Annotated in this window: 108 protein-coding genes, 8 pseudogenes and 1 riboswitch (1 of these 117 cut by a window edge); of the genes and pseudogenes, 62 read left to right on the top strand and 54 right to left on the bottom strand. The window is 71.0% G+C overall.

Annotated features, from left to right (window positions below):
- A protein-coding gene (locus AC3IYJ_RS37405) for a calcium-binding protein (RefSeq protein WP_489398964.1) crosses the window boundary here: on the top strand, nt 1-1118 show its 3' portion. Its footprint begins 928 nt before the window's first position; 1118 of the gene's 2046 nt are visible here — the last part of the coding sequence; its start codon lies off the left edge, out of view; it ends in the stop codon at nt 1116-1118.
- A gap of 117 nt (nt 1119-1235) precedes the next feature.
- Nucleotides 1236-1691, top strand: coding sequence for an RpiB/LacA/LacB family sugar-phosphate isomerase (locus tag AC3IYJ_RS37400; protein ID WP_489398963.1), 456 nt, complete (start codon nt 1236-1238; stop codon nt 1689-1691).
- A 10-nt stretch (nt 1692-1701) separates the two neighbouring features.
- Here the strand turns inward: AC3IYJ_RS37400 and AC3IYJ_RS37395 are convergent, their stop codons facing one another.
- Complete coding sequence (locus AC3IYJ_RS37395) at nt 1702-2850, bottom strand: glycoside hydrolase family 12 protein (RefSeq protein ID WP_489398962.1); 1149 nt, start codon at nt 2848-2850, stop codon at nt 1702-1704.
- A gap of 518 nt (nt 2851-3368) precedes the next feature.
- Here AC3IYJ_RS37395 and AC3IYJ_RS37390 point away from each other — a divergent pair.
- Both AC3IYJ_RS37390 and AC3IYJ_RS37385 read left to right on the top strand, forming a co-directional pair.
- The gene (locus AC3IYJ_RS37390) at nt 3369-5204 is read left to right on the top strand and encodes a glycoside hydrolase family 6 protein (RefSeq protein ID WP_489398961.1); all 1836 of its coding nucleotides are present in this window, start codon (nt 3369-3371) and stop codon (nt 5202-5204) included.
- 208 nt (nt 5205-5412) lie between these two features.
- Complete coding sequence (locus tag AC3IYJ_RS37385) at nt 5413-5814, top strand: hypothetical protein (protein ID WP_489398960.1); 402 nt, start codon at nt 5413-5415, stop codon at nt 5812-5814.
- On the opposite strand, the pseudogene AC3IYJ_RS37380 reads toward AC3IYJ_RS37385, so the two are convergent.
- Nucleotides 5805-6005 (bottom strand): annotated as a pseudogene (locus AC3IYJ_RS37380) (hypothetical protein); the annotation flags it as partial. The gene AC3IYJ_RS37385 and the pseudogene AC3IYJ_RS37380 sit on opposite strands and share 10 nt — an antisense overlap.
- A 38-nt stretch (nt 6006-6043) precedes the next feature.
- Between AC3IYJ_RS37380 and AC3IYJ_RS37375 the strand changes: the two are divergent.
- Complete coding sequence (locus tag AC3IYJ_RS37375; protein WP_489398959.1) at nt 6044-6517, top strand: hypothetical protein; 474 nt, start codon at nt 6044-6046, stop codon at nt 6515-6517.
- Nucleotides 6518-6569: 52 nt separating this feature from the next.
- Here AC3IYJ_RS37375 and AC3IYJ_RS37370 read toward each other — a convergent pair.
- The 3 genes and pseudogenes from AC3IYJ_RS37370 to AC3IYJ_RS37360 form a co-directional block, all read right to left on the bottom strand.
- Nucleotides 6570-6899 (bottom strand): annotated as a pseudogene (locus tag AC3IYJ_RS37370) (transposase); the annotation flags it as partial.
- A 45-nt stretch (nt 6900-6944) separates the two neighbouring features.
- Entirely contained in the window at nt 6945-7385 is a 441-nt protein-coding gene (locus AC3IYJ_RS37365) for a GNAT family N-acetyltransferase (protein WP_489398958.1), read from the bottom strand.
- Nucleotides 7386-7516: 131 nt separating this feature from the next.
- Nucleotides 7517-8596, bottom strand: coding sequence for a LacI family DNA-binding transcriptional regulator (locus AC3IYJ_RS37360; RefSeq protein ID WP_489403042.1), 1080 nt, complete (start codon nt 8594-8596; stop codon nt 7517-7519).
- Nucleotides 8597-9048: 452 nt separating this feature from the next.
- On the opposite strand from AC3IYJ_RS37360, the gene AC3IYJ_RS37355 reads away from it, so the two are divergent.
- The 12 genes and pseudogenes from AC3IYJ_RS37355 to AC3IYJ_RS37300 all read left to right on the top strand — a co-directional run bounded on the left by AC3IYJ_RS37355 (nt 9049) and on the right by AC3IYJ_RS37300 (nt 21325).
- Entirely contained in the window at nt 9049-10398 is a 1350-nt protein-coding gene (locus AC3IYJ_RS37355; RefSeq protein ID WP_489398957.1) for an ABC transporter substrate-binding protein, read from the top strand.
- A gap of 91 nt (nt 10399-10489) precedes the next feature.
- Nucleotides 10490-11572 (top strand): carbohydrate ABC transporter permease, encoded by a 1083-nt coding sequence (locus tag AC3IYJ_RS37350; protein WP_489398956.1) that lies wholly within the window; start codon nt 10490-10492, stop codon nt 11570-11572.
- 4 nt (nt 11573-11576) lie between these two features.
- Entirely contained in the window at nt 11577-12500 is a 924-nt protein-coding gene (locus tag AC3IYJ_RS37345) for a carbohydrate ABC transporter permease (RefSeq protein WP_489398955.1), read from the top strand.
- Nucleotides 12501-12591: 91 nt separating this feature from the next.
- Entirely contained in the window at nt 12592-14034 is a 1443-nt protein-coding gene (locus tag AC3IYJ_RS37340; RefSeq protein WP_489398954.1) for a GH1 family beta-glucosidase, read from the top strand.
- Nucleotides 14035-14168: 134 nt separating this feature from the next.
- Nucleotides 14169-14573: an FKBP-type peptidyl-prolyl cis-trans isomerase gene (locus tag AC3IYJ_RS37335; protein ID WP_489398953.1), complete on the top strand. Its 405-nt coding sequence runs from the start codon at nt 14169-14171 to the stop codon at nt 14571-14573.
- 132 nt (nt 14574-14705) lie between these two features.
- A riboswitch (cobalamin riboswitch) is annotated at nt 14706-14876 on the top strand.
- A 189-nt stretch (nt 14877-15065) separates the two neighbouring features.
- A pseudogene (locus tag AC3IYJ_RS37330) lies at nt 15066-15665 on the top strand (aldehyde dehydrogenase family protein); the annotation flags it as partial.
- A gap of 41 nt (nt 15666-15706) precedes the next feature.
- A protein-coding gene (locus AC3IYJ_RS37325) for an IS5 family transposase (RefSeq protein ID WP_489398952.1) occupies nt 15707-16515 on the top strand; the annotation gives its coding sequence in 2 pieces (ribosomal slippage) (nt 15707-16055 and nt 16055-16515; 810 coding nt in all).
- A 5-nt stretch (nt 16516-16520) separates the two neighbouring features.
- Nucleotides 16521-17426 (top strand): annotated as a pseudogene (locus tag AC3IYJ_RS37320) (aldehyde dehydrogenase family protein); the annotation flags it as partial.
- The gene (locus AC3IYJ_RS37315) at nt 17423-18574 is read left to right on the top strand and encodes an acyl-CoA dehydrogenase family protein (RefSeq protein ID WP_489398951.1); all 1152 of its coding nucleotides are present in this window, start codon (nt 17423-17425) and stop codon (nt 18572-18574) included. The pseudogene AC3IYJ_RS37320 and the gene AC3IYJ_RS37315, both read left to right, overlap by 4 nt.
- Nucleotides 18571-19656 carry an enoyl-CoA hydratase/isomerase family protein gene (locus AC3IYJ_RS37310; RefSeq protein ID WP_489398950.1) on the top strand — a complete coding sequence of 362 codons (1086 nt, stop codon included), beginning with the start codon at nt 18571-18573 and terminating at the stop codon, nt 19654-19656. The genes AC3IYJ_RS37315 and AC3IYJ_RS37310 overlap by 4 nt, the downstream gene beginning before the upstream one ends.
- The gene (mmsB, locus tag AC3IYJ_RS37305) at nt 19653-20555 is read left to right on the top strand and encodes a 3-hydroxyisobutyrate dehydrogenase (protein ID WP_489398949.1); all 903 of its coding nucleotides are present in this window, start codon (nt 19653-19655) and stop codon (nt 20553-20555) included. The genes AC3IYJ_RS37310 and mmsB overlap by 4 nt, the downstream gene beginning before the upstream one ends.
- Complete coding sequence (locus AC3IYJ_RS37300) at nt 20552-21325, top strand: enoyl-CoA hydratase (protein WP_489398948.1); 774 nt, start codon at nt 20552-20554, stop codon at nt 21323-21325. The genes mmsB and AC3IYJ_RS37300 overlap by 4 nt, the downstream gene beginning before the upstream one ends.
- A gap of 17 nt (nt 21326-21342) precedes the next feature.
- Here the strand turns inward: AC3IYJ_RS37300 and AC3IYJ_RS37295 are convergent, their stop codons facing one another.
- Nucleotides 21343-22281, bottom strand: a complete 939-nt coding sequence (locus AC3IYJ_RS37295) for a GlxA family transcriptional regulator (RefSeq protein ID WP_489398947.1) — start codon at nt 22279-22281, stop codon at nt 21343-21345.
- 230 nt (nt 22282-22511) lie between these two features.
- On the opposite strand from AC3IYJ_RS37295, the pseudogene AC3IYJ_RS37290 reads away from it, so the two are divergent.
- The 3 genes and pseudogenes from AC3IYJ_RS37290 to AC3IYJ_RS37280 all read left to right on the top strand — a co-directional run.
- Nucleotides 22512-22613 (top strand): annotated as a pseudogene (locus AC3IYJ_RS37290) (DJ-1/PfpI family protein); the annotation flags it as partial.
- A gap of 41 nt (nt 22614-22654) precedes the next feature.
- On the top strand, nt 22655-23137 hold the full coding sequence (locus tag AC3IYJ_RS37285; protein WP_489398946.1) for a hypothetical protein: 483 nt from the start codon (nt 22655-22657) through the stop codon (nt 23135-23137).
- Nucleotides 23134-23409: a DUF3817 domain-containing protein gene (locus tag AC3IYJ_RS37280; RefSeq protein ID WP_489398945.1), complete on the top strand. Its 276-nt coding sequence runs from the start codon at nt 23134-23136 to the stop codon at nt 23407-23409. The genes AC3IYJ_RS37285 and AC3IYJ_RS37280 overlap by 4 nt, the downstream gene beginning before the upstream one ends.
- A 17-nt stretch (nt 23410-23426) precedes the next feature.
- On the opposite strand, the gene AC3IYJ_RS37275 is transcribed toward AC3IYJ_RS37280, so the two are convergent.
- From AC3IYJ_RS37275 to AC3IYJ_RS37265, 3 genes are all read right to left on the bottom strand, one after another.
- A complete protein-coding gene (locus tag AC3IYJ_RS37275; RefSeq protein ID WP_489398944.1) occupies nt 23427-23927 on the bottom strand; it encodes a hypothetical protein in 501 nt (166 codons plus the stop codon).
- 99 nt (nt 23928-24026) lie between these two features.
- The gene (locus tag AC3IYJ_RS37270; protein WP_489398943.1) at nt 24027-24239 is read right to left on the bottom strand and encodes a hypothetical protein; all 213 of its coding nucleotides are present in this window, start codon (nt 24237-24239) and stop codon (nt 24027-24029) included.
- Nucleotides 24233-24469: an SDR family NAD(P)-dependent oxidoreductase gene (locus AC3IYJ_RS37265; RefSeq protein WP_489398942.1), complete on the bottom strand. Its 237-nt coding sequence runs from the start codon at nt 24467-24469 to the stop codon at nt 24233-24235. Before AC3IYJ_RS37265 ends, AC3IYJ_RS37270 begins: the two co-directional genes overlap by 7 nt.
- A gap of 106 nt (nt 24470-24575) precedes the next feature.
- Here AC3IYJ_RS37265 and AC3IYJ_RS37260 point away from each other — a divergent pair.
- A pseudogene (locus tag AC3IYJ_RS37260) lies at nt 24576-25227 on the top strand (helix-turn-helix transcriptional regulator).
- On the opposite strand, the gene AC3IYJ_RS37255 reads toward AC3IYJ_RS37260, so the two are convergent.
- Entirely contained in the window at nt 25182-26243 is a 1062-nt protein-coding gene (locus tag AC3IYJ_RS37255; protein WP_489398941.1) for an oxygenase MpaB family protein, read from the bottom strand. The pseudogene AC3IYJ_RS37260 and the gene AC3IYJ_RS37255 sit on opposite strands and share 46 nt — an antisense overlap.
- 99 nt (nt 26244-26342) lie before the next feature.
- Between AC3IYJ_RS37255 and AC3IYJ_RS37250 the strand changes: the two genes are divergently transcribed.
- A complete protein-coding gene (locus AC3IYJ_RS37250; protein WP_489398940.1) occupies nt 26343-27104 on the top strand; it encodes a TetR/AcrR family transcriptional regulator in 762 nt (253 codons plus the stop codon).
- On the opposite strand, the gene AC3IYJ_RS37245 is transcribed toward AC3IYJ_RS37250, so the two are convergent.
- Nucleotides 27070-27729 carry a DUF1326 domain-containing protein gene (locus AC3IYJ_RS37245; protein ID WP_489398939.1) on the bottom strand — a complete coding sequence of 220 codons (660 nt, stop codon included), beginning with the start codon at nt 27727-27729 and terminating at the stop codon, nt 27070-27072. The genes AC3IYJ_RS37250 and AC3IYJ_RS37245 overlap by 35 nt on opposite strands.
- 207 nt (nt 27730-27936) lie before the next feature.
- Between AC3IYJ_RS37245 and AC3IYJ_RS37240 the strand changes: the two genes are divergently transcribed.
- Nucleotides 27937-28764 carry a DUF2182 domain-containing protein gene (locus tag AC3IYJ_RS37240; RefSeq protein WP_489398938.1) on the top strand — a complete coding sequence of 276 codons (828 nt, stop codon included), beginning with the start codon at nt 27937-27939 and terminating at the stop codon, nt 28762-28764.
- A 70-nt stretch (nt 28765-28834) separates the two neighbouring features.
- Here the strand turns inward: AC3IYJ_RS37240 and AC3IYJ_RS37235 are convergent, their stop codons facing one another.
- The 8 genes and pseudogenes from AC3IYJ_RS37235 to AC3IYJ_RS37200 form a co-directional block, all read right to left on the bottom strand.
- On the bottom strand, nt 28835-30028 hold the full coding sequence (locus tag AC3IYJ_RS37235) for an ALF repeat-containing protein (protein WP_489398937.1): 1194 nt from the start codon (nt 30026-30028) through the stop codon (nt 28835-28837).
- 121 nt (nt 30029-30149) lie between these two features.
- On the bottom strand, nt 30150-30569 hold the full coding sequence (locus tag AC3IYJ_RS37230; protein WP_489398936.1) for a hypothetical protein: 420 nt from the start codon (nt 30567-30569) through the stop codon (nt 30150-30152).
- Nucleotides 30570-30749: 180 nt separating this feature from the next.
- Nucleotides 30750-31364, bottom strand: a pseudogene (locus tag AC3IYJ_RS37225) (aspartate aminotransferase family protein); the annotation flags it as partial.
- A gap of 101 nt (nt 31365-31465) precedes the next feature.
- Nucleotides 31466-31591, bottom strand: a pseudogene (locus tag AC3IYJ_RS37220) (MFS transporter); the annotation flags it as partial.
- A complete protein-coding gene (locus AC3IYJ_RS37215) occupies nt 31561-32250 on the bottom strand; it encodes an FG-GAP repeat domain-containing protein (protein WP_489398935.1) in 690 nt (229 codons plus the stop codon). The pseudogene AC3IYJ_RS37220 and the gene AC3IYJ_RS37215, both read right to left, overlap by 31 nt.
- A gap of 40 nt (nt 32251-32290) precedes the next feature.
- Nucleotides 32291-33064, bottom strand: a complete 774-nt coding sequence (locus AC3IYJ_RS37210) for a class I SAM-dependent methyltransferase (RefSeq protein WP_489398934.1) — start codon at nt 33062-33064, stop codon at nt 32291-32293.
- Nucleotides 33065-33080: 16 nt separating this feature from the next.
- On the bottom strand, nt 33081-33290 hold the full coding sequence (locus AC3IYJ_RS37205; protein ID WP_489398933.1) for a hypothetical protein: 210 nt from the start codon (nt 33288-33290) through the stop codon (nt 33081-33083).
- Nucleotides 33291-33392: 102 nt separating this feature from the next.
- Nucleotides 33393-34232 (bottom strand): PIG-L family deacetylase, encoded by an 840-nt coding sequence (locus tag AC3IYJ_RS37200; RefSeq protein WP_489398932.1) that lies wholly within the window; start codon nt 34230-34232, stop codon nt 33393-33395.
- 767 nt (nt 34233-34999) lie between these two features.
- On the opposite strand from AC3IYJ_RS37200, the gene AC3IYJ_RS37195 reads away from it, so the two are divergent.
- Nucleotides 35000-37930 carry a discoidin domain-containing protein gene (locus AC3IYJ_RS37195; RefSeq protein WP_489398931.1) on the top strand — a complete coding sequence of 977 codons (2931 nt, stop codon included), beginning with the start codon at nt 35000-35002 and terminating at the stop codon, nt 37928-37930.
- A 269-nt stretch (nt 37931-38199) separates the two neighbouring features.
- Nucleotides 38200-38403, top strand: coding sequence for a cold-shock protein (locus AC3IYJ_RS37190; protein ID WP_114041062.1), 204 nt, complete (start codon nt 38200-38202; stop codon nt 38401-38403).
- Nucleotides 38404-38529: 126 nt separating this feature from the next.
- On the opposite strand, the gene AC3IYJ_RS37185 is transcribed toward AC3IYJ_RS37190, so the two are convergent.
- Nucleotides 38530-38670 (bottom strand): hypothetical protein, encoded by a 141-nt coding sequence (locus tag AC3IYJ_RS37185; protein ID WP_489398930.1) that lies wholly within the window; start codon nt 38668-38670, stop codon nt 38530-38532.
- Nucleotides 38671-38839: 169 nt separating this feature from the next.
- Entirely contained in the window at nt 38840-39145 is a 306-nt protein-coding gene (locus AC3IYJ_RS37180) for a hypothetical protein (protein ID WP_489398929.1), read from the bottom strand.
- Between the two features lie 167 nt (nt 39146-39312).
- On the opposite strand from AC3IYJ_RS37180, the gene arsM reads away from it, so the two are divergent.
- The 3 genes from arsM to AC3IYJ_RS37165 all read left to right on the top strand — a co-directional run bounded on the left by arsM (nt 39313) and on the right by AC3IYJ_RS37165 (nt 41149).
- Nucleotides 39313-40179: an arsenite methyltransferase gene (arsM, locus tag AC3IYJ_RS37175; RefSeq protein ID WP_489398928.1), complete on the top strand. Its 867-nt coding sequence runs from the start codon at nt 39313-39315 to the stop codon at nt 40177-40179.
- A gap of 107 nt (nt 40180-40286) precedes the next feature.
- Nucleotides 40287-40655: an ArsR/SmtB family transcription factor gene (locus AC3IYJ_RS37170; protein ID WP_489398927.1), complete on the top strand. Its 369-nt coding sequence runs from the start codon at nt 40287-40289 to the stop codon at nt 40653-40655.
- Nucleotides 40652-41149: a GNAT family N-acetyltransferase gene (locus tag AC3IYJ_RS37165; protein WP_489398926.1), complete on the top strand. Its 498-nt coding sequence runs from the start codon at nt 40652-40654 to the stop codon at nt 41147-41149. The genes AC3IYJ_RS37170 and AC3IYJ_RS37165 overlap by 4 nt, the downstream gene beginning before the upstream one ends.
- A gap of 43 nt (nt 41150-41192) precedes the next feature.
- Here AC3IYJ_RS37165 and AC3IYJ_RS37160 read toward each other — a convergent pair whose 3' ends face one another.
- Together AC3IYJ_RS37160 and AC3IYJ_RS37155 are read right to left on the bottom strand one after the other, a co-directional pair.
- Nucleotides 41193-41999: an aquaporin gene (locus tag AC3IYJ_RS37160; RefSeq protein WP_489398925.1), complete on the bottom strand. Its 807-nt coding sequence runs from the start codon at nt 41997-41999 to the stop codon at nt 41193-41195.
- Between the two features lie 38 nt (nt 42000-42037).
- Nucleotides 42038-42352, bottom strand: coding sequence for an ArsR/SmtB family transcription factor (locus tag AC3IYJ_RS37155; RefSeq protein ID WP_489398924.1), 315 nt, complete (start codon nt 42350-42352; stop codon nt 42038-42040).
- A 71-nt stretch (nt 42353-42423) separates the two neighbouring features.
- Between AC3IYJ_RS37155 and AC3IYJ_RS37150 the strand changes: the two genes are divergently transcribed.
- Nucleotides 42424-42843 (top strand): arsenate reductase ArsC, encoded by a 420-nt coding sequence (locus AC3IYJ_RS37150; protein WP_489398923.1) that lies wholly within the window; start codon nt 42424-42426, stop codon nt 42841-42843.
- Nucleotides 42844-43899: 1056 nt separating this feature from the next.
- Entirely contained in the window at nt 43900-44271 is a 372-nt protein-coding gene (locus tag AC3IYJ_RS37145; RefSeq protein ID WP_489398922.1) for a hypothetical protein, read from the top strand.
- A 181-nt stretch (nt 44272-44452) separates the two neighbouring features.
- Here AC3IYJ_RS37145 and AC3IYJ_RS37140 read toward each other — a convergent pair whose 3' ends face one another.
- The 7 genes from AC3IYJ_RS37140 to AC3IYJ_RS37110 all read right to left on the bottom strand — a co-directional run bounded on the left by AC3IYJ_RS37140 (nt 44453) and on the right by AC3IYJ_RS37110 (nt 52907).
- Nucleotides 44453-45463, bottom strand: a complete 1011-nt coding sequence (locus AC3IYJ_RS37140; RefSeq protein ID WP_489398921.1) for a TauD/TfdA family dioxygenase — start codon at nt 45461-45463, stop codon at nt 44453-44455.
- 41 nt (nt 45464-45504) lie between these two features.
- Nucleotides 45505-46566: a hypothetical protein gene (locus tag AC3IYJ_RS37135; protein WP_489398920.1), complete on the bottom strand. Its 1062-nt coding sequence runs from the start codon at nt 46564-46566 to the stop codon at nt 45505-45507.
- A gap of 265 nt (nt 46567-46831) precedes the next feature.
- Nucleotides 46832-48196, bottom strand: a complete 1365-nt coding sequence (locus AC3IYJ_RS37130; protein WP_489398919.1) for a carotenoid oxygenase family protein — start codon at nt 48194-48196, stop codon at nt 46832-46834.
- A 94-nt stretch (nt 48197-48290) separates the two neighbouring features.
- The gene (locus AC3IYJ_RS37125; protein ID WP_489398918.1) at nt 48291-48731 is read right to left on the bottom strand and encodes an SRPBCC family protein; all 441 of its coding nucleotides are present in this window, start codon (nt 48729-48731) and stop codon (nt 48291-48293) included.
- A 55-nt stretch (nt 48732-48786) separates the two neighbouring features.
- Nucleotides 48787-49740: an MFS transporter gene (locus tag AC3IYJ_RS37120; protein WP_489398917.1), complete on the bottom strand. Its 954-nt coding sequence runs from the start codon at nt 49738-49740 to the stop codon at nt 48787-48789.
- A gap of 451 nt (nt 49741-50191) precedes the next feature.
- Entirely contained in the window at nt 50192-52201 is a 2010-nt protein-coding gene (locus AC3IYJ_RS37115; protein WP_489398916.1) for an ATP-binding protein, read from the bottom strand.
- Nucleotides 52202-52364: 163 nt separating this feature from the next.
- Nucleotides 52365-52907 carry an NUDIX domain-containing protein gene (locus AC3IYJ_RS37110; protein WP_489398915.1) on the bottom strand — a complete coding sequence of 181 codons (543 nt, stop codon included), beginning with the start codon at nt 52905-52907 and terminating at the stop codon, nt 52365-52367.
- Between the two features lie 255 nt (nt 52908-53162).
- Between AC3IYJ_RS37110 and AC3IYJ_RS37105 the strand changes: the two genes are divergently transcribed.
- The 5 genes from AC3IYJ_RS37105 to AC3IYJ_RS37085 all read left to right on the top strand — a co-directional run bounded on the left by AC3IYJ_RS37105 (nt 53163) and on the right by AC3IYJ_RS37085 (nt 58561).
- Complete coding sequence (locus AC3IYJ_RS37105; RefSeq protein WP_489398914.1) at nt 53163-53441, top strand: hypothetical protein; 279 nt, start codon at nt 53163-53165, stop codon at nt 53439-53441.
- Entirely contained in the window at nt 53438-54556 is a 1119-nt protein-coding gene (locus AC3IYJ_RS37100) for a D-alanyl-D-alanine carboxypeptidase family protein (RefSeq protein WP_489398913.1), read from the top strand. The genes AC3IYJ_RS37105 and AC3IYJ_RS37100 overlap by 4 nt, the downstream gene beginning before the upstream one ends.
- 132 nt (nt 54557-54688) lie before the next feature.
- Nucleotides 54689-55672: a Dyp-type peroxidase gene (locus tag AC3IYJ_RS37095; RefSeq protein WP_489398912.1), complete on the top strand. Its 984-nt coding sequence runs from the start codon at nt 54689-54691 to the stop codon at nt 55670-55672.
- A gap of 232 nt (nt 55673-55904) precedes the next feature.
- Nucleotides 55905-57266, top strand: a complete 1362-nt coding sequence (locus AC3IYJ_RS37090) for a lipase family protein (protein WP_489398911.1) — start codon at nt 55905-55907, stop codon at nt 57264-57266.
- A 152-nt stretch (nt 57267-57418) separates the two neighbouring features.
- On the top strand, nt 57419-58561 hold the full coding sequence (locus AC3IYJ_RS37085; RefSeq protein WP_489398910.1) for a cytochrome P450: 1143 nt from the start codon (nt 57419-57421) through the stop codon (nt 58559-58561).
- 22 nt (nt 58562-58583) lie between these two features.
- On the opposite strand, the gene AC3IYJ_RS37080 is transcribed toward AC3IYJ_RS37085, so the two are convergent.
- A complete protein-coding gene (locus AC3IYJ_RS37080) occupies nt 58584-59111 on the bottom strand; it encodes a winged helix-turn-helix transcriptional regulator (RefSeq protein ID WP_489398909.1) in 528 nt (175 codons plus the stop codon).
- A 101-nt stretch (nt 59112-59212) separates the two neighbouring features.
- On the opposite strand from AC3IYJ_RS37080, the gene AC3IYJ_RS37075 reads away from it, so the two are divergent.
- Nucleotides 59213-60610, top strand: coding sequence for an MFS transporter (locus AC3IYJ_RS37075; RefSeq protein WP_489398908.1), 1398 nt, complete (start codon nt 59213-59215; stop codon nt 60608-60610).
- Nucleotides 60611-60733: 123 nt separating this feature from the next.
- Here AC3IYJ_RS37075 and AC3IYJ_RS37070 read toward each other — a convergent pair whose 3' ends face one another.
- Nucleotides 60734-61666 (bottom strand): NADP-dependent oxidoreductase, encoded by a 933-nt coding sequence (locus AC3IYJ_RS37070; protein WP_489398907.1) that lies wholly within the window; start codon nt 61664-61666, stop codon nt 60734-60736.
- 89 nt (nt 61667-61755) lie between these two features.
- On the opposite strand from AC3IYJ_RS37070, the gene AC3IYJ_RS37065 reads away from it, so the two are divergent.
- Entirely contained in the window at nt 61756-62691 is a 936-nt protein-coding gene (locus tag AC3IYJ_RS37065; RefSeq protein ID WP_489398906.1) for an AraC family transcriptional regulator, read from the top strand.
- Between the two features lie 251 nt (nt 62692-62942).
- Nucleotides 62943-64328: a S53 family peptidase gene (locus AC3IYJ_RS37060; RefSeq protein WP_489398905.1), complete on the top strand. Its 1386-nt coding sequence runs from the start codon at nt 62943-62945 to the stop codon at nt 64326-64328.
- Between the two features lie 130 nt (nt 64329-64458).
- On the opposite strand, the gene AC3IYJ_RS37055 is transcribed toward AC3IYJ_RS37060, so the two are convergent.
- The 3 genes from AC3IYJ_RS37055 to AC3IYJ_RS37045 form a co-directional block, all read right to left on the bottom strand.
- Entirely contained in the window at nt 64459-64677 is a 219-nt protein-coding gene (locus AC3IYJ_RS37055) for a helix-turn-helix domain-containing protein (protein WP_489398904.1), read from the bottom strand.
- Nucleotides 64677-65261: a DUF2975 domain-containing protein gene (locus tag AC3IYJ_RS37050; RefSeq protein WP_489398903.1), complete on the bottom strand. Its 585-nt coding sequence runs from the start codon at nt 65259-65261 to the stop codon at nt 64677-64679. The genes AC3IYJ_RS37055 and AC3IYJ_RS37050 overlap by 1 nt, the downstream gene beginning before the upstream one ends.
- 86 nt (nt 65262-65347) lie before the next feature.
- Entirely contained in the window at nt 65348-66331 is a 984-nt protein-coding gene (locus AC3IYJ_RS37045; protein ID WP_489398902.1) for a TetR/AcrR family transcriptional regulator C-terminal domain-containing protein, read from the bottom strand.
- A gap of 166 nt (nt 66332-66497) precedes the next feature.
- Here AC3IYJ_RS37045 and AC3IYJ_RS37040 point away from each other — a divergent pair, with 166 nt between their 5' ends.
- Both AC3IYJ_RS37040 and AC3IYJ_RS37035 read left to right on the top strand, forming a co-directional pair.
- Nucleotides 66498-67610, top strand: a complete 1113-nt coding sequence (locus AC3IYJ_RS37040; RefSeq protein WP_489398901.1) for an FAD-dependent monooxygenase — start codon at nt 66498-66500, stop codon at nt 67608-67610.
- Between the two features lie 233 nt (nt 67611-67843).
- On the top strand, nt 67844-68542 hold the full coding sequence (locus AC3IYJ_RS37035; protein ID WP_489398900.1) for a restriction endonuclease: 699 nt from the start codon (nt 67844-67846) through the stop codon (nt 68540-68542).
- 68 nt (nt 68543-68610) lie between these two features.
- Here AC3IYJ_RS37035 and AC3IYJ_RS37030 read toward each other — a convergent pair whose 3' ends face one another.
- A complete protein-coding gene (locus AC3IYJ_RS37030) occupies nt 68611-69240 on the bottom strand; it encodes a class I SAM-dependent methyltransferase (protein ID WP_489398899.1) in 630 nt (209 codons plus the stop codon).
- 359 nt (nt 69241-69599) lie between these two features.
- On the opposite strand from AC3IYJ_RS37030, the gene AC3IYJ_RS37025 reads away from it, so the two are divergent.
- From AC3IYJ_RS37025 to AC3IYJ_RS37015, 3 genes are all read left to right on the top strand, one after another.
- Nucleotides 69600-70154, top strand: coding sequence for a YceI family protein (locus AC3IYJ_RS37025; protein WP_489398898.1), 555 nt, complete (start codon nt 69600-69602; stop codon nt 70152-70154).
- A gap of 147 nt (nt 70155-70301) precedes the next feature.
- Nucleotides 70302-70826 (top strand): GNAT family N-acetyltransferase, encoded by a 525-nt coding sequence (locus tag AC3IYJ_RS37020; protein WP_489398897.1) that lies wholly within the window; start codon nt 70302-70304, stop codon nt 70824-70826.
- A 119-nt stretch (nt 70827-70945) separates the two neighbouring features.
- Complete coding sequence (locus tag AC3IYJ_RS37015; protein WP_489398896.1) at nt 70946-71350, top strand: hypothetical protein; 405 nt, start codon at nt 70946-70948, stop codon at nt 71348-71350.
- Between the two features lie 40 nt (nt 71351-71390).
- Here AC3IYJ_RS37015 and AC3IYJ_RS37010 read toward each other — a convergent pair whose 3' ends face one another.
- The 3 genes from AC3IYJ_RS37010 to AC3IYJ_RS37000 form a co-directional block, all read right to left on the bottom strand.
- Entirely contained in the window at nt 71391-71774 is a 384-nt protein-coding gene (locus tag AC3IYJ_RS37010) for a VOC family protein (RefSeq protein WP_489403041.1), read from the bottom strand.
- Between the two features lie 91 nt (nt 71775-71865).
- Nucleotides 71866-72603 carry an SAM-dependent methyltransferase gene (locus AC3IYJ_RS37005; RefSeq protein ID WP_489398895.1) on the bottom strand — a complete coding sequence of 246 codons (738 nt, stop codon included), beginning with the start codon at nt 72601-72603 and terminating at the stop codon, nt 71866-71868.
- A 163-nt stretch (nt 72604-72766) separates the two neighbouring features.
- The gene (locus AC3IYJ_RS37000) at nt 72767-73108 is read right to left on the bottom strand and encodes a HopJ type III effector protein (protein WP_489398894.1); all 342 of its coding nucleotides are present in this window, start codon (nt 73106-73108) and stop codon (nt 72767-72769) included.
- A 295-nt stretch (nt 73109-73403) separates the two neighbouring features.
- Here AC3IYJ_RS37000 and AC3IYJ_RS36995 point away from each other — a divergent pair, with 295 nt between their 5' ends.
- On the top strand, nt 73404-75080 hold the full coding sequence (locus tag AC3IYJ_RS36995) for a hypothetical protein (RefSeq protein WP_489398893.1): 1677 nt from the start codon (nt 73404-73406) through the stop codon (nt 75078-75080).
- A gap of 154 nt (nt 75081-75234) precedes the next feature.
- Here the strand turns inward: AC3IYJ_RS36995 and AC3IYJ_RS36990 are convergent, their stop codons facing one another.
- Nucleotides 75235-75546 (bottom strand): hypothetical protein, encoded by a 312-nt coding sequence (locus AC3IYJ_RS36990; protein WP_489398892.1) that lies wholly within the window; start codon nt 75544-75546, stop codon nt 75235-75237.
- 94 nt (nt 75547-75640) lie between these two features.
- On the opposite strand from AC3IYJ_RS36990, the gene AC3IYJ_RS36985 reads away from it, so the two are divergent.
- The gene (locus AC3IYJ_RS36985; RefSeq protein ID WP_489398891.1) at nt 75641-75994 is read left to right on the top strand and encodes a DUF1269 domain-containing protein; all 354 of its coding nucleotides are present in this window, start codon (nt 75641-75643) and stop codon (nt 75992-75994) included.
- Nucleotide 75995: 1 nt separating this feature from the next.
- On the opposite strand, the gene AC3IYJ_RS36980 is transcribed toward AC3IYJ_RS36985, so the two are convergent.
- The 6 genes from AC3IYJ_RS36980 to AC3IYJ_RS36955 all read right to left on the bottom strand — a co-directional run bounded on the left by AC3IYJ_RS36980 (nt 75996) and on the right by AC3IYJ_RS36955 (nt 82020).
- Nucleotides 75996-77075 (bottom strand): WD40/YVTN/BNR-like repeat-containing protein, encoded by a 1080-nt coding sequence (locus AC3IYJ_RS36980; RefSeq protein WP_489398890.1) that lies wholly within the window; start codon nt 77073-77075, stop codon nt 75996-75998.
- Between the two features lie 49 nt (nt 77076-77124).
- Nucleotides 77125-77832 carry a LamG domain-containing protein gene (locus tag AC3IYJ_RS36975; protein ID WP_489398889.1) on the bottom strand — a complete coding sequence of 236 codons (708 nt, stop codon included), beginning with the start codon at nt 77830-77832 and terminating at the stop codon, nt 77125-77127.
- A 141-nt stretch (nt 77833-77973) separates the two neighbouring features.
- Entirely contained in the window at nt 77974-79578 is a 1605-nt protein-coding gene (locus AC3IYJ_RS36970) for a phospholipase D-like domain-containing protein (RefSeq protein WP_489398888.1), read from the bottom strand.
- Nucleotides 79579-79781: 203 nt separating this feature from the next.
- On the bottom strand, nt 79782-80990 hold the full coding sequence (locus AC3IYJ_RS36965; RefSeq protein WP_489398887.1) for an NAD(P)/FAD-dependent oxidoreductase: 1209 nt from the start codon (nt 80988-80990) through the stop codon (nt 79782-79784).
- 169 nt (nt 80991-81159) lie between these two features.
- Nucleotides 81160-81504 (bottom strand): hypothetical protein, encoded by a 345-nt coding sequence (locus AC3IYJ_RS36960; protein ID WP_489398886.1) that lies wholly within the window; start codon nt 81502-81504, stop codon nt 81160-81162.
- 60 nt (nt 81505-81564) lie between these two features.
- Complete coding sequence (locus tag AC3IYJ_RS36955; RefSeq protein ID WP_489398885.1) at nt 81565-82020, bottom strand: nuclear transport factor 2 family protein; 456 nt, start codon at nt 82018-82020, stop codon at nt 81565-81567.
- A gap of 122 nt (nt 82021-82142) precedes the next feature.
- Here AC3IYJ_RS36955 and AC3IYJ_RS36950 point away from each other — a divergent pair, with 122 nt between their 5' ends.
- Nucleotides 82143-82715 carry a TetR/AcrR family transcriptional regulator gene (locus AC3IYJ_RS36950; protein WP_489398884.1) on the top strand — a complete coding sequence of 191 codons (573 nt, stop codon included), beginning with the start codon at nt 82143-82145 and terminating at the stop codon, nt 82713-82715.
- A gap of 48 nt (nt 82716-82763) precedes the next feature.
- On the opposite strand, the gene AC3IYJ_RS36945 is transcribed toward AC3IYJ_RS36950, so the two are convergent.
- On the bottom strand, nt 82764-84785 hold the full coding sequence (locus AC3IYJ_RS36945) for a sigma-70 family RNA polymerase sigma factor (protein ID WP_489398883.1): 2022 nt from the start codon (nt 84783-84785) through the stop codon (nt 82764-82766).
- A gap of 115 nt (nt 84786-84900) precedes the next feature.
- Nucleotides 84901-85224, bottom strand: coding sequence for a YciI family protein (locus AC3IYJ_RS36940; RefSeq protein ID WP_489398882.1), 324 nt, complete (start codon nt 85222-85224; stop codon nt 84901-84903).
- Between the two features lie 165 nt (nt 85225-85389).
- Between AC3IYJ_RS36940 and AC3IYJ_RS36935 the strand changes: the two genes are divergently transcribed.
- The 3 genes from AC3IYJ_RS36935 (at nt 85390) to AC3IYJ_RS36925 (ending at nt 87947) form a co-directional block, all read left to right on the top strand.
- On the top strand, nt 85390-86070 hold the full coding sequence (locus AC3IYJ_RS36935) for a DUF998 domain-containing protein (protein WP_489398881.1): 681 nt from the start codon (nt 85390-85392) through the stop codon (nt 86068-86070).
- Nucleotides 86071-86318: 248 nt separating this feature from the next.
- Nucleotides 86319-86774, top strand: a complete 456-nt coding sequence (locus AC3IYJ_RS36930) for a GNAT family N-acetyltransferase (RefSeq protein WP_489398880.1) — start codon at nt 86319-86321, stop codon at nt 86772-86774.
- 132 nt (nt 86775-86906) lie between these two features.
- The gene (locus AC3IYJ_RS36925; RefSeq protein WP_489398879.1) at nt 86907-87947 is read left to right on the top strand and encodes a vWA domain-containing protein; all 1041 of its coding nucleotides are present in this window, start codon (nt 86907-86909) and stop codon (nt 87945-87947) included.
- Between the two features lie 80 nt (nt 87948-88027).
- On the opposite strand, the gene AC3IYJ_RS36920 is transcribed toward AC3IYJ_RS36925, so the two are convergent.
- Nucleotides 88028-89395, bottom strand: coding sequence for a M64 family metallopeptidase (locus AC3IYJ_RS36920; RefSeq protein WP_489398878.1), 1368 nt, complete (start codon nt 89393-89395; stop codon nt 88028-88030).
- Nucleotides 89396-89534: 139 nt separating this feature from the next.
- On the opposite strand from AC3IYJ_RS36920, the gene AC3IYJ_RS36915 reads away from it, so the two are divergent.
- Complete coding sequence (locus tag AC3IYJ_RS36915; protein WP_489398877.1) at nt 89535-90887, top strand: helix-turn-helix domain-containing protein; 1353 nt, start codon at nt 89535-89537, stop codon at nt 90885-90887.
- 64 nt (nt 90888-90951) lie between these two features.
- On the opposite strand, the gene AC3IYJ_RS36910 is transcribed toward AC3IYJ_RS36915, so the two are convergent.
- Both AC3IYJ_RS36910 and AC3IYJ_RS36905 read right to left on the bottom strand, forming a co-directional pair.
- Nucleotides 90952-91476: a GNAT family N-acetyltransferase gene (locus AC3IYJ_RS36910; protein ID WP_489398876.1), complete on the bottom strand. Its 525-nt coding sequence runs from the start codon at nt 91474-91476 to the stop codon at nt 90952-90954.
- Between the two features lie 119 nt (nt 91477-91595).
- On the bottom strand, nt 91596-92213 hold the full coding sequence (locus tag AC3IYJ_RS36905; protein ID WP_489398875.1) for a TOPRIM nucleotidyl transferase/hydrolase domain-containing protein: 618 nt from the start codon (nt 92211-92213) through the stop codon (nt 91596-91598).
- Nucleotides 92214-92320: 107 nt separating this feature from the next.
- On the opposite strand from AC3IYJ_RS36905, the gene ligA reads away from it, so the two are divergent.
- The 9 genes from ligA to AC3IYJ_RS36860 all read left to right on the top strand — a co-directional run bounded on the left by ligA (nt 92321) and on the right by AC3IYJ_RS36860 (nt 103926).
- Nucleotides 92321-94375, top strand: coding sequence for an NAD-dependent DNA ligase LigA (gene ligA / locus AC3IYJ_RS36900; RefSeq protein ID WP_489398874.1), 2055 nt, complete (start codon nt 92321-92323; stop codon nt 94373-94375).
- Between the two features lie 192 nt (nt 94376-94567).
- Nucleotides 94568-95908 (top strand): efflux RND transporter periplasmic adaptor subunit, encoded by a 1341-nt coding sequence (locus tag AC3IYJ_RS36895; RefSeq protein ID WP_489398873.1) that lies wholly within the window; start codon nt 94568-94570, stop codon nt 95906-95908.
- Nucleotides 95895-96770 carry an ABC transporter ATP-binding protein gene (locus AC3IYJ_RS36890; RefSeq protein ID WP_489398872.1) on the top strand — a complete coding sequence of 292 codons (876 nt, stop codon included), beginning with the start codon at nt 95895-95897 and terminating at the stop codon, nt 96768-96770. Before AC3IYJ_RS36895 ends, AC3IYJ_RS36890 begins: the two co-directional genes overlap by 14 nt.
- The gene (locus tag AC3IYJ_RS36885; protein ID WP_489398871.1) at nt 96767-97990 is read left to right on the top strand and encodes an ABC transporter permease; all 1224 of its coding nucleotides are present in this window, start codon (nt 96767-96769) and stop codon (nt 97988-97990) included. Before AC3IYJ_RS36890 ends, AC3IYJ_RS36885 begins: the two co-directional genes overlap by 4 nt.
- Before the next feature lie 32 nt (nt 97991-98022).
- On the top strand, nt 98023-98805 hold the full coding sequence (locus tag AC3IYJ_RS36880; RefSeq protein WP_489398870.1) for a DUF5666 domain-containing protein: 783 nt from the start codon (nt 98023-98025) through the stop codon (nt 98803-98805).
- 29 nt (nt 98806-98834) lie between these two features.
- Nucleotides 98835-99560, top strand: a complete 726-nt coding sequence (locus tag AC3IYJ_RS36875) for a response regulator transcription factor (RefSeq protein ID WP_489403040.1) — start codon at nt 98835-98837, stop codon at nt 99558-99560.
- Nucleotides 99561-99651: 91 nt separating this feature from the next.
- On the top strand, nt 99652-101124 hold the full coding sequence (locus AC3IYJ_RS36870) for a sensor histidine kinase (protein WP_489398869.1): 1473 nt from the start codon (nt 99652-99654) through the stop codon (nt 101122-101124).
- A gap of 92 nt (nt 101125-101216) precedes the next feature.
- Entirely contained in the window at nt 101217-102131 is a 915-nt protein-coding gene (locus AC3IYJ_RS36865; protein ID WP_489398868.1) for an NUDIX hydrolase, read from the top strand.
- A 172-nt stretch (nt 102132-102303) separates the two neighbouring features.
- Nucleotides 102304-103926, top strand: a complete 1623-nt coding sequence (locus tag AC3IYJ_RS36860; protein ID WP_489398867.1) for an alpha/beta hydrolase — start codon at nt 102304-102306, stop codon at nt 103924-103926.
- 20 nt (nt 103927-103946) lie between these two features.
- On the opposite strand, the gene AC3IYJ_RS36855 is transcribed toward AC3IYJ_RS36860, so the two are convergent.
- The gene (locus AC3IYJ_RS36855) at nt 103947-104609 is read right to left on the bottom strand and encodes a response regulator (RefSeq protein WP_489398866.1); all 663 of its coding nucleotides are present in this window, start codon (nt 104607-104609) and stop codon (nt 103947-103949) included.
- Complete coding sequence (locus AC3IYJ_RS36850) at nt 104606-105859, bottom strand: sensor histidine kinase (protein ID WP_489398865.1); 1254 nt, start codon at nt 105857-105859, stop codon at nt 104606-104608. Before AC3IYJ_RS36850 ends, AC3IYJ_RS36855 begins: the two co-directional genes overlap by 4 nt.
- A gap of 131 nt (nt 105860-105990) precedes the next feature.
- On the opposite strand from AC3IYJ_RS36850, the gene AC3IYJ_RS36845 reads away from it, so the two are divergent.
- From AC3IYJ_RS36845 to rox, 3 genes are all read left to right on the top strand, one after another.
- Nucleotides 105991-106911, top strand: coding sequence for an ABC transporter ATP-binding protein (locus tag AC3IYJ_RS36845; protein WP_489398864.1), 921 nt, complete (start codon nt 105991-105993; stop codon nt 106909-106911).
- Nucleotides 106908-107759, top strand: coding sequence for an ABC transporter permease (locus tag AC3IYJ_RS36840; protein WP_489398863.1), 852 nt, complete (start codon nt 106908-106910; stop codon nt 107757-107759). The genes AC3IYJ_RS36845 and AC3IYJ_RS36840 overlap by 4 nt, the downstream gene beginning before the upstream one ends.
- Nucleotides 107760-107929: 170 nt before the next feature.
- Entirely contained in the window at nt 107930-109357 is a 1428-nt protein-coding gene (rox, locus tag AC3IYJ_RS36835; RefSeq protein ID WP_489398862.1) for a rifampin monooxygenase, read from the top strand.
- Nucleotides 109358-109388: 31 nt separating this feature from the next.
- Here the strand turns inward: rox and AC3IYJ_RS36830 are convergent, their stop codons facing one another.
- Nucleotides 109389-109640, bottom strand: a complete 252-nt coding sequence (locus AC3IYJ_RS36830) for an EF-hand domain-containing protein (RefSeq protein WP_489398861.1) — start codon at nt 109638-109640, stop codon at nt 109389-109391.
- Nucleotides 109641-109720: the final 80 nt, after the last annotated feature.

Below are 109720 nucleotides of genomic sequence, written 5' to 3'. Positions count from 1 at the left end.
GCTCCGGCGGCGCGGGCTTCGCCCTCCTGCGCTACAACGCCAACGGCAGCCCCGACACCGGCTTCGGCACGGGCGGGCGCACCTCGGTCAACTTCCCCGGTGACGGCGGAACCGCGTCCGCCATGGCGCTCCAGCAGAACGGCAAGATCGTCCTCGCCGGCCGGGCCGACGACCCGAACAGTTCCGAGGCCAACGACTTCGGCCTGGCCCGCTTCAACACCAACGGCACCGTGGACACCGGCTTCGGCGGCGACGGCTTCGTGGTCACCGGATTCGGGGACTTCGACGAGGCCCGCGGGGTGCTCGTACAGCCGGACGGCAAGATCGTCGCGGCCGGGTACGGGGCGGGCTACGCCTTCGCGCTCGCCCGCTACGACGGCGGCGACGGGGCGCCGCCACCGCCGCCGGCCTCCGCGAACCTGTCGGTGACGCAGACGGGCACGGCGACCGTGAGCATCAGCGACCGCGCCACGTACACGGTGACGGTCTCCAACTCCCCGGCCTCCACCGCCACCGCGACCGGGGTCACGCTGTCCGACACGCTCGCCGGAACCGGCGCGACCCTCGTCTCGGCCGCTCCCGCGCAGGGCACCTGCACGACCACGGCTACCGGCGCCAACTGCGCCCTCGGCTCCCTGGCCCCGGGCGCGAGCACCACGGTCACGGTGACGGCCGAGCCCAGGGCCACCGGCACGCTGACGAACACGACGGGCGTCAGCGCGACCCAGCCCGACCCGGTCACCGCGAACAACACGGCCACCGCGACCACCTCGGTGAACAACTCCCGCGGCTGCACGATCATCGGCACCAGCGGCGCCGACACCCTGAACGGCGGCTACTCCAACGACGTGATCTGCGCCCTCGGCGGCAACGACACCGTCCGCGCGAGCTACGGCAACGACACCGTCTACGGAGGCTACGGCAACGACAACATCGACGGCGGCTTCGGCGACGACACCCTGAACGGCGGCCCGGGCAACGACACCCTGACCGGCTACTACGGCAACGACCGCCTCACCACCACCGACGGCGTCTCCGGCAACGACACCGCCAACGGCGGCAGCGGCACCGACACCTGCACCACCGACACGGGCGACATCCGGATCAGCTGCCCCTGATCCACCCCTGATCAGGGGCAGCTGATCACCCCCTGATCCGCCCTTCCACCAGGAGCCGTCGCCGCCCCCGCGGCGGCGGCTCCCGCGCGCTCGACGTACTCGGTCTAGTCTCGGGGCATGCGGATCTCCGTTTCCTCGGACATGGACGAACCAGTGGCTCGCGCGCTCCTCGGGCTGCTGCGCGACCGCGGACACGACGTGGTGACGTACGGGGCGCTGCGGCCCGGCGACGATCCGCAGTGGGCCGCCTGCTCGGAGGCGGCGGCCCGCGAGGTCGCCGCGGGCAACGCCGACCAGGCCGTCGTGTGCTGCTGGACCGGTACGGGCGCCTCGATTGCCGCGAACAAGGTGCCCGGAGTACGGGCGGCCCTGTGCACGGACGCCTACACGGCGGACGGTGCGCGCCGCTGGAACGACGCCAACGTGCTCGCGCTCAGCCTGCGCCTCACCTCGGAACCGCTCCTCAAGGAGATCCTCGACGCCTGGTTCACCGCCGAGGCGAGCGCGGACCCCGAGGACCGGGAGAACCTGGCGCGCCTCGAACGGCTCGACGACACCCGGACCACGCCCTGAACGAAGGCGGTCACGCGACGTCGCAGGCGCTGCCGTTCAGGCTGAAGGCGGAGGGCTTGGCGAAGGCGCCGCCGTAGGTGCCCTGGAAGCCGAAGGACGCCCGGCCGCCGGCGGCGATCTCCGCGTTGTATCCCAGGTCGGCGGCCGTGACCGCGCCCGACGACGGGGAGACGTTGGCGTTCCAGGCGTTGGTGATCTGCTGCCCTGAGGGCAGGGTGAAGGCGAGTTTCCAGTTGGTCACCCTGGAGGCACCGGTGTTGGTGACGGTGATGTCGGTGGTGAAGCCTCCCTGCCAGACGTTCGGCGCGTAGGTCACCTTGCAGGCCGTGGGACCTCCGGGGGTTCCCGGGTCGGTGCCGCCGCCCGGGTCACCGGTGGAGCCGGTGTCGACCGTGGAGGAGAACGAGGTCACGGCGAGGCCGGTGCCGTTCTGCCAGGGCTCGAAGCCCGCCTGCACGCTCGTCAGGTACCAGCTGCTCTGCGCCAGCCCACGGGAGACGGCCTGCTGGACGAAGTCCATGACGTCGAAGGTCCAGCTGGTGATCGCCGCCGGGGCCACGAACGACAGCACGTCGTTCGAGCCGTTGTTGCCGGACCACACCTCCCACTGGCGACCGGCCACGGTGGCGGTGCCGGCCGGGGAGCCCACGGGCTGGATCGGTCCGGCCTTGTTCAGCCACACCATGATCTCCGTCCGGCTCACGCCGTCGGTGCGGGGCGTGGGGTCGAGCCAGATGTCGTATGCGGCGTCGTACGCCCCGTCGTTCACATAGCCGTACGAGATGCTGGTGGGCGCGGTGGACACCGTACGGAGCTGGGCGGGGAGGTTCGTGCCGGGCGAGCAGTTGGTGTAGTGGCAGCCGTTGTACACGGACGGGTAGGACTTCGGGGCGCCGTTCGTGGGAACCGACCCGTCGGCCCGGGTGATCCTGAACCCCGAGTCGGTGACGGCGATGCACTGGGTGTCGCCGGTGCCCCAGCGGTTGTTCTGGACGGTGTAGCGGCCCTGGATCGTCGCCGACCCGAACTTTTCGCAGATCGTGGTGTCGGCGTGCGAAGCCGACGCGGCCGTGAGCAGGGCGGCCGTCGAGACGAGGGCGGTGAGCAGTGCGCCCAGCAGGCTTCGCGCACCGCGGGAAGAGCGCGGTAAGGATCGCATACGAATTCCTCTTCGGAGTGGGGGGACTTCAGGCTGTTCGCGCGTGGGAAGAGCGGTTGCGCACAAGCTCCGAACCAGTGGGAGCGCTCCCACTGTGCAGACGGGACGTGACGGCGTCAAGACGCGTGAAGAGTCGAATGCATTCCCCGAGGAATTTACTCAACCCCTCTTTTGCTTGGCGCCAGTTGTCGCTACGGTCTGGCCCCAACCAGTGGGAGCGCTTCCACAATTGGCGCGTCGTCAGAGCACGACCTCGCCGCGAGGGCTCGCTCAGGCGACATCCCCGCGTCTGTCGGCGCCACTCGGCGGAGCAGCACTCACCTTGCTCGACGGCGACACCTGTCCGAACGGCGTCGACCGCGTCCCTCTCCGGTTCGGCGCCTGCGCCCTCTCGTATCCCGGCCGAGCCTGGAGCACCTCGAACCGCCCCTCCAGGCAGGCCCGGACCGCACATCCACCGCATTCGGCACCGGGCTGCGCGATCGCCTGCGCACCCTGAACTGAAAGGCACCCACGCGATGAGCCGCACCATCCCACGCCACATCCCACGCACCCTCCCACGCACCCTCCCGCGCGCCCTCCCCCGCACCGTCCCCCGCACCGCCCTGCTGGCGGCCCTCACCCTCGTCACGGCCGCCGGCGCAACCGCCACCGTGTTCGGCACCACCACCGCCGGCGCCGCCACCGCCGGCTGCAAGGTCGAGTACCAGATCACCAACCAGTGGAACACCGGCTTCGGCGCCAACGTGGTCATCACCAACACCGGTGACCCGGTCGCCTCCTGGACCCTGGAGTGGTCCTACGCGAACGGCCAGCAGGTCACCCAGGGCTGGAACGCCACGATCACCCAGTCCGGGGCGGCGGTGACCGCCAAGAGCATGTCCTACAACGGGTCCCTGGCGACCGGCGGTTCGACGTCCTTCGGCTTCAACGGTTCGCACACCGGCACGAACGCCGTCCCCGCGACGTTCAAGCTCAACGGCGTGACCTGCAACGGCGCCCCGGACCCGACCCAGCCACCCACTACTCCCCCGACCACTCCCCCAACGACCCCACCCACCACACCGCCCACGACCCCACCCACGACACCGCCGCCGTCGGGCGGCAGGGCCGACAACCCATACGCCGGCGCCAAGTTCTACGTGAACCCCGAGTGGTCCGCCAAGGCCGCCGCCGAACCCGGTGGCTCCCGGGTGGCCAACCAGCCCACCGGCGTCTGGCTCGACCGCATCGCGGCCGTCACGGGATCGAGCGGCTCGATGGGGCTGCGCGCCCACCTGGACGCGGCCCTGGCACAGAAGGGCAGCGGCGAGATGGTCGTCCAGCTGGTGATCTACAACCTGCCCGGACGGGACTGCGCCGCGCTCGCCTCCAACGGCGAACTGGGCCCCACCGAGATCGACAAGTACAAGACGCAGTACATCGACCCCATCGCCGCGATCCTCGCCGACTCCAAGTACGCGGGTCTGCGGATCGTCACCACCGTCGAGATCGACTCGTTGCCGAACCTGGTCACCAACGTCTCCGGACGCCCGACGGGCACCGCCAACTGCGACGTGATGAAGACCAACGGCAACTACGTCAAGGGCGTCGGCTACGCCCTGAACAAGCTGGGCTCGATCGCCAACGTCTACAACTACGTGGACGCGGGTCACCACGGCTGGCTCGGCTGGGACGACAACCTGGGCCCCTCCGCCGAACTCTTCAAGCAGGCCGCCACCGCCGAGGGCTCCACCCTCTCCAAGGTCCACGGCTTCATCGTGAACACGGCCAACTACAGCGCCCTCAAGGAAGACAACTTCAAGATCGACGACTCGGTCAACGGCACTTCCGTCCGCCAGTCGAAGTGGGTCGACTGGAACCGCTACACCGACGAGCTCTCGTACGCCCAGGGCATGCGCGCCAAGCTGGTCTCCATCGGCTTCGACGCCAACATCGGCATGCTGATCGACACCTCCCGCAACGGCTGGGGCGGCACCGCCCGCCCGACCGGACCCGGCGCGCAGACCAGCGTGGACACCTACGTCAACGGCGGACGCTACGACCGGCGCATCCACCTCGGCAACTGGTGCAACCAGGCCAGCGCCGGCCTCGGCGAACGGCCGCAGGCCGCACCGGCGGCGGGCATCGACGCCTACGTCTGGATCAAGCCCCCGGGCGAGTCGGACGGGGCGAGCAAGGAGATCCCGAACGACGAGGGCAAGGGCTTCGACCGAATGTGCGACCCGACCTACACCGGCAACGCCCGCAACGGCAACAGCATGTCGGGCTCCCTCCCCGACGCACCGCTCTCGGGCCAGTGGTTCTCCGCCCAGTTCCAGGAGCTGATGAAGAACGCCTACCCGGCACTGTGACCCAGGCCGGGTAACGAGCCCGGAGCCCTACGGAAGCTTCCCCTCCCACAGGACTCCGGGCCTCGGCACACCACGTGGCACCAGGGCCTGTCGTCAAAGTGCCGTCGTCGCCCGAAGGACGACCCCGCGGCGTCCGGGGCGTGCCCTCGGCGTGCCGGGCGGAAGCTCTCGTACTGGACGTACCTGTGCTTTCGCCCGGTGCGGCGAGATGCGGCAGCGGGTTACCAACCGCCCCGAGCAAATCCGATGGCACCGACAGCCCGGCATCGAGCGGGCCACCGACGCCGGGCTCATCACGGTCGAGCTCGCCGTCGAACTCGACCGCAGCCGACTGCTGCGCGACAAGCCGACACAGGGCGCCGAGTCAAGTGCCTCCCTCCGCCCGATCCGGGCCGTCGCACTACTGCGTGCCGTCTTCGATGCCGTCTCCCTGCTCCCTCGCCCGCCGTCCGCGGCAGAGGCGACAGCCGCTGACGTAGGCGGAGCACAGCCCGAAGGCGGACTCGCCCGGCTGTGGGAGGACCACCTGCGGGCATTATTCCCCGACGGCTTCCGCGGCGTGAACTTCGACGGCGTCTCGGGTCGCTTGACTGTTTTGCCCACCTCGTAGCGGGTGGCGGGTCGCTGGTTCTTCGAGCCGAGGGGTCTGCCGGAGGAACGCCTGCCAGCACGACAAATGGTGTGGTCCCGGGTCGGGACCAGGGTGCCGTCCACGATCAGCACGGTGTCCTTGGCGAACCGCCTGCGGGACCGGAGCACAAGCATCCGCCCGAGGCGGTCGATGATGCGGTTCGCTACCGAGGCCCGTGAAGGGAGCTATCCGAGAAGGCTCCGACGCCGTGATCACAGCAGCCACCCGGCGATCATTTCAGTTGCCGATGCCGCTCGTTCTGGCCGATCCTGTCCACTTCGCAAGCGAGGAGGATCACGTGGGCTTGACCCTGTTCCCAGGAGACGGTGACAACAGCAGCCCGGACATTTCATGGTCCTGTGTTCGCTTCAACAGATTCCGGGAACGGCTCGCACAAGTCGAGGGGTTCGTCCTCCCTGAGATGTGGGGCTTCGGGGGCGACCGGCTGTGGAGCGATGTCTCCACCACTCTGAAGCCGCTCCTCGATCACCCGGATGTCGGTGGTGACGCGCTTTCGACTGCCGACTGCGATGCGATGCTGCCCCGCCTGAAATCGATCATCGGCCAGTGGCAGGAAGAGCCCGACGAACCGATCCTCCAGCAGCACATCCGGGACGCCAAACAGCTGACTGTCGTCCTACGCTTCTGCGTAGACGAGGACGTCGAACTCATCTTCGGCTGACGTTGAGAAGTGCCCAGACAGCCCAACCCCACCACGGCCGCAGTTACGAGACGGCCGCATGCTGATGGGCACGGCACACCTTGGAGTCGACGCGCAGGTCCCATACGATCGCACCCTCCGCGTCGGCCAGGGACTGGAGCCGGGTGAGGATCCGGCGCCAGGTGCCGTCCCGCTGCCATCGGCGGAACAAGTCGTGGACCCGGCCCCACGGCCCGTACTCGGCAGGCACGTCCCGCCACGGAACACCGGTCCGGACCCGGAAACGTATGCCGTCGATCAGGTGCCGCCGGGGCCGGATGGACGGCCTTCCCACCCTCACTCGCTTGGGGAGCAACGGCTCCAACACCGCCCACTGTGCATCTGTGAGATCTCCCCGCGCCATGAACCACGATCATTCATCACTCGAGATCCACTCTCGATACACGCCCTAGTCGGTCAGCGACTTGAACAAGTGCACGTCTGCGTGCCCGCCAGGGACGCCCGGCGTCCGGCCGGTCTCGACGAAGCCGTGGCGCTGGTAGAAGCCGGGAGCCTGGAAAGAGAAGGTGGAGACGGAGAGGTGATCGCAGCCACGCCGTCGTGCCTCGGCTTCGGCTGCCCCCAGGATCCTGCTGCCCCAACCGTCCTTGCGGCTGTCCTCGCGTACCCACAACAGCTCGATGCCGCAAAGGCCGCCCCAGGTCTCCGCGGTCAACCCACCGACCAGCGCACCTGCTTCATCGGTGACCTTGATCGAGAACGCGCCACGGTCGGGAGCACCCGTGGCGGCACTGTTGAAGGCGATCAGCTCTTCGGTCAATCGGTCGTCGAGCTCGGCGTCATGCTCGCCGATGGTCAGGGCCGGGCCGTCGCTGTGGTCAGTCGTCACGGCGCGGAGTATGCCAGTCGGCCTGGCCGCGGAGCATCTGATTACTCACCGCCCCGATCTGCTTCCGGCAGACGCCCCGGTTCCGGTACGGGGCCGGGCTTCCCCGGCGCCCGGCCCCGTACCGGAGCCGCTCAGGAGGAATCCCGTACGACCAGTTCCGTCGGGAGGACCCGGCGCGGCTCCTCGCCCTTCTCCGGCGCCGGCCCGGAATCGGCTGCGGACTCCTCCGCGATCTTCTGGAGCAGCAGCCTGGTCATCGTGCGGCCCATCTCCTCGATCGGCTGGCGCACGCTCGTCAGCGGCGGGTCCATCAGGCGGGCCACCGCGGAGTCGTCGACACCTACGAGGGCGACGTCCTCGGGGATCCGTCGCCCGGCCTCGCGCAGCACTCCGCGCGCGCCGGCCGCCATCACGTCGGAGGCGGCGAAGACCGCGTCCAGGCCGGGGTTGCGGGCCAGGAGCTCGCGCATCGCCAGCCGGCCGCCCTCCTCGGTGAAGTCCGCGGTCGCCACGAGCGATTCGTCGGGCTCGATTCCGGCCTCGGCGAGACCCGCGCGGTAGCCGCCCAGTCGGGCGCGGGCCACGTACATGTCGAGCGGGCCGCTGATGGTCGCGATCCTGGCGCGGCCCCGCCCCACCAGGTGGGCGACGGCCGCGCGTCCGGCGCCGATGTTGTCGGAGTCCACGTAGGCGACGGGTTCGGCTTCGGAGCGCCGTCCGTTCATGACGACCGGCAGCCCCAGCCGTGCGATCCGGTCGGGCAGCGGGTCGTCGCCGTGGACGGACGCCAGCAGGACGCCGTCGACCCGCTGGGCGGCCAGATAGTGTTCGAAGCGCTGCCGCTCGGCCTCGGTACGGACCAGGGTGAGCAGCAGCTGCTTGTCCGCTTCGGCGAGCTCGGCGCTGACCCCGCGGATCAGGTCCAGGAAGTAGGGCTCCGAGAACACCCTGGCCTCGGTCTCCGGAATCACCAGAGCGACCGCGTCGGTCCGGCTGCCGGCCAGTGTCCGGGCCGCCTGGTTGGGTACGTATCCGAGCTCCGCGACGGCTCGGGCCACGGCTTCCTTGGCCTGCTCGCTCACCCGCGGCGAGCCGTTGATGACCCGGGAGACCGTGCCCCGGCCGACGCCGGCCAGGGCCGCGACCTCCTCCAGGGTGGGCCTGCCGTTCTGCCGTCCGTTCACGACCCTCGAACTCCCCTCGTCCGCCATCGCACTCCGCGCCGGGCGCCGACCCGGCCAGCCGATCAGGTAAATCACGCAAGTCATGCACATCGTGCAAGTCGTGCCGGTCATGCACGTCGGGCAGGATGATGGGCCCCATCGCGCCGCGCGACACACGTTACCTCCACGCCCTATGGGAGCGCTCCCACATTATCCTCGATTCCCTGGATATGCCACGCCCACGTTCACAGCCTGACGACGCCGCACCCGAGGAACGGGGGCGGGCACACATCGCAGGCCGCCGTGTAATGAATTCGCGCTCGTCCCTTGACACCCGCTGCCGGCAGGCAGCAACCTTCCGGCAGCGACGTGGGAGCGCTCCCATTCAGGGGTGCGACAACGGCCTTCACACCAGGTCCGAGCGGGCCCTCGCCGAGCCGCGAACAGCCCGCCGGACCCCATGGCGCACAACGAGCACCACCTTGGACGAGGAGAGTGGAATGCGCACTTCCAGCAGCAGACCCGGACGCCGTACCGCCATCACCGCTGTCGCCACGGCCGTCGCCGTCGCGACCGGCGCGGCCTTGCTCACCGGCTGCGGCGGCGACAGCGGCAAGGAGGCGGGCGCGAAGAGCGGCGAGCAGATCACGCTGCGGATCGGGACCTTCGGTTCCTTCGGCTACGACAACACCACCGGGGCCAAGCTCTACGCCGAGTACGAGAAGGCCCACCCGAACATCAAGATCGAAGAGTCGAACGTCGCCGACGGCCAGAAGTACTGGGACACCCTCAAGCTGCGCCTCTCCCGCGACAGCGGTCTCGCGGACATCCAGGCCCTGGAGGTCGGCTACATCGCGGAGGCGACCGGCCCCGCCATGGCCGGCAAATGGGTGGATCTCGGCAAGACGGGCGGCGCGGACCTCGGCGCGTTCCTGGACTGGAAGGTCAAGCAGGCCACGACGGGTGACGGCAAGGTCATCGGCCTCGGCACGGACATCGGCCCGATGGCCATCTGCTACAACAAGGACCTCTTCGCCAAGGCCGGACTGCCGACCGACCGCACCGAGGTGGCCAAGCTCTGGGCGGGCGACTGGGCGAAGTTCATACAGACCGGCGAGACGTACAAGAAGAGCGCCCCCGAGGGGACCTCCTTCCACGACTCCGCGAGCGGTCTGTTCAACGCCGTGGTCTCCAGCGAGCCGGTCCAGTACGCCAACGCGAAGGGCGAGCTGGACTACCAGAACAGCCCCGGCGTCAAGAAGGCCTGGGACACCGCCGTGGCGGCGGCCAAGGGCGACCTGACCGCGAAGCTGCGCCAGTTCGACGAGAAGGGCACCTGGAACGCGGCCTTCAAGAACTCGAAGTTCGCCACCGTCGCCTGCCCGAGCTGGATGACGGGCATCATCAAGGAGCAGGCGGGCCCGGAGAACCAGGGGAAGTGGGACGTCGCCTCGCCGCCCGTGGCCGGGAACTGGGGCGGCTCGTTCCTCGCCGTTCCGAAATCGGGCAAGCACGCCAAGGAGGCGGCCGAGCTCGCCGCCTGGCTCACCGCTCCGGCCCAGCACGCCAAGGTCTTCGGCGTGAACGGCAACATCCCCTCCTCCAAGGACACGCTCACCTCCTCGGCGGTCCAGGACGCCAAGCTGCCCTACTTCGGCGACACCCCCATCGGCAAGATCTACTCGGAGGCCGCGGCCGGCATCACGCCCGCCCCGATCAGCCGCTGGGACGGCCAGGTGAAGACCTTCCTGACCGACAACGGGATCCTCGACATCGAGCAGCGCGGCACCGACCCGGCGAAGGCCTGGGAGAACGTCAAGAAGCTGGTCGACGACAAGATCGACAAGTAGCGGGGCCACGCGACGGGCCGCCGCCGACCCCGGCCCGCCGCGGGTCCGTACCACCGCACCACTGGACGCATCGACCTGGAAGGACGCCCCCGTGGCCACCTCCGTACGGGCGACGGGTGGCGGCTCCCCGCCGCCCGCAGCACCATCCCCGGGCCTCGGCATCGGACCCGGTTCTCACCAGCAGCGGCCCTCCGGCCGGAGCACCTGGCGCAGTACGCTCTACCGCCTGGACCTGAAGGCGGTCCCCTACGCCTTCGTCGCCCCCTTCTTCCTCACCTTCGCCGCCTTCGGGCTCTTCCCCCTGATCTACACGGGCTGGCTCTCCCTCCACCGGGTCGAACTCGGCGGCAGCGCCCAGTGGAAGGGGATGGAGAACTACACCTCCCTGGCGACCAGCGAGTTCTTCTGGAACGCCCTCGCCAACACCTTCACCATCGGTCTGATCTCGACCGTTCCGCAGCTGCTGATGGCCCTCGGCCTGGCGCACCTGCTCAACTACAAACTCCGCGGCCGGGGCTTCTTCCGCGTCGCGATCCTCGCCCCGTACGCCACCTCGATCGCGGCCGCCACCCTCGTCTTCGCCCAGCTCTTCAACACCGACTACGGCCTGATCAACACGGCGCTGGGCTGGTTCGGTTTCGACCCGGTCGCCTGGGAATCGTCCAAGTGGCCTGCTCAGATCGCGATTTCGGTGATCGTGACCTGGCGCTGGACGGGCTACAACACGCTCATCTATCTGGCGGCGATGCAGGCCGTGCCGCAGGACCTATACGAGGCCGCGGCGCTGGACGGGGCATCGCGGTGGCGGCAGTTCCTGAGCGTCACCATCCCCTCCATCCGGCCGACGATCCTCTTCACCGTCATCGTCTCGACCATTGGCGCCACCCAGCTCTTCGGCGAGCCGATGCTCTTCGGCGGCAGCGTCGGGATCAGCGGCGGCAGCGGGAACCAGTTCCAGACCCTGAGCCTGCTCATGTACGAGAAGGGGTGGGTGACCGGCGCGCTGGGCCAGGCCTCCGCCATCGCCTGGGTCATGCTGCTCATCCTCCTGCTCATCGGCGGCATCCAGGCCCTGATCACCCGCTCGAACCGCAACCGCAACCGCGACCTCAGGCGCGGCCGCCGCACCACCGGCGGCCCCGCCGGCCACATTCGCAAGAAGGCGGGGAGCTGAGCTCATGGCCCACGCACTCGACACGACAAAAGCAACAACAACAACGACCACGACCTCCACCGCCAAGGCGCCGCGCGCCGGCCGGTTCCGCCAGTCGGCGGGACGCCAGCACCACGCCGGACCGCTGACCTACGTACTGCTCGGGCTGGCGGCCCTCGTCTCCCTCTTTCCCCTGTACTGGAACCTCGTAGCCGCTTCCCACTCCGGCGAGCGTGTGGTCAAGGCGCCGGCTCCGCTGCTGCCCGGCCCCCGCCTCTTCGACAACCTCTCCTTCGCCTGGAACCAGGTCGACATGGGTGAGGCCCTGGTCAACACGACCGTCGTGGCCGGGCTCGTGGCCCTGTCCACCGTCCTGTTCTCCACCCTGGCCGGCTTCGCCTTCGCCAAACTGCCCTTCAAGGGCCGCGGCGCGCTGCTCACCCTCGTGGTGGCCACCATGACCATTCCGCCGCAGCTCAGCGTGATCCCGCTCTACCAGATCATCACCGACCTCGGCTGGGTCGATCAGCTCCAGTCCGTCGTACTGCCCTCGCTGGTGGCGGCCTTCGGCGTGTTCTTCATGCGCCAGTACCTCATCGAGGCCCTCCCGGTGGAGCTGGTGGAGGCGGCCCGGATGGACGGCGCCCACAGCCTGCGCATTGTCTGGCACGTGGTGTTCCCCGTGGCGCGGCCCGCAATGGCGGTGCTCGGAATGCTCGTCTTCGTGCAGGCCTGGAACGACTTCTTCTGGCCCTTCATCGCCCTGACCCCCGACGGGAACCCCACGCTCCAGGTCGCCCTGGCCGGCCTCGGCGCGGGCAACCACACGGTCGACCAGGCCGTCGTACTGACCGGGGCGCTCATCTCCACGCTGCCGTTGCTCCTGGTCTTCGCCGTACTCGGCAAGCACATCGTGGGTGGCATCACTGCCGGCGCCGTCAAGAACTGACCGGCCGACCAAGAACCGCCTCCTCCCCCTCTCTCCCCCTTCCCCCCTGTCCGCACCGCATCATCCAAGCTCGCGTTGGGAGCGCTCTCCTATGACCGCGTCCGAGACCCGGCCACTCACCACCGTCCGCACCTTCCCGCCCGGCTTCCTGTGGGGCACGGCCACCGCCGCGTACCAGATCGAGGGCGCCGCCCGCGAGGACGGCCGGACCCCGTCCATCTGGGACACCTTCTCCCACACCCCGGGCAAGGTGTTCGAGGGCCACACCGGGGACGTGGCCGTCGACCACTACCACCGGTTCCCCGAGGACGTCCGCCTGATGTCAGAACTGGGCCTGGGCGCCTACCGGTTCTCCGTCTCCTGGTCCCGGGTCCAGCCGACCGGCCGGGGGCCGGCCGTCCAGAAGGGCCTGGACTTCTACCGCCGGCTCGTCGACGAACTGCTGGCCGCCGGAATCGAACCCGCTCTCACCCTCTACCACTGGGACCTGCCACAGGAGTTGGAGGACGCGGGCGGCTGGCCCGAGCGCGCCATCGCCGAGCGGTTCGCCGAGTACGCGGGTATCGTGGCCGACGCCCTCGGCGACCGGGTGAAGCACTGGATCACCCTCAACGAGCCCTGGTGCAGCGCGTTCCTCGGCTACGGATCCGGCGTCCACGCGCCGGGCCGCACCGACCCGGTCGCCGCCCTGCGCGCGGCCCACCACCTCAACCTCGGCCACGGCCTCGCCGTGAAGGCCCTGCGGTCCGCACTGCCCGGCGACGCCCGGCTCGCAGTCTCCCTCAACCTCCACGAGGTCCGCCCCCTGACCCCGTCGCCCGAGGACCGGGACGCGGCCCGGCGCATCGACGCCGTGGGCAACCAGATCTGGCTCGGCCCCATGCTGGAGGGTGCCTACCCCCAGGACCTGCTGGCGGACACCGCCCACCTGACCGACTGGGCCTTCGTCCGGGACGGCGACGCCGCCACGATCCACCAGCCCCTGGACCTGCTCGCCGTCAACTACTACACCCCGACGGTCGTCTCGTACGCGGTGAAGGGCGCGGAGCGGCCGCAGGACGACGGTCACGGGAACAGCGCGTACTCGCCCTGGCCGGGAGCGGACCAGGTCGCCTTCCACCGTGCGCCGGGCGAGCGCACCGCGATGGGCTGGCCGGTGGACGCGGGCGCCCTGTACGACCTGCTGACCCGCACCGCCGCCCGCTATCCGGGCCTGCCGCTGGTCATCAGCGAGAACGGAGCCGCGTACGAGGACGAGGTCGGCCCGGACGGCACGGTCCACGACCCGGAGCGCGCCGCGTACGTCCACGCGCACCTCGATGCCGTACACCGGGCGATCTCCGACGGCGCGGACGTACGCGGCTACTTCCTGTGGTCCCTCCTCGACAACTTCGAGTGGTCCTACGGCTACGCCAAACGGTTCGGTGCGATCCACGTCGACTACGACACCCTGGAGCGCACGCCCAAGTCGAGCGCCCACTGGTACGCGGCCGTGGCACGCACGGGCGAGCTGCACGTTCCCGGTAGCGCATAGAGCCCTGCGGGTCGCTCCGGTTCACGGATTCCGCCGGCATCCTCGGTAGCGTGGCCATCTGCTGCATGGAGCGTCCATGTGTCCGGATGGTCCGTGCGCGGGCTTCCGGCGGAAAGTGATGAGGCGAGGCGGCCATGAGTGAACTGACGAAGCCCGAGGTCGATGTTCCGGAGGGTGATGCTCCTGCCGAGCTGACCGTCCGGGACCTGGTCGTCGGGGACGGGCCCGAGGTGAAGCCGGGGATGGTGGTCAGGGTCCACTACGTCGGGGTGACCTTCGCCTCCGGGAAGGAGTTCGACGCCTCCTGGGACCGCGGCGAGCCGTTCAAGTTCGCCCTGGGCAGCGGCAAGGTCATCAAGGGGTGGGACCGGGGGGTGAGGGGGATGAAGGTCGGCGGCCGGCGCGAGATCATCGTTCCCCCGCGGCTCGGCTACGGCAACCAGTCGCCCTCGCGGCTGATCCCGGCGGGCTCGACCCTCGTCTTCGTGGTCGACCTGATCGACTCGTATTCGAGCACGACCGGGTGGAGCAACTCCTAGCACCTCGACCTGCTTGATCTCCGCTCGGCCGTCGCGCTCGCGCCGGCCGACGTGCGCGCGGACCATGCGATTGAGCCAACTACGGGCGCGCCGACGCCGGGGGTGGACTTACTAGGACGTCCAACTATATGTTCGTGGGCAAAGGTCCGCGGTGCAGGGAAGCCGGTGAGAAACCGGCACGGTCCCGCCACTGTGACCGGGGAGTGTGCTGCCATCCACACGCCACTGACGAGGTCTGTCGGGAAGGCGGGCGGCACGCGGGGATCCGGGAGTCAGGATACCGGCCGCGGAACGTTCCGTGTTGTCCACGAGGATGGAGCAGACACGCATGGCACCGGTTTGTACCCACGACCCTGGTGATCCGGCGGAGCGCGCGCACCACCTTTCCGCGCGCTCGTAGTTCTCACGACCTTCCCCGCGGCGTGCCCCATCCGGCCCGTCCGCGGCTGCGTCGTGCCATCCCCGGATCCAACCTGACGAGAGCAGGCACCCATGGTCCGCGAGCTCACCCATTTCATCGGCGGCAAGCACACCACCGGCACCTCCGGCCTCTTCGCCGACGTGTACGACCCCAACACCGGCTCGGTACAGGCGCGCGTGCCGCTCGCCGGGCGCGTCGACACCGAGGCCGCCATCGAGAACGCGCAGGAGGCGCAGGCCGAGTGGGGCCAGTGGAACCCGCAGCGCCGTTCACGCGTACTGCTGCGCTTCCTGCAACTGGTCGAAGGGGAAAGGGACTCGATCGCTCGGCTGCTGTCCGCCGAGCACGGCAAGACCGTCGCCGACGCCCACGGCGACCTGCAACGCGGGCTGGAGGTGGTCGAGTTCGCCGCCGGGATTCCGCACCTCATCAAGGGCGAATTCAGCGACAACGTGAGCACCGGGATCGACGTGCACTCCCTGCGCACGCCGCTGGGCGTCGTCGCCGGGATCACCCCCTTCAACTTCCCCGCGATGATCCCCCTTTGGCAGGCCGCCCCCGCCCTGGCCTGCGGGAACTCCTTCGTCCTGAAGCCCTCCGAGCGCGATCCGTCCGTACCGCTGCGGCTGGCCGAGCTGTTCCTGGAGGCGGGCCTGCCGCCGGGCGTGCTCAGAAGTCATCTCATTTGGGCTTCGCGGGTAGACTGTCGGCCATGGTGGGGATCGTTGAACGGCTGGTGCCGGACGAGCTGTGGGAGCTGTTCCAGCGGGTGGTGCCGGACGCGCCGTCGCGGCCTCAGGGCGGTGGGCGGCGCCGGCATGGTGACCGTGAAGTACTGGCCGCGATCGTGTTCGTCGCGACGTCGGGTTGTACCTGGCAGCAGCTTCCCAAGGCATCGTTCGGCCCCTCGGGGGCGACAGCCCACCGACGATTCTCCGAGTGGAGCGAGGCCCGGGTGTGGGCCAAGCTCCACCGGCTGGTCCTCGACGAACTCGGCGTCCGCGGTGAACTCGACTGGTCCCGCTGCGCGATCGACTCGGTGAACATGAGGGCCCTGAAAAGGGGGATCTGACAGGTCCGAATCCTGTGGATCGGGGCAAGTTCGGCTCGAAGATCCACTTGATCACCGAGCGGACCGGTCTGCCCCTGTCCGTCGCGATCTCGGGCGCGAACCTGCACGACAGCCAGGCTCTCGAGCCCCTTGTCCGCGGCATACCGCCCATCCGATCCCGCCGCGGACGCCGACGACGCAAGCCCGGCAAGCTCCACGCGGACAAGGGCTACGACTACGCCCACCTGCGACGATGGTTACGCGGACGCGGCATCAGACACCGCATCGCCCGCAGAGGCATCGAGTCCTCACAACGGCTCGGCCGCCACAGATGGGTGGTCGAAAGGACCATGTCCTGGCTCGCCGGCTGCCGACGCCTGCACCGCCGCTACGAACGCAAGGCCGAACACTTCCTCGCCTTCACCAGCATCGCCTGCACCCTCATCTGCTACCGCAGACTGACCAAATGAGATGACTTCTCAATGTGGTCAACGGCGGCAAGGAAGCCGTCGACACCCTCCTCGAAGACCCCCGGGTCCAGGCACTCGGGTTCGTCGGGTCCACCCCGATCGCCGCGTACGTCTACGCCACCGCCGCCGCGCACGGCAAGCGCGCCCAGTGCTTCGGCGGCGCCAAGAACCACATGATCGTGATGCCCGACGCCGATCTGGACCAGGCCGTCGACGCGCTCGTGGGCGCCGGGTACGGATCGGCCGGGGAACGCTGCATGGCCGTCTCCGTCGCCGTCCCCGTCGGCGAGGAGACCGCGGACGCGCTGGTCGCGAAGTTGAAGGAGCGCCTCGCCACCTTGCGCGTGGGCCGCTCCGACGATCCCGAGGCCGACTTCGGGCCCCTGGTCAGCCGTGACGCGCTCGACCGGGTCGAGCGCTACGTCGGCATCGGCGCCACCGAGGGCGCCGAACTCGTCGTCGACGGGCGCGGGTTCACCCTTCCCGGCCACGAGAACGGCTACTTCACCGGTGCCAGCCTCTTCGACCGGGTCACCCCCGGCATGCGGATCTACCGCGAGGAGATCTTCGGCCCGGTGTTGAGCGTCGTACGGGCAGCCGACTACGAGGAGGCGCTGCGCCTGCCCACGGAGCACCCGTACGGCAACGGCGTCGCGATCTTCACCCGGGACGGGGACACCGCCCGCGACTTCACCCGCCGGGTGGGCGTCGGCATGGTCGGTGTCAACGTACCGATCCCGATCCCGGTGGCCTACCACACCTTCGGCGGCTGGAAGCGGTCCGGTTTCGGCGACCTCAACCAGCACGGAGCCGACTCGATCCGGTTCTACACCCGTACGAAGACCGTCACCTCGCGCTGGCCCTCCGGGGCCAGGGAGGGTGCGAGCTTCACCATCCCGACGACGGGATGAGCGCGATGAGCACCACGACCGAAGAACGGCTCGCCCTGGCGGAGGTCACCCTCGACTTCGCGCAGGAGCAGTTGGCCCCCCACGCCGTCACCTGGGACCTGACCAAACACTTCCCACTCGACGTGATCCGCCGGGCCGCCGGCCTCGGGCTCGGCGGCGTGTACGTCCGCGAGGAGTACGGGGGTTCGGGTCTCAGCCGCGGCGACGGGGTCCTCGTCTTCGAGACCCTCGCAACGGGCTGCCCGTCGATCGCCGGGTACCTCTCGATCCACAACATGGTCGCCTGGATGATCGACCGCTACGGCGACGACGCGCAGCGCGCCCGCTGGCTGCCCGCGCTCTGTTCCGCCTCGACCCTGGGCAGCTACTGCCTCACCGAACCGGGCGCGGGCTCGGACGCCGCCGCCCTGCGCACCCGCGCCGAGCGGGACGGCGACCACTACGTGCTGACCGGCGTCAAGCAGTTCATCTCCGGAGCCGGAGCCGCCGGGCTCTACGTGGTCATGGCGAGGACGGGCGAACCGGGCCCGGCCGGAATCTCCGCCTTCGTCGTCGAACGCGAGGACCTGGGGCTGTCGTTCGGCCCGAACGAACAGAAGATGGGCTGGAACGCGCAGCCCACCCGGCAGGTCGTGCTCGACGGCGTCCGGGTCCCCGCCGACCGGCTCCTCGGCTCCGTGGGCGATGGTTTCCGCATCGCGATGAACGGCCTGAACGGCGGCCGGCTCGGCATCGCCGCCTGCTCGCTCGGCGGGGCCCAGAGCGCTTTGGACCGCAGCCTCGCCCACCTCGCCACTCGCGAAGCCTTCGGTGGCCGCCTCCTCGACGCGCAGGCGCTCCAGTTCCGCCTGGCGGACATGGCCACCGAGCTCGCCGCGGCCCGCGCGCTGGTCCGGCAGGCCGCCGACGCCCTGGACACGGGCGACCCACTGGCCCCGCGGCTGTGCGCGATGGCCAAGCGGTTCGCCACCGACACCGGCTACACGGTCGCCGACCGGGCTCTCCAGCTCCACGGGGGCTACGGCTACCTCAGCGAGTACGGCATCGAGAAGATCGTCCGCGACCTTCGGGTCCACCAGATCCTGGAAGGCACCAACGAGGTCATGCGCGTCATCGTCGCGCGCGGACTCACGGAGAACCTGCGATGACCAACGAATCCCCCGCGGACCGGGACCACGTCCTCCTGCGCGCCGAGGGCCGCGCCGGGTACATCACCCTCAACCGTCCGAAGGCCCTCAACGCCCTCAGCCACCCCATGGTGCTCCGTATCGAGGAGGCGCTCACGGCCTGGGCCCTCGATCCCGGGGTCGAAGTGGTCGTCATCGGGGGCGCCGGCGATCGTGGGCTGTGCGCGGGTGGGGACATCCGCGCGATCCACGAGGACGCCCGTACCGGCGGCACCGCATCGGCCGACTTCTGGCGGGACGAGTACCGGCTCAACGCGTTGATCGCCCGCTATCCCAAGCCGTACGTGGCCCTCATGGACGGCATCGTCATGGGCGGCGGAGTCGGCGTCTCCGCGCACGGCAGCGTCCGCATCGTCACGGAGCGGTCGAAGGTGGCCATGCCCGAGACCGGCATCGGCTTCGTCCCCGACGTCGGCGGTACCCATCTGCTCTCCCTCGCCCCCGGCGAACTGGGAACCCATCTGGCCCTCACCGGTGCGCCCGTCGGCGCGGCCGACACACTCCTGTGCGGGCTCGCCGACCACTTCGTCCCCTCGGCGGCGCTCCCGGCCCTGGTGCGGGAACTGGCGAGCACCCCACTGCGTACCGTCCTGGAGCGGTACGTGGAAGAGCCCCCACCGGGCGGTCTGGCCTCCGCGCGCGAATGGATCGACGCCTGTTACGCCGCCGGCACCGCGGAGGGGATCGTCGCGCGGCTGCGGGCTTCGGGCGTACCGGAGGCGAAGTCCGCGGCGGACGTCCTGCTCGCGAAGTCGCCCACCGCGGTCAAGGTCACCCTGGCCGCGTTGCGCCGGGCCCGGCGGCTCGGACCCCTGGAGCGGGTGCTGGAGCAGGAGTACCGCGTCTCGTGCGCGGCCCTGGCCTCGCCCGACCTCGTCGAGGGCATCCGCGCCCAGGTCATCGACAAGGACCGCAAACCCCGTTGGTCCCCCGCCACGCTGGAGGACGTCACCGCCGCCACCGTGGACCGGTTCTTCGCGCCGCTCGACGCGAACGAGCTCCAGCTCGTCGCGACCGCTTCGGACCAGGAGGTCGTCTGGTGAGCAGCACCGTCGCATTCATCGGGCTCGGCCACATGGGCGGCCCCATGGCCGCCAACCTCGTCAAGGCCGGGCACCGCGTCCTCGGCTTCGACCTCGTGCCCGTCCTGCTGGCCGCCGCCGGATCAACCGGAGTCGAGGCCGCCGCCTCCGCGGCCGAGGCCGTCGCGGGAGCCGACGTGGTCATCACCATGCTGCCGGCCGGCCGCCACGTCCTGGGCCTGTACCGCGAAGAGGGGCTGCTCGCCGCCGCCCGGCCCGGCACCCTCTTCGTCGACTGCTCCACCATCGACGTGGCCGACGCCCGGACCGCGCACGAGACCGTAGCGGCTGCCGGTCACCGCGCGCTGGACGCGCCGGTGTCCGGTGGCGTGGTGGGCGCGGAAGCGGGCACCCTCACCTTCATGGCGGGCGGTGGCGCGGCCGAGTTCGCGGCGGCCGAGCCACTGCTCGATGCCATGGGCAGGAAGGCGGTGCACTGCGGGGCGGCCGGCGCCGGACAGGCCGCGAAGATCTGCAACAACATGATCCTCGCCGTCTCGATGATCGGGGTCAGCGAGGCCTTCGTCCTCGCCGAGAGCCTCGGCCTGGACCACCAGGCCCTCTACGACGTGGCCTCCACCGCCTCCGGCCAGTGCTGGGCCCTCACCGTCAACTGCCCCGTGCCCGGCCCGGTCCCGACGAGCCCCGCCACCCGCGACTACCGGCCCGGATTCGCCGCACCGCTGATGGCCAAGGACCTCCGCCTCGCCGCGAACGCCCTGCGGGCCGGCGGTGTGGACGCGCCGCTGGGCCTGAAGGCCGCCGAGATGTACGAGGCCTTCGCCGCGGGTGATGGCGCCGGCCTGGACTTCTCCGCGATCGTCCGCACCCTCCGACCGCAGAACGGATCCCCCGCATGACCTACGAGACCATCCTGCTCGACCGCAAGGACCGCGTAGCCGTTCTCACCCTCAACCGGCCCGAGGCCCTCAACGCCCTCAACCTCCAGCTGATGAACGAGGTCGTGGCCGCCGCCGAGGAGCTGGACAGGGACCCGGGCGTCGGCTGCATCGTGATCACCGGCTCCGCGAAGGCCTTCGCGGCGGGAGCCGACATCAAGGAGATGCAGCCCCGGGGGTACATGGACATGTACCTCACCGACTGGTTCACCGCTTGGGACCGCCTCGGCCAGGTACGCACTCCCACCCTCGCGGCCGTCTCCGGCTACGCCCTCGGCGGCGGCTGCGAACTGGCCATGCTCTGCGACATCCTCCTCGCCGCGGACACCGCGAAGTTCGGGCAGCCCGAGATCAAACTCGGGGTCATCCCCGGCATCGGCGGCTCGCAACGGCTCACCCACGCCGTCGGCAAGGCCAAGGCGATGGAACTGTGCCTCACCGGGCGCACCATGGACGCCGAGGAGGCCGAACGCGCCGGACTGGTCTCCCGCGTCGTCCCGGCCACCGACCTGCTCGACGAAGCCCTGGCCGTGGCCACGACCGTCGCCGCCATGTCCAAGCCGATCGCGATGATGGCCAAGGAGGCCGTCAACCGCGCCTTCGAGACCACCCTCGCGGAGGGCGTCCGCTTCGAACGCCGCCTCTTCCACGCGGTGTTCGCCACCACGGACCAGAAGGAGGGCATGACCGCCTTCATGGCCAAGCGCCCGCCGCACTTCACCCACGGCTGACGGCTGACGCGGCCGCTTCAGCTGAAGGCTCGGCGGTAGGCGTACGGGCTGACGCCGGTGGTCTTCTTGAAGCGGTCGCGGAAGGCGGTGGGCGAGCCGAATCCGACCTGGGCGCCGATGCGTTCGACGGAGTGCTGGGTGGTCTCCAGGAGGTGCTGGGCCTGGCGGACGCGTGCGCGGTGGAGCCACTGGAGCGGGGTGGTGCCGGTCTGTTCGCTGAAGCGCCGGATCAGGGTCCGGGTACTCGTGCCGGCGTGGGCCGCGATGTCGGCGAGGGTGAGCTCGGAGCCCAGGTTGTCCTGCAACCAGGCCAGCACCGGTTCGAGTACCGATCCCTGGGGGGCGGGCGCGTGCCGATGGACGATGAACTGCGCCTGTCCGCCCTCGCGTTCCAGGGGCATGACCGACAGCCGGGCGGCGTCGGCGGCGACGGCCGAGCCGTAGTCGCGGCGGATCATGTGCAGGCACAGGTCCAGGCCCGCGGCGGCGCCGGCGGAGGTGAGGATCTGTCCGTTGTCGACGTACAGGACGTCCGGGTCCACCTCGATGTCCGGGTGGGTGACGGCGAGGAGATCGGCCGCCGCCCAGTGGGTGGTGGCGCGCAGGCCGTCGAGGAGTCCGGTGGCGGCCAGGGGGAAGGTGCCCGAGCAGATGGAGGCGATGCGCGTGCCGTTCGCGGCGGCCGCGCGCAGCGCGTCGCGGACGGCGGGAGCGAGGGGGGCCGCGGGGTCGGCGGTGCCGGGAACGATGATCGTGTCCGCGGCTTCGAGTGCTTCCAGTCCCCAGCGCACGCGCATGGTGAAGGTGCCGGCATCGACCTCCGGGTGCTCGGCGCAGACGCGGACCTGGTAGGCGAGGCGTCCGTCCGGGAGTCGGGTACGGGAGAAGGCCTCGATCGGGGTGGACAGATCGAAGGGGATCACCCGGTCCAGGGCGAGGACGGCGATGGTGTGCATGGCGCGAACATACCCGGTCGCGATGCTCGTGTTCCTGCCGACGCCGTCGCCGCTTCGATGATTCATGCACGTCAGGGCATCAGCAGCTGCTTTGGCGATATCCCGTTGAAAGGTGTCACTCCTGCCACTGGGAGACACGTCGGCGGCCGCCTAGCGTCGACAGCGCGACCGGTACGAACCGGATGCCGACCGACCAACAGCCGCCCGCCGCCCGCGCGAAGGAACCTCCCGTGCACGTCCAGATCGTCCTCTTCGACGGCTTCGATCCGCTCGATGTCATCGCCCCCTACGAAGTCCTGTACGCCGACGGCGCCGCCTCGGGCGGAGCCGTGGTCGAACGGCGCGCCGTCCCGGCGGGCGGGGAGCACCGGGCATGACGAAGCTCTTCCTCTCCCTGCACGTCCTGGCGGCGGTACTGACCGTTGGCCCGGTCACGGTCGCCGCGAGCATGTTCCCCAAGGCGCTGCGCGGCACGCACGCCGCCGCCCCGGACCACCGTGAGGCGCTGACGACCCTGCGCACCCTGCACCGCATCTGCCGCATCTACGCCGGCATCGGCATCGCGGTCCCCGTCTTCGGGTTCGCCACGGCGAGCAGCCTCGGTGTCCTCGGCAACGGGTGGCTGATCACGTCGATCGTCCTGACCGCCGGGGCCGCGGCCGTACTGGCCCTGCTGATCCTCCCCGCCCAGGACAACGCCCTCGCGGCCGCGGGAACCCTCGTCCCCGGCTCCGCCTCCGCACCCGTCCGCCACCCTGCGGCCCGACTGGCCGTGCTCACCGGCATCTTCAACCTGCTGTGGGCGACCGTCACCGTCCTGATGATCGTCCGCCCCGGCTCCACCACGGGAGCATGACCGTGCACCTTCGCTCACTGCGCGTCGCGGCACACGTCGAACTCGGCTCGTTGGCGGTCATGTTGGCCAACCTCGCCACCGTCCATCTGAAGCCCGTCTCCTCCTTGATGGGCCCCGCCCACGGCTGCGCCTACCTGTTCGTCGTACTCACGACCTGGCGCCTCACATCGGCCACGCCCACCACCAAGGCCGTCGCCCTCGTACCGGGCATCGGCGGCCTCCTCGCACTGCGCCGCATGCCCTCCGGGTCCGGATCCGGGCCGAGAACGTAGGCCGACGGGGCCCTTCGTCACAGTCCGGCCCGCGCGAGCACGAATTCCGCCTGTTGCCGCGTGAGGTTCGGCGGGGTTGGCGCCGCCGGGGGACAGGTGTGGGTGCCACGACTGAAGGACAGCATCCACTCGGCAACGGGGCTGTCGGGTTCAAGAGTGGCGAGAATCCGTTCGCGCAGCGCCGTCGGGGCATCCGCCCGGGCCGCGATCGCGTTCCGGACGAAGATGTCCTGGTCCTCTGCCAGCAGGTCATGCAGACCGGGCGGCAGGTCCGGATGTGCGGCTACGGGCTCACGGACATCGGAGTCCGGGCCGGCCGCCAGTTCAGGGGTCGGTACGGCGTGCGCGACCGCGGCGGCACGGGTCGCCGGATCCGCCAGCAGTCCGGGCAGGAGGTCGGCGGGAGGGGCGAAGCCCCTGACTCTTTCTCTGCGGATGCCCGGGTCCGCGTCGGTCAGCAACGTCCTGGGCACGTCGTCCGGAGCATCGCGCCCGTACTGGACGACCGACGACCGCACGGCGGCCTCCGGGTCCGCTGCCGACGGCCGCTCAGCGGCCCGTTCGGTACGGGGCGGTACGGACCTCCGTGCCGCCCCGGCGGCGGGCGTCAGGCGGGGTCAGGCCTCCTGGCCCGTGGAGGCCAGGACGATCTCACGGATGGTGACGTTCTGCGGCTGCCGGTAGGCGTAGGCGATGGCCTCGGCCACGGTCTCGGGGGCCAGGGCGCCGCCGGCGGACTTCTTCCAGGCCTCGTAGTCGGTCTTGATCCGCTCGTCGCTGGTGTGGGAGAGCAGCTCGGTCTCCACGGCGCCCGGGGCGATGGTCACCACGCGTACACCGGCCCGAACCGCTCCTCCGCCTCGCGGACCGCCTCCTCGACGGCCGCCCGGTCGGTGACGTCCACCTTGCGGCAGAGCGTGTCCGGCAGGCCCAGCTCCTCCAGCAGCTCCAGGCGGCGGGCGAGCAGCAGGAGCGGGTGGCCCTGGGCGGAGAGCAGACGCGCGGTGGCAGCGCCGATTCCGGAGCTGGCGCCGGTGATGACGATCAGGGGCAGCGCCATGGTGTTCCTCTTCGTAGCGGTTCGCGGTGGATGCCGACCTCCAGGAGATCACCCGGGCGACCCCGCTGCGCGCGCTCAGAGGGGGCGGGGTCCACAGGGGGTACGAATTCTGGAGCTGCGGGACTTCCTGCGTTCCCGGCGGGCCCGCATCAGCCCCGACGCGATCGGCGCGCCCGCGCACGCCGGCCGTCGCCGCGTTCCGCGCCTGCGCCGCGAGGAGGTCTCGCAGCTGGCCGGGGTGAGCGTGGACTACTACGTACGGCTGGAGCGCGGCCGCAATCCCCACGTCTCGGCGGCCGTCCTGGACGCCGTCGCCCGCGCCCTGCTGCTGGACGCGGCCGAGCGGTCCCACCTCTTCGACCTGGCGCAGCCCGCCCCCGGGCGTACGCGGCGCACCGCGAGCGCAACCTGGCCCGGCTCATCTTCCTCGACCCCGCCGCGCGCGACCTGCTCGCCGACTGGGAGCGGGCCGCCGGTGGTGGGCCGACCACGACGTCCTCGCGTACACGCACGGCACCAAGCTCTACCGCCACCCCCTGGCCGGTGAGCTGACCCTGGAGTACGAGTCGCTCACCCTGCCCGACGATCCGGACCAGTCCCTGTACCTCTACACCGCGGAGCCGGGATCGCCCTCCGAGGACGCCCTGCGCCTGCTCGCGGCCTGGACCGCGCGGGCCGACCGGCCCGGGCCCGGCGCCCGGTGCCCGAGCCCTCAGGCCAGCGGGCCGAGTACCTCCTGGGACTCGATGAGGCCCTGATCGCTCGGCGCCTTCCCCTCGCCGAAGACACGTGCGGCCTGGCGGGCCCGGAAGTCGGCGTGGGCCTCGGCGGGCCTCGCGTACCCGTACCGGGCGCGGGCCTGCTCGGGGGTGAGGACCTCCTTGGTGCGGGGAGGCACGCCGAGCTTGATCGGCGCGACCACCTTCACCGTGGAGGGGGAGAGCATCCCCAGCAGGAAGAGCTCGACGCGGGGGTTGAGGTGGGCGAGCGCGAAGGACACCCGCATGACGGGTACGACGAGGGCGTCCAGGAGCCGCGACTGCCGGATCTGTGCCATCTCCCGCATCCAGCGCGGCATGGTCGCGATGGTGGCGATCCGGTGCGTCCGGGCCACGACCATCCGCGCGGGCTTCATCCACCAGGGGGTCGGCGGGAGCACGAGGTCGGTGTTCAGGAGGTGGTGCATGGCCTGGCGGGCGATCGGGCTGGCGGACAGCCGCGGGCGCATGCTCTCGAAGTACGCCCGGATTCCGGCACGGTCGCGCGGGACGTCGTCGGGCGAACACGTCTGGAGTTCGGCGGCGAGCGCGCAGGCCTCCCAGTACTCCGCTTCCTCCTCGGCGGTGAGCTTGCCGGGCCCGTACTTCTCGTACGCGTAGAGGATCGAGTGCCAGCCGGTCAGCTGGATCCACAGCTGCGAGGCGGGGTCGTTGGCGTCGTAGGTCCCCTCGCCGTAGGGGAGTTGGCCGATGGCCTTCGAGTGGATCCGGACCAGGACGTCGGCGGCCCTGCACACCTGCTCCGAACCGGCGAAGGCCACCATGGCGAAGTAGCGCAGGGTGCGGTCGTAGCGGGTGCGGCTGCGCTCGTAGATGCCCTGGGTGCCGTGGACCGCCGCCACGAGCGGCGGATCGAGCTCCTCGACCACCACGGAGCGCTGGAAGCCCACCGTGGGCGCCGTCGGGTAGCTCCACACCTTCCAGACAACCGATCCGGGACCGAAGAACCCGTAGTCCTCGTGCGGTTCGACCTCTTTGCCGTTCAGCCGGGCCATCGGGCCCTCCTTCGTGTCCGGGGCGGCGGGCGCTGGGCCGCTCCCCCCATTAAGACAGCACTGTCGTAAATTAAGACACGGCTGTCGTAAGATGCCAAGGTGTCGACACCGACGTCTCCCACGGACAGGCCGCGCCGACGGCGCCCCTACGCCCCGCGCGTTCCCCTCGCCGAACGCCGCGAGCAACTGCTCGACGCCGCCCTCGCCCTGATCGTGAGCGACGGCTACGGACGGATCTCGATCGACGCGATCGCCAGACGGGCGGGGGTCGCCCGGTCCGTGGTCTACGGCGCCTTCGACGACCTCGACGCACTCCTGCTCACCCTCCTCGACCGGCAGCAGGAGCGTGCGTACACGCGCCTGCTCGCGTCCGTCCCCGATCCGCGCGACGGCGGGGACCTCGTCGACTTCGCCTGCGAGGCCGTGCACCGGATGGGCGCCATGCTCCGGGAGGACCCGGACACCTGGCGGCTGATCCTGCTGACCCCGGCGACCACTCCCCCGGCCGTCCACGCCCGCATCGAGGCCGACCGGGAGCGGTTCCGGCGCAGGGTCGCCTCGTGGATCGCGTCCGTACCGGCCCTGTCGGCAGCCCCCGCGTCCGATTCATCCGATGCCGCACCCGATCCCGGCCCCGACTCCGACGCCGTCCCGGCCCCCGACCCCGAAGTGCTGGCCCACGCGCTCGTCGCCTCGGCGGAGCACTTCGCCCGCCTCGCGCTGACCTCGCCCGGGGCGATGGACGCCACGCGCCTGGCAGGGCAGGTACGGCTCCTGCTGGGCGGATTCCGGCCGATGCCGGCAGACGGCACTTTGACGACAGGCCCTAGTCGGGGTCCGGCCCGGTCCAGTCGAAGGTGATGTGCTTGCTGGAGCGGCCTTCGCGGCTCCAGAGGAAGCCGTGGGCATCGGCGCGGTCCACCGTCGAGCGGCCCCAGGTCGCGACCTGGCCCGGTCCGGTCTCCGCACCCGGCAGGTTGGTCGACTGGACGCGCGCACCCTCAGGGGTCGTGGGGCCCGTGAGCGCGACCGCGCTCGCCTCCACCCGGCCCGGTACCACGGCCCGCCAGCTCGCGAGGTCGTCGGCGACCTCGATCTCGATGGGGGCGAACTCCATGCCGCGCATCTCGGCGCCCATCATGCTCACCATCTCGGCGGGCCAGCTGCCCGCCTGCCCGCCGAAGATCATCTGAAGCGCCTCGCGCTGGGGGTCGTCCGCGCGCTCGTCGACGAAGACCGCGGCGTACGTGTCCGTGTGCTCGGCCCAGATGTTGCCGACGAACGAGCCCAGCATCAGCACGTTCAGGCCGTCCAGCCGTACGTCGCCGTAGCGGCCCTCACGGATGTGCCAGGCCAGGATGCCGTCGCAGTCTCCGTGGGTGGGCAGCTGTGCGAACGAGCAGGGGCAGGGCACGTTGCACTTGCAGGTGTCGAACCAGTCTCCCGCCGCGTGCCACCTGGGGACGGTTGCCGTCGTCTCGGACATCTCCCTGCCTCCTCGTGACCGTGCCGGGACGTCGGTCTCGGGAGGACGGCAGAGCCCCCGGGAACCCTCGCCGGCCCACGCCCGGGTCGTACGGGTATCCACCCCGATTGTCCCACCGCGGGGGCCACCCGGAGGAGGTGCTTTCCGCGTACACGCGTACCGGCGTCCCCGCGCGCAGGCCCGGGTCCGCCGTGATGTGCTGGAAGTGTGCGCCTCGACCGGAAGGCCCTGTCACCCCCTCTGAGTCCGGCGAATCTCCTGTCGGCCCGGCAGCTCGCGTTCGCCTGGTCCGTGATGGCCTCGATCGCCCTGCTCGCCTGGGTGCTGATGGTCGACCAGGCCCGTGACATGGGCGTCGAGCCGGGAACCATGGGCATGGGCGTCCCGCTGTTCCTGCTGCTGTGGCTGGTCATGATGATCGCCATGATGTTCCCGTCGGTGGCCCCGGTGGCCCTCACCTGGGCGCGGGCGATCGGGCGCCAGTCGCCCAATGGAGTCGTGCGGGCGGCTCGTACCGCCCAGTTCGTGGGCGGGTACCTGCTGGCCTGGACGGCCTTCGGTCTGATCGCCTACGGGCTCCTCGCCGGGACCGGGTCCCTGGTGGACGAGCATCCGGGCGCGGGACGCTGGATCGGCGCCGGGGCCTTCCTGGTAGCCGGGCTGTACCAGTTCGGCCCGTGGAAGGACCTCTGCCTGCGGCACTGCCGGAGCCCGATGGGCCAGCTCGTGCGCTACGCGGGCTTCCGGCCCCGGGCCCGCGATCTGCGGGTCGGGGCGCACCACGGGGCGTACTGCGTGGGCTGCTGCTGGGGCCTGATGGTCGTGCTCGTCCCGCTGGGCGTCATGAACGTCCTGGCGATGGCAGCGGTGGCCGTGGTGATCTTCGTGGAGAAGCTCTGGCGGCTGGGTCCCGTCTTCTCGCGGGTCGTCGGGGCCGCCTTCCTCGTACTGGCGGTCCTGGGCCTCTTCCAGCCCTGGCTGCTGCCGGGCCTGATCCCGCCGCAGTCGCCCATGACGCAGATGCTCCGCCCCTAGAGGGTGCCTTTCGGATCCTGCCGGATCCGCGTCGCCCGGCGCCGCACCTCGCACCGGACGACGCGGACGGTCAGCTGCCGGAGCCCGCGCGGCGCATCCGTGCGGCGAGCAGCAGGCCCGCACCGGCGAGGACGGCCGTGCCCGCGCCACCCGCGATCAGAGCCGAGCCGCCGGCGCCGGTCGTGGCGAGGGAGGAGCCGCTGCCGCCATGGGCGGTGACGGCCGTGTTGCCGGAGCCGCTCCCGGAGCCCGTGCCGCTACCGGAGCCGCCCTGGCCCTCGCCCTGCTGACCCTTGTTCTTGTCCTCGTCCTTCTCGTCCTGAGCCTTCTTGTCCTTCTCCTCCTGGGCCTTCTTGTCTTCCTCGGCCTTCTTGTCCTTGGCGCGCGCCTCGTGCTGGCCCGTCTTCAGGAACTCGCTGCGGTCGGCAGGGGTACCCGCCAGCGCGGCGCGGCCGGCCTTGACGAGCTCCGGCCCCGCGCCGTCGATGATCCGGGCGACGGCGACGCGGTTGTCCTGGTCGCGCAGCTCGTACTGGGTCACTTCGAGGAAGTGGCGCAGCTCGGCCGGGGTCGGGGACCCGTTGAGGAGCTTGCTGATGGCCGCGGTCAGGATCGGGCCGTCCCAGCTTTCGTCGATGCGGGCGAGTTCGACGCGGTCGTCGGAGGCCTGCGCGAGGTAGCGCCCCGTCTTGAGGAAGGCGGTCCGGTCGGCGGGGGTGCCCTTGAGCGCGGCCTTGCCGGCTTCCTTCAACGCGGAGCCGCCGGCACCGATCAGCCGGGAGATCTCCACCTTGTTGTCGTCGTCGCGCAGCTCGTGCTGCGTGACCTCGTAGAAGTGGCGCAGCGCCGGGAGGTCCGAATCGTGGTTGTTGAGGAGGTCGTTGACACCCTCCTCCAGGCCCGGCCCGGCATCCTTCAGGAGACGGAGGATCAGGATGCGGTAGTCGTCGAGGCGGATCCTGTGCTGGTCGGTGTCGATGAACTTGCGCATGGCCTCGGGGCCCGCCGCTATCGCCTTGCGGCCGGCTTCCTTCATGTACTCGCTCGCCATCGGGTCGGCGATGATCGCGAGGATGGTCTTGCGGTCCTGCTCCGCCCCGGTCTCCTCCGCCTGTCCGGCAGCCGGCTGGTCGGGCGCGGTCGGAGCGGGCGGATTGACGGACGCGGACGCGCTCTCGCCCGCGGCGAAGGCCGGCGACGCGATGAGGACGACCGGAGCCAGGGCAGCGGTGGTGACGGCCGCGGCGATCTTGGACAACTTCACTGACAAAACCCCCATAAGAAACGTTCTTCGCCACAAGTGACTCATGGGACGCGCGGATAGTTGTACGGCGCATCGAGAAAAATCCTGCGGAGCAACGGTCGGACTCCACCGGGGCGGGCGCTCACACCGCGACGGTACGTGTGCCACGTCCTCGGGCCGGCGCAGGCAGTGCCGGGTTTCGGGAACCACGCACGGTGCTGCGGGCCCGGTGTGCGGCGAGCAGGACCGTCAGGGCCGCGTCCGCGTTGCCCCTGTTGCGGAGGGCTGCGCGCAGGTGCGCGGCCAGTTCCGCCAGAGCCGGGCCCGCCCCGCTCACGTGGCGTTCGGCCGCCGAGGTACGGCCGGCCGTCAGAGCGGCTTCGGTGCGCTGGACCTCGCGATGGCGGAAGTCGAGCTCTTCGGCCGCGCGGACCAGGTCCGCCGCACCGTCGTGGTCCGGGCGGCCGTACGGATGCCGGGAGAGGAGGGTCGCGCGGGGGTCCGGTGTCCGCAGATAGTCGGCCAGCATACGGGTACCCGGTCCGTGGAGCGTCGACGTCACGATCATCGGCTTTCTTCGAGGTGGTGGTTGCGGCGGCCGACCCGAGAGGGGCCGACTCGCCCAAGCCGCCGGGAAGACGTGCCACGCCCTCTGCCTGACGACCTGCCTTTTCGTTGGCAGGGGCGAGGGTAGACGAAACCGGCATTTCGCTTTCTTAACCTGTAACTCCCCGGGAGCGGATCAGATCCGGAAGACCGACCCCACGAACTCCGCGAGGAGCCGCTCCCTCAGCGGCACCGGGAGCGCGTCCAGCAAGGACAGCACGGGGGCCATCCGGGCGGGCAGGCCCGGGTCCACCGACACCGGGGGCAGCGCGAGGGCGTCGGCGAGGTCGGCCAGCAGGGCGTCCACCTGGCCCACGGTGGCCGGGGTCAGCGCGAGGTGCAGGTTGGGCGGCAGCCCGTCGAAGGACAACTGCGGTTGCAGGTACCAGCCGCGCTCGCGCACCTCGTCGGCGAGGTGCAGCAGCAGGCTCAGGTCCGGCCCGCCATCGGTCCCGGTGCCGGCCTCGGCCACGGCCTCAGCCCCAGCCCCGGAGCTCGCGGCGCTTTCGGTGGTGAACGCGACCAGGCCGGCTGCCGGATCGCCCAGGATCCGCAGGCCCTCGATCCCCCGCAGACCCGCGAGCAGCCGGTCCGAGGCCTCCGCGACACGGCCCGCCAGGGCGGTGTCGCCCTCCTCGCCGATGTACTGGAGGACCGCCCACGCCTGGGCCAGCAGTCCGCCGGACTTGGTGCCCTGGACGGTCGGGTTGACGACCGGGTAGCCGGGCCAGCCGGCGTGGGCGAGGGCCTGGAGGGTCCACATGCCGGCCAGGTACAGGAACGGCCGACGGCGACGTACGCGACAGCGGCCGTACCGCGCAGCGGAGGGACGGCGAACAGAAGGACGAAGAGCGGCGGCAGGGTGCAGGCGCCGAGGAGGAGGAACGGCCGCCGGGGCCCGCCGCGCAGCCGGCTCCGATCGGAGACGACTCCGACCAGCGGGTTGATCAGTACGTCCCATGTCTTGGGCAGGAACACCGCCGCACCGGCCAGGGCGGGCGGGACAGCGATGTTCCAGCCGCTGCCGAACTCCACCCGTGCGGAGAAGGTCGCCGTGCCGGCGTTGCCCGTTGAGGTGTACCGGTACATTTCGCCGGTGGGAGGCGGCCGAGCACGTCGCCCTTGCTGTCGCCGTCGATGTCACCCGGCGCGACCAGCATGTCGTACACGTTCCAGCCGGTGGCGACTTGCTCCGGGGCGGCGAAGGGCGCGGTGGACGTCCCCGTGCCCTTGTAGAGGAACATTCGGCCGGAGGTGTCCCGGGCGAGCAGGTCGGGCCGCCCGTCGCCGGAGTAGTCGCCGGCGCCGACGATCTGGTCGTAGATCCCCCAGCCGGAGCCGACCTTGGCCCGCGTGTTGAAGGGCTTGCTGACGTTTCCGGTGCCGGTGTAGAGCCACAGGTCGCCGGCGTGGTCGCGGGCCAGCAGGTCGGGGTGGTGGTCCCCGGTCACGTCGCCGGTGGCCACGAAGCGGTTGTACTTCTGCCAGCCTCCCCCGGACCACAGGGGCGCCGAGGTGCCCTTCAAGTCGGCCTCGTAGAGCGTGAGCACGCCGTCGAAGGAGAGGGAGAGCAGCTCGGGCTTGGCCGCGCCGCCGACATCGCCCACGGGCAGCAGGTCCTTGTCGGAGACACGCATCCGGACGCAAACGGTTCCCGTCCCGCAGGCTGCCGATCAACTACCCGTCCGAGTCCTCGGCCGACGGCGGCACCTCGAGGACGAAGAAGAGGAAGCAGGTCCTGGTCGAAAGGGCATGGAAGTCGTCGGGGAAGAGCTCACGGGCGGCTGGGTCGGGCTGCGGCTCGCTGATGGCGGAAAGACGCAAGCCGGCGGCGACGAACGCATCGGTCATCGCGTGCAGTGGCTTGCGCCAGAACCTCATCGGAGCGGACCGGTCGTTGAAGGTCCAGTCGAAGGTGTAGCTGGTGGTCGCAAAGTAGTCGGGCCGGGGATCCTGGATCGTGTAGGCCACGAAGGGGTGGTCCACCGACGTGATCAGTCGGCCACCGGGTCTGATCACGCGACGCAACTCGGCCAGCGTCGGCCCCCAGTCCTCCAAGTAGTGCAGCACGAGCGAGGCGACCACGTCGTCGAACGCGCCGTCGGCAAACGGCAGGGGGTCGCTCAGGTCGGCCACGTGCAGGGCGACTTCGTCACCGAGCCGCCGTCTTGCCAACGCCAGCATCCCGGCACTGGCGTCGATGCCGGTGACGACCGCACCGCGGTCGCGCAGCGCAGCGGACAGGGGGCCCGAGCCGCAACCGGCGTCCAGGATCCGACGGCCGGCCACGTCTCCGGCGAGGGCCAGCATCGCGGGCCGCTCGTAGTACGCGTTCACAAGGTTGTTCTCGTTCTCCGCCGAGTACGCCTCGGCGAAGCTGTCGTAGTCGTTCACCTGGGCCGGATCTGCAGGCCGAACGAGACTCTCGGGCACGCCGGTTGAGGGTTCCATCGCCGCAGCCTAGTAGTCACATGATCCGCCGCGTCGCGTGCCTCGCGGGATACGCCAGTGGTCCGAGTTCGCCGCCGCCGTTGTCTCCGAAGGCGATCCAGCCGGGTGAGCCGGCGAGGCCCTGCACCATGGCGTCGGGCCGGGTGACGACCGCTTCCATCGCCGCGCACTGCCGTCCCGCGGCCTCGCAGTCGTCACCCAGGTCCTCCCATCGTGCTCGTGCCACCCGGTGGAGGACCTTCAGTTCGTCGGGCAGCGCGATACCCAGGCGCGCTTCGGCGGCGGAGGTCTCCTCCCCGGCCGGTCGGACAGGTCGGACATGCAGGGGTCAGCGCAGTCCGGCGAAGAGATCGTTCTCGGGCACGGGCGCGCCGGTGGGGTCCTGGACCCGCAGGAACGTCTCCGTGCCCATCAGCTCGGCGAACCTCTCCTTGCCCATCTTGAGGAAGAAGATGTTCTCGCCCTGGCTGGCGTGCGCGGCCAGGGAGTCGAACTTCTGGCCGCTGAACGCGACGGCGTCCACCCACGTGGTGATCTCGTCGTCGGGAAGGCCGATCTCGGCAAGCGCGGCCGTCTCGGCCGGATCCGGCTCCGGCATGTCCTCCTGAAGCTGGAGCTCGCGCATGATCTTGCCGAACTGCTGCATCATCGAGCGGGGCATCGTCGTCCAGTAGACCTTCGGTGTCAGGTCGGTCATCTCGAGCGCCGCCATCGTGATGCGGTGGGCCTGGATGTGGTCGGGGTGCCCGTAGAAGCCGTTCTCGTCGTAGGTGACGACCACGTCGGGCCGGTAGTGCCGCATCAGTTCCGCGAGTCGGGACGCACCCTCCTGCACGGGGGTCTGCCAGAAGGATCCGGGGGCGTCGTTGCTCGGCCAGCCCATCATTCCGGAGTCGGCATAGTCCAGCATCTCCAGATCGCTGATCTTCAGGACGTCACAGCTCGCCTCGAGTTCTCGACGGCGCATCAGGGCGACAGCCGCCGGGTCGTGCCCAGGATCGCCCGGCTTGACACCTCCCGGTCCGTCACCGCAACCGCCGTCGGTACAGGTCACGAGAACCGTGCGGATGCCTTCCGCCGCGTACCGCGCGAGGACTCCTCCGGTCCCTGTGGCCTCGTCGTCGGGGTGTGCGTGTACTGCCATGAGCGTCAAGGGCCGGTCAGTCATACAGTCCTCCTGCAGAAATTCGTCTAGGTCCGAGTATGCGGCGGGCGTACCGCGATCCCGGGGTCCGACCCCTGGTGGGGCGGACGGCCTGGCGGTCTCCGTGCTCCCCGCCCACGCGGCGTCGGCCTCTCGGTCGATGCAACCGCGCCGACCGGACCGGTTGTTCCCCGCGGCAACGGACCCGTCGGGTTCGCCCCTGGAACCGCCACACCCCGGCCGCCGCCGTCGCGCGGCCCGGCCCGGTCCGGCCCGCGCCTGGGGCCGGACGGTGTCGCGGAGACGGTGCGGAGGTCGACCTGAATCCACTGAGGGAGGGCGTTGTTGGCGCTCTCCGGGTAGCTGTTCCGCCCCGGTGACGGCGGAGGGGCCGCCAGTCAGGTAACGGAGACTCCAGCATCTGACGCTCCTTCAGGGACCTTGGTGCGCACCGAACTTCGACCGCACAGATGGATGTCGGAATCCTGCAAGATTTCCACAGGAGTCAGAAAGGAACTCGCAGCCTGACGGACGGGCGGCACACTCCACGACTCTGCGAGCACTGCATCCCCTACCGAGGGAGGACCACCCGACGGAGCCCATCAGGGCGCCAGGACACCGAGTGGGCGAAAACGGCAGGAAGCGCAGATAACGAAGGCTTGAGTAAAAGTTTATTGCAACATCAAGTCTGCTTCTTGCGTATGTTCATAGACTTCCTGCATTCGGAGTCGTAGCCTCCCGCGTTGAGTCACTTCGCACACTCCGATCGAGCCGCAAGGACGTACGCGCCCGTGTCCCAGTCGCCGCAAAGTCACGCACCCACCCCCGAGCAGGTCCGCAGCCTCAGACGGCGGGGAGCCGCCGTCTTCCTGTCCCTTTCGCTGGCCGCCACCGCGGCCTTGACCGCCGTAGCGGTCGGCAGCGCGCCGGCCGCCCACGCCGCAGGGGTGCCCGCGCCCTCGCCCGTCGGCATATCCGGCCGGGGCGCGACCGTGCCCTTCACCGAGTTGGAGGCCGAGTACGCGGCCACCAACGGCACCTTCATCGGCCCCGACCGCCTCTACGGCCACCTCCCCTCCGAGGCGTCCGGCCGGCAGGCCGTGACGCTCGGAGCCGCCGGGCAGTACGTGGAGTTCACCCTCACCAAGCCCGCCAACGCGATGTCCCTGCGCTACAGCCTCCCGGACACCGGGGACGGCAAGGGCCGCGACGCCACGCTGGACGTGCAGGCGAACGGACACTCCGTCAAGACGCTGGCCGTAACCTCCAAATACAGCTGGTACTACGGCGGCTACCCCTTCAACAACAACCCGGGCGACACCAACCCGCACCACTTCTACGACGAGTCCCGCACCCTGCTGGGGGCCGACTACCCGGCCGGGACCAAGATCCGGGTGCAGGTGACCTCGACCGCGCAGTCGCCCTCCTTCACCATCGACCTCGCCGACTTCGAGCAGGTGGGCGCGGCTTCCGGCAAGCCCGCCGGGGCGCTCGACGCCGTCGCGGACTTCGGCGTCGACCCGACCGGCGCCACCGACTCCACGGCCCGGATGCAGGCCGCCGTCGACGCGGGCCACGCCCAGGCCAGGACGGTCTTCGTACCGCCGGGCAACTACACCCTCTACGACCACGTGGTCGTGGACGGGGTCACCGTCCAGGGCGCGGGCCCCTGGTACACGGTCTTCGGCGGCCGCGACCCGGTCAACCGCAACCGCGCGGCCGGCTTCTACGGCAAGTACGTGGCGGGCGGCGGCTACACCGGACCGGTCCGGCCGCACGAGGCGAACGGGCCCAGCAAGGACGTCACCCTCAAGGACTTCGCGATCATCGGCGACGTCCGCGAGCGGATCGACGACGACCAGGTGAACGCCCTGGGCGGTGCCATGTCCAACTCAACGGTCGACAACCTCTGGATCCAGCACGTCAAGGTCGCGGCGTGGATGGACGGTCCGATGGACCGATTCACCATCAAGAACAGCCGTTTCCTCGACATGACCGCCGATGGCGTGAACTTCCACACGGGTGTCACGAACTCTCGCGTCACCAACACGTTCCTGCGCAACACGGGCGACGACGGTCTGGCCTCCTGGCCCCAGGACAAGCCCAACACGGACATCAGCTTCGACCACAACACCGTCGTACTGCCGATCCTGGCGAACAACATCGTCACGTACGGCGGCAAGGACTTCACCATCTCGGACAACGTCATGTCCGACACCATCAGCAACGGCGGCGGCCTGCACATCGCCAACCGCTACCCGGGCGTCAGCTCCGGCAAGGGCACCGCGGTCGCCGGCACCATCACCGCCACGCGCAACACGCTCATCCGGGCCGGGAACAGCGACTTCAACTGGAACTTCGGGGTCGGCGCCATCTGGTTCTCCGGCCTGAACGAGGCCGTCCAGGGCGCGAGCATCAAGATCTCCGACACCGACATCCTCGACTCCTCCTACGCCGCCATCCACTCGATCGAGGGCCCCATCAGCGGGGTGGAGTTCACCAACATCAACATCGACGGCGCCGGGACGTACGCCATCCAGGCCCAGTCGAACATCGCGATGAAGCTCACCAACGTCACCGCGAAGAACATCGCCCAGGCCGCCACCCCGATCCACAACTGCATCGGCACCGGTCTGCAGATCACCGACGGCGGCGGCAACTCCGGCTGGAACACCGGACAGACCTGCTCCGGCGTGTGGCCGGCGCCGGTGTGGACCAACGGCGGCGTCCCCGGTGGCGGCACCACGACTCCGCCGACCACGCCGCCCACCACTCCCCCGACCACTCCGCCCACGACCCCGCCCACCACTCCCCCCACCACCCCGCCGAACGGAAACCTCGCCCAGGGCCGTACCGCCACCGCGTCCTCCGCGGTCCAGTCCTACAGCGCCGCGAACACCGTGGACGGCAATGCCTCGACCTACTGGGAGAGCAACGGCAACGCCTTTCCCCAGACCCTGACGGTCGACCTCGGCGAGACCAAGCAGGTCGGCAAGGTCACCCTGAAGCTGCCGCCGTCCGCGGACTGGGCGACGCGCACCGAGAACCTCTCCGTGCTCGGCTCGACCGACAACTCCTCCTGGACCACGCTCAGCGGCCCCTCCGGTGTCACCTTCAACCCCTCCTCCGGCAACACCGCGACGCTTGCCCTCAACCCGGCCGGCGCCCGCTACGTCCGCCTGAACATCACCGGTAACACCGGCTGGGCGGCCGGGCAGATCTCGGAGTTCGAGATCTACGCACCCGACGGCGGCCCGACCACCCCGCCCACCACGCCTCCGGCCACCACTCCTCCCCCCACCCCTCCGGCCGACTCCAACCTGGCGCAGGGCCGCCCCGCGACCGACACCAGCCACACCCAGGGCTACGTGGCCGGCAACGTCACTGACGGCAACGCGGGCAGCTACTGGGAGAGCAACAACAACGCCTTCCCGCAGTCGCTCACCGTCGACCTCGGCGCCCAGCGCACCGTCGGCCGCCTCGTCCTGAAGCTCCCCTCCTCCTGGGGCACCCGGACACAGACGCTGTCGGTCCTCGGATCGGCCGACAACACGGCCTGGACGACCTTGAAGAACTCCGCCTCCTACACCTTCGGTGAAGGCACGAACAGCGTCACCGTCACCCTTCCCGCCACCGGCGTTCGGTACCTGCGCCTGACCTTCACCGCGAACAGCGGATGGCCCGCCGGCCAGCTTTCGGAACTGGAGGCGTACACCTCGTAACGAGCGGCGCGCACCCTCCGGCGGACGGCCGGCCCGCATCCCGGGTCGGCCGTTGCCGTGTCTCCGAATCCCCTCCCACTCGCCGTTCTCGTGGTGCAAGCGGGTCTGTGCGTGTAGCGTCAGCGCTAGCTGTCATGGTTCCGAAGTACCGGTCGCCCGTGAGTGCAATTTTCACGGGCGATTTTGCTGTTCAGCGTCTCTGAGGACCAGGGCGATCACCTCCGGCTCCCGCATGGTGCGGGACCGGTTTCTAGTCCCTTGGAGGACACATGGCTACCGGAACCGTGAAGTGGTTCAACTCGGAAAAGGGCTTCGGCTTCATCGAGCAGGAGGGTGGCGGCCCGGACGTCTTCGCCCACTACTCGAACATCGCCGCCCAGGGCTTCCGCGAGCTGCAGGAAGGCCAGAAGGTGAACTTCGACGTCACCCAGGGCCAGAAGGGCCCCCAGGCGGAGAACATCACCCCCGCCTAAGCCTTTCCACCTCATTAGTGGGCGCTGCGACATCAGCAGCGCGGCTGTACTAAAGCCCGGCCGGTCTCGTTTGCCGGCCGGGCTCTTGTATTGCGGGGGTCGATCGGGCGCCTTTTTCAGTGCCGGTCAGTCCCAGTCGGGCCCGGGCTGGCCGACTCCGCCGCCCGTATGCGCGGATCGGACGTAGCCCGCGGGCGCCTGCGGCAGGGCGGCCACGCATTGCGCAGAGCACGCGTTGACCAGCAGGGGCAGGACGTCCGTGGCCACGCGCAAGGAGATCCAGACGGGGTGGAGCCCGCCCTGTTCGATGGATTGGTCGCAGACGCTGCACGATGAGACGGCCGTCGCACCCCACCGACGTGCGTCCAAGTTCGCCGTGTCGAGTCCGGCGACGGAGCTGCGAGCGGGTGCGAGCCGACGAGGGGCCTGACCGCCGTCAACTTGCCGATGTCTGACGGCAGGGTGATGATCTGGCGCCGTTCCTCGGGGCTGAGCCGACGAGGGGGCGGAATTCTTCCCGGCCGTCGGCAGCCGCCTCGTCGATGAGCTCGAGCAGGTGCTGCCAGCCGGGAGCCGAAGTGTCCTGGACCTCGGTGTGGAACCCGACGCGGGCACGCGGGTGCGGCGTGCGCTGGTCGAAGCAGCTGCAGGTGTCCCGGTAGGACTCACGCCCAGCCGACTCCGCGCCGGACGAATCGCCCCACCGGTTCACGAAAAGCTGCTGCTCCGCCTCATCCACCATGACGCCAACATACGGGCGCCCTCCACCCCTGACCCCGGCCGGGCAGGAGGTGACCCGGCCCGCCTGTTTCGACGTTTACCTATATTGACGTTTCTCGATTCAGGGCGCAGGGTTGGAGGGAAAGCCGTCGAGGCAGGTCGACGGCTGAGAGTTCGAGGAGCGCCGCCATGCCCGAGAAGCCCACCCCCACCGCCGTCCCCCCGATCGCCGGTGACGCCGAGCTGCGCGAAACGGTCCGGTCCCGGTACGCAGCGGCGGCCATGCAGGTCACCGAGGGCGGAACCGCGTGTTGTGGGCCGTCCGCGATCGAGATCGACGAGAACTTTGGCGCCGGCCTCTACGCCGATGCCGACCGCGACGAACTGCCCGCCGAGGCGGTCGCCGCATCCCTCGGCTGCGGCAACCCGACCGCCGTCGCCGACCTGAACGAAGGCGACCGCGTTCTGGACCTCGGGTCGGGCGGCGGCATCGACGTACTGCTCTCCGCACGCCGAGTCGGCCCGACCGGGAAGGCGTACGGGCTCGACATGACCGAGGAGATGCTCGCCCTCGCCCTCTCCAACGCCGCCAAGGCCGGTGCGGCGAACGTGGAGTTCCTCAAGGGCGCCATCGAAGCCATCCCCCTGCCGGCCGGGACGATCGACGTGGTGATCTCGAACTGCGTGATCAACCTGTCCACGGACAAGCCGTCCGTGTTCACCGAGACCTTCCGTGTCCTGAAGCCCGGTGGACGGATCGGCCTCTCCGATGTCATCGCCGTCGACACCCTCACCCCCGAACAGCGGGCCGAGCGCGGCGACTACGTCGGCTGCATCGCCGGGGCCCTCTCCTTCGCCGAGTACCGCCAGGGGCTGGAGGCGGCCGGGTTCACCGACGTCACCATCACCCCGACCCACCAGGTGGCCGACGGAATGCACTCGGCGATCGTGAAGGCCGTCAAGCCCACCGGGGTTCCCGCCCTCCTCCCGCTCGCCCGGGCCGAAGCCGGTTGCTGCGGGACTTCGGCGCCCTCGGAAACCTCGGGCTGCTGCTGAGGGGGCCGACCCGCACAGGGGCGCCGGGGCAGAGCACCGGGGCAGGGGCGCCGGGGCAGGGCCCGGCCCGCCACCCTCCCTGTTTCGACATGTGTCAACATAGACGCATGTCGAATGCGAAGCTTCTGCCGCTCCTGGAGCCCGAGGCCGTCGCCCCGTGCTGCCCCCCGCTGAACGAGCGCCCCATGTCCGCCGACGAGGCCGAGGTCGCGGCGAAGATGTTCAAGGCGCTCGGTGACCCCGTACGCCTGCGCCTGTTCTCCGCGGTCGCCTCCCACGAAGGCGGCGAGGCGTGCGTGTGCGACATCTCCGATGTGGGCGTCTCGCAGCCCACGGTCTCCCACCACCTCAAGAAGCTCAAAGAGGCCGGCTTGCTGTCCTCCGAGCGACGGGGCACCTGGGTGTACTACCGGGTCGAGCCGTCCGTCCTCGCCGCGATGGGCGCCCTGCTGACCGGCACGGCGAAGACGCCGTGACCGGCCTTCGGGTCCGGGCGCTACGGGCCGAGGACGCGGCCCAGGTCCTGGCGATCTACCAGGCCGGCATCGACGAGGGCAACGCGACCTTCGAGACCAGCGCGCCCACCTGGGCCGATTTCGACGCGGCGAAACTGCCCGAGCACCGCTTCGGCGCGATCGACAGCGACGGCCGGCTGCTCGGCTGGGTGGCCGCCTCCCGGTTCTCGGACCGCTGTGCGTACGCGGGTGTGGTCGAGCACTCCGTGTACGTCCACCCCGCCGCCAGGGGCCGAGGCGTCGCCCGCGCGCTCCTGGACGCGCTGATCGCCTCGACGGAGGCGGCGGGGATCTGGACCATCCAGTCGGGCATCTTCCCGGAGAACACCGCGAGTCTGGCCCTGCACCAGCGGGCCGGCTTCCGGGTCATCGGCACCCGCGAGCGCATCGGCCGTCACCACGGCGTGTGGCGCGACGTCCTCCTGCTGGAGCGCCGGAGCCCGAAGATCGTTTGAGCTCGCCGGCGGGGCGCGCGAGCCCGCACAACCGCGTGCCGCGCTACGCCTCGGGCCGCCCGCTGCCGGTCCTGCCGCGCATGAAGATGACCGCCACCAGGGCCAGGCCAACGACTGCGCCTGCCAGCTGGGCTCCGACGAACGCCGGCACGGAGGCGGGGGCGATGCCCGCGAACGTGTCCGTGAAGGCGCGGCCGATCGTCACGGCCGGGTTGGCGAAGGAGGTGGAGGAGGTGAACCAGTAGGCGGCGCCGATGTACGAGGCCACGGCGACGGGTGCGAAGCGCAGGCGGTCGGTGCGGGCCAGGCCGAAAATCAACAGGATCAGGCCGGCGGTGGCGACGACCTCGCCGAGGAGAAGGTTCCCGGCGGAGCGGTCGTGGGTCGCCCACTTCACCAGGGGTTCGCCGAACATCGCGTCCGCCAGGATCGCCCCCGCGATCGCGCCGACGATCTGGGAGGGCACGTAGGCAGCCAGCTCACGGGCGGTGACGCCGCCGCCGGTGCGGCGGGTGGCCCACCACTCGGCGAGGCTGACCACCGGATTGAAGTGGGCTCCGGAGACCGGGCCGAGGAGGGCGATCAGGACACCGAGCCCGAAGACCGTGGCGGTGGAGTTGGCCAACAGCTGCAGGGCGACGTCCTGGGTCAGCTTCGTCGCCTGGATGCCGGACCCGACGACGACCGCGACCAGCGCGGCCGTCCCGACGAGTTCGGCCGCGGCGCGGGCCACCAGCGGACTGGCGGGCGGGGTCGCGGGCGCGGTCGCGCCGGGTGCGGGCTGGGGCGCGTCGGCGAGTATCGCGATGACCACTGCGGGTGCGGTGCCGACGGGCTCGGTGACGGACAACGGTTCTCCTCGGGCAGGTGAGGGGGAATCCAAGCGGGCTACGGGCAGGACCGCTTGATGTTCGCTTCGGACGTGGCACGCGCGGCCTGCGCGAGCCCTGCGAACTGACCGGCGATGGCCTCGATGACTTCCGGGCGGAGCCTGTAGTAGGTGAAGCGGCCGCACGGTTCGGTCTCCACCACCCCGGCCTCTCTGAGCACCTTCAGGTGGTTGGAGAGGTTGGTCTGCTTGCCACCCGTCTCCTCCACGAGGTGGGTGGTGCAGAGCGTCTCCTTGGCCAGGAGGGTCACGATCTGGAGCCGGAGCGGGTCGGCCAGGATCCGGATCAGATCAGTGTCGACTGACGTCATCATGGACTGATATTTTCACATCACTCGGGGCTGATACCAGTCCGGGCCGAGTCATTGGATTGAAGGAAGAGACGATGCCCTCCACCCCGCTCGCATCCGTGCTGTTCGTCTGCATCCACAACGCGGGGCGATCCCAGATGGCCGCCGGATTCCTGCGCCACCTCGCGGGCGACCGGGTCGAGGTCCGCTCCGCCGGATCCGTCCCCGGCGAGCAGATCAACCCCTCCGCAGTCGCCGCGATGGCGGAGCTGGGCATCGACATCTCCGACCAGAAGCCGAAGGTCCTCACCCCCGAGGCCGCCCAGGCGTCCGACTACATCATCACCATGGGCTGCGGCGACGCCTGCCCGTACTTCCCCGGCAAGACCTACCTCGACTGGCAGCTCGAAGACCCGGCAGGCCAGGGCGTGGAGGCCGTACGCCCCATCCGGGACGAGATCGAGGGCCTCATCGAAGGCCTCATCACCGAGATCGACGCGAAGCAGAAGCAGTAGGCAGTAGAGCAGTGCGGAGCGCCGCGCCGGAGGCCGGGCGGGAGGCGCTTCGGCGTGGAACCCGCACCACACGGCCAGAGCGGTCAGCCAAGCGAACGCGGCCGTCGCGATGTCGATGCCGTAGAGCCCGGGGACGGGCTGGCCGGCGAGGATGTCGGCGGTGACCAGGAGGACGGCACCGACTGCGGGTCCGGAACAGGGCCCGGCCCTCCGACGAGCCACTGAGCCATGCCAGGTTCAGCGCGGTCGAGCTGAGCGCGGTGGCGGCCTGGAGCAGTACGGCGAACAGGGCGAGGCTACTGGACGCCTACAGCCGCCCCTTCCGCATCACTTGCGCGTAGCCCGGGCTCGCTGACGACGATCCCGCGATGAGGATGCGGCGCACCGCATGCCGCCCGCCAGGGGAATGGGACGTTGGTCCCGGCCGCAGGGTCTTTTGGCCTCCAAGGGGAGGTAAAGGTGCTGCTAGTTTTGAGGTGTCGCGCGGCGCCCGCGGTTGGCCGATGGTCATCCCCGGCGCATACAAGTCGCGATGTATCTGTTCGCCGTACGCCCGGCCGAAAGGAGGCGATGACCCCATGGATCACAGTCCGAGTCCCACTCGCACCCGTTGCCTCATCGCCTCGGCCGCCCGTACCCGCTGACCCCAGGGCCCAGCACTTCACGCGAGCCGTCCGAGTCACCCGGGCCGTCCGACCCCCTGACCGCCCCGCGGCCGGGGCCGCCGGAACGGGGAACCCCGGCTCCGCCTGAGCCCGGGGCCAACCGCACTCCGGCTCACTGGCCGGGCATCCTCTGCCCGCTCGTACTCGTACGGGTACTCGTACTCGCGCTCGTACTCCCGATCCCGTAACCCCGACGCAGCCGTAGAGGCCGTGCGCACAGCCGTGCGCCCGTTCCTCCCCACTCGCGCCGGTCGGGACCGAGCACCCCGCACTTCCCGGATCCGCCCCTACCGAGGCGGCCTCCGGTGCGGGCGCACGCCCCGGGCGCGCCGTTCCCGGGCTGCCCCCACCCCACCCCCATCCCGAATCACCATGCGAAGGAAGCACCATCATGACGATCGACACGAAGAGCCTGACCAACCGCCTCGACGCCGCTGCCGCCGGCCCGCACACGGACCAGCAGCAGACCATCGCCGTCCTGCACGAGATCCGGGACGAACTCCGCGATTTCAACAAGGACATGGACCGCCTGAACTCCCTTACCGAGGACCAGGTCAAGTACACGGTGGAGAACCGCAAGTTGACCGCGATGACGCTCATGTTCGTCATCCCGTCGACCTTTGCCGCCATCCCCGGCGCAAACTTCGAGCACCTCAACGAGTACGGCTTCGACAACTTCTTCGCCCTGCCCGTGCTCGTGGGCACGGTTCTGGCCGCCGCTGCCGGCACCTTCTTCTTCGTCAAGAAGAAGGGCTGGCTCTAGACCACCCCGCAGCCCCCGCCACCACCAACTCCGATGCCTCCTGGCCACCCGGCCAGGGGGCATCGCGCGTGGGACGCGCAGCCGGGGTGGTGGGTGGAGGATGCCGCCACATCGGCCCAGGCTGATGCACTGCGCGCCGAACGACCGCTGGGGTCCGGGGACCGCGCTCTGACGCTGCTGGTCAGCGGGCGAGTACGTGGCCGTCGTGGGGGCGGTGGTCGCGGGAGCGGCGCAAGTCGGTGGTGACGTAGGTGCGTTGCAGCCAGCGGTCCGCTCCGTCGTAGCGGGGGTGGAAGGCGGTGCGGCCGTGGACGGTGACGCGGTTGTCGATGATGACCAGGTCGCCCGGACTCAGGCGCAGGGTGCGGGCGGTCGCCTCGCAGGCGCGGCCGAATTCGGTCAGCGCCTCGGCGGCCCGTGGGGTGAGCGGGGTGGTGACGAGTTGGGCCATCCGTATGTCGGGATCCTCGACCGCTCCCAGCAACACCGGTCGGGGTTCGACGTCGGGCTGACCCGCAGCGGCGCCGGGGCCGAAGGAAGGTGGTGGTGTGGTGATGAACTCCGGTGCGAACAGGGCCTGGCGACTGGCCGGGGTGAGGAGCGGGAGCGCCTGGCGGATGCCGGCGACGCGCATGCCGGCGACCCGGTCGTGGTCGGCGCGCAGGCACAGGAAGACCACATGGTCGGGCGGGTGCGGGTGGAAGCCGTTCTCCGTGTGGAAGGACAGCGGCACCGAGCCGGCGTTGCCGTGGAAGCTCTCCTGCCCGGACACGGGCACGACGTCCTGCACGAGGGCGCCGGACTTCTCGGCCCGGTAGGCGAGGGGCTCGCCGAGCCCACAGGCCACCATGGTGAGCACGGCGGCCGGGACGCTGGCCCGGCGCTGGACCGAGCCGGGTACGGACGGTGTCGCGGGCAAGGTTGCCCGGTCGACGGGCAGGCCGCCGATCACCAAGGTGCCACGAGGACCGGAGTGCCTTCGAAATCGGCGCACCCCACGGCGCAGCGGGGCCGGTAGGTCCTCCCAGACGTCCCGGGCCCGGTCCACCCACTCGGGGTCGTCGACCTGATCGTCCTCGCCGGTGCACAGGGTGCGGGCCAGCCGCGCGCACGCGTCGGCGTCGGCCGGGTCAAGTGCCCAGTCGGCGGCGACCGCAGAGGTTTCGGTGGTGCCGGGCGTCGTCTCGGGCATCAGGGTCTCCTGCCGGAGGTGTGGGCGGCGGACACGCGGACTCACGAGTGGCGCAGACCGGCCACGGCGTCGGCGATGTAGTGGTCCCCGAATCGGATCAGGGAGGCGTACTGGGCTGCGCGCCGATGGCGCATCTGCCGTAGTTCGGCGACGGCGTTGTCGGGGCCTTCCGGTTTCTGAGCGATGGAACGATGCAGGTGCACCATCGAGTACGCGAGGGTGACGTGCCGTTCACCGTCCACGATGTCGGCTTCCAGGAGCGCGCCCCGCGTCTCGGCCAGCTCCGGGTCTCGGGCCGCCAACTCCTCGTAGGAGTCGGGGACTACGGACAGCAGTTCCTTCATCGCCGCCCGGAACAGCTTGTACCCGCGGTGTTGGCGCCCGCTCAACGGGACGTCCACCGACGGGGGCGCCATGGTGTGGCGTATCGCCGCCATGTAGTACTCGGCCGGGACGGTACTGGCGTGGGTCATGGCCGCCGGGAAGCCCCGTACGTACACCGTCGCATCCGCCAGCCGCGTCAGGGCGGCATCGCCGTCGCCGCGCCGTAGGTGGCGGGTGGCGTCGGCCACGGCGACCGCGGCGCAGATGTTGAACAGGACGTGGACCTGGTGCCCGATGAGCCACCGAGCACTCCACACGCTCTCCATCGACGCCCCCGCAGCGGGCTCGGGGACGGCCACCAGCGGCATGAGGTCGGGGACTGGACCGAGGCCCGGGTCGGAGCCTGGCGCCGCGCCGGTGAGGTCGAGCACCGCCAGCCGCATCCCGGCCGTCTCCAGCGCCAGGTCGGCGCCCGACAGCGGGGCCTCGCACAGGTCTTCCAGACCGCGGTGGACGACCAGGACACCGTGCAGGGCGGCCTGTTGATCCGACAGTTCCTCTTCCCGGACCCGGAAGAACGACTGGCTTGTCGACTCCGCCGGCAGCCCCTCACCGGCCACGGCCGGAGCCAGAGCCGACAGCGCGGTCACCAACTCACCGGCGGCCACCGCGGCCTGCCGCAGCGCGAGGGTGCGCTCGACAGGCCCGGCATGGGTCGCCAGCCCGACCAGCACCCGCGCGGTGCGCTTCGCCTCGGCATCGACCCGTAGGCCGAGCACGGGGACGGACCTCCCGCCTCGGGGCTCACGGAAAACAGCGACAGCGGGATGACCGGCAACCGGCGATAAGCCCATGGTTGAAGTACTTCGCCAACAACGCTCCGCGCGAAACCTGTTCGGCGGGATCACTCCATGCCGCGGGGTGGTTCAGGGGCGGCCGGAGGTGATGTTGATCGTCACGACGCCGGCGCCGAGGCCGAAGCGCTGGCCCGGGCGGCTCTGCCGGCCCGCGAAACTTCGCGGGCCGGCAGAGGCGGTTTCCGGGTCAGTGCCCGGCGCCCTCCAGGGCGGTGTCGGGGATCCAGGAGCCGTGGAGACCGGCGCCCACCCGGTGGGGCAGGTGGACGGTGGCGACGCGGTCGAGGCCGGAGGCGTCGAGGACCAGCAGTTGCGAAGCGTTCTGCTTGAGGTCGGAGACGACGGTCAGGAGGTAGCCGTCGTCCTCGCCCGTGGACCCGGCCGCGGGGACGAAGACCGCTTCGCTGGGCATGCGGGCGTCGCCGACCTGGTGGATCCGGCGGGCGCCGGTGGTGCGGTCGTACTTGACCACGCCGTAGCCGCCGAAGCCCTTCTCGTCGGGGAAGGAGATGGCGTACTGGTAGCGGTTCTCGGCGCCCATGTAGTCGTCGTTGAGCGTGGGGAACTCCACCGCGAGGTCGTCGATGATCCGCTCGTCCACCGCCCCGGAGGCCATGTCGACCACCCAACGGCGGGTGTAGGAGCGGGAGACGGGCTCGGTTCCCCGCCCCGGAGCACCGGCCCACCAGTTCCAGGAGAGCCTGAATCCCTCGCGGTCCACGGTGGGGCCCTCCAGGACGATGCGGCCCTGGCCGTCCTCGTAGGCGTTGGAGACGTGGAGCATGTTGCCCGGTTCGATGGAGAACCAGCGGACGCGGCCGGCGCCGCCGCTGCCGCGCGGCATGACGCCGATGCGGGAGATCTGCTGGTCGCTCCAGCCGTAGGGGATGCCGGAGTGCTCGGCCGGGTCGAAGGTCACGTTGCCCTCGACGAAGACCACGTGGTTGCGGGTGAGGGCGAAGTCGTGCTTGAGGGAGGCGGTCGCTCCCGGGACCTCGGCGCTGTCGACGATGCCGCCCTTGGCGTCGGCGACGTAGTACATAAGGAACGGCGGGAACGGTGAGGAGCCGAAGAAGTGCAGCTCTCCGGTGACCGGGTCCTCCTTGGGGTGCGCGGTCATCGCGGTCCGCAGCTTGCCGCTGAAGTCGTGGGGTCCGACCGTCTCCAGTTCCGGGGTGAGTTCGAAGGGGAGGTTCGATTCGCACAGGGCCAGGAGGCGTCCGGCGTGTTCGATGACGTGGGTGCCCGCGGAGCTGGCCGTCAGGTCGGGGCCCTTCTCCGTCATGTACGGGGCACCCTCCAGCGCGGGTGTGCGCACCCAGCGGTTGCGGTACCACTCCGCCCGGCCTTCGCGCAGCCGGATCCCGTGGACCATGCCGCTGCCCTTGAACCAGTGCGTCGGGGTGACCCCGGGCTTGGGGTTGTGGCCGTTGCGGAGCAGCCGGCCGGTCAGTTCGGCGGGCAGGGTGCCTTCGACGGTGAGGCCGGTGGCGGTGACCTCGTCGGTGACGGGGGTGTAGTGACCGTTCAGGTACGGCTTGTCGGCAGTCATGGCGGGAACCTCTTCCGGCGGATGCGGTCGTGTGTCGGGGCGCATGTCAGGGCGTAAGTCGGATCGTGTATCGGGGCTCATGTCGGGCGGTGCGTCAGACGGGCTGCTCGGCACGGGACTTGAGGTGGGCGAGCCAGTTCTCGAGGGAGTCGTGGAGGGCCTTGGTGAGCTCGTCGGCGGCGGCCGCGACCGGGTCGCCGCTCCAGGACTCCGCGGTGCGGACGGTGACGCGACCGCCGCTCTGCTCGAACGTCCACACGTGGATGCCGGTGATGCCGGCCGCGGGGCCGCCCCACACGATCCGCTCGCCGGGTACCAGTTCGTACACGGTGGAGCTGATGTCCAGGCCGTGGGTCCGCCAGGCGAAGGAGCTGCCGGGCAGCAGCGGGCCGTCGAGTTCGGCCTGGTCGATGTCCGGATTCCAGGCGGACCAGGCGGCTATGCCGGTGTGGAGCGCCCACACCGTCTCGAGAGGGGCGTCGATCGTGGTGCTCAGGCGGACGATGGCGGGGGCGGTCTCGTCGATGGTGACCATGACTGTGTTTCCTGTCTTGAGCGGGACGGGTCGGTGGTGCGGCTGATCCGTCGGGTCAGCCGGTTCGAGAGGGACGGGAGAGGTCCGGGGACCGCAGGACGGGCCCGGTGGCAGTGGTCGCGCGGCCCGGGAGGGAGCGGCGCACGAGAAACGGTGCGAGGAGCGCGGTGGCGGCCAGGACCGCGGCCGAGACCGCGAAGGCGGTGCGGTACCCGGCGGTGAGCGCCTCCAGGCGCGGCTGGTGGACCGCGGCGCGTGCGGTGACGGAACCGGCCAGGGTCGCCAGGGCGGCGAGGCCGATCGCACCTCCGACCTGGCGGGTGGTGTTCACCAGTCCGCCGGCCATTCCCGCGTCCTGCGGCGGGACGCCTTCCACGGCGAGCGCGGTGAGCTGGACGAAGGCGACCATCAGGCCCAGGCCGACCAGGATGCTCGGACCGAGGACGTCCGTGACGTAGCTGCCGTGGGCGCTGATCCGGGACAGCCACAGCAGGCCCGCGGCCTCGGCGAGCAGGGCCGCGGTCAAGGTAGTGGTGGCGCCGATGCGCCGGGAGACGCGGTGGGCCACCGCCGCTCCGAGCATATTGGCCGCGGCGAGCGGGAGTTGGCCCGCTCCCGTGACCAGGGGGTCCGCCCCGAGGACCTGTTGCTGGTAGAGCGGCAGGAAGAAGAACAGGGCGATCCACACGGAACCCAGCAGCGCCATCAGCAGGTTGCCCGCGGCGACCCGGCCCGTGGTCAGCAGGCGGGGCGGTATCAGCGCGTCGGGCCGGCGGCGCTCGATCACAGCGAAGGCCGCGAGCAGCGCGGCGGCGCCGACGAGGGAGCCCAGCACCCACGGGTCCGTCCAGCCGGCGGCGCGTGCGGTGGTCAGTCCCCAGACCAGGCAGGTCAGGGCGACGGTGACCGCGGCGGTACCCAGCAGGTCGAACCGTCCGGGCATCCGGACGGCCGTCCGTGGTACGAGTACCACCACGCCGACCAGGACCAGTGCCGTCCCGAGCGCCACGGAATGGAAGATCCAGGGCCACCCCCACGCCTCGGCGACCGAGGAGATCGGCTGCCCGGCCGCCCGCCAGGAGCAGCGCCCCGAAGGCCAGGCCGTAGGCGTTGACCACCCAGGTGGTGCCGCTGTCCGACAGGCCCACGCCGGCGCGGATCTGCGGGAGCGCCACGTTCACGATCGAGGTGGCGAGCATGACCGTGAACTGGGCCGCGGCGAGGGCCGCGAGCGCGGCTCCCGGCCGGGGCCGAGTCTGTCGTCCAGGTACGGGCTCCGCCGGGGCCGTCCGTGGGTGGGGGAGGTTCATGCCCACAGACTCGTGCGGGGCGGTGTCCACATTCCAGGCCGAAATCGGGCCGGGACTGTCCACTCCTGTCCGCACCCGTCCACCGCAGGCATCCACCGCGCGCGTCTGCCGGGCCCATCCGCCGGGCCTACGCAGTGGGGAGGAGCGCGGCTACGGGGCTTCGGGGGGCCCGTGCAGCTCCCGCTGCCACAGGGCCTCGCACAGCAGGTCCAGACCCTGGCGCAGGTGGCGCCGGTAGGTTCCGTACGGAAGGCCGAGGCGGCGGGACGCGGCCTCCTGCGTGGGCGCACCGGAGAAGTAGCCCGCCATCAGTGCCTCGCGGGCTCGCACCCCGCGTGGATCCTGGGCGAGGTCGTCGACGGCTTGGCGCAGCAGGGTCCGCAACTCCTCGACGGGATCGGCGAGGTCGGCCGCGATACGGGCGCGCAGCAGCGCACCGGCGGCGAAGGCGCCCGCGTCGCGCCAGTGCGTCAGCGCCTCGCGAACGGCCTGGTCGAACCCGGAGCGCGAGACGGGCGGCGGGCCCGACCGGACGGGCTCGGCGGTGGCGGATATGAAGCGGCGGAGCCAGTTCTCCACGGACTCCTCGCGCCAGTCGACGCCGAAGACCCCGTAGGTGTGCTCGCCGACGCGCGGGCGTGCCCCCGTATCGGCGAGCGTGCCCTTGACGCGCTCCGCCCACGTCTCGGCGTCCTGGAACACGGCGAAGCCGTACGCGCGGCCGCGGGCACGGGCGGATTCCGCCTGGGCGCGGGAGCTGCTCAGGTCGATGACGCGCGAGGGGACCTGGTAGCGCTCCGGGTAGACCGTGAATCGGCTTATGCCGATGTGTTCGCCGGGGCTCACCGGAGCGGTGGCCTCGGTGTGCTCCCACGCCGCGGCGACGACCGGATCGGTGGCCAGGTCCTGGGGGTCGGGAGGGGCGGGCAGGGCGAGCCTGGCCGTGAACGCCACGATGCGGCCGGTGCTCACGAGGCGGTAGACGCTGAAGGCCTGCGGCTGGCGCTGCGCCCAGTAGCGGACCAGTTCCGCGGAGGCCGGCCCCTCGGTCTCCGTCGCCATGCGCAGTACGACTGCCATGTCGCCCGGGTGCAGCGGGCGGTCGTGCACCTCGTCCTCACGGGACCAGGTGCGCAGTCGAGCCAGCGTCTCGCCCTCCCGGAAGAGGTAGAACAGCTCGTCGGTGACGGTCCACACCCGCTCCTCGGGTGCCTCGCGCAGTACGCGCAGGTACTCCTCCGCCAGCCGTTGGCGCATCGCCGCGAAGGCGGTGGGTGCCCGCCAGCGCAGGTCGGCGGCCAGGGTCTCGCGCGCCGCGTCGTGGGGGTGCAGCCCACGGTGCGTGGACTCCATGAAGGGCAGGTCCCTCAGCCAGGAGAAGAGCAGGTGGACGTCCTCCTCGTGGAGCACCGCGGCGAGGAGTTCCTCCGATGTCGCGTACGCCTGCGCCGCCACTTCCAGGGCGCGGCGGTGAGCGGCCGTGGGCACCTCGCCGATCAGCCCCGCCAGCAGGGTGCGCAGGACGTCCGCCGAGGGAGCCCAGAGCTCCTCCTCGCCGAAGCCCGACGCTCCTGCGGCCGCCGCGAGCGACAGGGCCAGGGGGTTGCCTCCGGCGAACCGGAGCACCCGGCCGCGCAGTTCGGGCCGGAGCTGGGCGGCGGCCAGCAGGTTGCGCGCCTGTTCCTCGGAGAACGGCTCCAGCTCGGTCACGTGCAGGAGCCCGGCCCAGGCGGGGTCGGCGGCCCACTGCGGCTGCGGTGCGAGCCGGCCGGCCAGGACGACCAGGGCGCCGTCCGCCGCGCGGGGCAGGAAGTGGTGCCACAGCCAGGTCTCCAGCCACTGGCAGTGCTCGAAGGAATCCACGAACAGGACCGTGCCGGGAACCTCGAGGAAGGGGGCGGCCGCACGCTCGAATTCGGCCGGGTCCCGGCTGACGAAGCGGCCGTCGATTTCGACGAGCGGTCGGCCGGCCGTACGGGAGTGGTCCGCCAGCCGACGCAGGAGCGTCGACTTCCCGATGCCGCCCGGCCCGTACGCGTAGAACGCGAACGGAGCCTGCGGATCACCGGCCAAGGCCTTCCCGAACAGTGCGAGTTGCTCGTCCCGGCCGATGAAGGCCCGGACTCGCGCGGCGCTCAGCCTCTTTCCCACGGAAACCATGACGGCTCCTGTTCCCCCTGTTCGGACCGTCGGTGTCATTCAATGCCGCTTCATGATCATCCGGTTGTCGAACGAAAAACGTACACGAGGAGCGCTGTCACGATGACCACCCGCCTGGAAGTCTCCTCCCCCGCCCAGCACTTGGCGTCCGAATCACGCCACGTCAGACCCAGGTGTACGTCTCGTCGGTGACGGCCCCCAGAGCGGCATCGGCGGTTGCGGCGCGAGGGTTGGCGAGCGCAGCGAGAGCCGCGCCGATTGGCGGGAAGACGGGCAGCCCGGCGGTCTCGCGGTAGTCGATCCACTCGATGACACCGACTTCGTGGCTGCCATCGGGCTGTTCGTCGAGTTCCCTGTCGGCGAGGGTGTCACGGAGTTCGGGGGTGATGTGGAGGCGGTGGATCAGGTGGAGTTTGCGGGGCGCCGGGGTGGGGCCCGGGCGGGTGACGCGCTGGTCGACGACCCAGAGGAGCTCTCCGCCCTCTGCCCGGTCGATGTCCAGGTCGAGCTCTTCGGCGAGTTCCCGGCGGAGGGCTTCGCGCAGGTCCTCGCCGTCTTCGACGTTGCCGCCGGGCGGGGTGTAATGGGTGGAATCGGCGCGGTCGCGGCGGATGAGGGCTACGTCGTCGCCGCAGAACACCAGGGCTCCGACCCGGATCTTGATCCGTGAGAACGGAACTGCGGGCGTGGCAGGAGTACTTGTCATGACCACCAGTATCAAGGTCTGCCGCCGGGGCCCGGGAGCCCGTCGGCCCCGTCGGCCCCGACCTTGCGACCGGGCAAACGCCCTTTGACCTCGGAATTCAAGGTTCCGAAGGCCAACTGATACATGGCCGCGCGGCTGCGGATACAGGGCGGCAGTGGTCCCGATGCGTTGCCCCGGCAATGTTCGAGGTACATCTTCGGCGCGCAGGGATCAGGCGCCGGAGCCGTCCGCACGAAGATTCCGAGGAGTGGATCCATGAGCGCCCCTGAGAACACAGCCCCCGTTCCTACGAGCCGGTGCGCCGATGCCTTCCTTGCGCGGACCGGCGTGTTCCGGGTGGTTCAGGGCATCGGCGCGGCAGGGGTCGTCGCATCCGTGCTGCTGACCATCGGTGCCTTCACCACGGACCCGCTGGCCGGTGAATCGTGGCAGCCCGCCGGTGTGCTGGGCCTGATCGGGTTGTGCTTCGGCATGACGTTCCTGCTCGTCGGCATGCCTGCCCGCTCCACGACGCCGAAGGCGGAACACCGATGAGTACGAGGACCTCGCAAGCGATGGCCGTCGGCCAGGACGCCTCCGGCTCCGGACCACTCCCCGGCTCGGGAAGCGGGCTCCGGGCGGACCCGAAACCGGACACCGGCCCCCGATCCGAGCCCGGCTCCGGCTCCGGCTCCGGCTCCGGCTCCGGCTCCGGGAGCGCCGTGCCCGACCCCTCGCCCCTGCGGCAATCCGCCGCCGACCTCCGGGAACGGGCCTGGCTGGCGGCCGCCCGACTCGGCGACTCCGCCCTCGCCGGCGCCCACCGCATCGGGTCGTCGGCCGATCTGCCCTGGCCGCACGAGGGCCAGACGAGTGTGGAGATAGTCGGGGTCGGCAGCCTCGGCACGGTCGGTGAGCAGGAACCGGTCCCGATCGCGAGCATCACCAAGGTGATGACCGCCCACGTGATTCTTCAGGCCCATCCGCTGGGTCCCGGGGACGCCGGGCCCGTGATTCGCATCGACCGGCTCGCCGCCCAGGAGTCGAACTCGTCGATCGAGTCGGTCGTTCCCGTAGAGGAAGGACAGCGGTTCCCCCTCAGGCAGCTGCTCGAATTCATGCTGATCCCCTCGGGCAACAACATCGCCAGGCTCCTCGCCCGCTGGACCGCGGGCTGCGAGGCGGCATTCGTACGCCGGATGAACGTCGCCGCCGCCGACCTCGGCATGACCCGTACGGTCTTCACCGGCTCCTGCGGAATGGACGTCGGGAACACCAGCACGGCAATCGACCTGCTCGCGCTGGCCCGCACGGCCATGCAGAACGACACCTTCCGGGAGATCGTCGCCACCCCGTCCGTCACCCTCCCCGGGGGCCGGGGCGAGGCCTTCTCCACCAACCGGCTCCTCGGCCAGTACGGGGTCGTCGGGCTGAAGACGGGCACCAGCACACCGGCGGGCGGCAACGTCCTGTGGGCCGCGTACGCCGACGTGTACGGCGAGCGCCGCCTGGTCCTGGGCGCCGTCCTTGCGCAGCGCAGGGGCCGGTCCCCGGTCAGGGCCAGGGCTGCGGTCTGGTCCCACAGCCGCCGCCTGGTCAGGGCGGTCCAACGCGCGGCCCTGGACGGCCGGACAGGCCCGTACGTGCCTCCTGCGGCACCCGCGGCGTGACCCGGCCACGCCGTCTGCGGGCCCATGGTGTGGCACCCGTCCGACACACCGAAGCGAAGCCGGCCCGGGAAGACGTACCGAGTCCTGAAGAATCCCACCATTAGGGATCCCTTCGAGAGGACGACGACTCCGTTGCGCGACCTGCCTCAGCCCGTGCTCAGTCCGCTGACCACCGCCGCACTCTTCCTCGTCCTCACCGTCGATCCGGGCGGCGAGCCCGTCGTCCGGGAGCTGCTCGCCGACCTCTCCGGGCTGCAGCGCTCGGTTGGATTCGGCCATCCGGACGGGCGGCTCAATGTCGTCGCGGGCATCGGCTCCACGGCGTGGGACCGGCTGGTGGACGGTCCGCGCCCGGCACATCTGCACCCCTTCCGGGAGCTGCGAGGCGCCCGTCACCACGCCCCGGCCACCCCAGGCGACCTGATCTTCCACATCCGGGCCACCCGTCAGGACCTCTGCTTCTCCCTCGGCTCGGAGATCATGTCCCGGTTGCGGGGCTCCGTCGCCGTCGCCGACGAGGTGGCCGGTTTCAGCTACCTGGACCGGCGCGACCTGCTCGGCTTCGTCGACGGCACGGAGAACCCGGTCGGGCAGGAGGCCGCCGACGCCGTGCTGATCGGCATCGAGGACCTGGCCTTCGCCGGGGGCTCCTACGTGATCGTGCAGAAGTACCTGCACGACCTCGACGCCTGGAACCGGCTCCCCGTCGAGCAACAGGAACAGGTCATCGGCCGGCGCAAGCTCACCAACACCGAGCTCGACGCCCCCGGATCGCACGCCGTCCTCAACACCCTCACCGACCCGGACGGCACCGAACGTAAGATCCACCGCGACAACATGCCCTTCGGCAGCCCGGGCCGGTCCGAGTTCGGCACCTACTTCATCGGCTACGCGCGTACGCCGGACGTCACCGAGGAGATGCTCCGGCACATGTTCCTCGGCGACGGCACCACCAGCCACGACCGGATCCTCGACTTCTCCACGGCAGTCACCGGGACACTCTTCTTCGTCCCCCCGGCCGGCTTCCTGGACGACCTGGCCGACGAGGACGAGCTGCCGTCCGCCGCCCAGGACTCGGCCGACGCCGGTGACCCGAAGGGCCCGCAGGCCGGCTAGATCGTCCAGGCCGTCCAGGCCGTCTCCCGGATCGGGTCGCCGCCCCCTCAGGCGGCCTACTCGGAGGTGACGGCCGCCCGCCTGACCCGTCGGGCCCCGGCGCCGCCCACGGGGGCTGACAGGTCATGTCGCAAGCCTTTTCAGGCCACTTACCTGGTGGTAACTTACGACGCCATTACTGCCAGTAACACATGCCTGCCCCTGTGATCCACTCAACGAATCCGAGGGAACCATGCACCGCATCGCCATCGGGAAACTGGCAACCGCAGTTGCCACTGCTCTGGCCGTCACCGCCGTCACGGCGGCCACGGCCGCGGCCGCCCCTGCCGCCTCGCCTACGGCCGGCACCGCGGCCTCGGCCTCGGCCGAGGATTCGTTCTACACCTACGACGGCAGCAAGCCCCTGTCCTCGTACGCACCGGGCGCCGTGCTCAAGACGCGGACGCTGCACTACCACGTCCTCGGCATCCCGACGCCGGTCCAGGCGGTCCAGCTGCTGTTCCGCACCGTCGACGCCCAGGGCCGCCCGTCCGCCGGGGTGACCTCGATCGTGCGCAGCCCCAACGGGGACAACAGCAAGGCCGTTTCGTACCAGTCGTTCTACGATTCCCTCAACCCCGCGGACTCACCGTCCCGGGCGATCGCGGGTGACGTCTCCCTCGGCGGCCTGATCGCGAACGGCGAGTCCCTCCTCCTGGTGCCCCTGCTGCTGGCGGGCTACAACGTCATCATCCCGGACAGCGAGGGGCAGAGCGCCGACTTCGCGGCCGGCCCGGAATACGGAACGAACACGCTGGACTCGATCCGCGCCGCAAGCCAGTCCCCGGAGACCGGTCTGAACTCCGCCACCCGGATCGGCCTGGCCGGCTACTCGGGCGGAGCCATCGCCACCCACTGGGCGGCCGTGCTCGCACCGAGATACGCGCCGGACGTCGACAGAAGACTCGTGGGCTACGCCGAGGGCGGGCTGCTCGTCGACCCGGCGCACAACCTCAAGTACGTCAGCGGCAGTTCCATCTGGGCCGGCGTCGCACCCATGGCCGTCCTCGGGGCCGCACGCTCCTACGACATCGACTTCACGCCCTACCTGAACAGCTACGGCCAGCAGGTGTTCAAGAAGCTCGAACACGGGTCGATCATCAACGCTTTGGGCCAGTACCCGGGACTGACCTGGAAGAAAATGGTGAAGCCGGAGTACGCGAACCCGAATTCGGTACCCCCCTTCATCGAGGCGGTGAACAAACTCAACCTCGGCTCGGCCCCCACCCCCACCGCCCCCGGGTTCATCGTGCAGGGCGGCGGAGGCGTCTTCGAGGGAACCCTCAGCAACCTCCCGGGCATCGGGAGGGGCGACGGGGTCATGGTCGCGGGAGACGTGCGCGCGCTGGCCCGGCAGTACTGCGACAAGGGCAACACGTCGATCAAGTACCAGCAGTACGACCTGCTCAGCCATGTCGGCGCCGCCGCGCCGTGGGCGCCCACGGCGCTGGGATGGCTCAACGACAGGTTCGCGGGCAAGACGGCTCCGTCCGACTGCGGCCGGATCCCCGCGGGCAACTCGCTCGCGCCGGAGGTGCCGACGGCCGGATCCTGACGCCCGGCGGGCGCCGGGGCGCCGACGGAGCGCCCCGACCGCCCCTCCGCCCCTCGGCCCCCGGTCACGGACCGGATCCGCCGCGCGGCAAGCCGGCCAAGACCCTTGACCGGTGGGTTATTTCAGGCCACCGGCGGCACTAGCCTGCTCGGATGGACGAGTCGGAGCGCTGGGAACACCGGGTCCAGACGGCCGCGCACCCGGTGGTGTACCGGCTGCTTCGAGCCGTCGCGGCCCGCGGCCCCGTGGTGCGGGTGCCCCGGATCGGGGTGGTGGTGAGCGATGCCAGGACCGCCCGGGAGGTGCTCCTGGACACCGAGCGGTACACGAAGACCGGCCCGGGAGCGGCCGGCGGGCTGTGGACCCCGGTACTCGGCCCGCGGGCGCTGATCAACATGGAGGGCCCGGAGCACGCGGCCCTGCGCCGGCGGCTCGGCGGACTGTTCACCCCGGGGCACGTGGCGGCCGTCTGCGAACGGGTGCTGCGCGGCCCGCTGGCCGAGATGGAGCTGCGGCTCTCGGCGGGCGGGGAGGTGGACCTCGTACGGGTCGTGCGCGACGGCGCCACCGAGGTGATCCGGGAGCTCGTCGGGCTCCGGGACACGGAGGCGGACTTCGCCGGCGCCGCCGCGGTCGTAGCGGGCGTACGGCTGTGGCGCACCTCGCTGACAGGGCGCCAGGCACGGGAGGCGGGACAGGCATTGGTGAGCCTGGGCGACACCGCGGTGGCCGCGTACCGGGCCGGCGACGAGTCCACGGTGCCGGGGCGGCTGCGCGCGCTGGGGCTGGACGAGGCGGAGGCGCGGGCCGCGGTCGTCGTGTTCCTGCTGACCGGCACCGAGACCCTGGTCTCCTTCGTGCCCCGGCTGATCGCGCTGGCCCACGACTCCGGCCTGGGCCCGGACCGGATCACCGACCCACTGATCGAGGAAGCGCTGCGGGCGACCTCGCCGACGCCCTTGATGCTGCGCAGCGCCGCCCGGGCGGGGCGGATCGGGGGCGTACGCGTGGAGGCCGGCGAGCGGGTCGTCATCGCCACGCTGCTGTGCACACGGGCGTACGGCCCCTTCGCCCCGCACCGCGCCACCGACGGGGCGGACCCCGCCGAGCTGCGCCGACTGTGGTTCGGCGCGGGACCGCACTTCTGCCTGGGGATGCCGCTGGCGATGACCGAGGTCCGGGCGGTGGTCGGGGCGCTACGGGGCTTCCCCGGCCTGCGCATCGTCCACCGGCGCCCGGCCCGCGGAGTGCTCATACCCGCCTACGCCCGTCTGGCGCTGCGCGCGGGCGCCTGATCCCCCACCGGCACTGCAGGGCTCAGGAACCCTGGATCGGCCCGGACCGGTCCCATCCGGGTACCCGCACGTCGATCGTGAGACCTCCCGGCCGGACCTCCTCGCCGCAGGTCCGGCACGTCGATGTCAGATCGAGGTCGTGCTCGGCGCCGTGTTCGGAGCCGGGCCCGCCCCGATGCAGGAAGGCGACCGGCGGAGCATCCACCGCCCAACGATCGCCCCAGGTCAGCAGTGCGCGCATCACCGGCGCGAGATCGCGGCCCGCCTCCGTGAGGTGGTACTCGAAGCGCAACGGGCGCTCGCTGTAGGCGCGGCGCTCGACCACGCCCGCCTCTTCCAGCGCGCGCAGCCTGGCGGCCAGGCGGTCGCGGGGCGCGCCGGTGTTGCGGACGATCTGGTCGAAGCGCTGGTTGCCGTAGAAGATCTCGCGGATCGCCAGGAGGGCCCAGCGTTCGCCTACGAGTTGCAGCGCGGCGGCCACGGAGCACGGCCGACCGGGTACTTCGGGGTGCGGAACCAAGTTCTCGCCCTGCTTCGCGTTCGAGGTCACGTCCCCATCATCCCCCGAGTCCGTTGTGTTTTCAAACCCACCCGGCTAGCCTCCGGCCCATGACAGTTGGAATTTCAAACCCACCAAGAGCGTCCCGAGCCGTGTTCGCGACGGTCGCGGCCGCGGTCTTCATGTCGAACCTCGACCTCTTCATCGTCAACGTGGCCCTCCCCGCGATCGGCAGCTCGTACGGCGGCAGCGGCCTCGGCTCCCTCTCCTGGGTCCTCAACGGCTACGCGATCGTCTTCGCGGCGCTCCTCGTGGTCGCCGGCCGCGTCGCCGATCGCTCCGGCCACAAGCCGGTCTTCCTGACCGGACTGGCGGTGTTCACCCTCGCCTCGGTCGCCTGCGCACTCGCCCCCGACGTCGGGACGCTGGTCGCCGCACGGCTCGTACAGGCCGCCGGCGCCGCGCTGCTGATGCCGACGTCCCTCGCCCTGCTGCTCGACACGACCGCGCCCGAGAAGCGCGCCGGGGCGGTGCGGGCCTGGGCGTCGATCGGCGGGATCGCCGCCGGACTCGGTCCGGTGGCCGGCGGACTCCTCGTCGAGGCCGGATGGCGCTGGGTGTTCATCGTCAACGTGCCGGTGGGAATCGCGGCGATCGCGCTCGGCATCAAGGTGCTGCCGTCGCCCGGACGCTCCGGGGCGGCGAAGAGTCCGCTGCCCGACCTGTTCGGCGCCGCCCTTCTCACCGGATCGATCGCCACGCTCGCGCTCGGTCTCGTCAAGGCTCCCGACTGGGGCTGGACGAGCGCCGGCACCCTCGGCGGCCTGGCTGCCGCGGTGCTGCTCGGCATCTGGTTCGTCCTGCGCTCGGCCCGCCACCCCGTGCCGATCATCGAGCTGCCGCTGCTCCGGGTTCCGGCGTTCGCATCCGCCGCGGCCGCCCTGACGCTGTTCACCGTCGCGTTCGCCGGAATGCTGCTCGGCTCGGTGCTGTGGTGCCAGGGCGTGTGGGACTACTCGGCTCTGCTCACCGGCCTCGCCATCGCGCCGGGCCCCCTGCTGGTGCCGCCGGTCGCGTTGCGGATCGGGCCCGCCGTCGCCAGGTTCGGTGCCGGTCGCATCGCGCTGACGGGAACCGTCCTGTTCGCGGCCGGCATCCTGTGGTGGGCCGCGGCGCTCGACACCGACTCCTCCTACGCGGCCTCACTGCTGCCCGGCATGCTGCTGACCGGCCTCGGCGTCGGCATGACGCTCCCGGTCCTGACCGGGGCATCGGCGGCCGCCCTGCCGCCGGCCCGCTTCGCCACCGGCTCGGCCATCACCTCGATGGGCCGCCAGATCGGCGCGGTGCTCGGCGTCGCGATCCTGGTCGGCATCCTCGGCACCCCGGCCCCCGCAGACGCTGTCACCGCGTTCCAGCACGGCTGGTACGCGGTCGCCGCGGCAGCCCTGCTCGCCGCGTGCGCGACGCTCCCGCTCGCCCGCAAGCCGCGACCGATCGCCAGCGGGGCGGCCGACGTCGAGGACGCCGCGAAGGCCGGCGCCGCCTGAAAAGCGAGTCCCGTCCGTCGAGGGACGTACGGGACTCGCACTCGTACTCGTACCTCCCGAAGGAGCACCGAAGGGCCGGGGCGATCGGGCGCGCGGCCGCATACCAAGGTCTGGCCTCCGGGCTCAAGGGATGATGACGACCTTGCCCCGGGTCCGGCCGGTTTCGCTGAGGCGGTGGACGTCCGCCAGGTCGGCAAGCGGACGCGACTCGCTGATGTCGAGGGTGAGCACGGCCGCGTCGATGAGTTCCACGAGCGCCGCAAGATGTGCGACATCGTTGCGGGCGACCATGTGCACCGCGCTCACCCCGGCGTCGGCAGCCGGCTCGATCGGGGTCGCAACGGAGACGATCCTCCCGCCGCGCCGCACCAGAGGCGCCAGAGCCGCCGCGTCCCGCGGGCTCAGCGGCACCAGGTTGAGCAGGGTGTCCACCTGACCGCCGAGCCCGGCGCCCACCGGACCGGCGGTGTAGTCGATCACCCGGTCCGCCCCTTGCCGCAGGACGGCCCCGGTGCTCCGAGAACTGGCCGTGGCGATCACTTCCGCGCCGGCGTGCTTCGCGAGCTGCGTCACGAAGCCTCCTACGCCGCCACCCGCGCCGTTGACCAGTACCCGCTGGCCGGCGGCCACCTTCCCGTGCTCGAACACCGCCTGCCAGGCCGTCAGTCCGGCCACGGGAAGGGCCGCAGCCTGCGGGAGAGGGACCGAAACCGGCGCCGCGACCAACAGGGCAGCCGGCGCGCGAACGTACTCGGCGGCCCCTCCCCCGCCGTCGAGCCGCCCGATGACCCCGTCGTCGACGGCGAAACCCTCCACCCCCGTGCCGACTTCGACCACGGTGCCGGCGACGTCCCAGCCGAGCCGGTAGGGCATGGGCACGGGGAAGAACGCCTGCAGCAGCCCGGCGCGCAAGGCGGCCTCAGTGGGGTTGAAGGAGGTCGCGGCCACCCGGACGAGCACTTCGCCGGAGGCGGGCCGTGGACGCGGGACATCTTCGTAGCGGATCACGGAGGCGTCGCCGTACTCGTGGATGCGCGCGGTCTTCATCGTCGTCATGCCGCGAATCTACGGCCGCGCAGGGAGACGATCCATGCGCCGGACTGCCCACTTCATACGCGTACGTCTCGCACCCGTACTCTCGCCGCATGGACCTGCTCAGCGAGGTGGTCGCGGTGACGCGGACCGGCCGGCCCCGGTCGGCGCACGTGCGGTGGCATGCCCCGTGGGGCCAGGAGTTCGCCTCCGTCCCGGGGTCGGCGGGCTTCCAGGTGATCCTCCAGGGTTCCTGCTGGCTCCTGTCCCCGGACGCGGAGCCCCTGCAACTGGGCACGGGCGACGTGGTGTTCCTGCCCCACGGCAGCGGGCACACCCTGGCCGACAGCCGCGAGAACCTGGCGACAGCCGCTGCCTGCGGCCTCACCGACCACGAGTCGTACGACGCCTACGCCTCGGACAGCGTCGACCGGGACGCAGACGGCGGTCCCGTCACCGCAGTGCTGTGCGGGGCCTACCGGCTCGACCCGTCCCGTGCGCACCCGCTGTTGCTGACCCTTCCGGATGTGGTCCACCTGCCGGCCCGCTCGGGCCGCCGTCCCGAGCTCCGCTCTGCCGTGGACCTCCTGGCCGCCGAGCTGGAGAACCCGCGCCTGGGCACGGACGCGGTCGTACCCGCCCTCCTGGACACGCTGTTGCTGTACATCCTGCGCATCTGGTTCGACGAACAGCCGGTCCGGCGCGCCACCACCGGATGGGCCGCCGCGCTGAACTCCCCGCCGGTCGCCGCCGCCCTCCACGCCATCCACCGGGACCCGGCAGCCCCGTGGACCGTGGCGGAACTCGCCGCAGAAGCCGGGCTCTCCCGGGCGGCCTTCGCCAGACGCTTCGCCCTGCTGGTCGGCCAACCGCCCCTCGGCTACCTGACCTGGTGGCGGATGACCACGGCGGGCCGCCTGCTGCGGACCACGGACGCACCGTTGAGATCCGTCGCCACACAGGTCGGCTACACATCCGAGTTCGCCTTCGCCAACGCGTTCAAACGCACGCACGGCATGGCGCCCGGCGCGTACAGGCGGACGGGCTGATCCGCAGCGGTGAACCCGAGTGCCTTGGCGCCTGCGGGTCTTGGAGCCCCGGAGTCTTGGGGTGCGCTCCTGAATTACCTCCCCAAGAGGACCTCGTTCCGCCCATCATTCGGTCAGGAACCGTCAAGGAATCTCCGGTCACGCAAAGCATTCGGCATCAACCGACAAACCAACTTGTCCTGGGCATGACCTCCCGATGTGATCGCGGCAGCCGCCCCCGCGCGGCCCCGTACTCCATACAAGGAGCAGTCATGCGCATGCACCACACCCGGTACCGCGCCGTGGTCGCGACGGCAGGAGCCACCGCTCTTGCCGCCGCCGCGCTGGTGGCCACCCCCCTGACCGGTTCCGCCACGGCCGCACCCGCCGTCGGCCGACAGGTCAGGCCGGTGCCCGCGATCCAGGGGCACCACCTCGCCCACACCTCCGGCAGTCCGCTGACCACGGCGGAGTGCCAGGCGAAGTGGCAGATCGCCTGCTACGGCCCGCTGCAGTACCGCAAGGCGTACAACCTCGACCCGCTCTACCAGGCCGGCATCACCGGCAAGGGCCGGACGATCGTGATCGTCGATTCGTTCGGCTCGCCGACGATCCAGCACGACCTGGATGTGTACAGCAAGCAGTACGGCATAAAGAGCAGCAAGGTCGAGGTCGTCAAGTGGGGCAAGGTACCCGCGTGGGACCCGAAGAACGCCGACATGAACGGCTGGGCCGGGGAGTCGACCCTCGACGTCGAGATGGCGCACGCGATGGCCCCGGACGCGAAGATCGTGCTGGTGGAGACGGCGGTCGCGGAGACCGAGGGGGTCACCGGCTTCCCCGAGATGATGTCCGCCGAGAAGTTCCTGATCGACCACGGCGTCGGCGACGTCATCTCGCAGAGCTTCGGCGCCACGGAGAACACCTTCCCGGGCTTCGACAAGGGCGACTTCTCCAGCCTGAAGGACCTGCGGTACGCGTTCAAGGCGGCGGCCGCCCACGACGTGACCGTGCTGTCCGCGTCCGGTGACGGCGGCGCCACGGACTACACGGCGGACGGCAGCGGTTACTACACGCAGCCCGTCAACTCCTGGCCCTCGTCCGACCCGTTGGTCACCTCGGTCGGCGGCACCCAGCTGCACCTGGACGAGCAGGGCAAGCGGCTCAGTCCGGAGAGCGTCTACAACGACTACGGAGCCGGCGGTGGCGGCCAGTCTCACGTCTTCGAGCGGCCCGGCTTCCAGAACGGCGTCCGCAGCGTCGTAGGGAACCGGCGCGCCACCCCGGACATCTCGATGGCCGCCGCCGTCAACGGCGGGGCGTGGGTGTACTCCAGCTACGACCCGACCGCCGTCGGCTGGGACGTCTCGGGCGGCACCAGTGAGGCCACCCCGCTGTTCTCGGGCATCGTCGCCCTCGCCGACCAGGCCGCGGGCCGCCGGATCGGCAACTTCAACGAGGCCCTGTACTCCCTGTACAAGCACGACGGGTACAAGCCGTCGAGCGGCCTCGTGGACGTCAACGACGGCACGAACAACAGCTATGCGGGCGTCACCGGCTACACCGCGGTGAACGGATACGACATGGCGACCGGCATCGGCACCATCGACGCGGCCCGCTTCGTACCGGCCCTGGTCCGTGCGAGCCGCCCCTACTGATGGCACCGCGGCGCCGCCCGATCCTGCGACGGGCGGCGCCCTCCATCAGCACGGGCCCGGACCCTCACCCGCCTACGGGCGCGCCCCGCACCAGTGGTGCGGGGCGCGCCCGGTCTGCGGCGAGAGGACATCAGTCGTGGGTGATGAGGTCTCCCGGCTGGCACCCGAGGACGTCGCAGATCCTCGACAGGGTCGAGAAGCGGATGGCCTTGGCCCGCCCGTTCTTGAGAATGGACAGGTTGACGACGGTGATGCCGACCTGCGCCGACAGTTCGGTCAGGGTCATGCCGCGCTCGGTGAGGAGCCGGTCGAGGTGGATCCGGATCGAGTGGAGTTCCTCGTCGGACATCAGATGGTCCCTTCGAGGTCCTCCCGCATGCGCACGCCCTCGCGCATGATCCTACCCATGATCACCGCGGCGAGGCCGGCGAGGATGAGCGCTTGCGGCCCGGCGACCATCGGCCCCCAACCCGCGACCGGCGCCATGCTGTCGACGAGCCAGGACTGTGAGCAGCCGACGATCAGCCCGGTCAGCGGCGTACCCACGGCGACGAACCAGCCGAGGACGGAGAGCCGCCGGGAGACCTCCTCCGTGAACGGACCGAGCTTCTGGACGCCTTCGAGCAGCCGGGAGAAGAGCAGCAGCGCGAGAGAGCCGAAGAGCAGCCACGGCAGCTCGATCCCGAGGTCGGCGGCGCGCTGCGCGGTGGAGGGGCTGTCCTGGCAGAGGCGCACGGCATTGCTGGACGCCTTCACGCCTTCGGCGACGGGCAGGACGTCCCCCAGTGAGGCGTTCGCCCAGAAGCCCGACTGCACGCAGACCGCCCCGTCGTCGAGCATGTGCGAGACCCCCGTACCGATGAAGGCGAACCCGCAGAGCACCGCCAGTCCAAAGGTCACCGAGGTCAGAGTCCTCGTGAGTCGTGTGTTCATCGCGTCCCTCCCTATCGACTATCGATAGGGAGGAGACTAGGGGGCCATATCGATAATCGACAAGCCCCTGATCGTCCCGGGCGTGCTCACCCATCCGCCCGCCCGACGCCCTCCCGGCCCTCAATGATCGGAGTCAGGCCGTCGAGGAGTGCCTTGAGGCCGAATTCGAAGAGTCCGTCGAGGCGCAGGTCGTAGCCGTCCTCGAAGGCCCCGACCACCTTGGCGAAGGTCGGGAAGCGGCCGGATTCCACCAGCTCCTGCAGGGCGGGGGCGCGGCTGTCCATCCACTGGTCCTCCGACTGGCCCGTGGCGGCTTCGGCGTGCGCCTCCATCTCCAGATGCACCGCCAGGCCCTGGACGTGGCTGTAGAGCAGGACGTGGATGTCGAACAGCGTCGTGGGGTCGAGTCCGTGGTTGTCGAGGGCTCCCAGCACCCACTCGCCGTGGACCATCAGATTGGGTACGAGCAGCGGGCGCGTGAGGGTGCCGAGCTGGGCCAGCCACGGATGCTTCCGATACAGGCCCCACAGGGTCCGGGCACCCACCTCGATGCGGGTACGCCAGCCCTCGGGCGGGTCCGCGCGGTAGGACTCCTCGCCGAACGCGGCGTCGGCCATGTGCAGGACGAGGTCCTCCTTGCTCGGGACGTACCGGTAGGTCGACATCGCCGCAACACCGAGGCGGGCCGCGACACCGCGCATGGAGAGCGCGGGGAGCCCTTCGGCGTCGGCGATCCCGATGGCGGTACGGACGATCCGGTCGAGGCTCAGCTCCTGCTCGGAGCCCGTGTCGGGTGACGGGCGCCTGCGGGCCGGCGCGGCGGGCGCGGCGGCGGCTCCGGCCACGACCGTGCCGATCCGGGGCCGGGCCTCGACAAGCCCCTCCATGCGCAGGGTGGTCAGGGCCTTGGTGGCGGTGGCGAGCGCGACGCCCCATTCCCCGGCGATCCGCCGGGTCGAGGGGACCCGGTCCCCGGGGGCGAGTTCACCGTCCGCGATGCGCCGCCGGATCTCGGCGACGATGCGCAGATAGGGCGGAGCACCGGCCGCCGCGCCTGTGGCCTTCGTCACAATCCCTCACCTTCCCTTCCTGTACTAGCGCAGAGGCTAGCAGCGGCGACACCGAAAGAGGGGCGCCTGCTCTAGTACACTTCGCACATTTGGCCAGTTGTGGGGCCTGCGCGTACGTCGTACGTTCACAGCGCGTACACCGTACATGTCAGCGAAGGAGCCTCTCATGCAGACCGTACTCATCTCCGGCGGCGGAATCGCCGGGCCCGTCCTCGCCTACTGGCTGCACCACCACGGCTTCGCGCCCACCGTCGTCGAACGCGCTCCCGGCCGGCGCCCCGGCGGCCAGGCCGTGGACATCCGCGGTGTCGCGCTCGAAGTCGTCGAGCGGATGGGCCTGTTGGAGCAGGCGAGCAGCGTACGGACCCGGATGCGCGGCATGTCGATCCTCGACCCCGACGGCCGCGAAGTCGACCGCTCCACCGAGGCGACCTTCAGCAGCGGACGGCTCGACAGCGATGACATCGAGTTGCTGCGCGAGGACCTGGTAGGGATCGTGTACGAGCACACGCGCGCCGACGTCGAGTACCTCTTCGGCGACAGCATCACCGCGCTCGACGAGGACGAGGCGGGCGTACGCGTCGACTTCGAGCAAGGGCCGTCCCGGGTCTTCGACCTCGTGGTCGGGGCCGACGGCCTCCACTCAACCGTACGGCGCCTGGCCTTCGGTCCGGAGGAGCAGTTCGCCCACCACCTGGGGAGCTACCTCTCGGTGTTCAGCGCGGACAACTTCCTCGCCCTGGACGACTGGCAGATGTGGCTGCGGGACGGCGACGACGCGGGCTTCGGCATCATGCCCGTACGCGACAACACCGAACTCAGGATCGCCTTCGGCTTCGGATCCGCCCCCCTGCCCCACGACCTCCGCGACGGCGGAGGCCTCCGGCAGCTCGTCGTGGACAAGCTCGCGTCGATGCGGTGGGAAGGGACCCGCCTGGCCGAGGCCGCCCGGAAGGCGCCCGACTTCTACTGCGACGCCATGGCCCAGATCCGGATGGACCAGTGGTCGCGGGGCCGGGTGACCCTGCTCGGAGACGCCGGCTACTGCCCTTCCCCCCTCTCGGGGCAGGGCACCAGCCTGGCCCTCGTGGGCGCCCATGTGCTGGCCGACTGCCTTGCCCGGTCACACGGCGACCACCGCACCGGGTACGCCCACTACGAGCGGCGGATGCGCCCCTTCGTCACCGTCAACCAGGCCCTGGCCACCGAGAATCCCGGAGGACCCGCCTCGGAGGAATCCGTCGCGCACGCCAAGAACGCCCTCTCGCTGGACAGCTGATCCGCCGCCCCGCGTACGCGGGGAGGGGCGGTCCGGGACCCGCGGCGTGGGCCCGGAGCCCGGAGCCCGGTGCGTCATCCGGCCAGCGCGTCGCATTGCCGCCATTTCCCGGCGATCCCGCCACGGCATCGACGGCCTCCGGCTAAACAAGAAACCAGGGGCTGGCGACCGCTGCCCCGTAGAGGTTCTGGCGGGGGGGCTGGGCACTTGCTGACGAACAACGTTGCGTTGTGGTGAGCGGGCGTCGTCGTCCGGTCCGGCGCTCCGGCGGTCGGCCCCGGCGGAGGAAGAAGCAGCGTCGTGAACAGGTGGTCCTCACCGCTCTCGCGGTGACGCTCGCACTCAGCCTGACGGTCGCCGCGGTGCGGTGGCTGGCCGCCCGTCCCTGGACCGTGGCGGCCCTGCTGTTCGTGGCGGGCGCCGGGGCCGGCGCCTGGGCGTGGCGGCGCAGGGAGGCCGCCCGATGGGACCGGATCCGGGCCGGCGGTCTGCGCTACGCGCTCGGACAGCTCGACGTCCTCCATCACCGGGCGTTCGAGTTCGCGGTACGGGATCTGATGCACCGCGACGGCTGCGCGGACGCCCGCCAGGTCGGCGGACGCGGCGACAACGGCGCCGACGTCACGGCCACCGACCCCTACGGCCGCCGGTGGGTCATCCAGTGCAAGCACAGGAAGGACGGCTGGTCGGGCAAGCCCGTCGGCACCCCCGACCTGCACGTCCTCAACGGCACCGGCAGGCAGATCCACCACGGCGACGTCCTCGTCATGCTGACCAACGGCCGCATCACGTACAACGCGGTGCAGTTCGCGAAGTCCCAGCACCTCCACCTGGTCGACCGCCACGTCCTGGCCGACTGGGCCAGCGGGTCCCGCCCGCTGTGGGACCTGCTGCGCGCGCTGCCTCCGGCCGGCCCACAGACCGGCCCCTGAGCCGGTCCGCGGCGCGGCGAGGTGCGGCATGGGGCGGCTCGGACCCAACAAGATCCGAAAGGGACAGCCTAAGCGAGACGGGCCAGGAGGTGCGCGTCGAGGAAGCCCCGCTCCGAGGCCGGGTCGTGGAGGAGGCGGGCGAAGGAGACGAGCCCGGCACCGGCCAGCAGCTCGTCGAATCGGTCCGCCGGCCAGCTGTAGGCGGGTGTCACCTTGTGGTCGAAGCGGACGGGCTCGGTTGCGTCGGTCCCGAAGAACGAGACCAGGAAGAGACCCCCCGGTGCCAGGACGCGCGCCTGCTCGGCGAGGAGCGCGGGAAGCTCCCCGGGCGGGGTGTGGATCATCGAGTAGTGGGCCAGCACGCCGCCGAGCGCGCCGTCCTCGACCGGCAGTGCCTCCATCCGCGCCTCGTCGAACCGCAGCGCCGGATGGGCCCGCCTGGCGTGTTCGACCATGGCCGGGGAGAGGTCGAGCCCGAAGGCGTCCAGGCCCAGGTCGTGCAGCATGGCCGTCAGATGTCCGGGTCCGCAGCCGACATCGGCCGCCCGCGTGTTGCCCGACCCGCGGACCAGCTCGGCGAAGGTGGTGACCATGGCCCGCGAGAACGGATGCGTCTCCAGCCGGTCCGCGAACATCGACGCGTACAGCTCGACGACCCCGTCGTACGCCGCCCTGGTCTCATCCTGATGCTCAGCCACGGAAGGGAAGCTAACACCCGCGCCTTCGCCGCCGTCCCCCGGCCCGGCATCGACCCGACGCCGGGTGGGACCGGGAGTTCCCGCCCGGTCAGGCGGCGGCGTCCTCTGCGGACAGGGGGGTGGCGGCTCGGGGCCCGTGCTCTCCACCGGCTCGTCCACCGTGGGCTCCTTACCGCGTCACTTGGCGAGAATCCTCCACGTGTATTCCCCGAACTCCCTGCATTCCCCATCCTGGCCGTCCGACCCCGATCGGGTGATGTAGCGGCGTGGTGGGCGTGGTCGAACGCACGGCGCTGCGGGTCTGGCTAGCGTGGTCCAGCGCCTCCCGTCCCCGTCCCCCACCCCCGCGGAGCAGGTCCATGACCACCACCCCCCTCACCTCGCTCACTGGGAGCTACTCCCTCGACCCCGCCCACACCCAGATCGGGTTCGTGGCCCGGCACGCCATGGTCACCAAGGTCCGCGGCGCCTTCAAGGAGTTCGAAGGCACCGCCCACCTGGACGGCGCGGAGCCCTCCAAGTCCTCCGCGACGGTCACCATCAAGGCCGCGAGCATCGACACCCGCAACGAACAGCGGGACGGCCACCTGCGCACCAACGACTTCCTGGACGCCCCGAACTTCCCGGACATCACCTTCGTCTCCACCGGCGTGGAGCCGCTCGACGACACCAACTTCCGCGTGGCGGGCGACCTCACCATCAAGGACGTCACCCGGCCGATCAACATCGACTTCGAGTTCCAGGGCAGCGCCACGGACCCGTTCGGGAACCTGCGGGTGGGATTCGAGGGCTCGGTGCCGATCAGCCGCAAGGAGTACGGGATCACCTGGAACGCGGCCCTGGAGGGCGGCGGCGTCCTGGTGGGCGACAAGGTCGTCCTGGAGTTCGAGGTGTCCGCGATCCGGCAGCCCTGACCGGACGCGCCCCCCGCCCTCGGAGCTAACATCAATCCCTGATGATCAAGGTCCGGGAGTTTCTAGGGCCGGGAGTGCACGGCGCGATTGCGCGCGACCGTGCGAGGGGGCCACATGGCACGGCAAGGGATCGTTGCGATAGAGCGCATGGACGGATCGGCCGCGGTGCAGGCCGCGGACGCGTTCGAGGTGATCTACGCCGAAGCGTTCGCGGAGGCTCCGTACAACGAGACGGCGGACGACGTCGCAGCCGCCTTCCGCCGCTTCCCCGTACAGGCTCGCAACCCCGCCTTTCGCGCTGCCTTGGCCCGTAGCGCGGAGGGCGAGCCGATCGGCATGGCGTACGGCCACCCGCTCCGGGCCGACACCGTGTGGTGGGACGAACTGACCGAGCCCGTGCCCGACGACTTGCGGCGCGAGGACGGGCAGCGCACCTTCGGGTTCATGGAACTCGCCGTGCGCGGACCGTGGCGCGGGCGGGGTGTGGCGCGAAGTCTGCACGAGGCTCTGCTCGACGGCGTCGGAGCCGAGCGGGTGCTGCTGAACGTCCACCCGGGGAGCGGGGCGGCGTCCGCCGCTTACCGGGCATGGGGATACCGAAAGATCGGCGAGGCGCGGCCGTGGGGCGAGGGCGCCGACCTCCATGACGTGATGCTGCTCGATCTGCGCTGACAACAGCCTGCGAACGCAGGGGCGACGGAGTCGACTCCGGCCTCCTGGAGGAAGCGGGAGGCCCGTTGGGAGGGATCGCGGCCTCATGGCGGGTCCGTGGCCTGCGTTAGTTTCATCCCATGAACTCATTGGCTCAGATTTACGACAGGGAATTCCGGGTCCAGGCCCTGCGCCGGCAAGGGTGGGGCCGGGGCCTGATGGCGGTGGCCGCCCTCATCTGGCTCTGGATCGGCTACCTGCTCGTCTTCCCCTTCAGCACCGATCAGGGCCCGAACTCCAAGCCCGCCGAATGCGAGTCCAGGGCCTTCCACCAGGACAGCAGGAACTGGGCGGTGACGTACCGCGCCGACGAGGGCGAGCGGTGCGACGCAGAGCGCGACTGGGCACCGATGCTCGCCGGCCTCCTCCTTTCCCTCCCCCTGGCCGCACTCGGTACCGGCCTCTACGCCACCGGCACCTCGGCGACCCGAACGGCCGCCTACGCCGCCGATATCGCTCGTCTCAACGCCACCAAAGAGATCTGACTTCGGCCCGGTCCCGGCCGGTCAGGATCGCCCGGGAGCTTCAGGAACCCATCGCGGCCCGGTCGGAATCGCTGCGAAGAACACAGAACTCATTGCCTTCCGGGTCCGCGAGGACCGCCCAGCCGGAGCCGTCGGGGTTCCGGTGATCGGAGACAAGAGCGGCACCGAGGCCGAGCAGCCGTTCGACCTCTTGCTCGCGCGAGGTCTCGGGGCGCAGACACAGATGGATCCGGTTCTTGACCTGCTTGGACTCGGGCACCTGGTTGAAGTACAGCACCGGGCCCTGCGCCAGCAGTACCTGCGTCTCCCGATCGCCGGGCTTGTCCTGCGGGTTCACCGGTCGCCCGGTCACCCCGCTCCAGAACCGGGCCAGTTCATAGGCATCCGCACAGTCGATCGCCACGTTCTGCAATACCGAAACCATGCGTGCCAGCCTTCCTGACTTCCGCGCCGAACGCCAGCGAGGTGTGGGCAGCCTTCGCCGCATGCGAGAACGGGAACCGCGCCGAGGTCCGTCAGCCTGAAGTCCGGCGCAGGACCAGGGAAACGAAGCCCCAGCTGTCGCGGTAGGACCGCAGCCATTCGGAGCGTCGGGCAGTGGCGGTCGCAAGCACGTGCGCGCTGTCGGGATCGGCGGGGTGGTCCAGGGCCCACGAGGCCAGTGACCCCCAGCAGGACCATTCGTAGTCGTCCAGTTCGCGGCGCGTGCTGACGTGCCCGTCGACCGGAGTCCACCCGTCGGCGACGACCCGGTCGACGGTGGTCGCCAGGTCGGTGAGGTCCTCGAACATCTCGGCGGCCTCCGGGGAAGGAGGGCTGTCCCAGAAACCTTCCCCGATCAGGACCCGACCGCCCGGAGCCAGGTGTTCGCGTACCGCGGCGAGGGTGGGCAGCAAACCGCCGAAAGCATGCGCGGCCCCGACACTGAGCACCAGGTCGAACGACTGCGAGGAGACGAAGTCGGCGGCCGCCCGGTGGTGGAGGACGAGGCGCTCCCGGACTCCGAGGTGGCTCGCTGCCCGGTGGGCCTGCGCCAGAGCGTCCTCGGAGATGTCGACGCCCTCGGCGTGCAGGTGCGGGCGCGTGGCCAGCGAGCGCAGGAGCCATTCCCCGCCGCCGCACCCCAGATCGAGCACCCGCTCGTCACCGCGCGGGAGGCCGCGTTCCAGCAGTCGGCGTACCGAGTCGTCGTCGAGCGGGGACTTTATCGGGTGCTCGGTATGGGCGAGCCTGGAGATCTCTTCACGGTTCACCGGCGCAGCTTGCCAGCCGCCGGAAGGACCCGCATCTCCTTTTCGGTCACAGGCTGGAACCCACGAATCAACCACCGGGTCAAAGGTTTTGACGGTTACTCACGACGTAGCCGGTTCTCGAGGTGGCGTTCCCGGCCTTGGGCGCTCACCCGGATTTCGCTGTTCAGCTCTTGCGGGCCAGCGGTTGCCCGGCGAAGTTCACCCCTGCCAGGCCATGGGCCATGAGGTTGCGGATGTTGCTGTGGTCCGTGCCGTTCGGCGTCGCCAGGACACTGCGATAGTGCTCGCCGAAGGCCAACAGTGCCTCCTGGTCGCTCAGCCCTTCCAGCAGGGCCAGCCCCAGCGTCTTGCAGGATCCTTCGTTCTCACCTGCGGCATTCTCCAGTTCCCCGTTGCGGAACGCCTGCGGCTGGTACGCGTAGTGAGCGGAGACGAAGGCCAGGGTGTCGGCGAACTCGTGCTCGCCCGACGCAAGGCTTGCCCGCAGCGAGTTCAGGTCAGTCATGTTGGTTCCCCTGGGTTGAGTGGACGGCCCGATTGCCGTCCGTGACCGGACGACAATACCCCCTCGTGCCCAGCGGGCAGGAAATCGCGCGACACGTCCGGAACAGCGACATCTCCGCAGGTCAAGATGTGTGTCTATGTGTCCGTGCGACCCGCCGGGAGCCGGTTTCGGTACGGGCGCCGAGTGACCCGATTGCCGATCGGTCTCAGGTCCGGCAGTTGAAGGTTCCTGCAATCTTTATGCGGAATGTTCGTTTGATTTGGAGATCCCAGTCACACAAGCTTACGTTTCCGCCATGCTGCAGTTGACGGTGGGAGCCGACGCGCGCCCGGACGCCGCCCGCGCGCACGTCTCCCACGCACCGCTCGACCCCGGCTCGCCGCCGAGCGACAACGCAGCCCGCCCCATCGGCCGGGCGGTGGCGACGCTCGTGCGCTTCGCCGCCCACCGCGCCCCCGTGTTCACCCGCTCTGGAGAGGACTCCGCCCAAGTGCCCCAAACCGTCGACCGGTGGACGGCAACGCTGCGCAGCGCCTGGCAGCGCGGCACGCTGTGGCCCTGGTGCCTGGCGGCCATCGCCGCGTTCTGCGCAAATGTCGCAATCGTCGTATTCCACCCCGGATACCTCAGCGGCGACAGTCTCGACCAGCTGGGGCAGGCCCTGGGCGACCAGCCGGTGAACGACTGGCATCCGCCGGTGATGGCCCTCCTGTGGCGGATCCTCATCCACACCACCGGGGCCGTCTCGGCGATGGCCGCACTGCAGGCCGTCGTGTTGTGGGCATCGCTGTGGGTCCTCGCCCGGCTGGTGTGGAAGAACACCGGCAGCCGCCGGCTCTCCCTGGCGATGCTCGCCGTCGGCCTCGCCCCGCACGTCCTGAACTTCACGGGCGTGGTGTGGAAGGACGTGCACATGGCGTACGCGCTGCTCGCGGCCTTCGCGGTCGTGCTCAGCGTGCGGGAGTTGCCGGCCGGCCGGACCAAGGCCCGCTGGGCCCTGCTCGTCCTCGGTGTGCTGTTCCTCGCCTATGCCGTCCTGGTCCGGAAGAACGGTTTCCCCGCCGTGATCCCGGTCTTCGTCATGCTGGTCCTCGCGATGTGGCCCTCCCCGGGCCGGCGTCACTGGCTCGTCGCCACCGGTGCGCTCGTCGCCGTCACCGCGGTCGCCGGCGTCGCCGTGTCTTCGGCCACCGATCCGGTCACCACCCGCCAGTACGCGCAGATCCCGTTGGACGACATCGTCCACGTCCTCACCCCGGAAGAGGTGGGCCCCGCGGCCGACAAGGCCGGTGCCAGTGCAGATTTCCGCAACCGCCTGGTCGCCGCCGCCACCACCTGCCAGGGCGAGCGCATCCCGGCCGACGCGTACTTCCAGTGCTTCCCGCGCGACAAGTCCAAGGGCGTCACGGAGCTGAGCGGCAACGCCCACGTACTGGTCCGGATGTGGACCCAGCAGATGCCGAAGCACTGGCAGCGCTACACCGCGTACCGGGTCCGGGTCTTCTCCAAGCTGCTCTTCCAGAGCAATCTCGCCTTCCAGAACGGGAGCGACATCGACCCGCACGACCCGAAGCCCGCCGCCCTGGCGAGCGCTCCGGTCAACGAGACGCTGAAGGAGACCCTGCAGAGCTACGTGACGGGGTTCGCCCGCGACCTGCCGATGATCTTCCAGGGCTGGTTCTGGCTGGCGGTCGGCCTGGTCCTCACGCTGCGCCGCTGGAGCAGTCGCTACGCCCGTGAGCTCCGGCTCCTCGGCGCCAGCTCGGTCCTGTACATCCTCGCGTACCTGCCGACGGTGCCCCAGTCCAATTTCCGTTACGTGTACTGGCCCGCGCTCGCCGGCAGCGTCGCCCTGGTGCTGATCCTGGCCGACTTCGTGATGCGACGCCGTGCCAAGGCGGGCGCCGACGCCCGTACGGACACCCGTACCGGCGCGGAGTCCGGTGCTCAGGGCGCTACCGCCGCTGGGTGACCACACAGTGGACGGCCGGACGGCCGGTCCCGGTGCCGCGTCAGGCAACGTTCGACCCGTCGGGGCGTCCGGTGCGTGGCGCGGCACCGCCCGTTTCAGGGTGCAACCCGCCCCGGAGCGCGCCGGACGCACCGTTCCCCGCATCCCGGTGCCGTCAGCAGGCGACGCTGGTGGAGGCGGCGGCCACGGTCTCGTTCAGCTTCCGTATCTGCGGCCGCAGGGCGGTGAGCGCCTCCTTGCCGGTGGTGTCGCCCGGCAGGTCCTCGTAGGCCTTCTTCAACCCGTCGGCGGCGCCGCTCACGGCGTCCTTCTTGGCGCCCTTGAGATCGCCCAGGTCACCGCTGACGGCGGTCCGTGGCCCGCCCTCCCGCGACCCCGCGCCGCCTTCGAAGTGCACGGCCGGGCAGGCGATGTTCGGATGGCAGCCGTGCGTCCCCCTCGACAGCAGGCGGGACGCACGGTCCACATCCGCATCACGGGCGTCGGCGATGGGCTTCCCGCGGCCGCGCAGCCGCGTAACCCGTAAGCGATCCCGCTCCCACGGTCAGAAGGAGAACGACATGTCGACGCTCACCGCCTGGAAGTTCGCCGATTCCAACGCCGCCGGCGCCCTGTCCGGGACCTTCTGGGGCATGCTCTTCGGGCTCATCTTCTTCGTGCCCCTGCTCGGCGCCGCCCTCGGCGCCATCGGCGGGGCCATCGGCGGTTCCCTCTCCGACGTCGGCATAGACGACGAGTTCATCGACAGCGTCCGCGAGGAAGTGAAGCCCGGCACCTCGGCCCTCTTCCTGCTCACCTCCGACGCCGTCATCGACCGCGTGCACGACGCCTTCCCCACGGGCAGCGCCCAGCTCATCCGCAGCAACCTCTCCACCGCGAACGAGGCCAAGCTCCGCGAGGTCTTCGCTGCCTGAGTCACTCGGGCCTCGGGCCGGACCTGCCCGCCACTTCCAGGCGGGCCACCCGTCCCTTCTCCCCCGCCGCCCAGCAGCCAGCGTCCGCCGTGCAGGCGACCGTGTCGAACGAGCCCGGGTCCAGCGCCCGCCAGGTGCGGCCGCCGTCCCTGGTCACGTCCGTGCCCGTCGGGCCCACCGCCAGAGCCGTGCCCGGACCGTACGGGAACCAGGCCGCGCCCGAGCGGTAGGCCGGCGGCGGGGTCGTCGCCCGGCGCCAGGTGCGGCCCGCGTCCGACGAGACCGCCGCGGCCTGCGGGGAGGCCTGCCCGGTGCGGTAGTCGCCGCCGACCGCGAGGCCCCTCGTACGGTCGCGGAAGGCGAGGGCGAAGACCCCGCGCGCCGGATCGCCCGCCGGGACGGGTGAGTCGGTCGCCTGCCAGGTCAGGCCGCGGTCCGCCGAGTGCAGGATCCGTGCGACCGCGCCGCCGCCGGTCGCCAGCCAGACGTCGCGGGGCCCGGCGGACACCAGGCACTGTCCGCTCGCCGCGAAGCCCGCCTCACCGGGGAGCGCTTCCGGCATCCCGGCTGTCGGCAGCACCCGCCAGCTCCGCCCGCCGTCGTCCGTGGACAGGATGCGGAACTTCCCGTCCACCGGATCGCTCATCGCCAGCCCGTGCCGGGCGTCGAAGAAGGTGAGGCAGTCGTAGAAGGCCCGCGGATCGGGGTTTCGGAAGGCCTCCGTCCATGTGGCACCGCCGTCCTCGGTGCGCAGCACCCTGGAGGCCTCCCCCTCCCCGATGGACAGGGCCACGGCGCGCCGCCCGTCGAAGGCCTCGATGTCCCGCAGTTCCAGCCCGTCCGCGACGGCTGCCGGGGGCGAGACGTCCTTCCAACTTCGCCCGCCGTCCGAGGTGCGCAGTACCGTTCCCTTGGATCCGGCCACCCAGGCCGTGGACCGGCTGACAGCCGCCAGGCCCCGGAAGCGGGCGTCCTTGCCGGTCTCCTTCAGCGCCCAGCCCGCGCCCCGGAGGTCCCGTATCTCACCTGCGGCCTGCGCCGGGGAGGCCACCACCCCCAGCAGCAGAGCCGCCGCGCACATGCCAACTCCCAGAAGTCTCATGGCGCCGGAAGTTAACGCACCCCCGCATTCACCGTCCAGGGCGCGTCCGGTACACGCGCAGTTGCGAGACCTCGTAGGACATCTCCGTGACCGCGGGCTCCGGCGCCGGGTGGTAACGGCCCGCGGAGACCGAGAGGTTGACGATGAGGTAGGCGGACCAGCCGCGGCCCACGCCCCTGCCGTCGCTGAAGACGCGCACGCCGTTGACCCACCAGACGACCGAACCCTTCCCGAACTCGACCTTCAGGTCGATCCACGCACCGGGCCGGATGGCCGGGTCCCGGTGGTAACGGTGCGCCTCCCGGACGTGGTTGGAGAGCTCCAGCAGGTCCGGATTGTCGGGGTGGTATTCGAAGACGTCAATCTCCTGGCCGCCATCGCGCCAGGTCCAGATCGCGGGCCAGGCGCCGCGCTGCACCGGCAGCTTCACCCGGGCCTCCAGTACGTCGCCGGTCCGCACGGCGAAGCCCTCGTCGCTGCCCTCGGTGGTGAGCAGCCCGCTGTCCCAGTAGCCGTCGGGGCGCAGGGTCGCCCGGAAGACGCCACTGCGGCTGTAGGCCGGGTCGGCGACGAGGTGGTCCAGTTTGTTGTCCCCGGGGTTGACCGGGCCACCGTCGGGATACGCCCAGGAGCGGCCGGCGATCCACTGGGCGGGAGAGGTGAAGTCGGCGGTGAAGACGGGAGCGCGGCGCGGGCGGGCCAGCTGCCGCAGTCGTTCGAGCGTGTCCGAGAGCATGACTGTGATCTGCCCGCCGACAGCCCCGCCACACCCGAACTCGTCACTTAAGGCGATCGCGCGATGACTCTCCGCTTTCGGAGTGCGTCCGGACCGTCGGGGCGGGGTCGGATGGGACGGGGCCGGGCAGGGCCGGGGCCGTCAGCCCTGGCAGAGGCCGCGGGTGTAGTCGTAGGTCGCGGTGACCTGGGAGTACCGCCACTGCGGGTCCAGCAGGTCGCTCTTCACCTGTGCGGCCGCGGCCGGGCTCTCGACGACGTACCCGAAGTCCTGGAGCCAGGACGGGTACAGGTTCTTCGAACCGATGTAGAAGGCCGAACCGTCGACCAACACCAGCTTGTGGTGCTGGGCATAGGGCTTGCCGTCCGCCCAGGTCGGCTGGTCCGAGGCGCGGAACGCGGCCAGTTGGAGGTTCTCGCACAGGGCCGTTCGCGCCCGGGCGCCGTCACCGGTCAGGGCCGTCACCCGGCCGCGCAGGGCGTCGCTCACTTCGGAGAGCGACTTGATCTGCGAGTAGCCTCCACTGCCGATCGTGCCGCGGTTCGCCGGGTCGCCCACGACGATGCGGACCTTCACGCCGGAGGCGAGCTTCTCCGCGAGGGCGTCGTAGAGGCGAATGTCGTAGCGGGGCAGCGGCGGGCAGGTGGCGTGCATGTCCTGCTGGGAGATCTCGATGTGCGAGGTGGCGCTGGAGACCAGGGCGCGCAGGGCACTTTCCTCCGGGTTGACGGTGTCGTAGTCCCGGTCGGCGTTGGTGTTGTCGTGCACGCCGATCCCGCACTTGGTGTCGCCCGCCGTGGGCAGGACTGGGCGGAAGGAGGAGGTGGGGTCATTCTGGCGGATGCCCACGCCGAGACCGCCGACGGCGAGCGCGGGTACGTCCCCCTCCCGCGGCGGGGAGGCGGGCCGGGGCAGCGAGGGCATGCAGGCGGCGCCTGGCGAGGCGGCGAACCAGACCGCCGTCCAGTTGCTCTTGTTGCGACAGGTCCAGTCCCACAGGGAGTCCAGGTAGCGGCCCGCGGAGCCGGCCGCGGGTCCGGACAGCGCGAGATCGACGTCGCTGACCGGGTGGGAGGTCTCGAGGTAGTCGTCCTTCCAGCTGTTGATGCCGCCGGTGATGACCGAACTGCCGTCCACGACGACCAGCTTGGAGTGGTTCCAGGCGAAATCGGTCTTCGACGTGGTCATCGAGGCCACGTTGAGGGTGATGTTGCCCGCAGCCGCCGGGCCCAGCTTGGCCAGCAGTTCGTCCCGGTAGGACGAGGGGATCACCGTGGAGTGGTAGATGGGCGCCGCGCCCACCATGACGCGCACCTTCAACCGGTTCCCCTTCTGGGCGGATTCCCTGAGGCCCGCGACGATCGCCTCCTGATAGCCGCCGTTGGGGAAGGGAGCCAGCGTCGATATGTCCACCGTCTGCTTGGCGCCGGCGATGTCCTGGCGCATCTTCTCCAGGAGACGGCGCGATCCCGGGCGGTCCACGCACGCGGCATCACCCCAGCAACCGGGCGTCTGGAGCAGCCAGTCGGCGCCTCCGGGCTGGGACGAGCCGAGCCGGTTGCCGGAGGTGCGCTCCCAGACGGAGCCCTCCAGGCCCGGCGAGACCTGGCGCAGGGTCTGTTCGATCGAGTCCAGGTGCGGTGTGGGTGCATCGGCGGCGGAGGCGGTGGGGGCGCCGAGGAGGGCGAAGCCGAGCGCGAGGGCCGACGTGGAGACGAGGGCGGCCGTACGGGCGGTGCGTACCAATGTGGTTCCTTGACTGAGGGATGGCTCCGGCCGAGAGCGTGGTCGGCCACGGCTTCGACCTTGATCAATTCTTGCAAGTTACCAGCAGGTAGCGATTGGTTCACTACCCTCAGCCGACTTCCGGCCACAGGAAGCCGGGCCGGAGCCGGTGGCCCAGGGGGGCGGCGACACACAGCAGTTGGGCTCTATGCGCAAGAGGCGGCCTAGGCTGCCGTCCGCTCGGGGGTGGCGGGCGTCGCGGTGCGCTTGGCTTCGACCAGGTTCTGGCGCGTGCCGCCCCGCGAGCCGAGGTGCAGCTTGTATCCGCCGGGCTTGTGGGCCTCTGCGGCCAGGTGCTTGACGACGACCTTGCACACGAATTCCTTGAGCTTGGCTCCGGGACGGCCGTCGATGTTGAACCACACGGCGGTGTCGAACTTGTCGGCGAACTGGAAGATGCCGGCCTCGCGGCCGAGGCTGATGCACTGGGCGCCGAACACCTGGTTGAGGGTCGCGGGCTGCTCCGCCCCGATCCGGCTGAGGACCGTGTCGGCGGCGCGGGCTCCCAGGGGCATCGCCGCCTGGCAGCTCATCCGCAGCGGCAGGCCCGACGGCGCCACCGAGTCGCCGGCCGCGACGATGCGTTCGTCGTCCACGCTGGTCAGCGTCTCGTCCGTGAGCAGCCGGCCCAGGGCATCCGTGCTCAGCCCGCTGCGCGCGGCCAGGTCCGGCACGCCGAACCCCGCGGTCCAGATGGTCACCGCGCTCGGCAGCTCGCGGCCGTCGGCAAGCCGTACGGCGTCACGCCTCACGGCGACGACCTTCGCGTCGGGCCCGTCGAGGACGGTCACACCGAGCTTGGCCAGCCGGTCGGCGACCGAGCGCCGGCCCCGGGGGTGCAGGTACGGGCCCAGCAGCCCACCGCACACCAAGGTCACCGCGCGGCCCTGTTCCGCCAGCTCGGCGGCGGTCTCCATACCGGTCGGACCGGCGCCGACCACCGTCACGACGGCCGTCGCGGGTGCGGCCTCGAGGACCGGGCGCAGCCGCTGCGCGTCCTCCAGGGTGGCGATCGGGTGGGCGAACTCGGCCGCTCCCGGCACGCCCGGGTCGGCGCTGCCGCTGCCCACCGCGTAGACCAGGTAGTCGTAGTCGACCGTGCCGCCGGAGGCCAGCGCCACGTCGCGCCCGGCCGCGTCGATGCGGGAGACGGTGTCGACCACCAGCCGGACCCCGTCGGCCAGGACCTCGCGGTACTCGACGACGGCCTCGTCGGTCCCGGCCACCAGCTGGTGCAGCCGGATCCGGTGGACGAAGCTCGCGCGCGGGTTGATCAGGGTCACGTTCACGTCCTCGCGGCGGGTCAGACGGTTGGCCGCCATGACGCCCGCGTAGCCGCCGCCGATGACGAGGACTTCGGTGTTGCCGTTCATGATCTCTCCCTGCTCGAGCGGTGTGTTGACCTCTAAGACAGGGCACGCCCTCGCACTGTGACACGGTGTGAGGCAGGTCACTTCGACGTAGGGTGCCGGTCGGGCCGGAGCGCGGCCGGGCGCAACTCCGGGCCCGGCCGGTCCCGTACACCACGCGGCAGGATGGCGATCAACTCCTGGACGGCTGCTTCGCGGTGAGCTTGCCGTCGGGTGTGAGGGTGAAGACGGTCCGGTCCATGACGGTGACGCCATGAACCGTCTCGCCGTACGCGTCGAGGGAGATCCCCTCGGCCTTCCCGTAGTGGAGCTCGGCCTGAGCGGCGTGCGTCCAGGAGTTGACCCGCACGTGCGCCGACCAGGCGCCGATCGTTTCGCCCCTCCAGGGGCCCCAGCTGCTCTCCGGATAGAGCGCAGGGGTCTTGCCCTGACAGAAGCGCAGACCCGTGAAAGCCAGCAGGGCAACGGCCAGACCCAGCAGCAGCAACGCCTGGGCGCGGCGATTCCTCAGCGGCATGGACCTGTTCTCCTGTTCTCCTGACGGTGCGGGCGAAGCGTCCGAAAGGGAGGGCCCAGGCTATTCGTTCCCCAACGCCGCCACCAGATCGGGCAGGTTGCCGCCTGCCACGATGAGGGCCAGGTGGTCGTGGAAGTCCCGGCTGTGGACGATCAGGCCGTCGCGGACCCGCAGCACTTGGATGTTGGCGGACTCGAACGTCCGACCGGTCACCCGGTGGTGCACCCGGTAGTCGAACTCGGCGACGACCACCTCCGCGTCGTCGGTTTCCCGGACGACCACGTTCATCGGGGTCAGCTCCACGGGCGAACCCGCCGCGACCTGCGCGAACCGTTCCTCGAGCGCGATCCGCCCCTCGATCCGGCGGGGTCCGACCGGCTCGAAGACTGTCTCCACCACCGCGTCCTCGGCATAGAGCTCGGACAGCTCCGTGAACCGCCCCTCGGCTATGCCTTCGATCAGCCTCCGGAAGACCTCGCGCGGCGAAGGTGTTGCGGACGGGATCTCCCCAGACATGATCAACCTCCAGTGGGAACCAGGACTAGAATCGGACTAGCGACTCCGTTTTTACGATACGGACTGGGCAGTCCGGTTGTCCAGAGTGGCTGTGCGATCGACGGGAAGGGACGTGAAGAGGCATGGGTGGCGCTCAGGAACGCCCGCTGCGGGCGGACGCGGCTCGCAACCGGGCCCGGCTGCTGGACGTGGCCACGGAGGTGTTCACCACCAGCGGCGTCGGCGTGCCGACGGAACAGATCGCCCGGACCGCCGGCGTCGGAGTCGGCACGCTCTTCCGGCACTTCCCGACCAAGGAGGCGCTGCTGGAAGCGGTCATGGTGCGCCGGCTGGAGACCATGGCGGCACGGACCGCGCAGCTGGCCGCCGAGGCCGGGCCCACCGAGGCCTTCTTCGCCTGCTTCCGCCTGGTGGTCGAACAGTCCGCGGGCAAAGGCGAGTTCACCCGGGCCCTCAGCGCGGCCGGGGTCGACGCACACGCGGCCCTGCAGGCGCCGACCCTCGAAATCCAGACCCGGCTCACCGAGTTGCTGGCCGGGGCGCAGCAGGCCGGGGCGGTCCGCCCGGAGTTGGGCCTGCCGGAGCTCTTCGCCCTGCTGACGGGCACCGGCACGGCGGTGGAACAGCTCGGGGCGGATCCCGGAGCCCGCGAGCTGATCTTCAAGGTGGTCTTCGACGGTATGCGGCCACACTGACCGGGCCGCCGGGAGAACGTGAGAGGGGCGACGGCAGGCGGGCGGGCGTCAGGGAGCGGTGGCCGGTCCGGCGTGGGGCTTGAGCTGGCGCAGGGTGTAGCCGTTGCGTGCCGGGTCCAGGGGCCTGGTGGTCTCCTTGAACAGGTACTCGGCCCGCTCGTAGGACAGACGTCGGCGGCCCGTCTCCGGGCACAGATCCGCGTGCGCGGGGGTCCGGCCCGGCCCGGGACGCCGGTCGGAGAGGAAGACCGGGCCCCTGGTCCGACCTGCCAGCAGCTGGGGAAGGAGCCGGGCGGTGCCGGAGCGCCAGCTCACCCAGGTGCGACCCGCCCGGGCCCGGCGGTCGTCCAGGTCCAGGTCCTCGACGTCGAGCGAAAGGGCGGCCTTCGCTCCGGCCGCCGATTCGTGCAGGAGCCGCCACAGTGTCCGTTCGCGCAGCGGAAGGTCCGGGTCGCTCCAGAGGGCGTCGAGCTGTACGGAGCCCAGGGCCCGCACCCGCCCGCGAGGGACGCTCGGGGCCCGGCGGTCCAGCCCGGCCGCGAGATCGTCCAGCGAGGCCCAGGCGCCGAAGGACCGGACGGCCGAGCGGTGCCGGTTCCAGGTGGCGGCCGCCGCCCCGCCCCAGGCGGTCGTGAACACCCGCGCCACCTGGTCGGCCGTCAGGGAGTCCAGGGGCATCTGCTCCCCGAGGGCCAGGCACAGGCGCCGGAGGGTCTGCCCGTACGAGTGGACCGTCCCCGCGTCCAGGTCTTCACGGCTGAGGAACTCGCGCGCGGCGCGGCCGAGTACGGGGACGGGCGGGCCGTCGAGGGGCGGGAGGGCGACGGTGATCTCGTCCGCACGGCGGTGCAGGAAGGCGCGCTCGGAGGCGTTGCGGGCGAGCGACGCGGCCCGGTGGAACTCCAGTCGCGCTTCTTCCCTCCGGTCCAGGCGGACCAGTAGGTCTCCCCTGACGCTGGGGAGGAGGTGGTAGTCCCGCAGGGCCGGATCGGCCGTCAGCGAGTCGACCAGGTCGAGGCCCGCCTGTGGTCCGTACGCCATCCCCAACGCCACCGCGCGGTTGAGCTGGACGATCGCCGTCGGCAGCAGCCGCGCCAACGCCCCGTACAGGTCCGCGATCTGCGCCCAGTCGGTTTCCTCGGCGGTGCGCGCCTGTGCGTGGCACACGGCGATCGCCGCTTGCAGCAGGTACGGGCCGGGTGTTCCGCCCGCTTCCCGGGCCCGGAGCATCGCGGTGAAGCCGCGTCGGATGAGCAGCTGGTCCCAGCGGCCCCGGTTCTGCTCGTGCAGTTGGACGGGCTCGCCCGACGGCCCCGTGCGCGCGGCCGAGCGGGAGGCCTGGATCTCCATCAGCGCGACCAGCGCGTGCGCCTCTGCCTCCCGGGGGACCGACTCGGCCAGCAGTCGGCCCAGCCGCAGCGCTTCGAGGCAGAGGCCGGGCCGCATCAGATCGTCGCCGGAGGTCGCGGAGTACCCCTCGTTGAAGATCAGGTAGATGACCTCCAGCACCGACGAGAGGCGCCCGGCGAGCTCCGGCCCGTCCGGCAGGTCGAACGGGACGCCCTGTTCGGCCAGTACCCGCTTGGCCCCGGCGATGCGCTGGGTGATCACCGTCCCGGTGACGAGGAAGGCCCGTGCGATCTCCTCGGCCGTCAGACCGCCGAGCAGCCTGAGCGTCAGGGCGGCTCGGGCCTCGGTCGGCAGCACGGGGTGGCAGGAGATGAACATCAGCCGCAGGACGTCGTCCTGTTCCGCGTCCTGGCCCTGCGGCTCCCGCTGTTCCGGAGCCTGCTGCTGTTCGAGCCCGTGGGCGAGCTGTTCCTGCTTGCGCGTCAGCCGCTCGGAGCGCCGTATGTGGTCGACGGCCCGCCGCTTGGCGGTGGTCGTCAGCCACGCGGCGGGGTTGTCCGGTACGCCCTGGGCGGGCCACTGTTCGAGGGCGGCGACGAGGGCGTCCTGGGCCAGCTCCTCGGCGATGCCGACGTCGCGCACCATTCGGGTGAGCCCGGCGATGATCTTCGCCGACTCGAGTTTCCAGACCGCGTCGATGGTGCGATGGACATCGGGCACAGGCACGATGACAGCACTTGCCCCGGCTCGCTCGCAAGCCGGGGCAGCCGCCTTCGCCGACCGGAAGGCCGACGGCTCCGGGGGGCGGAGAACCGAGGACTCAGGGGCCGAGGGCTCAGGGGCCGAAGACCTGCTGGACCACGCTCTCGCCGTCCCCGACGATCCTGCGGAAGCGGCGGGCCAGCTCGATCGCCTCCTCCTTGGACCGGACCTCGATCAGCGCGAAGCCCGCCACGGCCTCCTTGGCCTCGGCGAACGGACCGTCCGTCACCGTGATCTCGCTGCCGGCGGAGCTCACCAGGATCCCGCCCGGCTCCAGGCCGCCGGTGGCCAGCAGGACACCGGCGGCCGTGAGCTCCTCGATGAATTTGCCCATCTCGGCGAACAGGGTCTCGTCGGGGGCGGTGTCGGTGGGCCTGGTCGTCATCAGGTAGCGCATGGGATTCCTCTTTTCGTCGTGCCGTGCGTGCCGGCCTCTGCCTGTCTCTGTCTGCCTACACGTCGAACCAGGTGATGTGACAGGGAACGGATGCATTCCCTGTCACATCAGCGGATCGACGTGTCAGCGAGAAACCGAACACGCCGAACCCGGGAGGACCCCCTCATGACCACTGTGGACAGCCGCACCGCCGCCACCACCACCTCCACCGCCGCCCCGGCCGGGGGCGCCACCCGCTCGCTGCTCGCCTGCGTGGTCGTGGCCTCTCCGGTGTGGGCGCTCGTCGCACTGACCCAGGCCGCCACCCGGGACGGCTTCGACATCACCCACCACCCGCTCAGCGCCCTGAGCAACGGCTCCCTCGGGTGGCTCCAGATCGCCAATTTCCTGGTCGCCGGAGTCCTGCTCGCCCTCGGGGCGACCGGCCTGCGCCGGGCCATGGACGGAACTCCCGGAGGCACCTGGGCGCCGCGCCTGGTCCGGGTCGCCGGCCTGGGCATGATCGGGGCCGGCCTGTTCGTCATGGACCCCGCCGACGGTTTCCCCGTGGGCACCCCCTACGGCCCGCCCGCCACTCTGACCTGGCACAGCTACGCCCACTTCGCCGCCGGTTCGGCCACCTTCATCTCGCTGATCGCCGCGTGCTACGTCCTCGCCCGTCACTTCAACCGTCGCGGCAACCGCGGGTACGCCGTGCTCACCCGCGTCGCCGGTACCACGCTCCTGATCGGCAACGGCTGGGCGATGAGCGGCGGCAAGGCCGGCACGCTGACGCTGGCCGTGGGCGTCCTGACCGCCATGCTCACGATTTCCCTGGTCGCGAACCGGTTCCGCCGCGGCCACTGAGTCCCCCACTCCTCCGGAGCCCCGTCCACGACCCGCCCCTGGTGCCGAGATCCTCCTCGGCGCCGGCGGCGGGTCGCCCCGCGTTCCGCCCTGCCGCGACCCGTCCATGTCGGCGGTCCGGCGGCCCGCACTTCGACAGCGCGGCGCGTTTCCTCCCGGTCGCCCTGCGCGATGATCGATTCCCGGGACCGCAGGGTCCTTGTTGGTCCGAGTTGGTTCGAGTTGGTCCGAGTACAGGAGTTCCCGCCATGTCCGACATCATCGTCCGCGCCCCCCGGGCCGAAGACTTCGCGCAGTGGCGCGCCCTCTACCGCGGCTACGCCGACTTCTACAACGTGGAGCAGACGGAGGAGGCCGCCGCGACCGTGTGGGCGTGGATCGCCGACGCCGGGCACGAGGTCGGCGCGCTGGTCGCCGAGGACGCCGAGGGCCGTCTCCTCGGCCTCGCCCACTACCGCCCGTTCGCCCGGCCGCTGTCGGCGACCGTCGGCTGCTTCCTCGACGACCTGTTCGTCGCACCCGAGCACCGCGGTTCGGGCGCGGCCGACCTGCTGCTCGACGCCCTGCGCACGATGGCCGCGGAGCGGGGCTGGAGCGTGGTCCGCTGGATCACCGCCGATGACAACCACCGGGCCCGGTCGAAGTACGACCAGGTCGCGACGCGCACGATGTGGGTGACGTACGACATGGCCCCGTCGCGCTGACCCCGCCGGGCCCCTGGGGCCCTGGGCCCCGCCCGAACGGTGCGGGGCTCTGCCTCCGGCCTGCGCTCAAAGATCGATTGTCAGTGGTGGCTGAGAGGATAGGAGCATCCAGTCGGAGAACGGGGAGTGCTCATGTCCGGAAACCAGAACTACATCAACCACGTTGCTCTTGTGTTGGACGCCAGTTCGTCCATGTCCCACCTGAGCGGCAAGGTTATCGAGGTCGCCGATCAGCAGATCTCCTATCTGGCCCGCCGGTCCGAGGAATTGGACCAGGAAACCCGTGTCACCGTGTATGTATTCGCGGACAAGGTGCAGTGCGTCATCTACGACAAGGACGTGCTGCGGATGCCGTCCCTGAAACAGATGTACCAGGTAGGCGGAATGACGTCCCTGCTCGCGGCCACGCTGAAGTCGCAGCGGGAGCTGGCCCAGACGGCGCAGCTGTACGGCGACCACAGCTTCCTGACGTTCGTGCTGACCGACGGTCAGGAGAACGCCAGCCACCGCTGCCCCGATGCCCCCACCAGGGATCCTCGTGAACTGGTGCAGGCCGTCGCCAAGATGGTCGAGACTCAGGAGGACAACTGGACGCTGGCCGTCCTCGTGCCGGACCAGATGGGCAAGCGCGAGGCCATGCAGTGCGGTTTCCCCAAGAACAACATCGCCATTTGGGACGCCACCAGCACGCAGGGCCTCGAAGAGGCCGGACAGGTGATCCAGCAGGCCACCGAGAAATTCATGGTGGGCCGCACCAAGGGAATCCGGGGATCCCGGGCGGTTTTCTCCACGGGTGCCGAGACCGTGAACAAGGACACCATCAAGGCGGCCGGTCTCACTCCGGCGAATCCGTCGGAGTACCAGCTGATTCCGGTGGCGCGCGAAGCCGCGATCCGGGACTGGGTCGTCGAATCCGGACACAATTACCGTACGGGTTGCGCCTTTTATCAGCTGAGCAAGTCGGAAAAGATCCAGGCGCGAAAGCAGATCGCCGTTCTGGAGAAGAAGACGGACCGGGTGTACACGGGTCCGGAGGCCCGGGCCGTGCTCGGCCTTCCGGACGCGGAGGTCCGCATCAAGCCCGACCACAACGACGACTTCACGATCTTCGTGCAGAGCACCAGCGTGAACCGGAAGCTGGTGCCCAACACACGTCTCCTGTTCATGGTCTGAACACCGCGTGCGAGGCACGGACCGAAGCCGCTCCCGGGGGTCCGGGCCGATCCGGTCCGGGAGCGGGGCCGGGGCGGGGGCTACAGGCGGACGGCCCAGGTGGCGGTGGAGCGCAGGGTGCGGGCGATCTCGGGGTCGCGTACCGACGGGGTGCGGTCCTCCACGGTGACCGACAGCTTGTGTGTGCGGAGGTCGAACAGCCACAGGTCCACGACCGGGACCTCCGTGCGGCCTTGAAGGCGCCTCAGCTCCCGGCCGTCGAGGTACCAGCGGACCACCGGTCGGCGGCCGTCCGCCCCGGTCAGCCGGGGGACGGCCACCCTCGCACTGTGACGCAGCCGCAGGGTGCGGTCCGTCGGAGTGAGCGGGGTGACGAGCCTCGCGTGCTTGTAGAAGCCGGCGATCATCGACTCGACGCCGGGAAGGTTGAAGGGCTTGCCCAGGGCCCGCATGATCGAGTTGTCGGTGGGCCGCTGCAGCCCGGTGACGAAGTAGCCGCCCCCCTCGTACGCTCCGACCGTGCCGCCGTCCGGCGAGGGCTCGCCCAGCCAGCGGAACCACTTGGCCCGCTCCTGGGTCATGCGGTCGGCGGGCAGCGTGGTGATGTTGGACTCGGCCGGCTCGGGGCCGGTGTACCGCTCGTAGTCCGGAACTCCGGGGTAGAAGTACTCGTCGGCGAGCTTGCCGAGGGAGTGGCCGGTCTCGTGGATGGCGACCTGGCCGGACTTGGCGTTGTCCGCCGAGGCGGTGGATATGCCCTCGTAGCCGAGGGTGGCGCTGGGCTCGTTGTAGCCCGCGCCGCCGTACTTGGCGCTGTTGGCCAGGACGATGACCAGGTCGGCCTCCGGCGCCTTGGACACGTAGGCGTCCACCTTGGGCTGGTCGATGCACAGCAGCCGCTCGATGGCCTCGCACCAGAAGTACGCGCCGAGGGCCGTGTCGCGGACGGTCGTCCGGTCAGGGTCGCCGGTGACACCCGAGTCGTGGGAGACGGCGTCGACCGTCCAGACGTTGAAGAGGTTCTGGTACGTGGTGTAAGGCTCGACGGCCGTCACCTCGGCCCATTTGGCCTTGGCATCGGTGTGGAACTTCGCCAGCTCGGCCGCGGTGTAGCCGTCGCCGATGACGACCACATCCAGGCGGTCGGCGGTGGGGCCGTTGTCGATGAGCTCGGTGACCTCGCCGTCGGCGGCCCGCTCGGCCTCCGAGAGCCGGGCTCCGCCCTTGGCCGCGGCTCCGCCGCCCCCGCCGACCGGTACGAGCACGTGACCCGATCCGGCGTCACCACCCTGCTCCGGCCCCGGAATCTCCACCGCGACCCGGGGCACGGCGCCCGGAACCTCGGCCGCGCGAGCGGGCCCGGCGGCCAGCAGCGCGAAGGTCGCGCAGAGCGCCGCGACGACCCCGCTCAGGACCGGCCGGGCGGTCGGCCGTCTGACGTGTCGCATGAAGTCCTCCTGGGAAAAGGGCAGTTAAGCATCCGTGTAAGTGAAATGAATCAGCTGCTTAAGTTAGGTGGCGCACGACCGGTGCGCAATGGCCCGCTCCCCCTGAATACTTGGGAGTTCGAGCAACGAGGGGGACTCCATGAACGAACCGGCCGAAATCGGCCGCAGGGTTCAGCGCATGCGCACTGAACTCGGCCTGACCCAGCGGAAATTGGCAGAGCCCTCGTACACCCCCGCCTACATCTCGACGCTGGAGTCGGGCAAGGTGCGGCCCTCCGAAGCGGCGCTGCGCTTCCTCGCCGGGCGACTCGGCACCTCCTACGAGGAGCTGACCACCGGACGCCCCACCCATCTGGCCACGGAGCTGCGCCTCGCCCTCACCGACGCCCAGCAGCTACTGGCCTCCGGCGCACCCGACGAGGCCGCCGTACGCTACGGGCGCCTCCTCGCCGAAGCCGAGCACCTCGGGCTCGCCGACGAGCGGGTCGCGGCGCTGCTCGGGCTCGGGGACTGCGCTCTGGAGTCGGGTGAACTGCCCGATGCGATAGCCCACTTCGAGGCCGCCGAGCGGCTTCTGGCCGGTGAGCCGCTCCCCCGCCGGGCCCGCCCGATCCGCGGCCGCGCCGTGGCGCACCTGCTCGCCGGGGAACTGCGCTACGCCTGCTACCTGCTCGAATCCACCATCGACGAGCTGGGATCGAGCGGACTGGCCGATCCCGAGGCGCTGGTGCTGCTCTACTCCGCGGTCATCGGACCGTACATCGACATGGGTGCCCACGCCCGGGCCGCCCACGCCGCCGAGCTCGCCCTGTCCCTGGCCCCCGGAGTCGGCGACCCGGCCCTGGTGGCGGGCATGCACCGGCAGGTCGCCCGGACGTTCCTGACCGAGGGGCGGGTGGCCGATGCCGATGCCTCGATCGCCAAGGCCCAAGCCATCTACGGGCAGTTGCAGCTGCGGACCGACCTGGCGCACTGCCACTGGATGCGCGGCTACTTGTACGCCCAGAACGGCGATCTCGCCTCCGCCGAGGGGGAATTGCGCACGGCCCGGGAGATGCTCTCGGCCGGCCGCGCGGCCCTGTACACCGCCCAGGTGGAGGTCGAGCTGGCCGACGTGCTGCGCCGGCTCGGCCGGTACGAGGAGGCCGCCGGGCTGCTCTCTGCGCTCCTGGCACTGGGGGACAGCCACGGCGCCGTGCACGCGGGCGGCGCGCACCGGCTCCTGGGCCTGATGGCGGAGGAGCGCGGCGAGAACGAGTCGGCCGAGGAGCACTACGTACAGGCCCTGGCGCTGTTGGAGCGGAGCGGGGCGACCGGCGACCTGGCCGACCTGTGCCGCCTCCTGGGCGACCTGCTCCGCAGGTCCGGCCGGACCGAGGCGGCCCTGGACGCCTACCGGACGGGCCTGGGCCATCGGGCGGCTCCCGGAACCACCACCCTGGGCCCGGCACCTGCGGTACCGGCGTTCCCGCCCCACCCGGCGGCGCGGTAGCCGACGGCTGGGCGGCCGGCCGGGAGGGGACGGCCGCCGGTTCGGCCCGGACCGGACCGGACCGCTACAGATCGATCCAGTAGCGCCGCTTGGGACCGATCAGGGTTTCGCGGACGTCCTCCAGCACGCCGCCGTTGCTCTCGATCGTGCGGATCGAGGCACGGTTGTCCGGGTCGCAGGTGAGCAGCACCCGGTCCATCCCCAGCAGTCGTGCCTCGTGCAGGACCTCGGCCAGGGCCCAGGTGGCGATGCCTCGGCGGCGGGCCGAGGGCCGGATGCTGTAGCCGATGTGGCCGCCCGCATCGAGCAGGAATCCGTTGAGGTAGTGCCGGAGGTCGATGGCGCCCAGGTACTCGTCGCCCTCGGCGATCCACCAGTAGGTGGCGTGGACGCGTCCGTGCTCGACCGGCGCGGTGCGGTCCCCGTACCCCTTCAGGCGCTCCGTCCAGGCGGCGAAGCCCTCCGGGCTGTCCACATCGTCGTCCGAGCCGAGCCCGGCGCCGTCCATGTGGGCATCGGCGCCCCATTCCTCCTGCGCGGCGTGCCACGATGCGTACAGGCGGGGAGTGGGTGTGATCAGCTCAGGCATGATCGGACGATAACAGTCGCGGACGGTTCCGAGATCGGTGTCACGTGCGGGCTGAGCAGCGGATTCGTGCCCTCACGAGCGGGCAGGCAGGCGGGCCGTGGCCCGGCACACGGGCCTGACTACAGGCCCGCGAGGAGGTCGTCGAGCGGGGCCGGCACCTGTTCGGGGAGGAGGGCCTCGACCAGGAGGCGGCCGTAGCGGATCTTGCGGCCCTTCTTCGTCCCGAGGAAGCGCCGCAACTTCTGCCCCTGGGGCCGACCGTGCTGTGCGGGCTGTCCCCGGAAGGTCTCCCAGGGCCGGAGGTCGCCTTCGGCCCTGACGACTTCCTCGACCCTCTGCGTGCCCAGCGCGCGGATGAGCTCGTCCTCCAGGTCCGCCACGCACACGGCGAAGTCCCGGTGCGCGGCCCCCGCACGCTCGAGGCCCCGCTCGTAGAAGCCCTGTTCGCGCTCGTCGCACAGCCCCGCCAGGCGCAGCCCGAGGCCCGGGGGCCCCAGGAGGCCGGCGTAGCGGCCGATGTTCATGGCACCCCCCATGGACACGACGCACACCCCCTCGGCGGCGAGGTCCCGGCCGCGCCGGGCGGCCAGGGCCTCAACGGCCGCGAGGTCGCTGGGTCCTTCGAGGAGCACCGCCGTCCGCACGCCCAGCCGCTCGGCCAGCTCGCTCGCCGGCCCGCCCGGTCCGCCGCTCGCCCAGTCCCCGACCGCGTCCCGGAACGCACTCATGTCCGCCATGGTGCGAGTCTGCGCCCCGCCCGCGGTACGGGCACGCGATTTTCGGCGGCGCCGGGCTCCGACCGGCCGCGCGGCCATTGTCAGTGCCCCACGAGAGGATCATTCCCATGACGATTCCTTCCGCCGTTGAGGCTCTGTCCAGTCGTACCGAGTACGAGGCCGCTCTCCCTGTCCTGCGTTCGGCCTCGCAGGCCTATTACGGTGACGGCGACAGCACGCTGGACGACGTCTCGTACGACCGGCTGCGGCTGGCCGTCCTGGCCTGGGAGCGGGAGAACCCCACCGAGGTCTCCGCCGACTCCCCCACCGGCCTGGTCGCGGACGGCGCCGCCCCGGCCGGCGATGTCGCGCACACCACCCGGCTGCTGAGCCTGGACAACGTCTTCGACGCCGAAGGGCTGCTGGCCTGGGGCGCATCCGTCGAGCGCCGGCTGGGCCGCGCCCCGGAGGGCGGGTTCACCGTCGAGCCGAAGATCGACGGAGCGGCAGTGGCCGCCCGGTACCGCGACGGCCGCCTGGTGCAGATCATCACCCGCGGCGACGGCGGCCACGGCGAGGACATCAGCCACGTGATCGGCCAGATCGACGGGCTGCCCGAGCAGTTGGCCGACGCGGCCACCTTCGAGGTCCGCGGGGAGGTGGCCTTCACCCAGGAACAGTTCGAGGAGGCCAATGCGGTCCGGGCCGCCCACGGCGCGCAGGTCTTCGCCAACCCCCGCAACGGCACGGCGGGCACGCTCAGGGCCAAGGACCGGCCGTACCGGCTCCAGCTGACGTTCTGGGCCTACGGCGCCGTGGAACTGGACGGCGCCCCGTTCCTGCCCGTCGCGGGCACCCACGCCGAGACCCTGGCCGCGGTGGCCGCGGCCGGAGTGCGGACGACCGCCGCCACCGCGGCCGGGCTGGGCCTCGTCGCCGATCTCGCCGAGGCCCAGCAGCGGATCGACGGGATCGCCGGCATGCGCGCGGAACTGCCCGTCGGCATCGACGGCGTGGTGGTCAAGCTGAACGACACCGCCGAGCAGGAGGCGGCCGGGGTCGGCAGTCGCTTCCCGCACTGGGCGATCGCGGTCAAACTGCCCGCGGTCGAGCGGCAGACGGTGCTGAATGAGGTCGTGTGGGAGGTCGGCCGCACCGGGGTCCTCGCTCCGACCGCGCTGCTCGCACCCGTCGAGATAGACGGCTCCACCGTCACCCGGGCCACCCTGCACAACCCGGCCGACATCCGCCGGCGCGACCTCCACCTCGGCGACACGGTGACGGTGTACAAGGCGGGCGACATCATCCCGCGCGTGCAGGCGGCCGTGGTCCGGCTGCGTCCGGCCGGAGCCGTGCCGGTGCCCCTGCCCGAGGCCTGCCCGCGCTGCGACGGGGAGATCGACAAGACCCAGGAGCGGTGGCGCTGCGCGAAGGGCACCTCGTGTGCGCTCCCGGCCCTGATCGAGTACGCCGGCGGGCGCGAGATGCTCGACATCGACGGCCTGGGCAGGACGTACGTGGCGGCCCTGGTCGAGTCGGGGGACGTCACCGACGTCGCCGACCTCTTCACCCTCTCCCTCGAGCAGCTCACCGTCGCGGCCGGCAGTGCCAAGCGGGCCGCGAAGCTCGCCGAGCAGATCGAGGTGGCCAAGTCCCGGCCGCTCAACCGGGTCTTCTGCGCCCTGGGCGTGCTCGGCACCGGACGCAGCATGTCGCGTCGCATCGCCCGGCACTTCGGCACGATGGAGGCGATCCGCCAGGCAGACGCGGCCGTGATGCAGGACGTGGAGGGGATCGGCCCGGAGAAGGCCCCGGTCATCGTCGAGCAGGTCGCCGCCCTGGCCCCCGTCATCGACAAGCTGATCGCGGCGGGCGTCAACATGGTAGAGCCCGAGGGACCGTCGGCGGTCCCCGGTGGGGGTCCGCTGGACGGCAAGGTCGTCGTGGTCACCGGCAAGATGGCCGGTCGGCTGGACGGCTTCGGCCGGTCCGAGATGAATGCCCTCATCGAGAAGGCGGGCGGGCGCGCGGGCAGCAGCGTCAACTCCAAGACGTCCCTCCTCGTCGCCGCGCCTTCCGCGAGCGGCAAGCCGAGCTCGAAGGCGGTCAAGGCGGCGGAGGCCGGAGTCGAGGTCCTCTCGCCGGAGGACTTCGCCGAGTTGGTCGCCGACTACCTGGTCTGACGGGGATGCCGGGGTGCCGGTGCTGGGAGTTCCCTGGCAGTGCGGGGGTCCCGGGGCCCCGGGCAGGACGCAGGACCGTACCGGACGCACCCTATGGGGCCCTTTGCCCGCTTCGTGCGGGAGCAGGGCTCCCAGGGAACTCCCAGGAAGCTCCCAGACCCCGCAAAGTACGGGCGGCCAGGATCCTGCTCCATGAAGGTGCTCCCACGGCGGCGCAGGGCCGTCCTGATCAATTCGGTGCTCGGAGTGGCGGTCCTCGCGGGCGCCGGCGGCGCGTACGCGGCAGTGGCCGGTGACAGCGGCAGTCCGGCGCGCGACGGCGCGCGGACCGTGGCGGTCACCAAGGGCACCGTCCTCGCGACCGTCTCCGGTGCGGGTTCGCTGAGCTCGCCGAGCGATGCCGGGGTGAACTTCACCACCGGCGGCCGGCTCACCGAGGTCGGCGTCAAGGCGGGAGACAAGGTCACCAAGGGCCAGCTGCTCGGAAGGGTCGATGCGACCGCCGCGACCGAGACGCTCGACCAGGCTCGGGCAGCACTGACCGCGGCCCAGGCCAACCTCACCAAGGCCGAGGCCGGTCAGGTGAGTTCGGCTTCGAGCCGCACGGGCTCCTCCTCGCGGGGCGGTTCCGCCTCCACGCCCGCGCCGGCCCCCGCTCCGACCGTGGACCCGGCGCAGCTGGCCCAGGCCCGCGCCCAGCTCACCCAGGCGCAGAACGCGGTGGACGCCGCACAGCGCGCCGTCGACGGGACGGTACTGAAGGCGCCGGCCGACGGGACGGTGGCTTCGGTCTCGGCGAAGGTGGGCGACACGGTCACCGGAACGAACGGCAATGGCGGCGGCAGCGGCTCGGGCGGCGGAAACGGCGGATCGAGCAGCAACTCGGCCTCCTCCGGCGCCAGTTCCTCCTCCACACTCTCCGGGTTCGTGGTACTCACCAACCCGTCCGGCATGCAGGTGACGGCGAACTTCTCGGAGGCCGACGCCCTGAAGCTGAAGCCCGGCCAGCCGGCGACGGTCACCCTCAACGCGATGTCCGGGAAGGTCCTCAACGCGACCGTCCTGTCCGTCGGTTCGCTGCCCCTGAGCAGCGGATCCGCCTCCGGTGGCGGCAACTCGGGCGGCGGGAGCGCCGTGCAGTACTCGGCCACCCTCACCGTCACGAGCCCCACCGACGACCTGCGCAGCGGCCTCAGCACCAGCATCCAGGTCGTCACCGGGGAGGCGTCCGGCGCCCTGTCGGTGCCGGCCGCGGCCGTGTCCGGGACCGGGGAGAACCGTACCGTCACCGTCGTCAAGTCGGACGGCACGACCGTGCGCACCCCGGTCACCCTCGGCCTCGAGGGCGACAGCGCCGACCAGGTGGTCAGCGGACTGACCGAGGGCGAGCAGGTGCAGCTGGCCGCGGTGTCCTCGGCCGGCAACGGCGGCTTCCCGAACGGAGCCTTCCCCGGCGGCGCCGGGGCCGGCGGTGCCCGCAACCGCGGGGGCACGGGTGTGCGTACCGGTGGCAGCGGGGGTGGCCGCGGATGACGCCGCCGCTGCTGCCGCGCCGCAGGCCGCCCGAGAAGCCGGCCGGGCGCCGGCGCCGGGGGCCGACGTGGCGCGACGACCCGTACCGCCGGTGATCGAGGTCCGGGCGCTGTTCAAGACGTACGGGCACGGCGACGCCGCGGTCCGCGCGCTCGGCGGACCGCGCGATCCTGCGACGGGCCACCAGCCTGGAGTCGAACTCCGCGTGGAGCAGGGTGACTTCGTCGCCGTCATGGGCAGCTCCGGATCCGGCAAGTCGACCCTGATGAACATCCTCGGCTGCCTGGACACACCCACCTCGGGCCGTTACCTGCTCGACGGGATCGACGTGGGCGGACTGGACGAGCACCAGCTCTCGCTGGTCCGCAACCGCAAGATCGGCTTCGTCTTCCAGTCGTTCAACCTGGTGCCCCGCACCACCGCCCTCGCTCAGGTGGAACTGCCGCTGGCGTACGCCGGGGTGAAGACCTCCGAGCGGCGGCGCCGCGCGGAGGCCGCGCTCACCCTCGTCGGCCTGGCCGACCGGATGGACCACCGCCCCAACGAACTCTCCGGCGGCCAGCAGCAGCGCGTGGCCCTGGCCCGCGCGCTCGTGACCGCTCCGGCGATGCTGCTCGCCGACGAGCCGACCGGGAACCTGGACAGCCGCAGCACCGAGGAGGTCCTGGCGATCGTGGACCGGCTCAACGCTGCGGGCCGCACCGTCGTACTGATCACCCACGAGGACGAGGTGGCCCGGCACGCCAAGCGGGTCCTGCGCCTGGTGGACGGCCAGATCGTCGAGGACCTCCGGCAAGCGCCCGTCGGCGGGCCCCCGCCTGCGATGCGCGGGCAGCACGCGGTGTCCGGAGGTCTTCGGTGAACCCGTTCCAGACGCTGCGCTTCGCCTTCGGCGGCCTCGCGGCGAACAAGGTGCGCTCCGCGCTGACAATGCTGGGCGTGCTGATCGGCGTCGCCGCGGTGATCCTGCTGCTCGCCGTCGGCAACGGCTCCTCCCAGGCGGTGAAGGACTCCATCGAGAAGCTCGGCACCAACGCCCTGACCGTCTCCTCCGGCAGCGGATTCGGCGGCTCGCGCTCCGGCGCCGGTTCCGCGGGCTCCACGAAGCCGCTGACCGTCGAGGACGCGCGGGCGCTCGCCGACTCCTCGGCCGCCCCGCACGTCGAGTCGGTGGCGCCGGAGGTCACCACCTCGCAGACCGCTCTCCACGAGGGCACCTCGCACACGGTCGGCCAGGTCGTCGGCACCTACCCGGCGTACTTCAAGGCCTCCAACAGCAAGGTGGCCAAGGGCGACTACTTCAGCGGCGACGACGTAATGGCGTCCCGCAAGGTGGCCGTGATCGGCTCGACGACCGCCACCGACCTGTTCGGCACGGCCGACCCCGTCGGCCAGAAGGTGGTGCTCGGCGGTACGCCGTTCACCGTGGTCGGGGTGCTCGCCACCAAGGGCGGTACGGGGTTCCAGGATCCGGACGACGTGGTGGTCGCGCCGTTGCCCACCGTGCAGAACGCCTTCACCGGCTTCGGCTCGGTCAGCCAGATCCTCGTCGAGGCCAAGTCCGCGGACGCGACGACGGCGGCGCAGAGCGAGATCACGAGCGTCCTGATGGCGCGGCACGGCATCAAGGACCCGGCCGCGCTGGACTTCCGGGTGGCGAGCCAGGCGTCCCTGCTGACCACCCAGGCCTCCACTAACAAGACCTTCACCGTGCTGCTGGGCGCGGTCGCGGCGATCTCCCTGCTGGTCGGAGGGATCGGCATCACCAACATCATGCTGGTGACGGTCACCGAGCGGACGCGCGAGATCGGCATCCGCAAGGCGATCGGGGCGCCCCGGGGCGTCATCCTCGGCCAGTTCCTGGCCGAGTCGACGCTGCTCTCGCTGATCGGTGGCGGGCTCGGCGTCGCGGCCGGGCTGATCGGCTCGCACTTCACGATCGTCGGCATCAAGCCGGTCGTCATTCCGGAGTCGGTCGTCGGAGCCTTCGCCATCGCGGTGGTGATCGGGCTGTTCTTCGGCGGCTATCCGGCCAACCGGGCCGCGAGCCTGCGGCCCATCGAAGCACTGCGGCACGAGTGAGCCGACACATGCGGGGACAGGGAGAGACTGACATGGCACGACGCCGCACCGAACTGGAGAAGCAGCCCGCCGAGGCGACCGAGGACCGGTTCACGCCGTTCGCCGAGGTGTTCGACGGCTCGGCCGCCGAGGAGCAGCCCTTCGCGCAGGGTCCCGCCGCGGGACCCGCGGAGGATCCCGAGGATTCCGAGGATCCCGAGCGGATCCTGGCCGAGCCCCCGGACACCCGGGACATCTCGGCGGAGCTCGCCGCCGCGCCCCGGCCCCGGCTGCCCTGGCTGAGCATGCTGCTCTCCGGCGGGGTGGTGGCCGGGCTGGCGTTCGCCGGGGGTGCCCTGGTCGAGAAGGGCCACCTCCAGGGACCGGCCGGATCCAGGTCCGGGTCCGGGTCCGCGGCCGCGGCCTCCGGGCGCAACCCGGCCGCCGGGGCGGGCGGCCAAGGGCGTACGGGCTTCGGCCAGGGAGCCACCGGGCAGGGCCGTACCGGAACCGGGCAGAACGGCTCGCGGCAGGGCGCCGGGGGTGCGACGGGCGGGCTGGGCGCAGGGGCCGGCGTGACCACCGGTACGGTGAAGCTCGTCGACGGCACCACCCTCTACGTCACGGACGCCCAGGGCAAGGTCGTCAAGATCACCACCGATACCAGCACGCAGATCACCGAAGCCAGGAGCGGCAAGGTGTCCGACCTCCAGCCGGGTCAGACCGTGACCGTGCGCGGCAGCCAGTCCCCCTCGGGCGATGTCGCGGCGACGGCCGTCGCCCAGGGCGGCGGGGGAGGTTTCGGCGGCGGAGGTTTCGGCGGCGGACGGGGCTGAGCGCGAGAGGTAGGGAAACCCCCTTGGAGATGGACACGGCCACGCCCGAGGCGAGCCTGCTGGTCGTCGACGACGAGCCGAACATCCGGGAGCTGCTGTCCGCCTCGCTGCGGTTCGTCGGCTTCAAGGTCACTTCGGCGGCGAACGGAGCCGACGCGCTGGCGGCCGTCGCAGAGGAGCGGCCCGATCTGGTGGTGCTCGACGTGATGCTGCCCGACATCAGCGGGTTCGCCGTGGTGCGCAGGCTGCGCGAGGCGGCCGGTGGCGAACCGGGGGCGGAACACCTTCCGGTGCTCTTCCTCACCGCGAAGGACGGCGTGGACGACAAGATCGGCGGACTCACGGCCGGCGGCGACGACTACGTCACCAAGCCGTTCAGCCTGGAGGAGCTGATCGCCCGGATCCGCGCGATCCTGCGCCGCACCGGTGGCCCCGCGGGCGAGGGGCGGCTGGTCGTCGGCGACCTCGAACTGGACCCGGTGGGCCACCAGGTGCTGCGCGGCGGCCGGCCGGTCTCCCTGTCGCCCACCGAGTTCAAACTGCTCACGTACCTGATGACCCATGCCGATCGCGTGGTCTCCAAGATGCAGATCCTGGAGCACGTGTGGGCGTACGACTTCGGCGGTGACGTCAGCATCGTCGAGTCGTACATCTCATACGTGCGCCGCAAGGTGGACTCCGGCGCGGACGGCTCCGCCAAGCTCATCCACACCGTGCGCGGCATCGGGTACGTCCTGCGCCGCCCGCAGGGCTGACATGGCGCGGAGCCTTCGCGTCCCCCGCCCCGTCCTGCGCCTCCGTCCCCGCCTCCGCCTCAAGTGGCCTGGACGGATACGGCGGCTCGCCGTGCGGCTCGGGCACCGCTTCGCCGGCCTGTCCCTGCGCTCACGGCTCGTGGTGCTCTCGATGGTCCTGGTCGCGCTGGGGCTGACCGTCAGCGACGCCGTCGTGCTCGGGTCGGTACGCGCCCAGCTGGTGGGGCGGGTGGACCAGCAGCTCGAACGGTTCGGGGACTCGATGGCGTACCGGGTCCGGTCCGAGGGCATTCCGCAGCCGCACCCCGGGCGGTCGGGCGGCGGGCGGCCGTGGCTGCCGAGCCAGTACGTGATGGCCTTCGCGGATGCCGACGGCACCGTGTCGGACCAGTACCGCCAGCCCGTCGCGGCCGGGGATCCGGGCCCGTCGTGGCCCGCGATGGACGCGGCGGGGCTACGGGCCCGGCTGGGGCGGCCGTTCGAGGTGCCGAGCGACCACGGTGACGGCACCTGGTGGGTGCTGATCGTGCCGGTGGGCAGCGAGGACCCCGCGCTGCCCACCGGAGTGGTGGTGGCGGCCCCGCTGGACGACGTGACCTCCACCATCGACCACCTGGCGACCGCCTTCCGGCTGATCGGCGTGGTGGTGTCGCTGCTGCTCGCCGCGGCCGGCTGGTTCGCCGTACGGGCGGGCCTGCGGCCGCTGCGGCGGATCGAGGAGACCGCGGCGGAGATCTCCGCCGGGCGGCCGCTCTCGCACCGCATGCCGGACGCTTCGCCCCGGACCGAGACCGGAAGGCTGAGCAGCGCGCTCAACGGAATGCTCGCGCAGATCGAGTCGGCCTTCGCGGCCCGCGCCGCGTCCGAGGAGCAGATGCGGCGTTTCGTCGCCGACGCCAGTCACGAGCTGCGTACGCCGCTGGCCGGGATCCGGGGCTTCGCCGAGCTGTACCGTATGGGCGCGCTGCCCGACGAGGCGGACGTCAAACGGACCATGGCCCGGATCGAGAGCGAGGCGGTGCGGCTCAGCGGTCTGGTGGAGGACCTGCTCACGCTGGTCCGCATGGACGAGCAGCGCCCGCTGGAGATCGCTCCGATGGACCTGCGGACCCTGGCGGTGGACGCCCTGCACGACACCCGTGCCCTGGACCCGACGCGCGAGGTGGTGCTGACCGGTCCGGGAGGGGTCGGCCTGCCCGGACCGGCTCCGGTCAACGGGGACGAGGCGCGGCTGCGGCAGGTGGTCACCAACCTGGTCGGCAACGCCGTCGTCCATACTCCGGCGGGTTCGCCGGTCCGGATCGGGGTGGGGAGCTCGGGCGGCCGCGAAGTGATCGAGGTGGCCGACTCGGGGCCGGGTCTCACCGCGGAGCAGGCCGCCCGGGTCTTCGAGAGGTTCTACCGGGTGGACGCCTCCCGGAGCCGTCAGGCGGGCGGCGGCGCCGGCCTCGGACTGGCGATCGCCGCCGCGCTGGTACAGGCGCACGAAGGCGCACTGGAACTGGAGACGACGCCGGGCGGCGGAGCCGTGTTCCGCGTGCGCCTGCCGTCCGCCGGGCACTGACCGCGCACCGCTCTGCGAGGATCCCGTAACGGGCCGGGATCCCGGCGCACTGTCGGAGTACCGGCACCCCCGCCCCCCTCTGGAGCGAAACAGTGATTCCTGAACCCACCGGCACCGCGGCCCTCCTGGTGAACGGCCGGGGGCAGTACCTGCTGCACCTGCGCGATGCGAACAAGCCCCACATCTGCGACCCGGGCACCTGGTCGCTCCCCGGCGGGGGCCGTGAGGGTTCGGAATCCGCCCGGCAGGACGTCGAGCGGGAACTCCTGGAGGAGACCGGTCTGACGGTCGCCCTGGAGCCGCTGACCGTCGTCGACGCGCACGGCCCCGACGGGCAGGGCGAGGACCTGATCCAGGTCTACCTCGGCGCCTGGGACGGTGACGCCGACACCCTTCCCTGCCCCGAAGGGATCATGTTCCGCTGGTTCGACGAGGCCACCACCACGTGGCTGACCATGTGCCCGTGGACGGCCGAGGTCATCGCCCTGCACCAGAAGACCGCTCCCGCGCCGGACCTCGTACCCGCGCCCGTACCCGTACCCCGTGCGGCGGGCGGTGGCGGCCGGGCCCGCCCGAACATCATCGGTGTGCACCTGTTCCTCCAGCGGCCCGACGGCAAGGTCCTGCTCGGCCTGCGCCACCCGGACCTGCCCTTCGCCGGCCGGTCCTGGCATCTGCTCGCGGGCCACTGCGAGGACGAGGGGGCCCTTGCCTGCCTGATCAGGGAGGCCGAGGAGGAGGCCGGGCTGAAGATCCGGGCCGAGGACGTCGAGCTCGTCCACACCGTGCATGTCCTCGACGAGGGCGGCGACGGGCAGCCCCGGCTCCAGCTGGTCTTCCGGGCGCACGCCTGGTCGGGCACGCCCGAACTGCGGGAGCCCGACAAGTGCCTGGAGTGGGCGTGGTGGGACCCCGCGGCGCTCCCCGAGCCGATCGTCGCCTACACCCGGACCGCGATCGAGGCGATCGGCCACGGCCTGGCGTACTCCGAGATGGGCTGGACGTGAGCTGCTCCGGCGGTCGGCGCGTACACCCCTGGTCGTAGCCGGACGCTCCCCCTGGTGGGAGAAGGGGTCGCCTCCTGGGGGTACGGAGAAATCACCTCCCGGGGGGCCGACAAGGGTGGCGGCCGGTGGTTACGTTGCTGGTTCGGCAACACCCATGACGGAGGATCACCGCATGCAGAGCCGTTCGGCCGATGACCCCCGCAAGCGAATGACATGGGCGACATCCCTCGTTCTGATCGCGGTCACCGCGCTGCTCGGGGGCGCGCCCGGGGCCGCGACAGCCGCGGCCCCCGCCGCCCCGCCCGTTCCCGTCCTGTCCTGGGGCCCCTGCGACGGAGCGGACCCCGGTGATCCGGGGGACGGCTTCGAGTGCGCGACCGCTCAAGTGCCCCTGGACTACCGCCTGCCCACCGGGCGGACGATCCCGCTAGCGGTCACCCGGCACCTGGCGGCCGACCGGACGCACCGCACCGGCGTCCTGATCCTGCACCCCGGCGGACCCGGCAACTCCGGTGTGGACTTCGCCCGCAACAGCTACGACGCGCTCCCGGCCTCCCTGCGCGACTCCTTCGACGTCGTCGGGTACGACATGCGCGGCGTGAAGCGCAGCGGACAGGTGGAGTGCTGGAACGACGCCGAGTACTCCGCCGCCGTGGACGCCGCACGCGGTGTGCCCGGCCCGGGAGCCCTGCAGACCGCCGTGCGGCAGGGCCGCGAATTCGCCGCCGCATGTCAGGCACGCTCCGCGGACCTCGTGCCGTTCATCGGCACCGCGTCGAACGCCAAGGACATCGACCTGCTGCGCCGGGCCCTGGGCGAGGAGACGCTCACCTTCTACGGCCGGTCCTTCGGCAGCTACGTCGGCACCGTCTACGCCGCGCAGTTCCCCCGGCGGGTACGCGCCATGGTGCTGGACGGGGCGTACGATCCGCGTCGCTACGCCGATGTCCCGTACGCGTACGACGGCGCGCAGTTCGTCGCCCTGGACGCGGCGGTCGGCCGGTTCCTCGACTGGTGCGCGCAGAACGCCGCCGCGTGCGGATTCGGTGACGGCCGGCCGCGGGAGGCCTTCGAGCAGCTCAAGCGGGCGCTGGACGCCGACCCCGTCATCACCGCGAGTGGACGCCCGGCCACCGGCTACACGCTCGCCTACCGGCTGATGTTCAACATCAACTCCGGCAAGGAGGTCTGGCCCTACCTGGGGCAGGCCCTGCGGGCGGCCCAGGCCCACCAGGGTTCGTTCCTGCTGTCGCCGCCCTCGCCCGCGTCCTTCGACTTCCTCAACGTCAACATGGCCGTCGAGTGCGCGGACCGCGTCTACCCGACCAGCCGGCTGCTCCTGAACACGCTGGTCAGCGCCCACGTCGCCACCGCTCCGCTGCTGGGACCCCCCATCGGCCTGGGGCCGCCCACCTACGACCACAACCACGCGCCCACCTGCGCGCAGTGGCCGGCGGAGCGTCCGAGCCGCTACGAGGGTTCCTACCGCGCTGCCGGTTCCGCCCCGATCCTGGTCCTCGGTACGACCGGGGACCCGGACACCCCGTACCAGGACGCGGTGGCCCTGGCCGGGACACTGGACGGCGGACGGCTGCTGACGTTCGCGGGTGAGGGACACACCGGATACAACCGGAGCGCCTGTGTGAGCGCCCTGGTCAACGACTACCTCGCCACCCTGGCACTGCCCGCCCGGGGTACGGTCTGCGCGGACGAGACGCCCCCCGAACCCCTCACCCGCCGCACCACGGGCGTCGAGGTCGACGAGACGCAGGATGTGATCCCCGTGCTGCGTTGAGCACCTTGCCCGGAGCGCACTCAGCGGGGCAGGGCGACGAGCCCTGCCTCGTAGGCGGTGATCACGAGCTGGACCCGGTCCCGGGCGTCCAGTTTGGTGAGCAGCCGTGACACGTGGGACTTGGCGGTGGCCACCGTGATGAAGAGGTCCTCCGCGATCTCGGTGTTCGACCGGCCGCGTCCGACGAGGGTGAGCACTTCGCGTTCCCGCTCGGTGATGCCCTCGACCGTCCGCGGGGAGCGCTCCGGGGCGGCCGCGGGCCGTCCGGCGAAGTCGGCGATCAGACGGCGCGTCACACCCGGCGCGATCAGTGCGTCGCCGGCGGCCACCACCCGGATCGCCGTGAGGATGTCGTCGAGCGCCATGTCCTTGACCACGAACCCGCTCGCGCCGGCGCGGAGCGCACCGTAGACGTGCTCGTCCTCGTCGAAGGTGGTCAGGACGAGCACGCGAGCCGTCGCCGGACCTGCGGTGATCAGGCGGGTGGCCTCGATCCCGTCCATGACGGGCATCCGGATGTCCATCACCACGACGTCGGGGGCGAGTTCACCGACGAGCCCGACCGCCTCGGAGCCGTTGGCGGCCTCGCCGACGACTTCCAGGTCGGGGTGGTCGCCCATGAGCACGCGCAGACCGGACCGCACCAGCGGCTGGTCGTCGGCGAGTACGATCCGGATGGTCATCGGGCCTCCACTGAAACTTCGACGGACGCGGGCGCGGACGTGCGCGTGGGCGAGGACGTGGGCACGGGTAGCGGCAGTCTGGCCGCCACCCGGAAGCCGCCCTCGGGGCGCGTCCCGGTGGTGAGCCGGCCGTGCAGCAGGGCGACCCGTTCGCGCATGCCCACGATGCCGAATCCGTGGGCCGGGCCGTGCTCGGTGGCACCGCGCCCGTCATCGACGATCTCCACGGACAGTTCTCGGTCCCCGTGCTCGATGGTCACCCGGCAGAGCCCGGTGCCCGCGTGGCGGACCACGTTGGTCAGCGCCTCCTGGACGATACGGTAGGCCGCCAGGTCGATGTCGGCCGGCAGCGGGCGCTGCTCCCCGGTCCGCAGCACGTCGACCCTCACGCCCGCGTCCGCCGTCGCCGCCGCCAGCCGGTCGAGGTCCGCGAGACCGGGCGAGGGCGCGAGCGACGCCCGACCCGAACCCCCGGCGTCCGGGTCGGCCTGACGCAGTGCCATCAAGGTGCGCCGGAGGCCCGCCAGGGTCTCCCGGCTGGTGGCTTCGATGGCGCGCAGCGCCTCCTGGGCCTCCTCGGGCTGGGTCCGGATGACCCGGCTCCCCACCCCGGCCTGGATGGCGACGATGCCGATGCTGTGCGCGACCATGTCGTGCAACTCCCGGGCGATCCGCAGCCGTTCGGCGACGACGGCCTCGGCCACCTCCTGGGCGCGCAGTGCCACCGCGTGCTCACGGCGCTCGCGGACCAGCAGACCTGCCGTGCAGGCCGCGGCCACCGCCAGGACGGCGATCACGAGGTTCGCGGTCAGGCCGTCCCCGTGCGCGAAGCCTCCGACGAGGAGCAGTTGGACGAGGAGGGAAGTGGATACGGCCACGGCCGAGACCCGTCGTGCGCGGATGGCGACGATGAGACCCAGGACGAGGTCCACCGCCAGGAACGGCAGGAACTGGCCCTGGTACGAGGCCGACAGGTCCACTCGGGCAGTGCTCGGGGGAACCACCACCACGGCGGTGGATCCGAGGATCAGGAGGGCAAGGACCGGAATCGGCGCGCGTCGCACGACGCCGAGGAGCAGGCTCGCCACCAGCAGCGCCACGAGGCCGTGGACCGTGCCCGAGGCGCGCGGGGCACCTCCCATGAGCAGACCCACCGCGAGGACGTAGAGGACGCCCCCCGCCCAGGCCAGGAGAGGAAGGGCGCGTGGCGCGACGCGCGCGGACGACGGGGTGGTCGGTATGGCATCCATCCCGCGACACTATCCAGCCACCGGCCCCGCGACGTCGTCCCGGGGACGTACGCCCCCGGGCTAAGGCGGCCGCGCGATTGCCGCCCACGGCCCCATGACCCGGGCGGGGCCCTCCCGGCAGTGTTGTCCACATGATCGAAGTACACGAACTCACCAAGCGCTACGGCGCCAAGACCGCCGTCGACCAGCTGTCCTTCACCGTGCGGCCGGGCCAGGTCACCGGCTTCCTCGGGCCCAACGGAGCCGGCAAGTCCACCACCCTGCGGATGATCCTCGGCCTGGAGGCGCCCACCGGCGGCGGCGCCACCGTCAGCGGGGTCCCCTTCCGCAGCCACCCCCGCGGACTGCGGCACGTCGGCGCCCTCCTCGACGCCGGGCAGGTCCACGGCGGACGCACCGCCACGGCCCATCTGTCGGCCCTGGCGCGCAGCAACGGGATCTCCCGGCGCCGGGTGGACGAGGTGCTGCACGAAGTGGGCCTGGCCGAGGCGGCGAACCGCCGCATCGGCGGATTCTCGCTCGGCATGAAGCAGCGGCTGGGCGTCGCCACCGCCCTGCTCGGCGACCCGCCCGTGCTGATGTTCGACGAGCCGGTCAACGGCATGGACCCGGAAGGCGTGCTCTGGATGCGCCGGCTCTTCCGGCGCCTGGCGGCCGAGGGCCGCACCGTCTTCCTCTCCAGTCACCTGATGTCGGAGATGGAGAACACCGCCGACCAGCTCGTCGTCATCGGCCGGGGCCGGCTCATCGCCGCCGAGTCGGTACGGGACTTCGCGGCCCGCAGCACCGGCCTCGGCGTCGTGGTGGGCACCCGGCAGGCTGCCGAGCTGACGGCGGTGCTGAGTGCCGCGGGCGCTTCGGTCGCGCCGGAAGGCTCGGCGGGCGCCGAGAAGCTCACCGTGACCGGACTGCCGTCGGACCGGATCGCCGCGCTCGCCTTCGAGAACGGGATCCTGCTCAACGAACTCACGACCCGTGCGGCCTCGCTGGAAGAGGCCTTCATGGAACTCACCGCCGACAGCGTCGAATACCAGGCAGGACAGCCCCGATGACCTCACTCGCCTCCGCCCCCGCGACCGCTGCGCCCGCCTCCGGTTCCCCGGGCGCCTCCCCCGCCGAGCCGCCCGCCCGCTTCCGCGATCTGATCGCCTCCGAGTGGATCAAAACGCGTTCCCTGCGCTCCACCTGGTGGGTCCTTGCCCTCATCACCGTGTTCGTCATCGGGTCCGCGGCCGTGGCCACGCTCTCCGACAAGGACGCGGGCTCCGAACCCGGCAGCTTCCTGGCCCCCGACGCCTTCTCCTCGCCCGGATGCATGACGCTGATCCTCGTCTCCGGAAGCATGGGCGCCCTCAACATCGTCAGCGAATACGGCAGCGGCCTGATCCGCACCACCTTCGCGGCCGTCCCCGCCCGCGGCGCGGTCGTACTGGCCAAGGCCGTCGTCACCGCCCTGCTGTGGACCGCGGTCGGCACGGCCGCCGCCATCGGATCCTTCCTGGTCTCCCAGGCCATCCTGAACGGGCACGGTGGCGCCGTCGCGATCACCCACCCCGACGTGCTCCGCCCACTGGTGGCATCCGCGCTGCTGGCTCCGGTGTGCGCCCTGACCGGCCTGGGCCTCGGCGTCCTGCTCCGCCATGCCGCCGCCACCATGCTCACCAGCGCCTTCGCCCTGCTGATGCTGCCCACCATGTTCTCCGAGAGCAACCGCTGGTCCGCCGACATCAAGCACACGATGGTCTCGGCGGCCTGGACCCGCCTCGTCCAGCCCTGGGAGCCCAGTCCCGACTCCCTCGCCTACAGCGCCACGCTGCCCGGCTGCTGGATCGTGTTCGCCCTCTGGCCGCTGATCGCCATCGCCCTCGCGGTGTTCGTCGTAAGGCGCCGCGATGTGTGAGTGCGCCGGGGCCACCGTTGTTCGCACCTCGGGACAAAAGAAAAGAGCAAGGAATCGACCGCTCCTTGCCCTCTTCAACATATAGCGCACGGGGGGCCTTGCGGCAAGGCCCCCCTTTTGCCGCAAACTCTCCGTTCGAAGAAAAATCTGCGGAATTCGGGGCGGTTTTCGTGATGGACGTATTGATTGCCGGCGGGGGGCCGACCGGCATGATGCTGGCCGCGGAATTGCGGCTGCACGGTGTGCGGGTGGTCGTACTGGAAAGGGAAACGGAGCCGACCGGGGTCGTGCGCGCGCTCGGACTGCATTCGCGCAGCGTCGAGGTGATGGACCAGCGCGGGCTGCTGGAGCGGTTCCTCCCGCTCGGCCGCCAGTACCCGGTCGGCGGGTTCTTCGCCGGCATCACCAAGCCGGCGCCGGACCGGCTGGACACCGCGCATCCGTACGTCCTCGGCATCCCGCAGCCCACCGTCGACCGGCTACTGACCGAGCGCGCCGCCGAGCTCGGCGCCGAGATCCGGCGCGGCCGGGCACTGATCGGGCTGAGCCAGGACGAACACGGGGTGACGGCCGAGCTGGACGACGGTACGCGGCTGCGTTCGCGCTACCTCGTCGGCTGCGACGGCGGCCGCAGCACGGTGCGCAAGCTGCTCGGCATCGGCTTCCCCGGCGAGCCCAGCAGGACCGATACGCTGCTGGGCGAGGTGGAGCTGACCGCGTCGCCGGAGACGGTCGCCGCCGTGGTGGCCGAAGTCCGCAGGACCCAGCTGTGGTTCGGCGCGATGCCCCTAGGGGACGGGGCGTACCGCGTGGTCGCTCCCGCTGCGGGGGTAGCCGAGGACCGACGGGTCCCGCCGACCCTGGACGAGCTGAAACGGCGGATGCGGGAGGCCGGGGGCACGGACTTCGGCGCCCACTCGCCGCGCTGGCTGTCCCGCTTCGGCGATGCCACCCGGCTGGCCGAGAGCTACCGGACCGGCCGGGTGCTGCTGGCCGGCGACGCGGCGCACGTACACCCGCCGGTCGGCGGGCAGGGTCTCAACCTCGGTGTCCAGGACGCCTTCAACCTGGGGTGGAAGCTCGCCGCGCAGGTGCATGGCTGGGCACCGGAGGGGCTGCTGGACAGCTACCAGGCCGAACGGCGCCCGGTGGCCGCCGACGTGCTGGACAACACCCGTGCGCAGATGCAGCTGATGTCCCTCGAACCGAACGCCCGGGCGGTGCGCCGGCTGCTGACGGAACTGATGGAGTTCGAGGACGTGAACCGGCACCTGACCGAGAAGATCATCGCGATCGGGATCCGCTACGACTTCGGCGGGGGTCACGAACTGCTCGGGCGCCGGTTGCGCGACATCGCCCTGAAGCGGGGCCGCCTCTACGAGCTGATGCACGAGGGCCGCGGACTGCTGCTCGACCGGACCGGCCGGCTCTCGGTGGCGGGCTGGGCGGACCGGGTCGACCACGTGGTCGACGTCAGCGAGGAACTGGACGTGCCCGCGGTGCTGTTGCGGCCGGACGGCCACGTGGCCTGGGTCGGCGCGGACCAGCAGGACCTGCTCGACCGCCTGCCCGACTGGTTCGGCGCGGCCACCGGCTGAGCGCGTGGTGACGCGCCCCCCGGCGGACCGGCTACCAGCCGAAGCGGCGGTCGACCTCGCGCTCGAACTCCTCGAAGGTCAGGACCCCGTCGCCGTCCAGGTTGGCCTGGTCGAAGAGGGCCGAGGAGGCGTCCGCGTCGCCCACTCCCCAGAACGGCAGGTCACCGGCGGCGGCGAGGGTGGGTCCCTTCGCGCGCAGGGCGGTGATCACCTCGACGCGCGTCAGGACGCCGTCGCTGTTCAGATCCAGCGCGTCGAAGAGCTTGCGGGCCTTGGCGCTCATGACGTGGTCCTTTCACGGGTGGTCCGGCGGCGCGGAGATCCGCCGGACCACCAAGCCTACGACCCGCCCTGCGGGACGAG

Source organism: Streptomyces sp. GL_140 (assembly GCF_057834465.1).
Note: the sequence above shows the minus strand (reverse complement) of the source record. Positions and strands in the feature narration are given on the sequence as shown.

What these genes read in the sequence shown, in the direction of transcription:
- AC3IYJ_RS37200 (WP_489398932.1), bottom strand. Translation starts at nt 34,232, where the DNA reads ATGACTGACCGGCCCTTGACGCTCATGGCAGTACACGCACACCCCGAC.
- AC3IYJ_RS36985 (WP_489398891.1), top strand. Translation starts at nt 75,641, where the DNA reads ATGTCGACGCTCACCGCCTGGAAGTTCGCCGATTCCAACGCCGCCGGC.
- AC3IYJ_RS37190 (WP_114041062.1), top strand. Translation starts at nt 38,200, where the DNA reads ATGGCTACCGGAACCGTGAAGTGGTTCAACTCGGAAAAGGGCTTCGGC.
- AC3IYJ_RS37150 (WP_489398923.1), top strand. Translation starts at nt 42,424, where the DNA reads ATGCCCTCCACCCCGCTCGCATCCGTGCTGTTCGTCTGCATCCACAAC.
- AC3IYJ_RS36845 (WP_489398864.1), top strand. Translation starts at nt 105,991, where the DNA reads ATGATCGAAGTACACGAACTCACCAAGCGCTACGGCGCCAAGACCGCC.
- AC3IYJ_RS37265 (WP_489398942.1), bottom strand. Translation starts at nt 24,469, where the DNA reads ATGGCGCTGCCCCTGATCGTCATCACCGGCGCCAGCTCCGGAATCGGC.
- AC3IYJ_RS37345 (WP_489398955.1), top strand. Translation starts at nt 11,577, where the DNA reads ATGGCCCACGCACTCGACACGACAAAAGCAACAACAACAACGACCACG.
- AC3IYJ_RS36960 (WP_489398886.1), bottom strand. Translation starts at nt 81,504, where the DNA reads ATGCCGCTGAGGAATCGCCGCGCCCAGGCGTTGCTGCTGCTGGGTCTG.
- AC3IYJ_RS37215 (WP_489398935.1), bottom strand. Translation starts at nt 32,250, where the DNA reads ATGCGTGTCTCCGACAAGGACCTGCTGCCCGTGGGCGATGTCGGCGGC.
- AC3IYJ_RS37295 (WP_489398947.1), bottom strand. Translation starts at nt 22,281, where the DNA reads ATGCACACCATCGCCGTCCTCGCCCTGGACCGGGTGATCCCCTTCGAT.
- AC3IYJ_RS37245 (WP_489398939.1), bottom strand. Translation starts at nt 27,729, where the DNA reads ATGTCCGAGACGACGGCAACCGTCCCCAGGTGGCACGCGGCGGGAGAC.
- AC3IYJ_RS37125 (WP_489398918.1), bottom strand. Translation starts at nt 48,731, where the DNA reads ATGGTCACCATCGACGAGACCGCCCCCGCCATCGTCCGCCTGAGCACC.
- AC3IYJ_RS37050 (WP_489398903.1), bottom strand. Translation starts at nt 65,261, where the DNA reads ATGAACACACGACTCACGAGGACTCTGACCTCGGTGACCTTTGGACTG.
- AC3IYJ_RS36955 (WP_489398885.1), bottom strand. Translation starts at nt 82,020, where the DNA reads ATGTCTGGGGAGATCCCGTCCGCAACACCTTCGCCGCGCGAGGTCTTC.
- AC3IYJ_RS37105 (WP_489398914.1), top strand. Translation starts at nt 53,163, where the DNA reads ATGAGCGCCCCTGAGAACACAGCCCCCGTTCCTACGAGCCGGTGCGCC.
- AC3IYJ_RS36920 (WP_489398878.1), bottom strand. Translation starts at nt 89,395, where the DNA reads ATGCGACACGTCAGACGGCCGACCGCCCGGCCGGTCCTGAGCGGGGTC.
- AC3IYJ_RS37390 (WP_489398961.1), top strand. Translation starts at nt 3,369, where the DNA reads ATGAGCCGCACCATCCCACGCCACATCCCACGCACCCTCCCACGCACC.
- AC3IYJ_RS37025 (WP_489398898.1), top strand. Translation starts at nt 69,600, where the DNA reads ATGACCACCACCCCCCTCACCTCGCTCACTGGGAGCTACTCCCTCGAC.
- AC3IYJ_RS36975 (WP_489398889.1), bottom strand. Translation starts at nt 77,832, where the DNA reads ATGCTCTCGGACACGCTCGAACGACTGCGGCAGCTGGCCCGCCCGCGC.
- AC3IYJ_RS37315 (WP_489398951.1), top strand. Translation starts at nt 17,423, where the DNA reads ATGAGCGCGATGAGCACCACGACCGAAGAACGGCTCGCCCTGGCGGAG.
- AC3IYJ_RS37285 (WP_489398946.1), top strand. Translation starts at nt 22,655, where the DNA reads ATGACGAAGCTCTTCCTCTCCCTGCACGTCCTGGCGGCGGTACTGACC.
- AC3IYJ_RS37360 (WP_489403042.1), bottom strand. Translation starts at nt 8,596, where the DNA reads ATGGCGGACGAGGGGAGTTCGAGGGTCGTGAACGGACGGCAGAACGGC.
- AC3IYJ_RS37340 (WP_489398954.1), top strand. Translation starts at nt 12,592, where the DNA reads ATGACCGCGTCCGAGACCCGGCCACTCACCACCGTCCGCACCTTCCCG.
- AC3IYJ_RS37155 (WP_489398924.1), bottom strand. Translation starts at nt 42,352, where the DNA reads ATGATGACGTCAGTCGACACTGATCTGATCCGGATCCTGGCCGACCCG.
- AC3IYJ_RS36925 (WP_489398879.1), top strand. Translation starts at nt 86,907, where the DNA reads ATGTCCGGAAACCAGAACTACATCAACCACGTTGCTCTTGTGTTGGAC.
- AC3IYJ_RS36935 (WP_489398881.1), top strand. Translation starts at nt 85,390, where the DNA reads ATGACCACTGTGGACAGCCGCACCGCCGCCACCACCACCTCCACCGCC.
- AC3IYJ_RS37395 (WP_489398962.1), bottom strand. Translation starts at nt 2,850, where the DNA reads ATGCGATCCTTACCGCGCTCTTCCCGCGGTGCGCGAAGCCTGCTGGGC.
- AC3IYJ_RS36860 (WP_489398867.1), top strand. Translation starts at nt 102,304, where the DNA reads ATGCAGAGCCGTTCGGCCGATGACCCCCGCAAGCGAATGACATGGGCG.
- AC3IYJ_RS36840 (WP_489398863.1), top strand. Translation starts at nt 106,908, where the DNA reads ATGACCTCACTCGCCTCCGCCCCCGCGACCGCTGCGCCCGCCTCCGGT.
- AC3IYJ_RS36830 (WP_489398861.1), bottom strand. Translation starts at nt 109,640, where the DNA reads ATGAGCGCCAAGGCCCGCAAGCTCTTCGACGCGCTGGATCTGAACAGC.
- AC3IYJ_RS37070 (WP_489398907.1), bottom strand. Translation starts at nt 61,666, where the DNA reads ATGACGACGATGAAGACCGCGCGCATCCACGAGTACGGCGACGCCTCC.
- AC3IYJ_RS37085 (WP_489398910.1), top strand. Translation starts at nt 57,419, where the DNA reads ATGGACGAGTCGGAGCGCTGGGAACACCGGGTCCAGACGGCCGCGCAC.
- AC3IYJ_RS36940 (WP_489398882.1), bottom strand. Translation starts at nt 85,224, where the DNA reads ATGCGCTACCTGATGACGACCAGGCCCACCGACACCGCCCCCGACGAG.
- AC3IYJ_RS37280 (WP_489398945.1), top strand. Translation starts at nt 23,134, where the DNA reads ATGACCGTGCACCTTCGCTCACTGCGCGTCGCGGCACACGTCGAACTC.
- AC3IYJ_RS37210 (WP_489398934.1), bottom strand. Translation starts at nt 33,064, where the DNA reads ATGGAACCCTCAACCGGCGTGCCCGAGAGTCTCGTTCGGCCTGCAGAT.
- AC3IYJ_RS36915 (WP_489398877.1), top strand. Translation starts at nt 89,535, where the DNA reads ATGAACGAACCGGCCGAAATCGGCCGCAGGGTTCAGCGCATGCGCACT.
- AC3IYJ_RS37015 (WP_489398896.1), top strand. Translation starts at nt 70,946, where the DNA reads ATGAACTCATTGGCTCAGATTTACGACAGGGAATTCCGGGTCCAGGCC.
- AC3IYJ_RS37055 (WP_489398904.1), bottom strand. Translation starts at nt 64,677, where the DNA reads ATGTCCGACGAGGAACTCCACTCGATCCGGATCCACCTCGACCGGCTC.
- AC3IYJ_RS36905 (WP_489398875.1), bottom strand. Translation starts at nt 92,213, where the DNA reads ATGGCGGACATGAGTGCGTTCCGGGACGCGGTCGGGGACTGGGCGAGC.
- AC3IYJ_RS37130 (WP_489398919.1), bottom strand. Translation starts at nt 48,196, where the DNA reads ATGACTGCCGACAAGCCGTACCTGAACGGTCACTACACCCCCGTCACC.
- AC3IYJ_RS37180 (WP_489398929.1), bottom strand. Translation starts at nt 39,145, where the DNA reads ATGGTGGATGAGGCGGAGCAGCAGCTTTTCGTGAACCGGTGGGGCGAT.
- AC3IYJ_RS37115 (WP_489398916.1), bottom strand. Translation starts at nt 52,201, where the DNA reads ATGGTTTCCGTGGGAAAGAGGCTGAGCGCCGCGCGAGTCCGGGCCTTC.
- AC3IYJ_RS37300 (WP_489398948.1), top strand. Translation starts at nt 20,552, where the DNA reads ATGACCTACGAGACCATCCTGCTCGACCGCAAGGACCGCGTAGCCGTT.
- AC3IYJ_RS36995 (WP_489398893.1), top strand. Translation starts at nt 73,404, where the DNA reads ATGCTGCAGTTGACGGTGGGAGCCGACGCGCGCCCGGACGCCGCCCGC.
- AC3IYJ_RS37065 (WP_489398906.1), top strand. Translation starts at nt 61,756, where the DNA reads ATGGACCTGCTCAGCGAGGTGGTCGCGGTGACGCGGACCGGCCGGCCC.
- AC3IYJ_RS36895 (WP_489398873.1), top strand. Translation starts at nt 94,568, where the DNA reads ATGAAGGTGCTCCCACGGCGGCGCAGGGCCGTCCTGATCAATTCGGTG.
- AC3IYJ_RS37255 (WP_489398941.1), bottom strand. Translation starts at nt 26,243, where the DNA reads ATGGCCCGGCTGAACGGCAAAGAGGTCGAACCGCACGAGGACTACGGG.
- AC3IYJ_RS37140 (WP_489398921.1), bottom strand. Translation starts at nt 45,463, where the DNA reads ATGCCCGAGACGACGCCCGGCACCACCGAAACCTCTGCGGTCGCCGCC.
- AC3IYJ_RS36880 (WP_489398870.1), top strand. Translation starts at nt 98,023, where the DNA reads ATGGCACGACGCCGCACCGAACTGGAGAAGCAGCCCGCCGAGGCGACC.
- AC3IYJ_RS37000 (WP_489398894.1), bottom strand. Translation starts at nt 73,108, where the DNA reads ATGACTGACCTGAACTCGCTGCGGGCAAGCCTTGCGTCGGGCGAGCAC.
- AC3IYJ_RS37110 (WP_489398915.1), bottom strand. Translation starts at nt 52,907, where the DNA reads ATGACAAGTACTCCTGCCACGCCCGCAGTTCCGTTCTCACGGATCAAG.
- AC3IYJ_RS37020 (WP_489398897.1), top strand. Translation starts at nt 70,302, where the DNA reads ATGGACGGATCGGCCGCGGTGCAGGCCGCGGACGCGTTCGAGGTGATC.
- AC3IYJ_RS37385 (WP_489398960.1), top strand. Translation starts at nt 5,413, where the DNA reads ATGCGGCAGCGGGTTACCAACCGCCCCGAGCAAATCCGATGGCACCGA.
- AC3IYJ_RS37170 (WP_489398927.1), top strand. Translation starts at nt 40,287, where the DNA reads ATGTCGAATGCGAAGCTTCTGCCGCTCCTGGAGCCCGAGGCCGTCGCC.
- arsM (WP_489398928.1), top strand. Translation starts at nt 39,313, where the DNA reads ATGCCCGAGAAGCCCACCCCCACCGCCGTCCCCCCGATCGCCGGTGAC.
- AC3IYJ_RS36855 (WP_489398866.1), bottom strand. Translation starts at nt 104,609, where the DNA reads ATGACCATCCGGATCGTACTCGCCGACGACCAGCCGCTGGTGCGGTCC.
- AC3IYJ_RS37310 (WP_489398950.1), top strand. Translation starts at nt 18,571, where the DNA reads ATGACCAACGAATCCCCCGCGGACCGGGACCACGTCCTCCTGCGCGCC.
- AC3IYJ_RS36980 (WP_489398890.1), bottom strand. Translation starts at nt 77,075, where the DNA reads ATGTGCGCGGCGGCTCTGCTGCTGGGGGTGGTGGCCTCCCCGGCGCAG.
- AC3IYJ_RS37040 (WP_489398901.1), top strand. Translation starts at nt 66,498, where the DNA reads ATGCAGACCGTACTCATCTCCGGCGGCGGAATCGCCGGGCCCGTCCTC.
- AC3IYJ_RS37090 (WP_489398911.1), top strand. Translation starts at nt 55,905, where the DNA reads ATGCACCGCATCGCCATCGGGAAACTGGCAACCGCAGTTGCCACTGCT.
- AC3IYJ_RS37355 (WP_489398957.1), top strand. Translation starts at nt 9,049, where the DNA reads ATGCGCACTTCCAGCAGCAGACCCGGACGCCGTACCGCCATCACCGCT.
- AC3IYJ_RS37100 (WP_489398913.1), top strand. Translation starts at nt 53,438, where the DNA reads ATGAGTACGAGGACCTCGCAAGCGATGGCCGTCGGCCAGGACGCCTCC.
- AC3IYJ_RS36930 (WP_489398880.1), top strand. Translation starts at nt 86,319, where the DNA reads ATGTCCGACATCATCGTCCGCGCCCCCCGGGCCGAAGACTTCGCGCAG.
- AC3IYJ_RS37145 (WP_489398922.1), top strand. Translation starts at nt 43,900, where the DNA reads ATGACGATCGACACGAAGAGCCTGACCAACCGCCTCGACGCCGCTGCC.
- AC3IYJ_RS37400 (WP_489398963.1), top strand. Translation starts at nt 1,236, where the DNA reads ATGCGGATCTCCGTTTCCTCGGACATGGACGAACCAGTGGCTCGCGCG.
- AC3IYJ_RS36850 (WP_489398865.1), bottom strand. Translation starts at nt 105,859, where the DNA reads ATGGATGCCATACCGACCACCCCGTCGTCCGCGCGCGTCGCGCCACGC.
- AC3IYJ_RS36875 (WP_489403040.1), top strand. Translation starts at nt 98,835, where the DNA reads ATGGACACGGCCACGCCCGAGGCGAGCCTGCTGGTCGTCGACGACGAG.
- AC3IYJ_RS37335 (WP_489398953.1), top strand. Translation starts at nt 14,169, where the DNA reads ATGAGTGAACTGACGAAGCCCGAGGTCGATGTTCCGGAGGGTGATGCT.
- AC3IYJ_RS37010 (WP_489403041.1), bottom strand. Translation starts at nt 71,774, where the DNA reads ATGGTTTCGGTATTGCAGAACGTGGCGATCGACTGTGCGGATGCCTAT.
- AC3IYJ_RS37060 (WP_489398905.1), top strand. Translation starts at nt 62,943, where the DNA reads ATGCGCATGCACCACACCCGGTACCGCGCCGTGGTCGCGACGGCAGGA.
- ligA (WP_489398874.1), top strand. Translation starts at nt 92,321, where the DNA reads ATGACGATTCCTTCCGCCGTTGAGGCTCTGTCCAGTCGTACCGAGTAC.
- AC3IYJ_RS36910 (WP_489398876.1), bottom strand. Translation starts at nt 91,476, where the DNA reads ATGCCTGAGCTGATCACACCCACTCCCCGCCTGTACGCATCGTGGCAC.
- AC3IYJ_RS36965 (WP_489398887.1), bottom strand. Translation starts at nt 80,990, where the DNA reads ATGAACGGCAACACCGAAGTCCTCGTCATCGGCGGCGGCTACGCGGGC.
- AC3IYJ_RS36950 (WP_489398884.1), top strand. Translation starts at nt 82,143, where the DNA reads ATGGGTGGCGCTCAGGAACGCCCGCTGCGGGCGGACGCGGCTCGCAAC.